Genomic DNA, 111,240 nt, shown 5'->3' on the forward strand with positions numbered 1-111,240 from the left:
TCAACGTCCTGCAGCCCGCCCTCCCCGGCACGGACGGCCGTACCCGCGTCGGTCTCGCCGACTACTTCGACTTCAGCGTGTACGTCGACGCGAGCGCCGAGGACATCGAGCGCTGGTACCTCAGCCGGTTCAAGAAGCTCCGCCGGACCGCCTTCCAGAACCCCGACTCGTACTTCAGGAAGTACACCCAGGTCTCGGAGGAGGAGGCGGTCGACTACGCGCGCACCCTCTGGCGCACCATCAACAAGCCCAACCTGGTGGAGAACATCGCCCCCACCCGCGGCCGCGCCACGCTCGTCATCCGCAAGGGCCAGGACCACAAGGTGCGCAGGCTCAGCCTCCGTAAGCTCTGAAGGCCGTAGGCCTGTTGACGTACGCCTGTTAGAAAGGCGTCATGCTGCATCTGCGCCTGATCACCCCGGCCGAGAAGACCGACGACGTGGTCCACCTGATCGAGGAGACGGTCGGTACCACGCACCTCGTCGTGATGCCGGGCGCCGCCCGCAACCCGGCCGGCGACGTCGTGATGTGCGACGTGGCACGCGAGGCGGGTGACGAACTCATCGGCGCCCTGCGGAAGTTGGACCTCGACAAGAGCGGCTCGATCGCCGTCGAGAACATCGACCTGTCGCTCTCCGAGCGCGCGGACAAGGCCGAGGACGACGCGCCGGGCGAGGGTGCGGACGCGGTGCTCTGGGAGCATCTGACGGACGCGACGCACGAGGAGTCGACGCTCTCCGTCACCTACCTCGCCTTCATCACGCTGGCCACGATGATCGCGGCCTGCGGTGTGGTGCTGGACAACGCGATCCTGATCGTGGGCGCGATGGCGGTGGGCCCGGAGTTCGGCCCCCTGGCCGCGTTCAGCACGTCGATCGTCCAGCGCCAACCGCGTCTGGCGGCCCGCTCGGTGATCGCGCTGTTGGTGGGGTTCGCGGCGGCGATGGCGGTGACGGTCGGCTTCACCTGGTTCATGGACGCCCTGGACCTCTTCCACAAGTCCGACCTGGAGGGCGACCGCCCCAACACCGCCTTCGTCTACGCCCCCGACGCCTTCTCGTTCGTGGTGGCGGTCCTGGCGGGTATCGCCGGCACCCTCAGCCTGACCTCGGCGAAGTCGGGGGCCCTGGTGGGCGTGGCCATCTCGGTCACCACGATCCCGGCAGCGGCCAACGCGGCGATCGCCCTGGCCTACGGCGACATGGGGCAGACGGTCGGCTCCACGAACCAACTCCTGCTGAACCTGGGGGGCATCGTTCTGGCAGGCACTCTTACGTTGCTTTTCCAGAAGTGGCTCTGGAAACGTAGTTAGGGGCGCGGGGAACTGCGCGACAAGCCACGACGGACCCGCGACCCGCGCAGCACAGAACCCCTGCCCCTACCCGGCAGTTCAGCCGAGCGCCGACTTCACCGCATCGGCGAGCCGCCCGGCAACAGACCTCGCCTGATCAATATCAGCCGCCTCGACCATCACCCGCACCAGCTGCTCGGTCCCCGACGGCCGCAACAACACCCGCCCGGTGGCCCCGAGTTCACGCTCGGCCTCGGCCACCGCGGCCGCCAGCTCCCCGGACGTCGAAACCTTCGACCGGTCCACGTCAGGCACATTGATCAGCACCTGCGGCAGCCGCTCCATCACGGAAGCCAGTTCCTTCAGCGACCGCCCGCTCTCCGCGACGCGAGCCGCCAGCATCAGCCCGGTCAACGTCCCGTCCCCGGTCGTGGCGTGATCCAGGATGATGACGTGCCCGGACTGCTCACCCCCGAGGGCGTACCCGTGCGCCTTCATCTCCTCGAGCACATACCGGTCCCCCACAGCGGTCTGGACGAGCCGGAGCCCCTCGCGCTCCAGCGCCAGTTTGAACCCCAGGTTCGACATGACCGTCGCGACGACGGTGTCGGACCGCAGCGCCGACCGATCCCTCATCGCGAGCGCGAGCACGGCCATGATCTGGTCGCCGTCCACCTCCTCACCGGTGTGGTCGACGGCGAGGCACCGGTCCGCGTCCCCGTCGTGCGCGATGCCGAAGTTCGCCCCGTGCTCGACGACGGCGGCCTTCAGCAGTCCGAGATGCGTGGAGCCGCACCCGTCGTTGATGTTGAGCCCGTCCGGCTGGGCACCGATGGTGATCACCTCGGCGCCGGCCCGCGAGAACGCCTCCGGCGACACCCGGGCGGCAGCGCCGTGCGCCTCGTCGAGGACGATCTTCAGTCCGTCGAGCCGGTTCGGCAGTACGGCGATCAGATGGGCCACGTACTTGTCGAAGCCCTCGGTGTACTCGCGGACCCGGCCGACACCGCCGCCGGTCGGCCGCTCCCAGGGCTCACCGCGCTTGTGCTCCTCGTAGACGGCCTCGATGCGCTCCTCCAGCTCGTCGTCGAGCTTGTGCCCGCCGCGCGCGAGGAACTTGATGCCGTTGTCGGGCATGGCGTTGTGGCTGGCGGAGAGCATGACGCCGAGGTCGGCGCCGAGCACACCCGTGAGATACGCCACCGCGGGCGTGGGCAGCACACCGACCTTCAGCACGTCCACGCCGGCGCTCGCGAGGCCCGCGACCACGGCGGCCTCCAGGAACTCCCCGGACGCGCGCGGATCCCGTCCGACCACCGCCGTCGGCCGGTGGCCCTGGAACGTACCCGCCTCGGCCAGCACGTGCGCCGCCGCGACCGACAGACCGAGCGCCATCTCGGCCGTCAGATCCGCGTTGGCGACACCGCGCACGCCGTCCGTGCCGAAGAGTCGTCCCACTTGTCCTCCTGAGGAAGCTTCAGTTACGGAGATCATCCGATCACATGAGCCTTTGAGCGCCTTGTGCCGTTATACGCCTAAGGCAGTGATAAACGAACGCCCCGGTGGCACTGTGGCGTGCCGCCGGGGCGAAACGTACGTACTGCTGACTCGCAGGAACGAGCAGGTACGAAGCAGAACAGGCAGCGAAGATTAACGCTTGCTGTACTGCGGGGCCTTGCGGGCCTTCTTGAGACCGGCCTTCTTGCGCTCGACCGCACGGTCGTCGCGGCGGAGGAAGCCGGCCTTCTTGAGGGCGCCGCGGTTGTTGTCCACGTCGGCCTCGTTCAGCGCGCGGGCGACACCGAGACGGAGCGCACCGGCCTGACCGGAGACGCCGCCACCCGCGATGCGGGCGATGATGTCGTAGCGGCCCTCGAGCTCGAGCACCTTGAAGGGCTCGTTGACTTCCTGCTGGTGCACCTTGTTGGGGAAGTAGTCCTCAAGGGTGCGACCGTTGATCTTCCACTTGCCGGTGCCCGGGACGATCCGGACGCGGGCGATGGCGTTCTTGCGACGGCCCAGGCCGGCGGCCGGCTGCGGGTCGCCGAAGCGGGACGCCATGGACTCCGAGGTGTACTCGCCCTCGACGGGGACCTCGGACTCGGTGGTGTAGCTGTCGATGTCGACGAGCTCGGTCTCGGTCTCTTCGACCGGCTGCTCAACAGTGGTCTCGGCCACGATGCTCCTCAGATTCTTTTCTGTCTTGGGGGTGGCCGGAACTACTGCGCGACCTGGGTGATCTCGAACGGCACCGGCTGCTGGGCAGCGTGCGGGTGCTGGTCGCCCGAGTAGACCTTCAGCTTGCTGATCATCTGACGGCCCAGGGAGTTCTTGGGGATCATGCCCTTGATGGCCTTCTCGACGGCCTTCTCGGGGTTCTTCGCCAGCAGCTCGTCGTAGCGGACGGAGCGCAGACCACCCGGGTAGCCGGAGTGGCGGTACGCCAGCTTCTGGGTCTTCTTGTTGCCGGACAGGTGAACCTTGTCGGCGTTGATGATGATGACGAAGTCGCCCATGTCCATGTGCGGGGCATAGGTCGGCTTGTGCTTGCCACGGAGGAGGTTCGCAGCGGTGGTAGCCAGACGGCCCAGGACGATGTCCTGAGCGTCAATGACGTGCCACTGGCGAGTCACATCGCCGGGCTTGGGGCTGTACGTACGCACTTCGCAGCCTTCTTCTTCAGTGGATGGGTGCTGACACATGGCATCACTGAAGCGATCGTGCAGCTGGGGACGACAATGCCGGGGACGCTGCCCGTATGCCGCCCACTGGTAACTGCTCCAGGGAACCTACGTAAGGGCCTCTCGCGTGAGAACGACCAAGCCGATACGCATAACAAACCGCAAGGTTACCCGCGCTGCCCCGGACGGGTCAAAACGAGTCCGCCGCGGCAAGGGCCACAGCACCTCGGGGACCAAGATGTACACCCCTGCCGGAAAGGTCCCCGGGCCAGTGTCCACAGGCCCCACAGCACCTCCCGTCCCCCGTCTAAGATGCGCCCCATGAGCTTTGGGCAGCAGGGGGGACCCCCATCCCAGTGGGATCCCTGGAAACCGCAGTCGCAGCAGCCGTGGGGCAGCGACGGGGGCGAGCAGACCCCGGACTGGGCCGCGCTCGCCGAGGCGTCCGAGATCCGCAACAGGCGCCGTCGGCTGTTCTTCATCGTCGGCGGCGCGGTCGCCACGGTCGCGATAGGCACCGCCGTGGCGATGGCCGTCGTATCGGCGAACAACGACGACGAGGCGAACAAGCCGACCTCGTCGCTGCCGGCGACCGCCGACATCCCGAGCGCGACCGGAACCACGCCGTCGTTCGCGCCGACCAGCGCACCGCCGCCGCTGGACCCGAGGGACTTCATCGCCAGCAAGGCCAAGGACACGGCCCCGCTCGGCGCGCAGATCCTCTTCCCGGGCACCCAGCTGACCATGGGTTCGACCGTGTACAAGAAGGGGACGACGGCCGACACGAAGAACTGCGCCGCCGGCGACACGGTCCAGCCCAGCCTCGGAAAGATCCTGAAGGCCAACAGCTGCACCCGGTTCATGCGGGTCAGCTACACCAAGGACGGCGTCTCGGTGACGGTCGGCGTGGCCGTCTTCGACACCGAGGCCCAGGCGACGAAGGCGAAGAGCCAGGTCAACACCAAGAAGGACATCGTCAAGTCGCTGTCCGGCGGCGCGGTCAAGGCCTTCTGCAACTCCGCGATCTGCCGCACGACCTCGAACTCCTACGGCCGCTACGCCTACTTCACCATCGCCGGCTTCGCCAGCGGCAAGAACGTCACGGAGAAGGACACCGCGGTCTTCAGCATCGGCGACAACCTGGCCGAGTTCACCTTCCGCCAGATCCACCGGCGCGGCGAGGCTCAGGCGTCGACGGCTGCGAGCGAATGACACGGTCCGCGGCCGTGTGAAAGCCTCCCCCTTTCCGATCACGCGCTGATCAGCAGTCCTTGGGGGGACCTGTCCATGGCCGCACACCACACGTCCGGACGCCGGCTGCTCACCGCCACCGTGGGCCGACTGAACCCGCGGCACCCGGCCCACGGGCCCCTCGGCGACCGGCCCGTGATCCGGAAGGCCATCGACGCGGCGGGCCGTTGCGGCCACGGCCGTCTCCCGCAGGGCCGGTACCGGATCGCCTCCGCGCCCGGGCTCGCCGTCGCGGCCGCGCCGCACGGCGACCGGCACCGTCACGTCCCGGACCTGACGTTCACAGGGGCCTCTTCCATAGGTCCGGCCGACGCCGAAGTGGGGACGCTCACCCGCGCCCGGGCCGGTGTCACCCACGTCGCCGGCGGCACCTCGACCGTCGCGTGGCTCATCGTGGACCCGGCGTAGCGCCTTGGACATGCGAGGGCGGGTCAGAGTCATAGGGGCCGCGGCAGGGGCGGCACTGCTGGCCCCGCTGGGGGTGTGGGCCTGGTCCGAGCACAGCGCGCAGGGGCCCCGGCTCGTCCCCACCGACCTGCACGAGCGGGACCCCGAGGCGGCCCCCGCGGCCCGCCGGGTCTACGCGACGCTGGCCCGCCTGGAGAACGACGCGCGCCGGGGCCGCCCGTCCCGCACGGTGCTCGGCCAGCACGTGGAGCTGCACAACGAGCGGTACAACAAGGTGTACGGCGATTTCCGGGGCCTCAAGCAGCCCGGCTACTACTACCGCAAGGCCCGGGACATCACCGGGAAGCTGCCCGGCTTCGTGGAGGTGGACCTCGGGCCCGGCTACGGGCAACCGGGCTGGGCCGTGGGGACCGCCCGCTCGTACTCCAGGGCCTGGCCGGCCTGCCGCCCCTCCTGGGGGTACGTCGAGGACGCCGTGGACCTCGCCGTCGGGGTGTGGGCGGGGCTGCCCCGGGCGGCCGACGGCTCGTACCGCACCTCGGGCAGACACACGGAGTGCGCGACCGGCACCGAGGTCTCCCTCCCGCACAACGGGGGCGCACCCGCGGGCATGGTCGGCTTCTCCTTCCACCAGCCCTACCCCGGCAGCCCGGTCAAGGGCTACGCGCAGACCCTGCACCGGAACTCCCCCGGCGCGAAGGACCGCGACTGGTTCGGCCGGGTGGTCACCGAGGGCACCACCGAACACCGGGACCTGCTGCACGACCTGGCCTTTCTCGCGGACCACCTCGGCTACCTCGCCGGCCGCGGGGTGCCGGTGCTGCTGCGGCCGTACCACGAGATGAACACCGCGCCGGGCCAAGGTTTCTGGTGGGCGGGGCAGGACCCGGCCGCGTTCCACAGGCTGTGGCGGCTGACGTACGACTACCTCGTGAACCGTCGCGGCCTGCACCATCTGATCTTCGTCTGGTCGCCCAACTCCTGGAACGGCCCCTACGGCCGCGACCCCCGGCCGTACTACCCCGGCGGCGGTTACGTCGACGTCGTCGGAGTCGACGACTACAGCGACACCCCGGCCGAGCCTTTCGGCCAGGGCGCCTGGACCGAGGTCTGGTACCGGGGCCTGGAGGAGTACCGCAGGCCGCGCATCGTGGCCGAGTCCTTCCACGTACCGCTCAACGCCCACCAGCCCCGGACGCTGTCCCGGACACCATGGGTCCTGTGGACGGTGTGGGGCCAGGCACTGACGTACGACAACGTCTCGGAGCCGCGCGGGAAGAACACCGCGGCCGACGTGAAACGGACCTATGAGTCACCCAGGGTGATCACCGGCGGACGCCTGGTGTAGATCTGCGACTTACAACCAAGATCACCACACAAGACGTGACTTGATTAACTTTTGAACACATCACCCTCACAAGCGTTTTCACTTTCACGCTTTTGTGTAAGGATCTGTGTCTTGTTCGATCAGTCTTCGGGCGCCCGGGGGGGCATCTGAGCGCGGCTGATCGAAAGCGCCAAAGAAGGCGTTGAGGGGGATGGACCCGGAACCACACCATTCGTCACGGTGCGTATTCATGCCGTGATGTCGATCCGTCGTGCCTCAACGCGCCACTGATCTCATGGGGAGTTCCGCAGTCGTATGGCATCGACAGCCGTCGAGGGGGGTGTGCCGCATTCCCGGCACCATCAGAAACTCGCGAAACGCACCGCCGCGTGGAAGCCGGGAATCCTCCCGTTCCTGCTGCCTTTCATCCTGTTGGTCGTGTTCGGACTGTGGAGCTACCGCCCCAGTTCGTCCGTGCTGAGCTGGGCGCTCTCCGTCGTCTGGACGCTGCCGGTGGTCGGCGTTCTGGTCGGCATCCAGGGTGCGCTGCTGATCCGCCGCCGGGTCCGCAAGAGCGACCGGATGATCCCTCCCGCACCGGCCGAGGAGGACTTCCTGATCGTCCTCTGCCCGACCATCGGGCGGAACGACACCTACCCGGCCCTGGAGCGCTCGATCCTCTCGTACGTCGAGCATCTGCCCGAGTGGTTTCCGTACCTGCGCGTCGACATCCTCACCGAGGAGGGCTGCGAGGCGGCGGCGGACATCGACCGGCTGGCCGACTCCCACCCGCTGATCAGGGTGATCACCGTGCCCAAGGACTACGTCCCGGCCAACGGCACCCGCTTCAAGGCCCGCGCCAACCACTACGCCCACGAGCTGCGCATCGCGGAGGGCGAGGCCCTCGACTACGTCTGGGTACTGCACATGGACGACGACACCGGTGTCGGGCCCGACACGGCGTCCTCGCTCGCCCAGTTCATCAACCGTCAGCGCCGCGCCCACCCCGACGAGGCCAAGCACATGGCCCAGGGGATCCTCACCTACCCCCGTGAGAACGCGGTCAACATGTTCACGTGGCTCGCCGACGCGGTGCGCCCCGCCGACGACATCGCCCGCTTCCGCGCCCTGACCGGCATGGGCACCCCGGCCGCCGGCGTGCACGGCGAGCTGCTGGTGCTACGCGCATCGATCGAGGCCACGATCGGCTGGGACTTCGGCCCCAAGGAGATCGTCGAGGACGCCCGCCTCGCCCTGACGTTCTGCCGCAAGTACCCGGGCAGGAGCGACTGGTTCAACGGGCGCTGCTACGGCGCCTCCCCCGCCACCGCGTCCGACTTCATCAAGCAGCGCGACCGGTGGGCCTGGGGTCTGGTGGCCCTCTGCTTCAACAAGGCCGTGCCCTGGCGCTACCGCTGGTTCCTGTCGATCTGCGTGACCACCTGGATCCTCGGCCCGCTCCAGCACATCGGCGCCGTGCTGCTCATCGGCTGGCTCTTCAACGACATGAACACCTCGCCGGTGACCCAGTCCATCACCATCCTGTGGGCCTTCAACTTCGCCTACGTCATCTGGACCTACTGGGAGGGTCTGCGACTGAACGCGCTCGCGTCGCTCAGCGGCCGGCGCAAGTGGTGGGAGCCGATCGTGGTGGTCGTGTGCATCCCCGTCTTCTCGGTGCTGGAGGGTCTCGGCGGCTTCAAGGGCTTCCTGAGATTCGTCCGGCGCGAGGAGAACAAGTTCGTCGTGATCGCCAAGCCCGCCTGACCGCCCGGAAGACAGCTGACTCATGCGCTCACGACTGCCCCTGCTCGCGATCTTCCCTGTGACCGTTCTCAGCCTCGTGCTGGGCGCCCCGTTCGTCCTCGGCGACCACCCGGTGCGCTGGGAGGCGGGTTCGGCCCTGCCCAAGGTCGTCATCGGCGACTCGGAGACCTCTGCCACCCCGTCCGGGAAGAAGCCGGAATCCTCTCCGTCCGATTCCCCTTCCTCCTCTTCCTCCTCCACCAACGCCCTCCAGGTCGCCAAGCCCTGGAAGAAGGGCATGCCGCAGTGGGGCGTCCAGCTCTACTGGGAGGAGGAGACAAAGAAACGATCCGACACATTCATCGAGAACCAGGCCCGCAAGCACGCGAAGTACCTCATCGGGCTGGGCGCGAACTCGGTGTCGCTCTCGTTCCCCTACTTCATCGGGGGCCCCACCTCCGACGAACTGTCGGCCGGGGCCAAGACCCCGTCCCCCGAGCGCCTCGAGCGGGTGCTGAAGGTCTTCAAGGACGCCGGGTTCCGCACCACGCTCCGCCCGATCCTGGACGAGGGCAACCTGAAGCAGAACAACGGCTGGCGCGGCAACATCGAGCCCGCCTCACGCTCGGCCTGGTTCGCGTCGTACAAGAAGCTCCTCACGCCGTACCTCAAGGCCGCCGAGGAGACGAAGACGAACACCTTCGTGATCGGCACCGAACTCAACTCGCTGGAGGGAGACCCCGGCTGGGACACCCTGGTCGCCGCCGCCGAGAAGACCTTCCCGGGCGAGGTGTCCTACGACGCGAACTGGGACAACTACGTCACCGGCCGCATCAACATGCCGGTCAACCACCTGGGCGTCGACGCCTACTTCCCGGTCAAGGTGCCGGACACGGCCCCGGTCTCCGACCTGGTCAAGGGCTGGAACACCTGGCTGGACAAGAAGGCCACCGGCCCGCTCCCGAACATCCTCGTCTCCGAGACCGGCATCGGTGCCATGAAAGGCGCCTACCACGCGCCGGGTGACTTCTACGCCCGCCGGGCCCTCAACCCGAAGGTGCAGGCCAACTGGTACAAGGCGGTCTGCGAGGTCGTCCAGGACCGGAAGATGCAGGGCATCTACTGGTGGTCGCTCTGGTTCGACGACGACCCCAACACCAAGCCCGACGACAAGGTTGCCTCCCGGCTCGACTTCGCCGGACGCCCTCTCTCCGAAAAGGCGATCACGTCCTGTTTCACCTCTGACTACGCAGGACCCGGGACCGAGACCGCAAGCTGACCGAGCGGAGGCAGTCATGCAGGAAGCCATCATTCTGGTGGGCGGCAAGGGAACCCGCCTGCGCCCCCTGACCAACCACACCCCGAAGCCGTTGCTCGGCGTCGCGGGCTCCTCCTTCATCCGGCACCAGATCGCCAAGCTGACGGACGCGGGCGTCGGGCACGTGGTCTTCGCGACCTCGTACCTCGCCGGCCTCTTCGAGGAGGAGTTCAAGGACTTCTCCCAGGACCTGGAGATCTCGTACGCCGTCGAGGAGGTGCCGCTCGGCACGGGCGGAGCGATCCGCAACGCGGCCCGTCTGCTCCACGGCACCTCGCCGGACGCGCCGGTGCTGATCCTCAACGGCGACATCCTCTCCGGCGTCGATCTGCCCGCCCTCCTGGAGCGCCACGAGGAGCGGGCGGCGGACGTGACCCTGCATCTCACCCGCGTCCCCGACCCACGCGCCTTCGGCCTGGTCCCCACCGACGCGTCAGGCCGGGTGCTCTCCTTCCTCGAGAAGCCGAAGACGCCCGAGGAGTGCGTCACCGACCAGATCAACGCCGGCTGCTACGTTTTCCGCCGCTCGGTCCTCGACGCCATACCGGCCGACCGCGAGGTCTCGGTCGAGCAGGAGACCTTCCCGCAGCTCGTCGCCGCGGGACGCCGGGTGTACGGCCACACGACCGAGGAGTACTGGCGTGACCTCGGCACCCCGCTCGCCTTCGTCCACGGCTCCGCCGATCTGGTCACCGGCCGCGCGACCTCGCCCCTGGTGGGTCCGCCGTCCGAGGCCCTGATCCACCCCACCGCTGTCGTGGACCCGACCTCCCGCGTCACGGGCGGCTCGACCATCGGCCCGCACGCCGTGATCGGCCCGCACGTGGTCGTCGACCGCTCCATCATCGGGGCCGGTGTCGCCGTGGCCGAGGACACCCGGATCCACGAGTCGGTGGTGGACCACGACTCCACGATCGGCAGGGCCTCGCTGCTGCGTGAAGTGGTCGTGGGATGCCACGCACACATCGGCGCGGACAACGAACTGCCCGCCCACCTGCGGCTCTCGTGCGGCATCCGCATTCCCGCCCAAGGGGTACGCGTCAGCGCTACGGCTGCCGCCTGCCCGACGGTCCACTGAAGTCGTCTGCCTGCCAGCGTGCTCGACCGGAGAGTTCCTTGACAACCGACACCCGCACCCGCCGTCGCGCACCGTCCGCGCAGACAGAGCGTCTTCGTCAGTACCGGCCGGATATCCAGGGCCTGCGTGCCGTGGCCATCATGATGGTCGTCAGCATGCACTGCGGCATCCTGGACATCCACGGCGGCGTGGACGTCAGCTTCGTGCTGAGCGGCTTCCTCATCGGCGGCCAGCTCTTTGCCGAGATCGACAAGACCGGCAAGGTCTCCCTGACGAAGTTCTGGGCGCGCCGCTTCCGGCGGCTGACCCCGCCCATGGCCGTCGTCATCGTCGGTACCGCGATCCTGGCCTGGCTGTACGGCAGCCCGCTCAGGTTCCGCTCCTACATCGAGGACGGCCTCAGCGCCTCCCTCAGCTTCCTGAACTGGCGCCTGGTCGAGACCGGCACCGACTACTTCGCCAACGACGGGACGCAGTCCCCGTACCAGCACTTCTGGTCGCTGGGCATCGAGGAGCAGTTCTACCTCGCCGCCCCGATCATCCTCGTCGTGATGGTCTGGATCAGCCGCAAGATCTTCCGCAACCGTGCTCTCGTCGCGCTGTTCCTGATGGCCGCCATCGCCGGATCGTTCTCTCTGGGCTGGTCGAAGACGCCCGAGAACCAGCCGCTCGCGTACTTCGGTACCCACACCCGGATCTGGGAGATCACCTGCGGCGTCCTGCTCGCCCTCGCCGCTCCGCTCGTCTCCCGCATGAACACCGGGCTGGCCGCGGTCGTCTCGTGGCTGGGGCTCGGCACCGTGCTCGTCACCGCGATGCTCATCTCCGAGGACACGCCGCTGCCCGGCTACGCGGTGGCCGGCCCGGTCATCGGCGCCGTCATGGTCATCGCCGGCGGCTGCGCCGATCCCCGGTTCGGCGCGGAGCGGCTGCTCGACAATCCCGTCCTCGACTTCGTCGGCAACGTCAGCTACGGCTGGTACCTGACCCACTGGCCGCTTCTGGTGCTCTGGCCGTCCATCACCGACCGGGATTTCACGTTCGAGGAGCGCATGCGCGTCGTCGTCCTCTCGTTCCTGATGGCCGTCGCCCTGCACTACGCCGTGGAGCGCAGGTTCAAGAAGAACGTGTCGCTGGTGGCCCGCCCCTGGAAGGGCGTCTTCACCGGCGGGTTCACCACCGCGGGCACGGCAGGGGCGATGGTCCTGGCCACGCTCGTCCCGCTGCACCTGGCGACGTCGTCCTCGTCCAGCACGGTCGCGGCCGGGTTCACCAGCGAGGCTTCGGTCGAGGAGTCCGTGCACCGCACAAAGCTGTCCACGGCCGTGCAGGCCACTCTGCAGGGCGCGCCCAAGAACATGGCCACCCACGGCTGCATCGACGACTTCGAGGTCCCGAAGTTCGTGATGCGCGACAGCTGTGTCGTCGGCGACCCGAAGGGCTCGAAGACGCTTGTCCTCATGGGGGACTCCCACGCCTGGCAGTGGAACGACGTCTACGACACGATCGGCAAGGAACTCGATGTACGCGTGGTGACCATGGCGAAGGGTGGCTGCTCGCCGCAGATCTACCGCATCTTCAACCCTCAGCTGAAGCGCGAATACACCGAGTGCGACAGCTGGCGCGAGTCGGCCTTCGCGGAGCTCGAGAAGATCCGTCCGGATGTCGTCGTCATCGCCGACCGAGCACGCGGTGAGGCGAAGCGGGACGGTGCCGAGGCCTCGTTCAAGGTGCTCAAGAAGACCGGCGCCACGCTCGTCTACATGACGGACACCCCGGAGCCCGGGCAGAACATCCCCGACTGCCTCGCCACGCACATCGACAACACCACCCTCTGCAACCGCAAGGAGTGGCAGGCGCTGGAGTACACGGACGTCCGCGCCATGGAGCGGGAAGTGGCCGAGAAGTACGGCGCGGACATCATCGACACGGCACCCGCGTTCTGCGCCGTGGACGTGTGCCCGGCGGTCATCGGCGACCAGGTCGTCTATTTCGACAACAGCCACATCACGGCGTCGTACTCGAAGACCCTGAAGCCCTTCCTCCAGCCGGCCCTGGAGAAGATCCTGGACGAGGCATAGTCCGCCGTCGCCCCCCGGCCGGCCCCCGGCCGGGGCGGACCCGTCACTGCCCGCGGACTCGTACCCGACGCGCCTGCCGCTGCCGCTCCGCGAGCTCCTCGTCCGCCGGATACCCGACCTCCTCCAAGGTCAGCCCATGCGGCCGTACGACATGGACGGCGCTGTCGCGGACACCCGCGTCCAGCACCTTGCGCGGCCACTCCACGCCCCGGTGTCCGTCCCCCACGAACAACAGGGCACCCACCATCGACCGCACCTGGTTGTGGCAGAAGGCATCGGCCCGGACCTCGATCTCGACGACCCCGTCCGCCCGCCGCCGCACCCCGAAGTCGAGGATCTCGCGGATCGTCGTCGCTCCCTCACGCTTCTTCGCGTACGCCGCGAAGTCGTGCTCCCCGACGAGGGACTTGGCGGCGGCGTCCATGGCGGCGACGTCCAACTCCCAGTCGTGCCACAGCACATGGTTGCGCAGCAGCGGATCCACGCCACCGGGCCGGTCCCCCACCCGGTAGACGTACCGCCGCCACAGAGCGGCGAAGCGCGCGTTGAACCCCGCCGGCGCCTCGGTGAGACTCCACACCCGCACATCCTTCGGCAACCGCCCCGCCAGCCGCTTCAGCAGCTTCTCCCGATGTTCCCCCCACAGCCCCTCGGGCAGATCCACGTGCGCCACCTGCCCCCGCGCGTGCACCCCGGCGTCCGTCCGACCGGCCACGGTCAGTTCGTACGTCACGTCCTTCGACCGCGTCACCGTCCGCAGCGCGTCCTCGATCTCACCCTGCACGGTCCGCCGTCCCCCGGCCTGCTTGGCCCATCCGGAGAACTCGGTTCCGTCGTAGGAGAGGTCGAGGCGGACACGGACGTCACCGGGCTGTACTTCGTCGCTCACCCCTGGATCCTCTCAGGAACGCGAGACGGGCCCGCCCCGAGGGGCGGACCCGTACGACCGAAGCCGTCGACGGTCAGGACTTGCCCCTCGGGTTCAGCACGATCCGGCCGGCGTCGTTCGCCGGATTGCCCTCGTTCGGCATCGTGTACGCGAAGAACGCGCGGCCTGTGGCGTTCTTGATCACCTCGTCGACGCGGAGGCCGAAGGTGAAGGTGCGGGAGGCGTCCTCCAGGATCGGTGTGTCGATGTTGCAGAGGTAGTCGCCCTTGGCGCCCTCCAAGTCGGCGGCCCAGCAGGCCTCGGGCGCCGTGGTGGTCGTGGTCCCCGGGGGAAGGTCCACCCAGAAGGAGATCGGCTCACCGCCGGAGCGGAGCAGGGCCAGCCAGGCGGGGCCGTGGTTGGCGAAGCCGATGTCCACCGACACCGTCTGCCCCTTGCGGGCCCGCAGCCGCTCACCGGTCAGGTCGAGGTCGAAGGTGTTCTTCGTCGGGAAGTCCGTCTCCGCGTACTGCGTGTAGTCCGCCGGATCGGCGTCCGGCAGCCGCACCAGCCCCAGCTCCGGCCCGGCACCCTGCTGGTGGTCGCCCTCGGCCAGCAGGTCCGCCACCTGGTCGGCGGGCACCGCGTTGAAGGTGTAGTACATCGAGTCGTAGAGCGCGAAGCCGGCCGTCCCGATCGGGAAGGGGGCACTCAGCCCGTAGGCCGCCCCCGCGGCGAACTCGCTGTCGAAGACGCACAGTGCCGTGGAACGCCCGCGCAGATCGTCGGGGTCACGCGGGTCGTACCAGCAGTTGCCGAAGGTGCTCGGGAAGGAGAGGCCCCGGGTGCCGGAGACCCGCAGCACGACGCCCTTGCCGCCCAGACCGCCCTGGTTGCGGAAGCTCAGCGGTGCCTGGAAGGTGTCGCCGGCCCGGAAGCCCTCCGGCTCGGCCAGCTGCTTCATCCGCAGCTCGGGGCCGCCGACCAGTACGTCCACCGTGTGCCCGGTGAAGGCCAGGCCCTCGCCCGCGGCGGTGACGGAGATGGTGCCGAAGTCGCCCGCGGCGCTCTCGTCGGTCACGTCGAGACGGATGCCACCGAGGTCGTTGTAGTCCTGGCCGGCGTAGATCTCGGAACGTCTGCAGGTGGCGACCATGCCGTCGACGGAGCAGCCCTGCCGGCGGCCGAGGCTCGAGAAGTCCACCGCGGCGACACCGGCCAGGGAGCGCGCGTCCACGGTGACCGTGTACTCGCCGTTGTGGATCGGCCAGATGATTCCGTCATCGTCCGGTACGGCCTCGCCGGGCGCCCGGAGTCCGAGTTCGATCTGCGGCTCGCCAGGCTCACCTGGTTCGCCGGACTCCGGTTGCAGCGAGAGGTTCACGCTGTCGGGCCCGACGACGGACACCGGCAGTAATTCCTCCTGGGCGCTGGCCGGAGCGGCGAGCGCCGTACCGGCCAGCGCGGCCAGCGCGAAGGCGGAGATGGTGCGCCGCACAGCGGCAAGAGACGTCATGGGACCCCCGTAAGTCAGACATCTGGCGCGCCTCCCGGATCGGCGACGCGTATGCATGACCTGTGAGCCCGCTGTGAGGTTGCCCTCCCTCGCCCCCGCACAACGCGAACGGGCCCACCCCGAAAGGGGCAGGCCCGTCACAACGCGAGAGCGTCAGGCGTCCTTGGACTCCTCGGCCGGAGCCTCGGCGGCGTCCTCGGCCTCGTCGGCCTTGGTCGTGTCGACCTTGGTCTCCTCGGCAGCCGGAGCGGCCTCGGCGTCCTTCGCGGCACGCTTGGTGGCGGCCTCGGCCTCACCGGTCGCAGCCTGCGCGACCGTCAGCGCCTCGACCAGCTCGATGACAGCCATGGGCGCGTTGTCGCCACGACGGTTACCGATCTTGGTGATGCGGGTGTAGCCACCGGGGCGGTTCTCGTAGCGCGGGCCGATCTCGGTGAAGAGCGTGTGGACGACGCTCTTGTCCGTGATCACCTGAAGCACCTGACGGCGGTTGTGAAGGTCGCCCTTCTTGCCCTTGGTGATCAGACGCTCGGCGTACGGACGCAGCTTGCGCGCCTTCGCCTCGGTGGTGGTGATACGGCCGTGCTCGAAGAGGCTCTTCGCGAGGTTCGCGAGGAGCAGCTTCTCGTGCGCGGCGCTGCCGCCCAGACGGGCACCCTTGGTGGGCTTCGGCATGGTGTCTCTCCTAGGTGTCTGCCCCGGCCGTATCAGGTACCGAGGTCAGTATCCGAGCGAGCGGATTGCTCGTCGGAGACCCGCGCCCCAAAGGGGCGCGGGGAACTGCGCGACCAGCCACAACGGCCCCGCAGCCAAGGACCGGCAGTCGGTCCCGAGCTCTTAGTACTGCTCGGTCTCGACGAACCCGGCGTCTGCATCGTCGTCCGCGCCGAAGGCATCCGCGGCGGCGGTCGGGTCGAATCCGGGCGGGCTGTCCTTCAGGGCCAGGCCCATGCCGGCCAGCTTCGCCTTGACCTCGTCGATGGACTTCGCACCGAAGTTGCGGATGTCCAGGAGGTCGGCCTCGGAGCGGGCGACGAGCTCACCCACGGAGTGGATGCCCTCACGCTTGAGGCAGTTGTACGACCGAACGGTGAGCTCGAGCTCCTCGATCGGCAGGGCGAGATCAGCGGCAAGGGCGGCGTCCGTGGGGGACGGGCCCATGTCGATGCCCTCGGCGTCGATGTTCAGCTCGCGGGCGAGACCGAACAGCTCGACCAGGGTCTTACCGGCGGAGGCCATGGCGTCACGGGGACGCATCGCCTGCTTGGTCTCGACGTCGACGATCAGCTTGTCGAAGTCGGTGCGCTGCTCGACACGGGTCGCCTCGACCTTGTACGTGACCTTCAGCACGGGGCTGTAGATGGAGTCGACCGGGATACGGCCGATCTCCTGGCCCACCTGCTTGTTCTGCACGGCGGAGACGTAACCGCGGCCACGCTCGACCGTGAGCTCCATCTCCAGCTTGCCCTTGCCGTTGAGCGTGGCGAGGACCAGGTCGGGGTTGTGCACCTCGACACCGGCCGGGGGCGCGATGTCGGCGGCGGTGACCAGACCCGGGCCCTGCTTGCGCAGGTACATCACGACCGGCTCGTCGTGCTCCGAGGAGACGACCAGCTGCTTGATGTTGAGGATCAGGTCGGTGACGTCCTCCTTGACGCCCGGCACGGTGGTGAACTCGTGCAGAACGCCGTCGATGCGGATGCTGGTGACAGCAGCGCCGGGGATCGACGAGAGGAGGGTGCGGCGGAGGGAGTTGCCGAGGGTGTAGCCGAAGCCCGGCTCCAGCGGCTCGATCACGAACCGGGAGCGGAATTCGTCGACGACCTCTTCGGTCAGTGACGGACGCTGAGCGATCAGCATGTGTGGATCAGATCCTTCTTTCGTGGACGCCCGCTATTTGACGCCCGACGGACCGCACCCGGTGAAGAGTGCGGGTACTGCAAGGGTACGGGCGGCACCGCCCCGAAGAGCCGTACCGCCCGCAACCTCAAGACAACCTGGCCTCAGACGCGGCGGCGCTTGGGCGGACGGCAGCCGTTGTGCGGAGTGGGCGTGACGTCCTGGATCGAGCCGACCTCGAGGCCGGTGGCCTGGAGGGAGCGGATCGCGGTCTCACGGCCGGAGCCGGGACCCTTGACGAACACGTCCACCTTGCGCATGCCGTGCTCCTGCGCGCGGCGGGCGGCCGACTCGGCGGCCATCTGCGCGGCGAAGGGGGTGGACTTGCGCGAGCCCTTGAAGCCGACGTGGCCGGCGGAGGCCCAGGAGATCACGTTGCCCGAGGGGTCCGTGATCGAGACGATCGTGTTGTTGAACGTGCTCTTGATGTGCGCGTGGCCGTGAGCGACGTTCTTCTTTTCCTTGCGGCGCACCTTCTTGGCAGCGCCCTGACGACCCTTGGGGGGCATCTACTTCTCCTACGGGGAGGTGGTCGGTCCTACAGCGAAGACCGCTGATGAAGCGTTGTCCGCTGAGGACTACTTCTTGCCCGGCTTCTTCTTGCCGGCGATGGCGCGACGCGGGCCCTTGCGGGTACGAGCGTTCGTGCTGGTGCGCTGACCACGGACGGGCAGACCACGGCGGTGCCGCAGACCCTGGTAGCAGCCGATCTCGACCTTGCGGCGGATGTCGGCCTGGATCTCGCGACGGAGGTCACCCTCGGTCTTGATGTTGTTGTCGACGTACTCACGAATCGCGACGAGCTGCTCCTCGGAGAGGTCGCGAACGCGGGTGTTCGGGTCGATGCCGGTCTCGGCCAGCGTGAGCTGGGACAGCGTGCGGCCGATACCGAACACGTAGGTCAGGGCGACCTCCACGCGCTTTTCGCGCGGGATGTCAACACCGGAAACGCGTGCCATTCAATGGCTCCTGGTGATCTTCGGAGGTCTTCCGCAGAACCGGCTCCCAGCCGCCGTACCAGGTACGAACTGGGTCCCCGGCCTCCGAACCGGGGGTGTCAGACGAAACACGTCTGGGCTCTGCGTATGAACTGTTCAACTTGCGTCGCGCGAAACTCTGCGAGAGCAGAGGGTCGGTCGTGCGTCAGCCCTGGCGCTGCTTGTGGCGCGGGTTCTCGCAAATGACCATGACCCGACCGTGACGGCGGATCACCCTGCACTTGTCGCAGATCTTCTTGACGCTCGGCTTGACCTTCATGGGATTGAGGTTCTCCGGGTCAGTGCCACCACCCCGCCGCAGCGGGATGCGGGCAAGATCTACTTGTACCGGTAGACGATCCGGCCACGCGTCAGGTCGTACGGAGACAGCTCCACCACGACCCGGTCGTCAGGGAGGATACGGATGTAGTGCATACGCATCTTTCCGCTGATGTGAGCCAGGACCTGGTGGCCGTTCTGGAGCTCGACCTTGAACATGGCGTTCGGAAGAGACTCGACGACAGTGCCCTCGATCTCGATGGCACCTTGCTTCTTGGCCACGCTTCGCCCTTCGAATCGACTACCTTGATCGACTCTCCCGCCTTTCCCCTGAGGGGCGCATGCGGACATGCGGGTGCACGAGAGCCGACGAGTCAGTCTACGTCAGGCCACTCCGAAACACGAATCGAGGAAGGATGCCCCGGAACGGAGATCATTAAGCGAGCGGGTCGGGAGCGGCCGTGACCCCGTGCTCCGCCAGCTTCGCCCTGCCCCCGTCGGGAGCCGTGAGAACCAGCGGCCCCTCGTCCGTCAGCGCCACCGAGTGCTCCCAGTGGGACGACCACGTGCCGTCCGTCGTGATGACCGTCCAGTCGTCCGACAGGACCTCTGTCCTCGGCGTGCCCAGGGACACCATCGGCTCGATCGCCAGGCAGAACCCGGTGACCAGCTTCGGCCCCTTCCCCCGGCGCCGGTCGACGTAGTTCAGCAGGTGCGGGTCCATGTGCATCTCGGTGCCGATGCCGTGACCGCCGTAGTCCTCGATGATCCCGTAGCGACCGCCGCCCGGCTTCGGCTGGCGGCGGATGTACGTCTCGATGGCCCGGGAGACGTCGATGAGCCGGTTGCCCTGCTTCATCGCCGCGATGCCGGCCCACATGGACTCCTCGGTCACCCGCGAGAGCTCGAGGAGCTCCGGGGCGTGGCCCGAGCCCACGAAGGCCGTGTAGGCCGCGTCACCGTGCCAGCCGTCGATGATCGCGCCGCAGTCGATGGAGATGATGTCGCCGTCCTTGAGGACGACCTCGTCGGACGGGATGCCGTGGACGACGACCTCGTTCACGGAGGTGCAGATCGTCGCCGGGAAACCGCCGTACCCCAGGAAGTTCGGCTTCGCGTCGTGCTCCGCGAGCACCTTGCGCGCGACCTGGTCGAGGTCCCTGGTCGTGGCCCCGGGCACCGCGGCCTCTCGGGTCGCCGCGTGGATGGCGGCGACGACCAGTCCCGCCTCGCGCATCTTGGCGATCTGCTCGGGGGTCTTGATCTGCACCATGCGGCGGGAGCCTTTCTGAAACCGGGGAAACCTGGCAGGGGACGAGTGCTTCAACGATACGTGCACCCACACAGCAGCCGCGGCCCCCTCGGAAGGGAACCGCGGCTGTCGTACTCGGAAAAACCGCTATGCGGCGTCGCCCTCGTGCTGGAGCGCCTCCATGGCGCGGCCGGTGACGTCCTCCACCTTGCCGAGCGCCGAGATCGTGACCACCAGGCCCTGGGCCTTGTAGTAGTCGATGATCGGCTCGGTCTGGGTGTGGTAGACCTCCAGGCGCTTGCGGACCGTCTCCTCGGAGTCGTCGTCGCGCTGGTACAGCTCGCCGCCGCAGACGTCACAGACACCGTTCTGCTTCGGCGCCTTGTACGAGACGTGGAAGACGTGCGCCGAGTCGTTGCGGCAGATGCGGCGGCCGGCGATGCGCTTGACGACCTCCTCCTCGGGTACCTCGAGGTCCAGCACCGCGTCCAGCTTCATGCCCTCGTGCTGCAGCATCTCGTCGAGCGACTCGGCCTGCGAGACGTTCCGCGGGAAGCCGTCCAGCAGGAAGCCGTTCTCGGCGTCCGGCTGCTCCATGCGGTCCTTGGCCATCCCGATGGTGACCTCGTCCGGAACCAGGTTGCCCGCGTCCATGTAGGACTTCGCGAGTTTGCCGAGGTCCGTCTGCCGGCTGATGTTGGCGCGGAACAGGTCGCCCGTGGAGATGTGCGGGATCGACAGGTTCTGGGCGAGGAACGCGGCCTGCGTTCCCTTACCGGCGCCCGGCGGCCCGACGAGGACGATACGCATCAGCGGAGGAACCCTTCGTAATTGCGCTGCTGGAGCTGGCTCTCGATCTGCTTCACCGTCTCGAGACCCACACCCACGATGATCAGGATGCTTGTCCCACCGAACGGGAAGTTCTGGCTTGCCCCGAAGCCAACCAACGCCATCGTCGGTACGAGTGCGATCAGACCCAAGTACAGCGAACCCGGCCAGGTGATCCGGTTGAGTACGTACGACAGGTACTCAGCGGTCGGTCGGCCAGCCCGGATGCCCGGGATGAAGCCACCATACTTCTTCATGTTGTCGGCGACTTCCTCGGGGTTGAAGGAGATCGCCACGTAGAAGAACGCGAAGAAAACGATGAGCAAGAAGTACATGCTGATGTAAATCGGGTGGTCGCCCTTGGTGAGGTTGGCCTCGATCCAGGTCTTCCAGCTCGACGTACCACTCGAGAACTGCGCCACCAGCGCCGGGATGTACAGCAGCGACGACGCGAAGATGACCGGGATCACACCGGCCTGGTTGACCTTCAGCGGGATGTACGTCGACGTACCGCCGTAGGAACGACGGCCGATCATGCGCTTCGCGTACTGCACCGGGATACGGCGCTGGGCCTGCTCGACGAAGACCACCAGGCCGACCATGACCAGGCCGACCGCGATGACGGTGCCGAACTCGATCCAGCCGTCGGCCAGGGTGCCCTGCTTCTTGATGGCCCACAGGGCGGACGGGAAGGTGGCGGCGATCGAGATGAACATCAGGATCGACATGCCGTTGCCGATGCCGCGGTCGGTGATGAGCTCACCGAGCCACATGACGACGGCCGTACCGGCGGTCATCGTGATGACCATGACGATCGTGGTGAAGATCGCGCGGTCCGGGACGATGCTCGACGCGACGGTGCAGCCGGAGAAGAGAGCGCCGCTGCGCGCGGTGGCCACCAGGCCCGTGCCCTGCAGGATGGCGAGCGCCACCGTGAGATAACGGGTGTACTGCGTGATCTTCGCCGTACCGGCCTGGCCCTCCTTCTTCAGGGCTTCCAGGCGTGGGATCACCACGGTCAGCAGCTGCAGAATGATGCTCGCCGTGATGTACGGCATGATGCCGAGCGCGAAGATCGTGATCTGCAGCAGCGCGCCACCGCTGAACATGTTGACCAGACCGAAGAGTCCCTGGTTGCCGGACGCCTGGTCCACACACTCCTGGACGGACTTGTAGTCCACGCCAGGGATCGGGATGTGGGTACCCACGCGGTACACCACGATGATGGCGAGCGTGAAGAGCAGCTTCTTGCGCAGGTCGGGCGTCCTGAACGCCCGGGCGAACGCGGTGAGCACGGTGCCTCCTGCGACCCCCGCGCTACTGCGTCAAGGGTGACGGTCTTGAGGTTCGACGAATATGTGGGAAAGCAGTGCAGGCCACCTTACCGGCGACAAGGCCTGCGGTGGAACGACCAACCGGGGATACCCCGTTGTGAGGTATCCCCGGTCGGGACTGCTTACGTCATCGAGACGCCTGCGGATCTCAGACGAGCTCGGTGACCGTGCCACCGGCGGCGGTGATCTTTTCCTTGGCGGAGCCGGAGACGGCGTCGACCGTCACCTGCAGCGCCACGGAGATCTCGCCCTGGCCGAGGACCTTGACGAGGCTGTTCTTGCGAACGGCACCCTTGGCCACGAGGTCCTCGACGGTGACCTCGCCACCCTCGGGGTACAGCGCGCCCAGCTTGTCGAGGTTCACGACCTGGAACTCGGTCTTGAACGGGTTCTTGAAGCCCTTCAGCTTCGGAAGACGCATGTGGAGGGGCATCTGCCCACCCTCGAAGCGCTCCGGAACCTGGTAACGGGCCTTCGTACCCTTGGTACCACGACCGGCCGTCTTACCCTTCGACGCCTCACCACGACCCACACGGGTCTTGGCGGTCTTGGCGCCCGGGGCGGGACGGAGGTTGTGGATCTTGAGCGGGTTGTTCTCCGCCATGATCAGTCGACCTCCTCGACCGTCACGAGGTGGCGGACGGTGTGCACCATGCCGCGGAACTCGGGACGATCCTCCTTGACGACCTGCGTGTTGATGCCCTTGAGACCAAGGGAGCGCAGGGTGTCACGGTGGTTCTGCTTGCTGCCGATGTACGACTTCGTCTGCGTGATCTTGAGCTGAGCCATTACGCAGCACCAGCCCCGGCACGCGCACGCAGCAGAGCCGCGGGAGCGACGTCCTCGAGCGGCAGACCACGGCGGGCCGCGATCTCCTCGGGACGCTGCAGGCCCTTGAGGGCCTCCACGGTCGCGTGCACGATGTTGATCGCGTTCGACGAGCCGAGCGACTTCGACAGGATGTCGTGAACGCCGGCGCACTCGAGCACGGCACGCACCGGGCCACCGGCGATAACGCCGGTACCGGGGGACGCCGGCTTGAGCAGGACGACGCCCGCCGCCTTCTCACCCGTGATCGGGTGCGGGATGGTGCCCTGGATACGGGGGACCTTGAAGAAGTGCTTCTTGGCCTCCTCAACACCCTTGGCGATGGCGGCCGGCACCTCCTTGGCCTTGCCGTAACCGACACCCACGGTGCCGTCACCGTCGCCCACTACGACGAGCGCAGTGAAGCTGAAGCGACGACCACCCTTCACAACCTTGGCGACGCGGTTGATCGCGACAACGCGCTCAACGTACGCGGTCTTCTCGGCGGCAGCAGCGCCGCCGTCACGGCCCTTCCGGTCCCGCCGCTCGCCGCCACCGGCACCGCTTCCACGGCGCTGGGGTCCAGCCATTGGATTACCTCTCTCTTTCCGCTAGCTACGGAAGCGGCTCAGAACTTGAGCCCGGCTTCGCGGGCGGCGTCCGCCAGGGCGGCGATGCGCCCGGCGTACTGGTTGCCACCACGGTCGAATACGACAGCCTCGACACCGGCGGCCTTGGCGCGCTCGGCAACCAGGGCGCCGACCGACTTGGCCTGCGCGGACTTGTCGCCCTCGTTGCCGCGGATCGTGGTGTCCAGGGTCGACGCCGACGCCAGGGTGTGACCCTTGATGTCGTCGATGACCTGGGCCACGATGTGGCGGTTGGAGCGCGTCACGACCAGGCGCGGACGCTCAGCCGTACCCGAGATGTGCTTACGGATCCGGATGTGGCGACGCTTGATCGCGGCACGCTTGTAAGCGTCGCCCTTGAGGATCTTCTGTCCGTATGCCATGGCTTACTTACCCGCCTTTCCGACCTTGCGGCGGATGACTTCGCCCTCGTACTTGACGCCCTTGGCCTTGTACGGGTCGGGCTTGCGCAGCTTGCGGATGTTGGCCGCAACCTCGCCGACCTTCTGCTTGTCGATGCCCTCGACCGAGAACCGGGTGGGGGCCTCCACCTTGAAGGTGATGCCCTCGGGGGCCTCGACGGTGATCGGGTGGCTGTAGCCGAGAGCGAACTCGAGGTTCGATCCCTTGGCCTGTACGCGGTAACCGACACCGCTGATCTCGAGCTTCTTCACGTAACCCTGGGTCACGCCGGTGATCATGTTCGCCACCAGCGTGCGGGACAGGCCGTGCAGGGCCTTGTTCTGACGCTCGTCGTTGGGGCGGGTGACGTTGAGAACGCCGTCCTCACCCTTGGCGATGTCGATCGGCGCAGCGACGGTGTGGCTCAAGGAACCCTTGGGGCCCTTGACCGAGACCGTACGGCCGTCGATGGTGACGTCCACGCCGGCGGGAACCGTGATGGGGAGCTTGCCAATACGCGACATAGCTGTTTCCTCCGTTCCCTTCCGCTACCAGACGTAGGCGAGGACTTCCCCACCCACGCCCTTCTTGCCGGCCTGCTTGTCGGTGAGGAGCCCGTGCGACGTGGAGATGATCGCCACGCCGAGGCCGCCCAGCACCTTCGGCAGGGAGGTGGACTTCGCGTAAACCCGGAGACCGGGCTTGGAGATCCGCTTGATGCCCGCGATGGAGCGCTCACGGTTCGGGCCGAACTTCAGCTCGAGAACGAGGCTCTTGCCGACCTCGGCGTCCTCGACCTTCCAGCCCGTGATGAAGCCCTCCTGCTGGAGGATCTCCGCGATGTGAGACTTGATCTTGGACGCCGGCATCGTCACGGAGTCGTGGTATGCCGAGTTCGCGTTCCGCAGACGCGTAAGCATGTCTGCGATCGGATCAGTCATGGTCATGAATTGGCCTTCGGCCTCTCTCGCCGGGGTTTCCAGGTGCCCATCCCTCTCCTCGATCCGAGACGAGGCGGGTGCGGTGCGGTGGACCTACGGCGTAGTAAGTCGTACGGGCGTCAGGCGCCCAACCCTCCAAGCCTAAGCCATGAAAGGGTGGGCGCCTGACACGCCCATTGCTTACCGAGAGCTTCGGGAATCCCTAAACGGGGATTACCAGGAGCTCTTGGTCACGCCCGGCAGCTCGCCACGGTGAGCCATCTCACGAAGGCAGACGCGGCACAGGCCGAACTTGCGGTACACGGAGTGCGGACGGCCGCAGCGCTGGCAGCGCGTGTAGCCGCGAACACCGAACTTGGGCTTGCGAGCAGCCTTGGCAATCAGAGCCTTCTTCGCCATCTCGCTCACGCCTCCTTGAAGGGGAAGCCGAGGTGACGAAGGAGCGCGCGGCCCTCAGCGTCGTTGGTCGCCGTGGTCACCACGGTGATGTCCATGCCCCGGGTACGGTCGATCTTGTCCTGGTCGATCTCGTGGAACATGACCTGCTCGGTGAGACCGAAGGTGTAGTTGCCACGGCCGTCGAACTGCTTGGGGGACAGACCACGGAAGTCGCGGATGCGCGGCAGCGCGAGCGACAGGGTGCGGTCCAGGAACTCCCACATGCGGTCGCCACGGAGTGTGACGTGGGCACCGATCGGCTGGCCCTCACGCAGCTTGAACTGCGCGATGGACTTGCGGGCCTTGGTGACGGCCGGCTTCTGACCGGTGATCGTGGTGAGGTCGCGGATGGCGCCCTCGATCAGCTTGGAGTCGCGGGCGGCGTCGCCCACACCCATGTTGACCACGATCTTGACGAGGCCGGGGATCTGCATGACGTTCTCGTACTTGAACTCGTCACGCAGCTTGCCCGCGATCTCCTCGCGGTACTTCGTCTTGAGACGCGGAGTCGTGGTGGTAGCCATCAGATGTCCTCACCCGTCCGCTTGGCAACGCGGATCTTGTTGCCCTCGTCGTCGAAGCGGTAACCGACACGCGTGACAACCTTGTTGCCGTCCTTCTCAACGACCAGCTGGACGTTGGAGACGTGGATCGGCGCCTCGGTCGTGACGATGCCACCGGCCTGCGAACCGCGAGCGGTCGGGCCGGCCTTGGTGTGCTTCTTGACCCGGTTGACACCCTCGACCAGGACACGGTCCTCACGGGGGAAGGCCGCGATGACCTTGCCCTGCTTGCCCTTGTCCTTACCGGTGATGACCTGGACCAGGTCGCCCTTCTTGATCTTCATGCTTACAGCACCTCCGGAGCCAGCGAGATGATCTTCATGAACTTCTTCTCGCGCAGCTCGCGCCCGACCGGGCCGAAGATGCGGGTGCCGCGAGGGTCGCCGTCGTTCTTCAGAATGACGGCGGCGTTCTCGTCGAAGCGGATGTACGAGCCGTCCGGACGGCGGCGCTCCTTGACGGTGCGAACGATGACCGCCTTGACGACGTCACCCTTCTTCACGTTGCCACCGGGGATCGCGTCCTTGACGGTGGCGACGATGACGTCACCGATGCCCGCGTAGCGGCGACCGGAGCCACCGAGCACACGGATGCAAAGGATCTCCTTCGCACCAGTGTTGTCGGCGACACGCAGTCGCGACTCCTGCTGGATCACGTCTATCTCCTGTTTGTCTGCCGGTTCCCCGGGGGCCGTTCAGAAACGGCCCCCGGAGCCTGGCGGAACTGTCCTGCGAGGGGTGCCTCGCAGGAAATTACTTGGCCTTCTCGAGGATCTCGACGACGCGCCAGCGCTTGGTCGCCGACAGCGGGCGGGTCTCCGCGAGGAGGACCCGGTCGCCGACGCCGGCAGCGTTCTGCTCGTCGTGCGCCTTGAGCTTGTTGGTACGGCGGATGACCTTGCCGTACAGCGCGTGCTTGACGCGGTCCTCGACGGCGACGACGACGGTCTTGTCCATCTTGTCGCTGACGACGAGACCCTCACGGGTCTTGCGGAAGCCGCGGGCCTCTGCAGTCTGCTCAGTCACGTTGCTCTCACTCATCAGGCGCTCTCCACCGTCTCGATGCCCAGCTCGCGCTCACGCATCAGGGTGTAGATCCGCGCGATGTCCTTACGGACGGCCTTGAGCCGACCGTGGTTCTCGAGCTGACCCGTCGCCGCCTGGAAGCGGAGGTTGAACAGCTCTTCCTTGGCTTCGCGGAGCTTGTTGAGAAGCTCCTCGTCACCCAGTTCGCGCAGCTCGGACGCCTTGGTACCGGCCGACATCACGCTTCACCTGCCTCGCGCTTGACGATCCGGCACTTCATCGGCAGCTTGTGAGCGGCGCGAGTCAGGGCCTCACGGGCGATCTTCTCGTTGGGGTAGGACAGCTCGAACATGACCCGGCCCGGGTGCACGTTCGCGATCCACCACTCCGGCGAACCCTTACCGGAACCCATGCGGGTCTCGGCAGGCTTCTTCGTGAGCGGGCGGTCCGGGTAGATGTTGATCCAGACCTTGCCACCACGCTTGATGTGGCGGGTCATCGCGATACGGGCCGCCTCGATCTGGCGGTTGGTCACGTACGCCGGCGTGAGGGCCTGAATGCCGTACTCGCCGAACGCGACCGTCGTACCGCCCTTGGCCTGACCACGGCGCTTCGGGTGGTGCTGCTTGCGGTGCTTGACCCTACGGGGGATCAGCATGTCGGTCAGGCCTCCGTTCCGGTGCTCTCAGCCGGAGCGGCGGCGGGAGCCTCGGCCTTGGGGGCCTCGGCGCCGGCAGCCTGCTGCGGCTTGCGACCGCGCCGCTCGCCACCGCGGCCACCACGGGCCGGGCGGTCGGCACCGCCACCGCGAGCCGGGCGGTTACCCGCACGGGCGGCAGCGTTCTCGGCGCGGACCTCGGCGATGTTCTTGACATCGCCCTTGTAGATCCAGACCTTCACACCGATGCGGCCGAAGGTCGTCTTGGCCTCGAAGAAGCCGTAGTCCACGTTCGCGCGGAGCGTGTGCAGGGGCACACGGCCCTCGCGGTAGAACTCCGAGCGGGACATCTCGGCGCCGCCGAGGCGGCCACCGCACTGGATCTTGATGCCCTTGGCGCCGGCCTTCATCGCCGACTGCATGCTCTTACGCATGGCGCGGCGGAAGGAGACGCGGGAGGAGAGCTGCTCGGCGACGGCCTGAGCAACCAGCTGAGCGTCCGTCTCGGGGTTCTTGACCTCGAGGATGTTCAGCTGGACCTGCTTGCCCGTGAGCTTCTCGAGGTCACCGCGGATGCGGTCGGCCTCGGCGCCACGGCGGCCGATGACGATGCCCGGACGAGCGGTGTGGATGTCCACACGCACGCGGTCACGGGTGCGCTCGATCTCCACCTTCGAGATGCCGGCGCGCTCCATGCCGGACGTCATCATCCGACGGATGGCGACGTCTTCCTTGACGTAGTCCTTGTACAGCTTGTCGGCGTACCACCGGGACTTGAAGTCCGTGGTGACACCGAGCCGGAACCCGTGCGGGTTTACCTTCTGGCCCATTACCGGGTTCCTTCCTTGCTGCTGACGACCACGGTGATGTGGCTGGTCCGCTTGCGGATCCGGTAGGCACGGCCCTGGGCGCGCGGACGGAACCGCTTCAGGGTCGGGCCCTCGTCGACGTACGCCTCGGAGATGACGAGGCTGCCGGCGTCGGTGTGGTCGTAGTTGTGTGCGGCGTTGGCGATGGCGCTGTCGAGCACCTTGCCGACGGGCACGGAGGCGGCCTGCGGAGCGAATCGCAGGACCGCCTGAGCCTCCGTGGCGTCCATGCCACGGATAAGGTCCACCACGCGGCGGGCCTTCATGGGCGTAACGCGGATGTACCGCGCCTGGGCCCTGGCTTCCATGGTTGTCCCTCTCAGTTACTTACGTGTCTGAATGCGATCCGCGTTTAGCGGCGCTTCGACTTCCGGTCGTCCTTGACGTGACCCCGGAAGGTGCGCGTCGGCGAGAACTCGCCGAGCTTGTGGCCGACCATCGACTCGGTGACGAACACCGGGATGTGGGTCTTGCCGTTGTGCACCGCGAGCGTGTGGCCGAGCATGGCCGGCACGATCATGGAGCGACGGGACCAGGTCTTGATGACGTTCTTGGAACCGGCTTCGTTCTGGGCGTCCACCTTCTTGATCAGGTGGTCGTCGACGAAGGGCCCCTTCTTGAGACTGCGCGGCATCTAAACCCGCTCCTAGCGCTTCTTGTTCGTCTTGCGGCGGCGGACGATGTACTTGTTCGAAGCCTTCTTCGGCGAACGAGTACGACCCTCCTTCTGACCCCAGGGGCTGACCGGGTGGCGACCACCGGAGGTCTTGCCCTCACCACCACCGTGGGGGTGGTCAACCGGGTTCATCGCCACACCGCGAACGGTCGGGCGGACGCCCAGCCAGCGCTTGCGGCCGGCCTTACCCCAGTTGATGTTGCTCTGCTCGGCGTTGCCGACCTCGCCGACCGTGGCGCGGCAGCGCTGGTCGACCAGGCGGATCTCACCGGACGGCATGCGGAGGTGGGCCATCGAGCCCTCCTTCGCGAGCAGCTGCACGGAGGCACCGGCGGAGCGGGCGAACTTGGCGCCGCCACCCGGACGGATCTCGATCGCGTGGATCGTGGTACCGACCGGGATGTTGCGGATCGCCAGGTTGTTGCCCGGCTTGATGTCGGCCCCGGGACCGTTCTCGACACGGTCACCCTGCTGCAGGTTGCGCGGGGCGAGGATGTAGCGCTTCTCGCCGTCCGCGTAGTGCAGCAGCGCGATGCGCGCGGTGCGGTTGGGGTCGTACTCGATGTGCGCGACCTTCGCCGGCACGCCGTCCTTGTCGTGACGACGGAAGTCGATCACTCGGTAGGCGCGCTTGTGTCCGCCACCCTGGTGGCGAACGGTCACACGACCGGCGTTGTTACGGCCGCCCTTGCTGTGCAGCGGGCGGACCAGCGACTTCTCCGGCGTGGACCGCGTGACCTCGACGAAGTCGGCGACGCTGGAGCCACGACGGCCCGGCGTAGTCGGCTTGTACTTGCGGATTCCCATTTCTCAGTCCTCGTCCGATATCGGACGATCCGACCCGCTTACGCGGTCGGACCGCCGAAGATGTCGATACGGTCGCCCTCGGCAAGGGTCACGATCGCGCGCTTGCTGTCGGCACGCTTGCCGAAGCCGGTGCGGGTCCGCTTGCGCTTGCCCTGGCGGTTGATCGTGTTGACGCCGGTGACCTTGACCGAGAAGACCGCCTGGACGGCCTGCTTGATCTGGGTCTTGTTGGCGCCGGGGGCCACGATGAACGTGTACTTGCCCTCGTCGAGAAGCGCGTAGCTCTTCTCGGACACGACCGGCTTCAGCAGGACGTCACGGGGGTCCGTGAAGGCCTTGCTCGCCGGAGTGACGACGGTGTTCTTGCCCTCGGCCTCGTGGCGGCGCGCCTTGGCGACGCGCGCGGCCTTGGCCGCCTTGGCGGCCTTCGAGGCGATGCTCGGGTGACGCGTAGCCATCAGGCTTCGCTCCCTTCGGTGTCAGCGGCCTTGGGGCCAGACACGAAGGACTCGAAAGCGGCCTGGGTGAAGACCACGTCGTCCGAGACGAGAACGTCGTACGTGTTCAGCTGGCCCGGCTCCAGGATGTGGACCTGGGGCAGGTTGCGAGCGGACAGCCACGCGGCCTCGTCGGCACGGTCGATGACGAGCAGCAGGTTCTTGCGCTCGCTGATCTTGCCGAAGAGCGTCTTCGCGGCCTTCGTCGAAGGCGACTCGCCCTCGATGAGGCCGGAGACGACGTGGATGCGGTTGTTGCGGGCCCGGTCGGTGAGGGCGTGGCGCAGAGCCGCGGCCTTCATCTTCTTCGGGGTCCGCTGCGAGTAGTCACGCGGCGTGGGGCCGTGAACGACGCCACCGCCGGCGAACTGCGGCGCACGGGTCGAACCCTGACGGGCGCGGCCGGTGCCCTTCTGGCGGTAGGGCTTCTTGCCGCCACCGCGGACCTCGCCACGACGCTTGACCTTGTGCGTGCCCTGACGGGCGGCGGCCAGCTGCGCGACGACGACCTGGTGAAGCAGCGGAATGCTGATCTTCTCTACGTCGAAGATCTCGGCCGGGAGCTCAACGGTCCCGGCGGTGTCGCCGGAGGGCGACAGAATGTCAATGGTGCTCATAGTCCTCAGGCCCCCTTGGCCGCGGTGCGGACCAGGACGAGGCCGCCGTTCGGACCAGGAACCGCGCCCTTGATGAGGAGCAGGCCCTTCTCCGCGTCAACGGCGTGAACGGTCAGGTTCTGGGTGGTGACCCGCTCGTTGCCCATACGACCCGCCATGCGGAGGCCCTTGAACACGCGGCCCGGGGTGGCGCAGCCACCGATGGAACCGGGAGAGCGGTGCTTGCGCTGGGTGCCGTGACCGGCGCCGAGGCCCTTGAAGTTGTGACGCTTCATGACACCGGCGAAGCCCTTGCCCTTGCTCTTGCCGGTCACGTCGACCTTGATGCCGGCCTCGAACACCTCGGCGGTGATCTCCTGGCCGAGGGTGTACTCGCTGGCGTCAGCGGTACGGATCTCGACGAGGTGGCGGCGGGGAGTGACGTCGGCCTTGGCGAAGTGGCCCTTGAGGGGCTTGTTCACCTTGCGCGGGTCGATCTCGCCGAACGCGATCTGGACGGACTCGTAGCCGTCGGCGTCGTTCGTACGGACCTGGGTCACGACATTGGGGCCGGCCTTGACGACGGTGACCGGAACAACACGGTTGTTCTCGTCCCACACCTGCGTCATGCCGAGCTTCTCGCCCAGGATGCCCTTGATCTGCTTAGCCATCGTTCAGATCACCGGCCTCAGAGCTTGATCTCGATGTCGACACCGGCCGGGAGGTCGAGTCGCATCAGAGAGTCAACGGTCTTGGGGGTCGGGTCGAGGATGTCGATCAGACGCTTGTGCGTGCGCATCTCGAAGTGCTCGCGCGAGTCCTTGTACTTGTGCGGCGACTTGATGACGCAGTACACGTTCTTCTCAGTGGGCAGCGGCACCGGGCCCGCGACCGACGCACCAGTGCGCGTCACCGTCTCGACGATCTTCTTCGCCGAGGAGTCGATGACCTCGTGGTCGTAGGCCTTGAGCCGGATGCGGATCTTCTGTCCCGCCATGGCTACTCCGTAGTCCTGTCTCTTTTACAGCTCTGGAACCCGGTGTTCCGTGACTTCCTCCGACCCACGCGGTCGGGCGTGTCGCACTCTCACTGACACAGATGTCCCTTGTTCGAACATCCCTGATCTGGGAAAGAGGTTCACCGGGTGCCTGGCCAGTGCCGCACTCCACTTCCCGGAAGATTCCCGTACGTCCGCCCCAGCGCTGCCATATGACAGTTAGGGCGACGAGTACTGTGGGACTCGCTTCCAGGCCTCCCGGCGGGAGGCGCGCAGCATCAACACTCGACCGAGCAACCCCGCTAGTCTGCCATACGGGGCAGGGCCCTGGCCAATCGAGCCGGAGACAATACCCCGGGAGTGACGCAGGTCAAACACAGCGCTCCAGGTCGCCGCGGAGAAGGCGCAGCGGAATGCGCGGCACTCCTCGCCGAGCGCCGCCTCGTGCCGCGCGCCCGACTGCTCCTCGCCCAGGACTTCGCAGAGGGCCTCTTCACCGTCGAGCCCGTCGACCGCAAGCCATTCGGGACCTCGTCGGCCAGGTCCGGATACGCGGGGCGGGGAATCCGCTTCCCGCCCTCGATCTTGCAGACCGGGTCCTCGCCGTACCCGACCGCCTCCCGTCGAAGCCTCAGCTGCCGCCCGACGGTCGCGATGACCGCGACACCCCACTCGTCGTCCGGGGGGGCGGGATCGGCCAGGCCTGGGGCTCGGGATTCGACCGAACCGCGACCGAATCGGACGAGCACCCATACCGACCACGTCAGCGCACGTCGACGTGGTCCCCACCGCTGGTCGCGCCGCCCGTCGTGTCGTTGCCCCCGTACGACCAGCGCCAGGTCCCGTCCTTCGACGCGGTGACCGTGGTCTTCAGGGCACCGGTGCTGCTGGACGTGACCTTCTTGACCGTCACGAAGGAGCTGGTGCCCGTCTCACGGAACTGGAGGCTGACCGAACGGCCGCCGTAGCCGCCGTACTTCTTGGTCGCCCAGTCCGCCCGGGTGAGCTTGCCGGTGACGGTGATCTTCCTGCCCTTGGCGACCGGCTCCGGCGAGGCGTTCACCGTGACCTTCGCCGCCCGCTTGAGCCGGACGGTCAGGGACCGGGTCTCGCGCTCGTGGGCCGCGACGTTTCCGTTGGCCTTGAACAGGAGCAGGGAGACGCCGGTCTTCCAGGTGGTGGCGTCATTGTTGGAGTCGACCTCGTCATGGCTCGGGTGGGGGTCGATGTACAGGGACCCCTCGCACTCGGCCTTCTTGTCGCTCTGTTCGTAGCAGGTGTAGCCGCCGGGGCCGATGTAGTTGTCCATGGAGCCGGCCAGGTCCTGCGGCAGGGCTCCCCGGTAGAGGAAGGGGAACGCGTCGTACCGGAACGGGTCGCTCGTGCTGTACCCGGAGGACAGGGTGATCTTGAAGGTGAGGGACGGCTCCACCACCTTCGAGGTGCCGACGACCATCGGCTTGCCCTTGTTGATCACGATGTCGGACACGGTGATCCCGGTGTCCTGAGCCTGGGCCGCCGGATCATGACTTCCGCTTGCCCTACGGCCAGTCGACCAGCGCCATGAACACGCCGTACACGCACGGCACCATCGCCGGCGCCGCGAGCGCGAACCCCACCCGGCGGGACGTGCTGCGGCGCTCCCACGGCAGGGCCCAGCTGGCCGCAAGCAGGAACAGGGCGATCCCGAGGCCCCCGAGCAGCACCGGGAAGGCGATGCCGAAGGTCGACTCGAAGCGGTCGGCCTCCGGGCCCGCGCAGGAGTCGCAGGCCATCGCGGAGAAGCCGCCGACGAAGTAGACGAGCACACACGCGGGCAGGGTGAGGAGCGTCGAGAGCAGCGGGGCGACCCAGGCGTCGGTCGCGCGGTCGTCGTCGAGCGTGAGGTCCGGCATGGGTCCATCACAACGCTCGGGCGCCCGCGGTCGCATGAGCGTTCGTACTCAGATGCCCGGGCCGTCGTACGGGATTCAGGTCCCGGCGTTCCTCAGCCGTGCGAACGACGTGTCAAGACCCCGCTTCAGCAGCCGGGCCACCGGCCGCTCCACGAACCGGTGCACCAGCCAGCTCAGCAGCAGGAAGCCGGCGATCACGGAGACGACCAGCAGGCGGGCGTCCATGGTGTCGCGCAGGCGGTTGATGACCGCCGTACCGGCCGCGTAGTGCATCAGATACAGCGGGTACGTCAACGCGCCCGCCGTCACCAGCCACTTCCAGCGGATGCGGTCCGTGGCGCCGAGAGCGACGGCGACCATGACGAGCAGGAACACGGTGAAGATCGCCACGCTCCCCCGCCACCCCGACACATGCTCGACCTCGTCGATCCTGATGCCGAGTTCGCGCTGGCCCATCAGCCAGGCCATCGCGAGGATGCCCCACAGCAGCAGGTCCTGGCCGAAGCGGTGCATCAGATACAGCGCCAGGCCCGCGATGAAGTACCAGGCGCCCTCCGGGTTGGCGACCAGTTCCAGCAGGGGGAGCTTCGAGATCGGGGCGAGCATGGCCGCGGCGCCCCACACACAGCAGAAGACGACGACCTTGCGGTAGGTCAGGCCGCTCCACACGACCACCAGGAACAGCAGGTAGAAACGCAGCTCCGACCAGAGGGTCCAGTAGACGCCGTCGACGTTCATGACGCCCGAACCGGACTGGAGCATCGTGATGTTGAGGAGTACGTCCCGCATGCGCAGGCGGTCCCACACGCCGGGCAGCAGCATCAGGACGGCCGTGGTGAAGGCGATGGCGAACCAGTACGCCGGGTACAGGCGGATCACCCGTGACGTGAAGAACTGCCTGGGGGTACGGCCCAAGCAGGACATGCAGATCACGAAGCCGCTGATCACGAAGAAGATCTCGACGCCGATCCAGCCGTAGGAGGCGAACCGGAAGACCGTCGGCATGATGTCGGAGACCGAGCGGTCCCAGATGCGGTTGCCCGGCCGGTCGACGCGGTTCGTGCCGGCGTAGTGGTGCACGGCGACCATCAGCGCGGCGAGGAGCCGGATGCCGTCGATGGCGTAGAGCCGGCGGCCGGCGCGGTCCCGTACGGCGGCGTGCCGGGCGGGGCGGGCGGGCCGTCCCGGCGGGGCGGGCACGGTGAGGGGCGGAAGCGGCTGCTGCAGGCCGCTGACGACCCGTCGGGGTATCGACGTTCTGCGCTCCGCATCCTGCATCGACACCTGCGTGTCCGTCCGTCCTCGCGAGGGAATCCCGGGCCGGGAATGGCCACCGGACGCCTCAGGCTACGACCCTCACAACCACCCCACAGCGGCCAGACAGGCGCATTCGGGGCAGCCTCGGCGGACAGTTGGCCGAAGCCTCGGGAAGACGTCCCGCTGAGTTCGCCCACTCTTCACCCGCTGGGCGGGCAACCCCCCACGAAGGCGAAGGGGCCCGTACGACCGAAGTCGTACGGGCCCCTTCAGAGACCTACGGGTCTCGGAGACCTGTCAGGTCAAGATCAGGCGTTGATCTTGGTGACCTGGCCGGCGCCCACCGTGCGACCACCCTCACGGATGGCGAACTTCAGGCCCTCTTCCATGGCGACGGGCTGGATGAGCTCCACCTTCATCTCGGTGTTGTCACCCGGCATGACCATCTCGGTGCCCTCGGGGAGGGTCACCACGCCGGTCACGTCCGTCGTACGGAAGTAGAACTGCGGACGGTAGTTGTTGAAGAACGGCGTGTGGCGGCCACCCTCGTCCTTGGACAGGATGTAGGCCTGCGCCTCGAACTCGGTGTGCGGGGTGACCGAGCCCGGCTTGATGATGACCTGGCCGCGCTCGACGTCCTCGCGCTTGATGCCACGGAGGAGCAGACCGACGTTCTCACCGGCCTGGCCCTCGTCGAGCAGCTTGCGGAACATCTCGATACCGGTGACCGTGGTGGTGGTCTTCTCGGTCTTGATGCCGATGATGTCGACGGTCTCGTTGACCTTCAGGACACCACGCTCGATACGGCCGGTGACGACCGTACCGCGACCGGTGATCGTGAAGACGTCCTCGATGGGCATGAGGAACGGCTTGTCGACGTCACGCTCGGGCTGCGGGATGGACTCGTCGACGGCCTTCATCAGGTCGAGGACGGTCTGGCCCCACTCCTTGTCACCCTCGAGCGCCTTGAGCGCGGAGACCTTGACGACCGGCAGGTCGTCGCCCGGGAACTCGTACTCGGAGAGGAGCTCACGCACCTCGAGCTCGACGAGCTCCAGGATCTCCTCGTCGTCCACCATGTCGGCCTTGTTCAGGGCGACGACGATGTAGGGAACGCCGACCTGGCGGGCCAGGAGTACGTGCTCCTTGGTCTGCGGCATCGGGCCGTCGGTGGCGGCGACCACGAGGATGGCGCCGTCCATCTGCGCCGCACCCGTGATCATGTTCTTGATGTAGTCCGCGTGACCGGGGCAGTCGACGTGGGCGTAGTGACGCGTCTCGGTCTGGTACTCGACGTGCGCGATCGAGATGGTGATACCGCGCTGGCGCTCCTCGGGAGCCTTGTCGATCTGGTCGAACGCCGAGGCCTCGTTCAGGTCGGGGTACGCGTCGTGCAGCACCTTGGTAATGGCGGCCGTGAGGGTCGTCTTACCGTGGTCGATGTGACCGATGGTGCCGATGTTGACGTGGGGCTTAGTCCGCTCGAACTTCGCCTTCGCCACGGGGTCCTCCTGTGGAGTGGTTCTGAACGCCTTGCTTCATCGGCGCCAGGTGATCTTTGCTGGAAAGCCTCGGCCCGGGGGCACTCCCCCCGCAAATGCGGGTGAATGCCCCTCCGGGCTCCGGAGTCAAGCCTAAAGCGTGCGAACGCGGTGCGTTACTCGCCCTTGGCCTTCGCGATGATCTCCTCGGCGACGTTCCGCGGAACCTCGGCGTAGGAGTCGAACTGCATCGAGTAGCTTGCGCGACCCGACGTCTTGCTGCGGAGGTCTCCGACGTAGCCGAACATCTCCGAGAGGGGCACGAGGCCCTTCACGACGCGGGCACCGGCCCGCTCCTCCATGGCCTGGATCTGACCACGGCGGGAGTTGATGTCGCCGATGACGTCACCCATGTAGTCCTCGGGCGTGGTGACCTCGACGGCCATCATCGGCTCGAGCAGCACGGGGCTGGCCTTGCGCGCGGCCTCCTTGAAGGCCTGCGAGCCGGCGATCTTGAACGCGAGCTCGGAGGAGTCGACCTCGTGGTAGGCACCGTCGAGAAGAATGACGCGGACGCCCGTCATCTCGTACCCGGCGAGGATGCCGAACTGCATGGCCTCCTGCGCACCGGCGTCGACCGAAGGGATGTACTCCTTCGGGATACGACCACCGGTCACCTTGTTCACGAACTCGTACGAGGCGTCGCCGCCCTCGATCGGCTCGATCGCGATCTGCACCTTGGCGAACTGGCCGGTTCCACCAGTCTGCTTCTTGTGCGTGTAGTCGACGCGCTCGACGGCCTTGCGGATCGTCTCACGGTAGGCGACCTGCGGCTTACCGACGTTGGCCTCGACCTTGAACTCACGGCGCATACGGTCGACCAGCACCTCGAGGTGCAGCTCGCCCATACCACCGATGATGGTCTGGCCGGTCTCCTCGTCCGAGTGGACCTGGAAGGAGGGGTCCTCCTCCGCGAGACGCTGGATGGCGACACCCAGCTTCTCCTGGTCACCCTTGGACTTGGGCTCGATGGCGACCTGGATGACCGGCGCCGGGAAGTCCATGGACTCCAGGATGACCGGGTTCTTGTCGTCGCTCAGCGTCTCACCGGTGGTGGTCTGCTTCAGGCCCATCACGGCGACGATGTCGCCGGCGCCCACCGACTCGATCTCCTCACGCTTGTTCGCGTGCATGCGGTAGATCTTGCCGATGCGCTCCTTCTTGCCCTTGACGGAGTTCAGCACCGCGGTGCCGGACTCCAGGCGACCGGAGTAGATCCGGACGAAGGTGAGCTTGCCGAGGTGCGGGTCGCTCATGATCTTGAACGCCAGCGCGGACAGCGGCTCCTCGTCGGACGGCTTGCGCTTGACGACGACCTCGGGGTCCTTGACGTCGTGGCCCTCGATGGCCTCGACGTCGAGCGGGGTCGGCAGGTAGCGCACGACCGCGTCGAGCAGGGGCTGGACGCCCTTGTTCTTGAACGCGGTGCCACAGAACACCGGGGTGACGGTGACGCCGTCGGACTTGCCGGACGCGATGGTGATGCGACGGATCGCGGCGTACAGCTGCTCCTCGGTGGGCTCCTGGCCCTCCAGGAACAGCTCCATGATCTCGTCGTCGTTCTCCGCGACGGCCTCGACCAGCTTGCCGCGGTACTCCTCGGCGGCCTCGGTGTGCGTGGCCGGGATGTCGACGACGTCGTACATCTCGCCCTTCGCCGCCTCGGCGGACCACACGAGCGCCTTCATGCGGACCAGGTCCACAACGCCCTTGAAGTCCATCTCGGCACCGATCGGCAGCTGCATGACCAGCGGCACGGCACCCAGACGGTCCGAGATCATGTCCACACAGCGGTGGAACTCGGCGCCGGTACGGTCCAGCTTGTTCACGAAGCAGATGCGCGGCACGCCGTAACGGTCGGCCTGACGCCACACCGTCTCGGACTGCGGCTCGACACCGGCGACACCGTCGAACACCGTGACGGCACCGTCGAGCACGCGGAGCGAACGCTCCACCTCGACCGTGAAGTCGACGTGCCCGGGGGTGTCGATGATGTTGATCGTGTAGTCGTTGTCCTCGAGCGGCCAGTGACAGGTGGTGGCAGCAGAGGTGATCGTGATGCCACGCTCCTGCTCCTGCTCCATCCAGTCCATGGTGGCGGCGCCGTCGTGGACCTCACCGATCTTGTAGCTGACGCCGGTGTAGAAGAGGATCCGCTCGGTGGTGGTCGTCTTGCCCGCGTCGATGTGGGCCATGATCCCGATGTTGCGGACCTTGGCCAGGTCAAGTGAAGTGGTAGCCATAAGGCTTCGGTCTTCTCTCGGTCTCGATGGGGTCTGCGACTACCAGCGGTAGTGCGCGAAGGCCTTGTTGGACTCGGCCATCTTGTGGGTGTCCTCGCGCTTCTTGACGGCCGCACCGAGGCCGTTCGAAGCGTCGAGAAGCTCGTTGAGCAGACGCTCGGTCATGGTCTTCTCGCGACGGGCGCGGGAGTAACCGACCAGCCAGCGCAGGGCGAGCGTGTTCGCACGGCCCGGCTTGACCTCGATCGGGACCTGGTAGGTCGCGCCACCGACACGGCGGGACTTGACCTCGAGGGTCGGCTTGATGTTCTCCAGCGCGCGCTTCAGCGTGATGACCGGGTCGTTGCTGGTCTTCTCGCGCAGGCCCTCCATGGCGCCGTACACGATGCGCTCGGCGGTGGAGCGCTTGCCGTTCAGCAGCACCTTGTTGATGAGGGAGGTCACCAGAGGAGAACCGTAGACCGGGTCGATGATGACCGGGCGCTTCGGGGCGGGGCCCTTACGAGGCATTTCTACTTCTCCTTCTTGGCGCCGTAGCGGCTGCGGGCCTGCTTGCGGTTCTTGACACCCTGGGTGTCGAGCGAACCGCGGATGATCTTGTAACGAACACCGGGCAGGTCCTTCACACGACCGCCACGCACGAGCACGATGGAGTGCTCCTGCAGGTTGTGTCCCTCACCCGGAATGTAAGCAGTGACCTCGATCCCGCTGGTCAGACGCACACGCGCGACCTTACGCAGGGCCGAGTTCGGCTTCTTCGGGGTGGTCGTGAACACACGCGTGCAGACGCCACGACGCTGAGGGGAACCCTCGAGTGCGGGCGTCTTGTTCTTCTCGACCTTGTCCTGCCGGCCCTTCCGGACCAGCTGCTGGATCGTAGGCACTACTTCTCCGGTTTCTGTGTGCCGAATGGTGAAGCTAACCTGGAACTTCGCCGACCCACGCGGTCGGGTGTGTCGAATCCGGCGGACTTCCGCCGCGAGGCGAAAAGGGCGCAGATTACGGTGGCCGCTCGAGGCTCCCCTAGTGCGGTTGAAGGCACGCACGAGAACCAGGGCACACCCCAGGCACAAGGTCTGAGCGTACCCAGCTGATTCGCTGCGGTCAAAACAAATGGACGGCGGCAACCTCTCGGGGCGACCGGTGTCAAGCCCCTACACCGTGGATGATCTTCGATTTCACACTGCGCACATGTGGAGACCGACCCCCCGGGCCCCCACCGACCCTCCGCCCACGGGGCTCACCCGGAGGCGAGTCCCACGGCGATCAGCAGCGTCATCAGGATCGACCACGCGGCGATCGACAGCCAGCCGAACACCAGCCCGGTCAGCGCGAGCCCGTCGCCGCTCTCTCCCGTCCGGTCGATCTCCGCGCGCGCCGCGTGCCCGAGGATCACCGCCGGAATCGCGGTGAACCCGAGGGTCGGCACACACAGCAGCCCGCACACCGCGGCTCCGACCGCCTTCCCGTTCGCCCGCGGCCGCGGGGCGGGCAGGAAGGTCCGCGGTACGGCGGTGACGGGCGCCGGCTGGGGCATGGGCCCGAGCGGCAGATCGGACACGAGCAACGCCAACTCCCCGACCGTACGGGCGCCGTAGGCCCGCTCCACCCGCTTGTCGAACTCGCCCTTCTCCAGCCGCCCCTCCCCGTAGCCGGCCCGAAGCACATCGACGGCGCGCTCACGGTCGGCATGCGAGGCAAGCATGGCGGAGGCACTCGGCGGGGCCTGCGGGACGGGGTACGCGGGCCAGGGGCGCGCGACGGGAGCGTGCGCGCCGGTCCAGGGCCGCGCTGCCGGTCCGTCCCGTCCCGGCTCTGACGGCGACTCGTCCTTGCCCTGCCATGCTTGCCACGACGGTTGCGACACAGGAGCACCCCCTGGGCGGTCGAATGCCTCCATGATGCTCCAACGCTCCGATACCGGGACAGGTTCCCGCACCCCCAACGGGAAACACCCGGACAGGTCACCCTCCTCCCCGACCGGTACGCCACGCTGCGGACGCCGACGCCCCCCGCGGGGCTCCCGGCGGCCCGCGGGGCCTTCAGGGCGCTCTCAGAGCCGTCGGAACGCCGACGGGCGGCCACCCCGTGCGAAACGGAGTGACCGCCCTTCAGTGGTTCAGACGCAGGCCCTACTGGTTGTACGGCCCGTAGTCGTAGTCCTCCAGCGGCACAGCCTGCCCGGAGCCCGTGCCGAACGGCGAGTAGTCGATGTCGTCGTAGCCGACGGCCGAGTACATCGCTGCCTTGGCCTCCTCGGTCGGCTCGACCCGGATGTTGCGGTAGCGGGACAGACCCGTACCGGCCGGGATGAGCTTACCGATGATGACGTTCTCCTTGAGGCCGATGAGGCTGTCGGACTTGGCGTTGATCGCCGCGTCCGTCAGGACTCGGGTCGTCTCCTGGAAGGAGGCGGCCGACAGCCAGGATTCCGTCGCCAGCGAGGCCTTGGTGATACCCATCAGCTGCGGACGACCGGAGGCCGGGTGACCGCCCTCCTGGACCACACGACGGTTCTCGGTCTCGAACTTCGAGCGCTCGACCAGCTCACCGGGCAGCAGCTCGGCGTCGCCGGACTCGATGATCGTCACGCGGCGCAGCATCTGCCGGATGATGATCTCGATGTGCTTGTCGTGGATCGACACACCCTGCGAGTTGTAGACCTTCTGGACCTCGCCGACCAGGTGGACCTGGACGGCACGCTGGCCCAGAATGCGCAGCACGTCGTGCGGGTTGGTGGCACCCACGGTGAGCTTCTGGCCCACCTCGACGTGCTCGCCCTCGCTGACCAGGAGTCGGGCGCGCTTCGAGATCGGGAACGCCGTCTCGTCGCTGCCGTCGTCCGGCGTGATGACGATCTTCTTGGTCTTCTCGGTCTCCTCGATCCGCACGCGGCCCTGGGCCTCGGAGATCGGGGCGACACCCTTCGGGGTACGGGCCTCGAAGAGCTCGACGACACGCGGCAGACCCTGGGTGATGTCGTCACCGGCCACACCACCGGTGTGGAAGGTACGCATCGTCAGCTGGGTACCGGGCTCACCGATGGACTGGGCGGCGATGATGCCGACCGCCTCACCGATGTCGACCAGCTTGCCGGTGGCCAGCGAGCGGCCGTAGCACATCGCGCAGGTACCGACGGCGGACTCGCAGGTCAGGACCGAGCGGGTCTTGACCTCGGAGACACCGTGCTTGACGAGTTCGTCGATGAGGACGTCGCCGAGGTCGGTGTTGGCCGGGGCCAGCACCTTGCCGTCGACGGTGATGTCCTCGGCCAGCGCACGGGCGTACACGCTGGTCTCGACGTTGTCCGCCTTGCGCAGCACTCCGTCCGCGCCGACCTCCGCGATCTGGAGCCGGAGGCCGCGCTCGGTGCCGCAGTCCTCCTCGCGGATGATGACGTCCTGCGAGACGTCCACCAGACGACGGGTCAGGTAACCCGAGTCGGCGGTACGCAGGGCGGTGTCGGCCAGACCCTTACGGGCACCGTGGGTGGAGATGAAGTACTCCAGCACGGACAGGCCCTCACGGAAGGACGCCTTGATCGGACGCGGAATCGTCTCGTTCTTGGCGTTCGACACCAGACCACGCATACCGGCGATCTGCCGCATCTGCATCATGTTTCCTCGGGCACCCGAGTCAACCATCATGAAGATGGGGTTCGTCTTGGGGAAGTTCGCGTTCATCGCCTCGGCGACCTCGTTGGTCGCCTTGGTCCAGATCGCGATGAGCTCCTGAGTGCGCTCTTCCTTGGTGATCAGACCGCGCTCGTACTGCTTCTGGACCTTCTCGTCCTGCGCCTCGTAGCCCTTGACGATCTCGACCTTCGCGTCGGGAACGACGATGTCGGAGATGGCCACGGTGACGCCGGAACGGGTCGCCCAGAAGAAGCCGGCCGCCTTCAGGTTGTCGAGCGTCGCCGCCACGATGACCTTGGGGTAGCGCTCGGCCAGGTCGTTGACGATCTCGGAGAGCTGCTTCTTGCCCACCGAGTAGTCGACGAACGGGTAGTCCTCGGGCAGCAGCTCGTTGAAGAGCGCGCGGCCCAGGGTGGTGCGCAGGCGGAACGTGTCCCCCTGCTGCCACTCGGGCTCGCCCTCCTCGCGCGCCGGCGGCGTCCAGCCACGCGGCGGGATGGTGCCCACCGGGAAGCGGATGTCGACCTGCGACTGGAGCGCCAGCTCACCGGCGTCGAACGCCATGATCGCCTCGGCCGTGGAGCCGAAGGACCGGCCCTCGCCCTTGGTGTCACGCAGCTCGCCGTCGGTGGTGAGGAAGAACAGACCGAGGACCATGTCCTGGGTCGGCATCGTCACCGGACGGCCGTCGGCGGGCTTGAGGATGTTGTTCGAGGACAGCATCAGGATGCGGGCCTCGGCCTGCGCCTCCGCGGAAAGCGGAAGGTGCACGGCCATCTGGTCACCGTCGAAGTCCGCGTTGAACGCGGTGCAGACGAGCGGGTGGATCTGGATGGCCTTGCCCTCGACCAGCTGCGGCTCGAAGGCCTGGATGCCGAGGCGGTGCAGGGTGGGCGCACGGTTCAGCAGCACCGGGTGCTCGGCGATGACCTCTTCGAGGACGTCGTACACGACCGTGCGGCCGCGCTCCACCATGCGCTTGGCGCTCTTGATGTTCTGCGCGTGGTTCAGGTCGACCAGGCGCTTCATCACGAACGGCTTGAAGAGCTCCAGCGCCATCGCCTTCGGCAGACCGCACTGGTGCAGCTTCAGCTGCGGACCGACGACGATCACGGAACGCGCGGAGTAGTCCACACGCTTGCCGAGCAGGTTCTGACGGAATCGGCCCTGCTTGCCCTTGAGCATGTCGGACAGCGACTTCAGCGGACGGTTGCCGGGGCCCGTGACCGGGCGACCACGACGGCCGTTGTCGAAGAGCGCGTCGACGGCCTCCTGAAGCATGCGCTTCTCGTTGTTCACGATGATCTCGGGCGCACCGAGGTCGAGGAGTCGCTTCAGGCGGTTGTTGCGGTTGATCACACGGCGGTACAGGTCGTTCAGGTCGGAGGTCGCGAAGCGGCCACCGTCCAGCTGCACCATCGGGCGAAGGTCCGGCGGGATGACCGGGACGCAGTCGAGAACCATGCCCTTGGGGCTGTTGGAGGTCTGCAGGAAGGCAGACACGACCTTCAGCCGCTTCAGCGCACGGGTCTTCTTCTGGCCCTTGCCGGTACGGATGATCTCGCGGAGGCGCTCGGCCTCCTCGTCGAGGTCGAAGGACTCCAGGCGCTTCTGCAGCGCCGCGGCACCCATCGAACCGTCGAAGTACGTGCCGAAGCGGTCACGCAGCTCGCGGTAGAGCAGCTCGTCGCCCTCGAGGTCCTGGACCTTGAGGTTCTTGAAGCGGGTCCACACCTCGTCGAGACGGTCGATCTCGCGCTGCGCACGGTCGCGCAGCTGCTTCATCTCACGCTCGGCACCCTCGCGCACCTTGCGGCGCACGTCGGCCTTGGCGCCCTCGGCCTCCAGCTCGGCCAGGTCGCTTTCCAGCTTCTTGGCGCGGGCCTCGAGGTCGGCGTCACGCCGGTTCTCGACCTGCTGACGCTCCACGGAGACGTGCGCCTCCAGGGAGGGCAGGTCGCGGGTGCGGCGCTCCTCGTCGACGTACGTGATCATGTACGCCGCGAAGTAGATGACCTTCTCCAGGTCCTTCGGAGCGAGGTCGAGCAGGTAACCGAGGCGCGACGGAACGCCCTTGAAGTACCAGATGTGGGTGACGGGGGCGGCCAGTTCGATGTGGCCCATCCGCTCACGGCGCACCTTGGCGCGAGTGACCTCGACGCCGCAGCGCTCACAGATGATGCCCTTGAACCGGACACGCTTGTACTTGCCGCAGTAGCACTCCCAGTCCCGGGTCGGACCGAAGATCTTCTCGCAGAAGAGTCCGTCCTTTTCGGGCTTGAGGGTGCGGTAGTTGATGGTCTCGGGCTTCTTGACCTCGCCGTGGCTCCACTGACGGATGTCGTCAGCGGTGGCCAGACCGATCCGGAGCTCATCGAAGAAGTTGACGTCGAGCACTATGCGTCAATCCCTCTCAGGGTTGTAAGTCTTGGGGTCTGAAACGGGGGTCCAGGGGCCGGCCGGAGGTTCCTCACCAGGTCCTCCGGCCGGACTCCCGTCAGACCTCTTCGACGCTGCTCGGCTCGCGCCGGGACAGGTCGATGCCGAGCTCTTCCGCAGCGCGGAAGACGTCCTCGTCGGTGTCGCGCATCTCGATGGACATGCCGTCCGAGGACAGCACCTCCACGTTGAGGCACAGGGACTGCATCTCCTTGATGAGCACCTTGAAGGACTCGGGGATGCCGGGCTCGGGGATGTTCTCGCCCTTGACGATGGCCTCGTAGACCTTCACGCGGCCGGTGACGTCGTCGGACTTGATGGTCAGCAGCTCCTGGAGGGCGTAGGCGGCGCCGTATGCCTCCAGCGCCCACACCTCCATCTCACCGAAGCGCTGGCCACCGAACTGGGCCTTACCACCCAGCGGCTGCTGGGTGATCATCGAGTACGGACCGGTCGACCGGGCGTGCAGCTTGTCGTCGACCAGGTGGTGGAGCTTGAGGATGTACATGTAGCCGACCGAGATCGGCTCCGGGAACGGCTCGCCGGAGCGGCCGTCGAACAGCCTCGCCTTACCGGTCGGCTGCACCATGCGCTCGCCGTCGCGGTTCGGGATGGTGTGGTTCAGCAGACCCGCGAGCTCGTCCTCACGCGCACCGTCGAACACCGGGGTGGCGACGTTGGTGCCCGGCTCGACCTGGTCGGCGCCGATCACCTGAAGCCGCTGCGCCCAGTCCTCGGCGAGCCCTGAGACGTCCCAGCCGCGGCTGGCGAGCCAGCCGAGGTGGATCTCCAGAACCTGTCCCGGGTTCATTCGGGACGGCACACCGAGCGGGTTGAGGATGATGTCGACCGGGGTCCCGTCCTCGAGGAACGGCATGTCCTCGATGGGCAGGATCTTGGAGATGACGCCCTTGTTGCCGTGTCGGCCGGCGAGCTTGTCACCGTCGGTGATCTTGCGCTTCTGCGCCACGTACACGCGCACCAGCTGGTTCACACCGGGGGGAAGCTCGTCGCCCTCCTCGCGGTCGAAGACGCGCACACCGATGACCTTGCCGGTCTCGCCGTGCGGCACCTTCAGCGAGGTGTCACGGACCTCACGGGCCTTCTCACCGAAGATCGCGCGCAGCAGGCGCTCCTCCGGCGTCAACTCGGTCTCGCCCTTGGGCGTGACCTTGCCGACGAGGATGTCACCGGCGATGACCTCGGCACCGATGCGGATGATGCCGCGCTCGTCGAGGTCGGCGAGGACCTCCTCGGAGACGTTCGGGATGTCCCGGGTGATCTCCTCGGGGCCGAGCTTGGTGTCACGGGCGTCGACCTCGTGCTCCTCGATGTGGATCGAGGAGAGGACGTCGTCCTGCACGAGGCGCTGCGACAGGATGATCGCGTCCTCGTAGTTGTGACCCTCCCACGGCATGAACGCCACGAGCAGGTTCTTGCCGAGCGCCATCTCACCGTTCTCGGTGGCCGCGCCGTCGGCGAGGACCTGGCCCTCGATGACGCGGTCGCCCTCGTTGATGATGACCTTCTGGTTGACCGAGGTGCCCTGGTTGGAGCGGGCGAACTTGGCCAGGCGGTACGTGATGTACGTGCCGTCGTCGTTGGCGGTGGTGATGTAGTCCGCGGAGACCTCCTGGACCACACCCGCCTTCTCGGCCTTGACCACGTCACCGGCGTCGACGGCGGAGCGGTACTCCATGCCGGTGCCGACGAGCGGGGCCTCGGACTTGATCAGCGGCACGGCCTGCCGCATCATGTTCGCGCCCATGAGGGCACGGTTGGCGTCGTCGTGCTCGAGGAACGGGATCATGGCGGTCGCGACCGACACCATCTGGCGCGGCGAGACGTCCATGTAGTCCACGTCGTCACCGGGGACGTAGTCGACCTCGCCGCCACGACGGCGGACCAGGACGCGGTTCTCGGTGAAACGCATGTCGTCGTCGAGCGTGGCGTTGGCCTGCGCGATGACGAAGCGGTCCTCCTCGTCGGCCGTCAGGTAGTCGACGTCGTCGGTGACGATGCCCTCGACGACCTTGCGGTACGGCGTCTCCACGAAGCCGAACGCGTTGACGCGGCCGTAGGAGGCGAGCGAACCGATCAGACCGATGTTCGGGCCTTCGGGCGTCTCGATCGGGCACATGCGGCCGTAGTGGGACGGGTGCACGTCACGGACCTCGAAGCCGGCCCGCTCACGGGAGAGACCACCCGGGCCAAGAGCCGACAGACGGCGCTTGTGGGTGAGACCCGACAGCGGGTTGTTCTGGTCCATGAACTGCGACAGCTGGCTGGTGCCGAAGAACTCCTTGATGGAGGCGACGACCGGCCGGATGTTGATCAGGGTCTGCGGCGTGATCGCCTCGACGTCCTGGGTCGTCATGCGCTCACGCACGACGCGCTCCATACGCGCCAGACCCGTGCGGACCTGGTTCTGGATGAGCTCGCCGACGCTGCGCAGACGACGGTTGCCGAAGTGGTCGATGTCGTCGGTCTCGACGACGATGTTCGTGCCGCTGTCGCCGACCGTCTCGGTCTCGCCCGCGTGCAGCTTCACCAGGTACTTGATCGTCGAGATGATGTCCTCGACGGTCAGGATGCCCGCGTCCAGCGGAGCCTCCGCACCCAGCTTCTTGTTGACCTTGTAGCGGCCGACCTTGGCGAGGTCGTAGCGCTTCGGGTTGAAGTAGAGGTTCTCGAGCAGCGTCTGCGCGGCCTCACGGGTCGGGGGCTCGCCCGGACGCAGCTTGCGGTAGATGTCGAGCAGCGCGTCGTCCTGGCCCTGGGTGTGGTCCTTCTCCAGGGTGGCGCGCATCGACTCGTACTCGCCGAACTCCTCGAGGATCTGCTCGGTGGTCCAGCCGAGAGCCTTCAGGAGCACGGTGACGGACTGCTTGCGCTTGCGGTCGATACGGACACCGACCATGTCGCGCTTGTCGATCTCCATCTCCAGCCAGGCACCCCGGGAGGGGATGATCTTGGCCGAGAAGATGTCCTTGTCGGACGTCTTGTCGATCGAGGAGTCGAAGTAGACGCCCGGCGAGCGGACCAGCTGCGACACCACGACACGCTCGGTGCCGTTGATGACGAAGGTGCCCTTGTGGGTCATGAGCGGGAAGTCGCCCATGAAGACCGTCTGGGACTTGATCTCGCCGGTCTCGTTGTTGGTGAACTCGGCCGTCACGAAGAGCGGGGCCGCGTACGTGAAGTCGCGGTCCTTGCACTCGTCGATGCTGTTCTTCGGCGGCTCGAAACGGTGGTCACGGAACGTCAGCGACATCGACCCGGAGAAGTCCTCGATCGGGGAGATCTCCTCGAAGATCTCCTCCAGACCGGACTTGGTGGGGACGTCCTGACCTGACTCCAGAGCCTCCTCGACCCGACTCTGCCAAGCGGTGTTCCCGAGCAGCCAGTCAAAGCTCTCGGTCTGCAGCGCGAGCAGGTTGGGAACCTCGAGAGGCTCCTTGATCTTTGCAAAAGAGATGCGCAGCGGGGCGGTGCTGGCGGCGTTGTTCGTATTCGCGGTCGAGGCAGTGCGCGAGGCGGCCAAGAGGGGGTCCTTCCGAGGGCTCGGACTCACTACGCGCTCCCCGGACCCTCACCCACGGCACAGAGACAGGTATCTCCGGTTCGGCCGAAAGGCCAGCTCAGAGATGGTCCGATCATCGATGCTCAGGCGAGGGCAGACCCCTGGTGACGGGCAGGGGGCAGCTAACAGGCAGCGCAAAGGGTCAGTGTAGCCACTTGGCGCACTGATGTCCAGCCCTGCTTTTCTGCCCAGTCTTCAAAAACTCTCGCTGCCCTCAACGTCCTCGGCATGCCTGCCCTCAACGCACGTTGATACTGCCCTCTTCGTCGCCGATCCATGCCTCGGATTCGGACCGTTCTGGCGACGCGTCCTGAGAATTGCGCGCTGCGTACGGTTCGTCAAGACCCCCCAGCCCGAACCAGGCCGTTCGGGAGACACGACGAAGATCACCATACCCCCCGCCCTGGAGGGGGCAAGGTAACCGTGGCCGCGCCCCCAGGAACGCCGAAGAGCGACCACCCGGATGGATGATCGCTCTTCAGTGCTTGCGCGTTACAGGCCCAGCGGGACCTGTGAGAGGTGTTACTTGACCTCGACGGAGGCGCCGGCGCCCTTGAGGGACTCGGCGGCCTTCTCGGCGGCTTCCTTGGCGACCTTCTCGAGAACGGGCTTGGGGGCGCCGTCCACGAGGTCCTTGGCCTCCTTCAGACCCAGGGAGGTCAGCTCACGCACGACCTTGATGACCTGGATCTTCTTCTCGCCGGCACCCGTGAGGATGACGTCGAACTCGTCCTGCTCCTCGGGGGCCTCGGCAACGGCGGCCGGACCGGCCGGGCCGGCGACGGCGACCGCGGCGGCGGCGGTGACGTCGAACTTCTCCTCGAAGGCCTTCACGAACTCGGAGAGCTCGATGAGGGTCATCTCCTCGAACTGCGCGAGCAGGTCTTCCTGGCTGAGCTTCGCCATGATGGGCGATCCTTCCACTAATTCGGCTGGTGCCGGTATGTACATGTCTGGCGGGCGTACGTTCGGCCCGCGACGACCGTCACCTCAGGCGGGACGCCTCAGGCAGCGATCATTTCGGGAGCCGAATTACTCGGCACCGCCCTGCTCGTCCTGCTTGGCACGAAGCGCGTCCACGGTGCGGACGAGCTTCGACGGGAGCGCCTGGAAGACCTGAGCAGCCTGAGTCTGCTTGCCCTTGAAGGCGCCCGCCAGCTTGGCGAGCAGAACCTCGCGGGACTCGAGGTCCGCAAGCTTCTTGATCTCGTCGGCGGACAGCGCCTTGCCGTCAAGGACACCGCCCTTGATGACGAGGTTCGGGTTGTCCTTGGCGAAGTCACGAAGACCCTTCGCCGACTCCACCGGGTCACCGGTGACGAAGGCGACCGCCGTCGGACCGTTGAACAGGTCGTCGAGCGTCGTGATCCCGGCCTCGTTGGCCGCAATCTTGGTCAGCGTGTTCTTCACCACGGCGTACTGGGCGTTCTCACCGAGCGAACGACGCAGCGTCTTGAGCTGCGCCACGGTGAGACCCCGGTACTCGGTCAGCACGGCGGCGTTCGAGCTGCGGAACTGCTCCGTCAGCTCGGCTACCGCGGCAGCCTTGTCGGGCCTTGCCATAGAGCGTCGGCCTCCTTCCGGGTGATGAGGACCGCTCAGAAGGGGCTGAACAAACGAAACGCCCCGGCGCAGGCGCACGGGGCGTAACTCGACCGGCATCACATACGCAATGCATGTGGTCCAGGAGCGACTTCCACATTCACCTGCGCGGGTCGTCCGCGGTTTCAGCGGATCCTTCGGCCACTGCACCCTCTTGCGAGAACACAGCAACGACCAGCGGTCTTTGGCTTCTGTAGGAGCGTACGTGACCGGATCCCTGTCAAGCAAATCCGGTCCTACGACGCTCAGCCGTTCTGGAGTCCCTTCATCATCTCGGCCAGGTCCGCGGTGTCCTTCGCGGGCGGGGCCGTGACGGTCACCGGCTTGTTGTAGTCGAGGAAGGTGATGGTCATGTCGAGCGGGCCCTTGGTGGCGTCGCCCTTCATCCGGAACTGCTTGGTGTGGTTCTCGCCGTCGATCCAGGTGTCCATCGCGAACTTGTCGACGCCCAGCTTCTCGTACTGCTGGAGGCTCTTCTCACGCAGCTCGCGGGTGGTCTTGTCCTGGGCCTTGAAGGAGGCCTTGAGTTCGTCGAGGGTGACGGTGCCCGAGTAGTGGGTCGTCTTGACACCGTCGACGGTCTCGGTGCCGACCTTCTTCACGTCCTTGGCACCGGTGAGGAAGGTGGACTCGGCGGCCGGGTTCTGGTCGGCCTGGCCGGCGCCGGGCGCGGCCCCGCCGAGGGCCTTGTCGCCGAGCGCGGACAGGTCGAACTTGATCCAGCTCTTGCCGTCCATCTCCTTGGCCATCTCGGCGTTCCCGCCGATGTACATGGCCTTGTCGACGAGCCGGACCTCGACGCTGCCCTGCGTGCCCTGGTCGGGTGCGGTCATCTTCATCGTCATCGCGACGTCGGGCTTGGTCCGCATGGAGGCCTCGGCCACGACGCGCCCCTGCTCGGGCAGCTGGCCCTTCATGCGGTAGCGGAAGGACTTGATGGCGTCCGTGTTCTTCGCCGCCTTGGCGACCGCGGCCGCGGGAGTCATCTCCGGGGACTCGTCGCCCCCCTTGGAACAGCTCACCGCACCCGCGGCGAGAGCCACGGCGGCGAGCCCGGCGCCGATGGTCCGACCGCGCACGGAACGTCGTACAGAAGTAGCCATTGATTCCCCCCAAGGAACACATGGTCGATTCACAGCAAGACCGCGAGCTTAACCGAGAGGCGCGCGAGGGGTCCGTGAATTCCCTGCGGCTCAGGTGGGGTTGGTGCTCGACTGTGACAGGAGGGTCTTGAAGTCCTCGGTGTCGGCGGCCGGCGGCTTCTGTACGGCGACCTTGACGCCGTAGTCGCTGTAGTGGGCGGTCTGGGTCACCCTGCCGTTCGTGGTGCTGGTCTTCTCGACCTTCTTGACCAGGAGGTTCTTCTCGTTGATCCAGATGTCGACGGTCTCGGCGGTGACGTCGGCGTCCTGGAGGCGCCGTCGCAGCTCGGTGTCGGTGACGTCCTCCACCCGCACGGTGCCGGCGTAGTGCGTGGCGGCCTGGCCGCCCACGGTCTCCCGGCCGAGCTCGCGCACGTCCCCGGAGTCCAGCAGCAGTCTCACCGACTGGTTGGGGGTGGTGGAGCGCATCTGGTCGGCGAGGTCGGCGCCGCCGCCGAGGGTCTTCAGGTCGTCGTAGGCGTACCTGAGCCAGTGCTTGCCGCCCATTTTCGCGGCGAAGGTGTCGCCCATGCGCGCGTAGTAGGCGTCGGAGAGGTAGCGGGCCTCCATGGAGGTGACGCCGAGGCCGCGCATCGTCTCGGCCGCGGTGCCGCCGGTGTAGTCGAGGGTGAGGCTGCCGGAGAGGCCGTCGCGCCACGCGAGGACGCCGTCGGCGGTGAGGGACAGCTGGGTGCCCATCACGGTGGTGGACCGCACCCGGGCCGTCGCGGCCCGCTCGGTGGAGTGCTCGGCGGTGCGCAGGGCCGGGAGGGCGGCGGGGGCCGAGGCGGGGCGCTTGTCCTCCGGCTCGTCGGAGGAGCCCGAGGACGTGCAGGCGGCCAGCCCCGTCAGCGCGGCGGCCGTCGTGAGCCAGACCGTCGTCCTCTTCATGCGTCCCCCTGGTGCAAGTGCCCTGCTCGCACGCTAACCCAGAGCACAGCGCCCGCACATGCGAACGGGCCCCGCACCTGGAGAGGTGCGGGGCCCGGGAACCTGCCGGTGTCTCAGACCGCGGCCGGGTCCTCCTCGACGAGGAGGTTGCGGGTGCGGTTGGAGTCGAGCGGAATGCCGGGGCCCATCGTGGTGCTGATGGCGGCCTTCCTGATGTAACGACCCTTGGCGGCGGACGGCTTCAGACGGAGGATCTCCTCCAGCGCCGCGCCGTAGTTCTCCACCAGCTTGGTGTCGTCGAACGACGTCTTGCCGATGATGAAGTGCAGGTTCGAGTGCTTGTCGACGCGGAACTCGATCTTGCCGCCCTTGATGTCGTTGACAGCCTTGGTGACATCGGGGGTGACGGTGCCGGTCTTGGGGTTCGGCATGAGACCACGGGGACCGAGCACGCGGCCGAGGCGGCCGACCTTGCCCATGAGGTCCGGGGTGGCGACGACGGCGTCGAAGTCCAGACGGCCCTTCGACACCTCGTCGATGAGCTCGTCGGCGCCGACGATGTCGGCGCCCGCGGCACGAGCGGCCTCGGCACGGTCACCGGTCGCGAAGACCAGGACCCGGGCGGTCTTACCGGTGCCGTGCGGGAGGTTCACGGTGCCACGGACCATCTGGTCGGCCTTGCGCGGGTCGACACCCAGACGGAAGGCGACCTCGACGGTGCCGTCGAACTTGGACGTGGAGGTCTCCTTGGCGAGACGGACGGCCTCGAGCGGGGCGTACAGCTTCTCCCGGTCGATCTTCTCGTCCGCAGCGCGAAGGGCCTTGCTGCGCTTGCTCACAACTGCTCCTGTGTGTTCTGAAAGGAGTCGTGGTACGGGCCGAGCAGGCCCTGCCACTTCTGCTTTGTACGGGGGGTTGGGGCTCAGCCCTCGACCGTGACGCCCATGGAACGCGCGGTGCCGGCGATGATCTTCGCGGCGGCGTCCAGGTCGTTGGCGTTGAGGTCGGGCATCTTGGTGGTGGCGATCTCGCGGACCTGCGCCTGGGTGATCTTGGCGACCTTGGTCTTGTGCGGCTCGCCGGAGCCCTTCTCCACGCCCGCGGCCTTGAGGATCATCTTGGCGGCCGGCGGCGTCTTGGTGATGAAGGTGAAGGAGCGGTCCTCGTAGACCGTGATCTCCACCGGGATCACCCAGCCACGCTGCGACTCGGTCGCGGCGTTGTACGCCTTGCAGAACTCCATGATGTTGACGCCGTGCTGACCCAGCGCGGGGCCGACCGGCGGAGCCGGGTTGGCGGCACCGGCCTGGATCTGGAGCTTGATGAGCCCCGTGACCTTCTTCTTCTTGGGAGGCATAGCTCTCCGGGTCCTTTCGATTCGGGTCCTGCCTGCGTTCGGTAGGCCGGGAAGCCACTCCGGACGCAGGCATACCGCACAACGATAGCGGGTATAGATGCGCGGCCAAAAACCGAGCAGGTCAGACAGGCTGCGAAAGCCCGTCTGACCTGCTCGGAAGCATGCGGTCCGCAGAACCTCAGTTCTTCTGGATCTGGTCGAAGCTCAGCTCGACCGGGGTCTCGCGGCCGAAGATCTCGACGAGGCCCTTGACCTTCTTCGAGTCGGCGTTGATCTCGTTGATCGTGGCCTGGAGGGTGGCGAAGGGGCCGTCGGTGACGGTGACCGAGTCGCCGACCTCGAAGTCCAGCACCTGGACCTCGACCTTGCGCTGCGGAGCGGGCTTGCCCTCGGCCTCGGCGGCTTCGCGGGCGGCCTTCTCCTCGGCCTCCGGGGCGAGCATCTTGACGATCTCGTCCAGGGTCAGCGGGTACGGGTCGTAGGCGTTGCCCACGAAGCCGGTGACGCCGGGGGTGTTGCGGACGACGCCCCAGGACTCGTTCGTCAGGTCCATGCGCACCAGCACGTAGCCGGGGAGCTTGTTCTGGCGGATGGTCTTGCGCTCGCCGTTCTTGATCTGCGCGACCTCTTCCTGCGGCACCTCGGCCTGGAAGATGAAGTCCTCGACGTTCAGCGAGACGGCACGCTGCTCGAGGTTGGTCTTCACGCGGTTCTCGTAACCGGCGTAGGTGTGGATGACGTACCACTCGCCGGGAAGGGTCCGCAGTTCCTCGCGCAGGGCGGCGACGGGGTCGACCGGCTCGGCCGGCTCTTCCTCGACCTCTTCTTCGTCCTCGTCCTCGACGGCCTCGACGTCGCCGCCGGACTCGTCCTCGACGTGGAGGGCGGATTCCTCGGCGGGCTCGCCCGCCTCGGCGTCGGCAGCCTCGACCTCGTCCAGGTCCTCGTCCGCGCCCTCGACGATGTCGAGCTCGTCGTCGACAGACTCGTCGGGCTCGATGGCGTCGTTCAGGTTCTGGTCAGACACGGTGGCTGCTTCTTCCTGGATACTTTGGGGTGGAACATGCGAAAAGGGGCGCCGGTAACCTCGGCGCCCTTCGCTCTGTGCTCAGCCGAATACGTACTTGGCGGCGTGGTTGAGTCCATAGTCAATCACGGTCACCAGACCGATCATGACGAGGACGAAGACGATCACCACGGTCGTGTACGTCGTCAGCTGGTTCCGCGACGGCCAGACGACCTTGCGGAGCTCTGCGACGATCTGCCGGTAAAAGAGCGCGAGGCGCTTCAGCGGGCCCTTCTTGGCGCGCTTGCCACCCTTGCGGGTCTTCTTGGACTCCGGCGCCTCATCCTGGGCATCAGGCGTATCAATGGAGCCCACGGCGTCCGCCATTCGTCCTCACCTGTTCCCGGGTCGTGGCCGTGCCGCGCCCGGTTGGAGCCGCACGGCGGTGCATTGCTGAACGTACATGCGCACACATCCTGGCGAAGGTGTGTGTAGCAGGGCCGGAGGGACTTGAACCCCCAACCGCCGGTTTTGGAGACCGGTGCTCTACCAATTGAGCTACGACCCTTTGTGCGTCCCCCAACGTACCGCATCCGACCGGGTGCTCGGTGTGCACCGGCTGGGTGGGCTGCTGAAGGCCAACGAGGTGAGAGTGTACGTGGTCCGCGGGCCCTCGTCGAACAGAAAGCGCCCGTACGGGCCTTGGGGACGGAAGATCACCCAGCGTGCGAGGCGAATCCGGACGGTTGTTCAGCAGTTGTTCAGTCTGTGAAACCCGCGTGCCGGGGGAGTTTCCGGTCTGAAACGATGGGCCCATGAGCGCTGCAACCCCTCCCACCGAGCGCCGGGTCTCCGCCCGAGTCGGCGCGATCTCCGAGTCCGCCACTCTCGCCGTGGACGCCAAGGCCAAGGCCCTCAAGGCCGCCGGACGTCCGGTGATCGGCTTCGGCGCCGGCGAGCCCGACTTCCCGACCCCGGACTACATCGTCCAGGCCGCCATCGAGGCCTGCTCGAACCCCAAGTACCACCGCTACACCCCGGCCGGCGGCCTTCCCGAGCTGAAGGCCGCGATCGCCGCGAAGACGCTGCGTGACTCCGGCTACGAGGTCGACGCGTCCCAGATCCTGGTGACCAACGGCGGCAAGCAGGCGATCTACGAGGCCTTCGCCGCGATCCTCGACCCGGGCGACGAGGTCATCGTCCCGGCGCCGTACTGGACGACGTACCCGGAGTCGATCCGGCTGGCCGGCGGTGTCCCGGTGGAGGTCGTCGCCGACGAGACGACCGGCTACCGCGTCTCCGTCGAGCAGCTGGAGGCGGCCCGCACCGAGAAGACGAAGGTCGTGCTCTTCGTCTCCCCCTCCAACCCGACCGGTGCCGTCTACAGCGAGACCGACGCCGAGGCGATCGGCCGCTGGGCGGTCGAGCACGGCCTGTGGGTGCTGACCGACGAGATCTACGAGCACCTCGTCTACGGCGACGCGAAGTTCACCTCGCTGCCCGCGCTCCTGCCCGAGCTGCGCGACAAGTGCATCGTCGTCAACGGTGTCGCGAAGACGTACGCCATGACGGGCTGGCGCGTGGGCTGGATCATCGGCCCCAAGGACGTCGTCAAGGCCGCGACCAACCTCCAGTCGCACGCCACGTCCAACGTGTCGAACGTCGCCCAGGTCGCGGCCCTCGCCGCGGTCTCCGGCAACCTCGACGCGGTGGCGGAGATGCGCACCGCCTTCGACCGCCGCCGCAAGACCATCGTGCGGATGCTCAACGAGATCGACGGCGTGCTCTGCCCGGAGCCCGAGGGCGCCTTCTACGCCTACCCCTCGGTCAAGGCCCTGCTCGGCAAGGAGATCCGCGGCAAGCGCCCGCAGGACACGGTCGAGCTGGCCGCGCTGATCCTGGAGGAGTCCGAGGTCGCGGTCGTCCCGGGCGAGGCCTTCGGCACGCCGGGCTATCTGCGGCTGTCGTACGCCCTGGGTGACGAGGATCTCGTCGAGGGCGTCTCGCGGATCCAGAAGCTGCTGGCGGAGGCGCAGGACTGAGCCCGCCGTGAAAAGCACCCCCTCAGTGAGGGGGTGCTTTTTTGTGCGAGCAAGACCACTAAAGGGGAAAGCGCTACCGGGACACCGGTGACGTACGGCAGGATCCTGGAATGGAGCGTGTACGTGATGTCTCTGAGCTGCCGAAAGCCCATCTGCACCTGCACTTCACCGGGTCGATGCGCCCGGCGACGGTTCTGGAACTGGCCGACAAGTACGGGGTACGGCTGCCCGAGGCGCTGACCGAAGCACTGACCAGCGGGGAACCGCCGAAACTGCGGGCGACGGACGAGCGGGGCTGGTTCCGTTTCCAGCGGCTGTACGACGCGGCCCGCTCGTGTCTGCGCGAGCCCGAGGACATCCGGCGGCTGGTGCGGGAGGCCGCGGAGGAGGATGTGCGCGACGGCTCGGGGTGGCTGGAGATCCAGGTCGACCCGACGTCGTACGCACCCCGGCTCGGCGGGCTGATCCCGGCGCTGGAGATCATCCTGGACGCGGTGGAGACGACCTCGCGCGAGACCGGGCTCGGGATGCGGGTACTGGTCGCCGCGAACCGCATGAAGCATCCCCTGGACGCCCGCACGCTGGCCCGGCTGGCGGTGCGGTACGCGGACAAGGGCGTGGTCGGCTTCGGACTCTCGAACGACGAACGCCGGGGCATGGCACGGGACTTCGACCGCGCCTTCAACATCGCGCGCGAGGGCGGGCTGCTGTCGGCGCCGCACGGTGGCGAGTTGGCCGGACCGTCGTCGGTACGGGACTGTCTCGACGACCTGGACGCGACCCGGATCGGCCACGGGGTGCGCGCGGCGGACGACCCGCGGCTGCTGAAGCGGCTGGCGGACCGGCAGGTGACGTGCGAGGTGTGCCCGGCGTCGAATGTGGCGCTCGGTGTGTACGAGAAGCATGAGGACGTGCCGCTGCGGAAGCTGTTCGAGGCCGGGGTGCCGATGGCGCTGGGCGCCGACGACCCGTTGCTGTTCGGGTCCCGGCTGGCCGCGCAGTACGAGATCGCCCGGCAGTATCACGGCTTCTCGGACGCGGAGCTCGCGGAACTGGCCCGGCAGTCGGTACGGGCTTCGGCGGCGCCGGAGGACATGAAGGCCAAGCTGCTGTCGGGAGTGGACGACTGGCTCAGCCAGCCGGCCTCTTGAAGTGCCCTTTCCCGACGCCCTTCCGGCCTGGTCCCCGGCGAAGGCGTCCCGGCTGCCGAACAGGAAGAACGTACGCGCGTGCGTGGCGTGCCGCAGGTCGTCCCGGAAGTCCGTGCGCGTGTGTCGTTTCCTCAAGGCGTCGGTGTCCTTGTGCGTACGTGCCTCGTCGGTGCGTACGGACCGGGGGGTGCCGGCCTTGAGGGTGCGCCGCAGCGAGCCGGTTCAGTCCGTCGTGGTCGCCGATGCCGGGTGTTCATGGGGGCCGGTGCGGGGTCTGAACTCCGTGAGCCTCAGCCGCATGCGGAGGTCCTGGATGTCATGGGCCCAGGGTGACGGTCACGCGGATTCCCCGGCTACCGAGATTCCGCCCAGCAGGGTCCGGGCCAGCCGGGCGGCGAACTCCTCCACCGGCGGCCGTACGCCGTCCTGTGTCGCGTCGTAGGCGAACGCCCGTTGCGCGCAGGCGCCCAGGAGCAGGGAGGCCGCGGCGAAGGTGTCGGCGGTGGGGGCGACCCGGCCGTTGGACTGCTCGGCCCGGAGGTAGGCGTCGAGCCACTCGATCGGCTTGTGCGGGCCGGACTCCATTTCGCGCATCGCGTCGTCGTGGCGCCGCTTGAGCTGGGTCTCGGCGTACAGCGAGGCGGCGATCGGGAAGCTCTGCTCGTAGAAGAGGGCGGCCTGGCAGGCGATCTCGGTGAGGTTCTCCTCCAGGCTGTGGCGGCCCGGTTCGGCGGCGAGGGCGTGCAGCAGGGGGGCCAGCCTGGGGAGGCGTTCCGCGAGGACGCGGATGAACACCTCCTCCTTGCTGGCGAAGTACTTGTACAGCGCCGCCTCGGAGCAGCCGGCCGCCTTCGCGATCTCCTTGGTCGTGGCACGCGCCAGCCCGACGGTGAGCATCAGCTCATGGGCGGCGTCGAGGATGCGGACGCGGGCCGGGCCGGACTTGGGCTCCATGCTGTTCGGTCCCCTTGGGTCGGGTGGCGGGCTTGACGGGTGGGTGAGTACTTACCCACTCTAGAGGGAGACATGGGTGAGTGAATACTCACCCACCTCCTCCGAGTACGGGAGTACCCATGAAACTCACGGTTTTCGGTGCCACCGGGGGCATCGGGCGCGAGCTCGTCCAGCAGGGCCTGGCGGCGGGACATGAGGTCACGGCGGTCGTACGGGATCCTGCCCGGCTGACCGTCACGGGCGCACGACTGGAGGTGGTCCGTGCGGACCTCACCGACCCGGAGGTGCTGCGGCCCGCCGTGGCCGGGCGGGACGCGGTGCTGTCCGGGCTCGGGCCGCGTGCCCGCAAGGACGCCGGGGTCGCGGCGCGGCTGACCCGTGTGGTGCTGGCCGCGATGGAGGCGGAGCAGGTCCGGCGGGTGCTGGCGGTCAGCGCGGGGCCGGTCGGGCCGGCGCCGGTGGACGAGGGGGCGGTGGACCGGTGGATGCGGGGGCTCGTGTCCGCCGTACTGAAGGACGTCTACGCCGATCTGAGCGAGATGGAGGCGGAGCTGGCGGCGAGCGGTACGGACTGGACGGTCGTGCGCCCGCCGCGTCTTCAGAACAAGCCGGTGACGGGGGTGTACCGGGTGGTGGCCGGGGGGTTCCCGGCTCGGGGGCGGTTCATCTCGCGGGCGGATGTGGCGCACGCGATGCTGGCGATGGTCGGGGATGCGGGGGTGGTGAAGCAGGGGGTCGGGGTGGCGTACTGACGGTATTGACCGTACTGACGCTCTCGGACCTGGTCGGCTACAGGTTCACGCCCACCGTCACCGGCTCGTTGACCAGCGTGATCCCGAAGGTGTCCCGTACGCCCGCCACGACCTCCCGGGCCAGTGTGAGGAGGTCCTCGGTGGTGGCGTCGCCCCGGTTGGTGAGGGCCAGCGTGTGCTTGGTGGAGATGCGTGCGGGGCCGGTGCCGTAGCCCTTGGTGAAGCCGGCCTTGTCGATCAGCCAGGCCGCGGAGGTCTTGGTGTGGCCGTCGCCCGCGGGGTAGGCGGGGGGTTCGGCGTCCTCGCCGAGGCGGTGCTTCACGCGCGCGTGGAACTCCGCGAACTGGGCGCTCGTGAGGATGGGGTTGGTGAAGAAGGAGCCTGCCGACCAGGTGTCGTGGTCGTCGGGGTCCAGGACCATGCCCTTTCCCGCGCGCAGCTTCAGGACGGTTGCGCGGGCCTCGGCGAGGGGGACGCGGTCACCGGGTTCCACGCCGAGGGCGCGGGCGGTTTCGGCGTACTTGATCGGCGCGGAGAGGCCGTCGGCGTCTTCCAGGTCGAAGTGGACGCGCAGGACGACGTAGCGGGCGGGGTCTTCCTTGAAGCGGCTGTGGCGGTAGGAGAAGGCGCAGTCTTCGTTGGTGAGGGTGACGGTGGCGCCGGTGCGGCGGTCGTAGGCGATGACCTCGGTGACGGTGGAGGACACCTCCTGGCCGTAGGCGCCGACGTTCTGGATGGGGGTGGCGCCCGCGGAACCGGGGATGCCGGCGAGGCACTCGACACCGGCGAGTCCGGCGTCCACGGTGCGGGCGACGGCGTCGGTCCACACTTCGCCGGCGGCGAGCTCCAGGTGGGTGCCGGTGAGCTCGAACCCCTTGGTGGCGATGACGAGTGCGGTGCCGTCGAACCCCTTGTCCCCGATGACGAGGTTGGACCCGCCGCCGATCACGAGAAGCGGAGTACCGGAGGCGTCGGCCTCACGGATGACCTCGATCACCTCGGCATCGGTCGTCGCGGTGACGAGCCGGGTGGCGGGGCCGCCGAGACGGAAGGTGGTCAGGGGGGCGAGGGGGGCGTCGTGTCGTTCCTGCACGCGGTACAGCCTACGGGGGCCTCCGGCGGTTGGGCGGGGGTTGCCTGCGGCGGCCTGTGCGGGTGCGGTGGGGGCGGGCGTTGTGCGCAGTTCCCCGCGCCCCTGGGTGCCTGCGGCGGCCCGTTTCGGCTTTGGTGGGGGCGGGTGTAGCGCGTGCGGGTGGTGTGTGGGTCGGGGCCGGGGTGGGGGGTGTCCGTCCTCGGTCCGGCGGCTCGGTCCCTTGAGTGGTGCCCTGTAACGGACGCCGGCCGCCGCGGGCGGACACCCTCCACCCCGTCCCCTTCGCGCCGTACGCGGCCAACGGCCCGTCGGGGCGCGCGAGACGGGGATCAGTCCGTCGGGGTGCGGTCCGTCGGGACCCGGGGTGCGGCTACCGGTCCGTCGTGGCGTGCGGGGTGGGAATTGGTCCATCGTGGCGCGCGGTGCGGCCAGGCCCGCCGTGGGCACAGGATGCGGCGAGCGATCTTCATGGCGCGCGGGGCCGAGATCAGTCCGTCCGCCGTGGCCACAGGATGCGGCGAGCGGTCTTTCGTGGCGCGCGGGGCGGGGATCGGTTCGTCGTGGTGCCGGTGACTGCGACTCCCCAGGGGCGCGGGGAACTGCGCGACCAGCCACAACACACCCGCAGCCGCCCAGGACCGGCGTGGCATCCCTGTAGGCGCCCGCCCCCGGCCCCGCGCACGCGGCCAGCCACAACGCACCCGCACCCGCACCCGCCCAAGGCCTTGGCGAGGCACCCCCATAGGCGCCCCGCCCAAGCCCAGCGCACGTTCAGCCGGCCACCGTCTCCAGTGGCCGCGCCCGCTCGGAAGACGCCACCACCGCACTCCGCTTCCGCGAAGGAATCAGCAGAGCCGCGACCCCGGCGACCGCCACCACCACCGCGCCCGTGACCAGTGCCGGCCGCAGGCCATCCACAAAGGACTGCCCGCTCTCGTATCCACCCTGCGAGGAGAAGATCGACGCCATGACCGCGATCCCCAGCGCTCCACCCACCTCACGCAGCGCGTTGTTGGCCCCGGAAGCGATCCCCTGCTCCTCGGACCGGACACTCGACATGACCAGGTTGGACGCGGGGGCGAAGAACAGCGCCATGCCGATGCCGCTGAGGATGAGCCCGGGGAGCTGCGCGGCGTAGGACGCGTCGACCGTGACCACGGACGCCATGTACGCGAGACCCGCCGCCTGGAAGAAGAGACCCGTGGCCACGACCGGCCGGCCCCCGATGCGGTCGGAGACGATCCCGGCGATCGGTGCGACGAGCATCGGCATGCCCGTCCAGGGGAGCATCCGCAGCCCCGCCTCGGTGGGCGAGTAGCCGAGTACGCCCTGCATGTACTGGCTGAGCAGGAAGATCGAGCCGAACATCCCCAGGAACATCAGCAGGCTGGCCGCGTTGATCCCGGAGAAGGCCCGGGAGCGGAACAGCCGCATGGGGAGCATGGGGTTCTTGGCCCGTGTGCTGTAGAGGACGAACGCGGCGAGCAGCGCGGCCCCGGCGAACAGGGCCAGCAGGACCACGGAGTCGGTCCAGCCGTCGGACGGGCCGCGGACCAGGCCGTACACGATGCCGAAGAGACCGCCGCTGGCGAGCACGGTGCCGGGGATGTCGAGGCGCGCGCCGGTGCCGTGGGACTCGGCCAGGCGCAGACGGGCGAGCGGCAGCAGGGCGACGCCGAGCGGGACGTTCAGCCAGAAGATCCACTGCCAGGAGATGTGTTCGGTGAGGCTGCCGCCGATCAGTGGCCCGGAGGCCACCGCGAGTCCGTTGACGGCACCCCAGATGCCGTACGCCATCCCGCGCTTGGCGGCGGGAACGGCCGCCGTGAGGAGGGTGAGCGTGAGGGGCATCATGATCGCCGCTCCTACGCCCTGGACCGCGCGGGCGGCGATGAGGGAGTCGATGCCGGGGGCCAGTGCCGCGGCGGCCGACGCTCCGGTGAAGACCGTGAGGCCGGTCAGGAAGAGGCGTCGCCGGCCGAAGCGGTCCCCGAGCGCCGCGCCGGTCATGAGCAGGACGGCGAAGGTGAGCGTGTACGCGCTCACCGTCCACTCCAGGTCGTGCAGTCCCCCGCCGAGGTCCTTGCGGATGGACGGCAGGGCGGTGGTGACGACGAGGTTGTCGAGGGCCGCCATGAATCCGGCGACGCTGGTGATGACGAGGGCCCAGACGGCTCCCCCGCGTCCTGTGGTCGGTGTGGCTTGCTCTTGCTGTGACATCTCTCCCCCAGCGGGTGCGATCAGTAATTAGTTAGCGATTACTAAGTTTCTCGATCATGAAAAGGCGCCCATGGCGCCTCGTCGCACTCAGTACTCCAGTCGGCCCGTGATCCGCGCCGACGGATACATCCCCTCCCAGACCCGGTGCCCGGGCGGAAAGCCCATCGCCGTCAGGCAGTTGATGAGCATCCCGTACGCCAGGAAGGTCGTCGTCTCGTCGGCGTCGGCGCCGAGCGGCAGGTGGACGGTGTCCCACAGCCGCATCCAACCGGCCCGCACCGCCTCTCCGAACTCGGTGTCACCGTCCTGCTCGGCAGCCCCCACGGCGACGTACATCTGCATCTGCATCATCAGCCACTCGGGCCGCTCCGCGATGACCCGGGTGTACGCGTCCGCCATGGCGTGCTGAGCCTCCTCGCCCTCCAGCCCCTCCGAGGCTTCCGCGAAGGTGCGAATGGTGTCCTCCACACAGCGCTCGGCCGCCGCCAGGAAGATCGCCTTCTTGCCCGGGAAGAGCCGGAAGAGATACGGCTGCGACACCCCGACCCGCTTGGCGATCGCCTCGGTCGACGTGCCGTGGTAGCCACCACGGGCGAACTCGGCCGTCGCCGCACGGATGACGCTCTCGCGCCGCTCTTCTGCACTCATCCTGGCCATGCACCAAAGTTAGTACTCAATCACTAACTTGGCAAGACGCTGGGTTCGCCTACCGAAAGCTCCTGCCGGAACGTCCCCCCACCACCGAGCGTTGTCGCAGGCAGGGGGCCTTCACACCGTAAGGGGCGCCCCACCATGGAGAGCGCCCCTTACCTCAGCAGCCGTACCCGCCCCTCAGGCCAGTCGTACGACCGCCCGTGACATCCCCAGCACCTTCTGCCCCGCGCTGGTGGCCGTGAGGTCCACGCGGACGGTGTTGTCGTCGAGCTTGGCGGCGACCTTGGCGCTGACCTCGATCGTGGCGCCCTGGTCGTCATTGGGCACGACGACGGGCTTGGTGAAGCGGACGCCGTACTCGGCGACGGCCGCCGGGTCGCCGACCCAGTCCGTCACCACACGGATCGCCTCGGCCATGGTGAACATGCCGTGCGCGATGACGTCCGGCAGCCCGACCTCCTTGGCGAACTTCTCGTTCCAGTGGATGGGGTTGAAGTCCCCGGAGGCGCCCGCGTACTGGACGAGGGTGGCGCGGGTCACGGTGAAGGTCTGGGCCGGCAGCTCGGTGCCGACCTCGACGTCGCCGTATGCGATCTTCGCCGTCATCTTCTTCCTCACGCCTCCTCGGCCGCGCGCGCGACGAGCTTGGTCCAGGCGGTCACGACGTGCTCGCCGGCCTCGTCGTGGACCTCGCCGCGGATGTCCAGGATGTCGTTGCCGGCCATGGACCTGATCGCCTCGATGGTGGAGGTGACGGTCAGACGGTCACCGGCGCGCACGGGGCGGACGTAGGCGAACTTCTGGTCGCCGTGCACCACGCGGCTGTAGTCCAGGCCGAGCTGCGGGTCCTGCACGACCTGTCCCGCGGCCTTGAAGGTGATCGAGAACACGAAGGTCGGCGGGGCGACGACGTCGGGGTGGCCGAGCGCCTTGGCGGCCTCCGGGTCCGAGTACGCGGGGTTGGAGTCCCCCACCGCCTCGGCGAACTCGCGGATCTTCTCCCGGCCCACCTCGTAGGGGTCGGTGGGCGGATAGGTCCGCCCCACGAAGGACTGGTCGAGCGCCATGGGCTCGGCACCTCCTGGTTGCTCTACTGACCGGTATCGGGTCCTTCAACGACGCGAGGCCGCCCCCGATCTCTCGGGGACGGCCTCGTGTACGAGCCTGATTTATCGCGTTTCGCGGTGCGCGGTGTGCGCATTGCAACGCGGGCAGTGCTTCTTCATCTCCATTCGATCCGGGTTGTTACGCCGGTTCTTCTTGGTGATGTAGTTCCGCTCCTTGCACTCCACGCAGGCCAGCGTGATCTTCGGGCGGACGTCGGTGGCAGCCACGTGAGTGCTCCTTGACGAACGGATAGGACGGGTTCAACGCATAGAAGAGTAGCCGATCGAAGGACCGACCCCGCAATCGGCTACTGTCAGTAGCGGTGACCGGACTTGAACCGGTGACACAGCGATTATGAGCCGCTTGCTCTACCGACTGAGCTACACCGCTGTGATGCGATCCGTTCCCGCCTCGCGACGGGAACCTCACACACCAGAGCCCCAATACGGAATCGAACCGTAGACCTTCTCCTTACCATGGAGACGCTCTGCCGACTGAGCTATTGGGGCGAGCGATGAAGACATTACACGCTCCGCCGCCGTTCGCCCAAATCCGTTTCGCGGCGCCCTGGACGCCTTGATCCACGGGGTTCCCGGAGGCCTCAACTGCCTCTCCGGTACGGCGGACCACACCGGTACGACTATTGCGCTCCTCCCCGTCACGCGTGCGCGGCCACCCTAGGCTCGACTCACTCTGCGTGATCTTGCGTCCCCTTGCGCAGTCCGGGTTCGCGCAGTCCTGAGCTTGCGTAGTCCCGAGCCCCTGGAGCGCGATGCCCGACAGCCAGCCGCAGCCGCCCCCCTCCTCGTCCTCGTCGGGTGCCTCGTCCACGGGCCGGTCCGAGGGGGCCGGTCTCCTGTTGTGCGGGGCACGGCTCACCGACGGCAGGACCGTGGATGTACGGCTGGGCGGCGGGCGCATCGAGGCGGTCGGTACGGCCGGCAGTCTGACCGTGGGCGGCACACGCGCGTGCGGTGCGCGTGTGGACCTCAACGGCTATCTGCTCCTGCCTGCCCCTGCCGAGCCGCACGCCCACGGCGACACCGCGCTGTCGGCCGACGCCGAGGGGCCGGTGTCCCACGACCCCCACGACGTCCAGCGCCGGGCCACGGAGGCCGCCCTGCTCCAGCTCGGGCACGGCGCGACCGCGCTCAGGGCGCACGTGCGCGTGGGGGACGTCCAGGGGCTGGGCGCGCTGGCCGCCGTACTGCAGGCGCGGCGGTCGCTGCACGGGCTCACCGAGTTGACGGCCGTGGCGATGCCCAGGGTGCTGACCGGCGTGGCCGGGGCCGAGGGGCTCGCCATGTTGCGGGACGCGCTGAAGATGGGTGCCTCGGTGGTGGGCGGCTGTCCGGATCTCGACCCCGATCCGACGGGTTATGCGGAGGCGGTCCTGGAGGTCGCCTCGGAACACGGCTGCCCCGTCGACCTGCACACGGACGCCACCGACCCGGCCCGGCTCGCCCGGCTCGCCGCCATGGCCGGCGGCCTGCGGCCCGGCGTGACCCTGGGCCCCTGCGCGGGCTTGGACCGCCTCCCCGCCGAGGTGGTCTCCCGCACCGCCGACCAGCTCGGGGCGGCCGGAGTCGCCGTGGTGTGCCTGCCGCAGGGCGGCTGCGCGGGCGTCGACCGGCGGGGCACGGCTCCGGTACGGCTGCTGCGCGCGGCCGGAGTCCGGGTGGCCGCCGGCAGCGGCGCGCTGCGGGACGCCTGCAACCCGGTGGGCCGCGGCGACCCCCTGGAGGCCGCGTACCTGCTCGCCTCCCGGTACGGGCTGCGACCGGAGGACGCCTACGACACGGTGAGCACGTCGGCGCGGACCGTGCTCGGGTTGCCCGAAGTCCGCGTGGAGGCGGGCTTCCCGGCCGAATTGCTCGCGGTACGCGGCGACCGCCTCGCCGGCGCCCTCTCCCTGGCGTACAGCCGGATCGTGGTGCACCGGGGGCGCGTGGTGGCACGGACGAGCGCGGTCCGGGAGTACTGCAACTCGGCGGCGGGGGTGGAGTCGGGGCTGCCTCGGCAGGGGCGAGGGGGTGTGTCGTAGGGCGAGTGCGTGCCGTGTCGCTGAGGGTTCGGTCGGGGTGGTGGGGGTGGTCGGCGGTGAGGGTGCGTCGTGGCGCGTGCCGCTGCGCGCAACCCCCTGTGTGGCGCGGGGAACTGCGCGACCAGCCACGACGGACCGGAGCCGCTCCTCGACCTCACCCCGCACCCCGTGCGGTGTCGCCGGACCCACACGGCAGATGTGCCTGGACGGGCGTACGGTCGAAGACATGCGCATTGTCATCGCTGGTGGTCATGGTCAGATCGCGCTGCGGCTGGAGCGGCTGCTCGCCGCGCGCGGGGACGAGGTCGCGGGGATCATCCGTCGCGCCGAACAGGGCGACGACCTGCGGGACGTCGGTGCCGAACCGGTCGTGTTGGACCTGGAGTCGGCCTCGGTCGAGGAGGTTGCCGCCCCTTTGCGGGGGGCGGACGCGGCGGTCTTCGCGGCGGGCGCGGGTCCGGGTAGCGGCGCGGCCCGCAAGGACACGGTGGACAAGGCCGCGGCGGTGCTGTTCGCGGACGCGGCGGTCCTGGCGGGAGTACGGCGCTTCGTGATCGTGTCGTCCATGGGCGCGGATCCACGGCACGAGGGTGACGAGATCTTCGATGTGTACCTGCGCGCCAAGGGCGAAGCCGACGCCCATGTGAGCGGTTTGGATGCCCTGGACTGGACGATTCTGCGTCCCGGCGCGCTCACGGACGACGCGGGCACCGGCCTCGTACGCCTGGAGGCGCACACCGGCCGGGGTTCGATTCCGCGCGACGACGTGGCCGCCGTACTGGCGGAGTTGCTGGACACGCCGGCGACGGCAGGGCTGACGCTGGAGCTGATCAGCGGTGCCACGCCGGTCTCGGTCGCGGTGAAGTCGGTGGCGGGCAACTGAGGATGGCCGCTGAGGGGGTGCCGGCGGCGCAAGAGGCGTTGCTGCGGCGGATGTACGAGGTCTTCGCGACGGACGAGCGGGACGCCTTCGTACCGCGTTGTCTGGCCCCGGACGTGGACTGGCCGAACATGCTGGACGGCGGCCGACTCCACGGACGTGCGGCGGTACGGGCGTACTGGGCACGGCAGTTCGCGGCGGGGCATCCCCTCGTACGGCTGGAGGGGCTGAGGTCGGACGGGCTCGCCGGCGCGGTGGTGGTGGTGACCGTACGGCTCGGGGTGCGTGATGCGTCGGGCGAGCGGTGGGCCGGGGAGACGGTCGAGCACGTGTACCGGTTCGGGGAGGACGGGCTCGTGGTGCGGATGGATGTGAGGGAGGGGTCGGGGCCGGGGATTGGATCCGGGACGTAGGACGGCTGAACGCCCGAGGCGGGGTGCTCTGACAGGTCGTCGGGCAGCCGAACGCTCAGAACAGGGGCAGCTGGCCGGGGACGACGGGTAGTGCGTACCCGTCCAACGACGGCTGCGCCGCTCCGAGTTCCGCCTGTCTGCGGGAACCCGGGCAGGAGACCAGCTGACCTCTCGCGCGTGCTCCGGGCGGGTCGTGCCGGGCGAAGCGGCCGGCGACGACAGCGATCTCGCGACGGCATTCGGGGCAGAGCCTGCGACGACTGGACATGCAGTCAGTGTGCCCCGGGCGGGCGACGTTTGTGCGTCCCAAGCGGGCGGCTGTGCCTGTCGGGGAGCGTGGGAAGGACCGCGGGGCTCAAGGGCGGGCGGCTGTCGGAGGTGGGGGGACGGGAGGGGGCTCGTCCGGGGGTACGGGACGCGTGGCGCCTGAGAAGCGCTTCGCCGCGCAGTCTGTGTACATCGCCATCACGGCCCCGCATTGCGGCCCTGGCCGTGCAAGTCGCAGGGCGAGCCGCGCGGCAGGCACCGACCCACGCCGCCTCGCCGAGCCCAACCGGCCGGAGGGCCCGGCATCGCGCGGTGCCTAGCGAGCCCGAGGAACGGGCACCCAGGCGGCGGCTGGTCGACGACCGACGGAGCCCGTTGGAACGCACGGCGGCGTCACGCCTTGGACCGTTACCGCCATGTGCCGTCGGTGCTGCGTGAGCAACACGAACGCGCGTCCTGACTCCACCAGCCCGCCTACCCCGCCGGTCAGACACATCACCCGGCCCCGCCGCGCCATGGGGCGCCTGAAGCATCCCGAAACGAAGAGACCCCCTCCGCTCTGCGTTTCCGCAGTTCGGAGGGGGTCTCTCTCAGCGTGGCGGCGCCAGGATTCGAACCTGGGAAGGCTGAGCCGGCAGATTTACAGCGGGCTGGCTGTAGCCGGTCTGACTAGAGGTTGTCCCGTAACCGGTGGGGTGGTTGGTGCGTTGGCTGGGCATGGGTGGGGTGATTTCAGCTGATGATCCGAAGTGGATCGAGCCGTTCTCCGGGTTGAGCGAGGTGCAGTTCGCCAGGCTGGTGGCGTTGGTGCGGCGTCGCGGGGGTGACGTTCAGCGGGGCCGTCCCTGGCGGTTGCCGCTGGAGGACCGGGTGTTGCTGGTGGCGACGTACTGGCGCACGAACCTGACGTTGCGGCAGGTGGCACCGTTGTTCGGGGTCTCGAAGTCCGCGGCCGACCGTATCCTCGATCACCTGGCACCGCTGTTGGCCATCGCGCCGGCCCGACGTCCGCGCAGGGACACTGTCTACATCGTCGACGGCACCTTGGTGCCTACCCGGGACCGCAGCGTCGCCGCGTCCAGCAAGAACTATCGGTACTCGACGAATCTGCAGGTCGTCATCGACGCCAACAGCCGCCTGGTGGTGGCGATCGGCTTGCCGCTGCCCGGCAGTCGCAACGACTGCCGGGCGTTCACCGAATCCGGTGTGGACCGGGTCTGCCGCGGTGCCCCGACCATCGCCGACGGTGGCTACCAGGGCACTGGCCTTCTCATCCCGCACCGCAGGCGACGAGGCCAGAGACACCTCAGCCCGCAACAGGAAGCAGAGAACGCCGTCCACCGCCGGGCACGGGCACGAGTCGAACACGCCCTATCCCGGCTGAAGAACTGGAAGATCCTTCGGGACTGCCGCCTCAAGGGCAACGGCGTTCACCAGGCCATGCTCGGCATCGCCCGGCTCCACAACCTGGCCCTCACCGGATAGCTCACGCCCCATACGGGACAACCTCTAGGCAGTTCGATGGCCAGCGCATATCCCGGGGGACGCCTGGGGGATTCCTTCAACCTTGGCGTATCAGCCAGCGTTCGGTCCTGTGAGGCTGTCGAGCAATCTTGCGGTGCGCAGGGTGTCGGGGTGGTCCCCGCCCAGCACCCGCCGCTGCCGGGCCAGGGTGTCCTCGCACAGCTCCACCGCCTCCTCCCCCCGACCCACATCCGCCAGATCAACCGCCAAGTTGCCCGCGGTACGCAGAGTGTCGGGGTGGTCCCCGCCCAGCACCCGCCGCCGGCGTGCCAGGGTGTCCTCGCCCAGCTCCACCGCCTCCTCCCCCCGACCCACAGCCGCCCACCGGATCGCCAGGTTGGACGCGGTACGCAGAGTGTCGGGGTGGTCCTCGCCCAGCACCCGCCGCCGGCGTGCCAGGGTGTCCTCGCCCAGCTCCACCGCCTCCTCCCCCCGACCCACACCCGCCCACCGGATCGCCAGGTTGGACGCGGTGCCCAGAGTGTCGGGGTGGTCCTCGCCCAGCACCCGCCGCTGCCGGGCCAGGGTGTCCTCGCCCAGCTCCACCGCCTCCTCCCCCCGACCCACATCCGCCAGATCAGCCGCCAGGTTGCCCGCGGTGCCCAGAGTGTCGGGGTGGTCCCCGCCCAGCACCCGCCGCTGCCGGGCCAGGGTGTCCTCGCCCAGCTCCACCGCCTCCTCCCCCCGACCCACAGCCGCCAGATCAGCCGCCAGGTTGCCCGCGGTGCCCAGAGTGTCGGGGTGGTCCCCGCCCAGCACCCGCCGCCGGCGTGCCAGGGTGTCCTCGCACAGCTCCACCGACTCCTCCCCCCGACCCACAGCCGCCAGATCAACCGCCAGGTTGCCCGCGGTACGCAGAGTTTCGGGGTGGTCCTCGCCCAGCACCCGCCGCTGCCGGGCCAGGGTGTCCTCGCACAGCTCCACCGACTCCTCCCCCCGACCCACATCCGCCCACCGGATCGCCAGGTTGGACGCGGTGCGCAGGGTGTCGGGGTGGTCCTCGCCCAGCACTCGCCGCTGCCGGGCCAGGGTGTCCTCGCACAGCTCTACCGCTTCCTCCCCCCGACCCACATCCGCCAGATCAGCCGCCAGGTTGCCCGCGGTGCCCAGAGTGTCGGGGTGGTCCTCGCCCAACACCCGCCGCTGCCGGGCCAGGGTGTCCTCGCACAGCTCTACCGCCTCCTCCCCCCGACCCACATCCGCCAGATCAGCCGCCAGGTTGCCCGCGGTGCCCAGAGTGTCGGGGTGGTCCTCGCCCAACACCCGCCGCTGCCGGTCGAACAGGTCCTGGTGCAGTGCAAGGGCACGCTCACGATCGCCGACGGCACTGCATGCCGTGGCCAAGTAGTTGACGGCCCACCAGGTGTGAGCGTGATCAGGGCCCAGCAGGGCGTTCCAGGCTTCGTGGAGGTCTTCGAGACGGGGCAGGATCGCCGGTGCGCTGCCACGGTCCAGGAGGTAGAGGCACGCTTCGCATGCGGCGAAGCGGGCGCCCGCGGTGACCAGATCGGTCGGGTCGATGTCCAACAGGTGGGGCAGCAGGTCGGACCAGCGAGGCCAGGACGCAGGAACCTCCGCCCTGCCGGGGGACGCCGCGGCGAGCAAGACGCTGGCATTGTGCGCCGCAGCATTGCGCTCCTCGTCGGTGAGCTGGTTTTTGAGGACGGCCTGGGTCAGGCGGTGCAGGTGCAGGCTCCCGCCCGCCACCCGGGCCAGCCCGTGTTGGTGCAGCGCCGCTAGGACACGGTTTCTGGTGCGCCAGTCCGCCACCACCTGGCCCGCGGACGACTCCTCGTCAGCCTTCCGCCTCGTGCTGGTGGGCAGGGCAAAGGGTTCCGGGGCCAGCAGTGCACAGGCGTTCATCACCTCGGCAGCCTCCGGGTCCTGCTCCCGCAGCCGTTGCATGCTCAACCGGATCTGCGCGGCCAGCGACCACCGGTAATCCCGCGGCCTGCCCTCATCGGTGACCTCACCGGCATGGCCGACCAGCAGGGCCAGGTAGTCGTCCACGGCCGTCGTCGTCAGCACCGCGGCCGCCTGGACCAGGGCCAGCGGCAGGTCATCCAACGCCTGCGCCAACCGGTCGGCATCCCCCTCCGTCAGCCACGGCGTCCGGCTGCGCAGCAGCTCGATCGCCTCCCGCCGCGCCAGCACATCGACATCCAACGGCCAGGCCACACCGTGCCAGTCGGGGTTACGGGAGGTGATCAGCACATGCCCCGCCCCGGACGGCACGAAGCCCGCCAGCGCCGCGGGATCCTCCGCGTTGTCGAAGACGACCAGCCAGCGCGATCGCGACCCCAGCTCATGCCCCAACGCCCGCACCGCCTCCTCCAGCGGTGTATCCGGCTGAGCAGCCCCGGTCTCCACCGCCAGCACCGCCAACTGCCCCGGAATCAGCGCCGCATCCTCCGCCCGCACCCACCACACCAGCTCGTACTCCCCGCAGAACCGGTGCGCGTACTCGGCCGCCAGCTGCGTCTTGCCCACACCCCCACGGCCATCCAAGGCCACCACCGCCACCGCACGGCCGCCCGCCAGCCGCGACCGCACCTCCACCAGCAGCCCATCCCGGCCCACGAACCCCGCATTGCGCGCCGGAACGTTCCACACCCGCGGCAACGTGCCCGGCAGCCGCGGCCCACCCGCCCCCATCCGCCGCAGCTGGCCTGTGCCGCCCCGACCTGGAAACCGTGGACTCTCCAGGGGAACCCCCGCCGGCCCCGCCACTGCCGCCAGCAGCACCTCCCGCGCCTCCTCCTCCCCCACACCGAACAACGCCGGCGCAATCAACGCCCGCAGCATCGGCGGCACGACACAGTGCTCGATCCGGACCGGGATCAGCTTCTCCCGCCCGGCCAGCTTCGCCGTCCACTCCTCCGTGGTCCACCGCTCCGGCTCGAAATACGCAGCCGAGAACAACGCCACCATCGGCCCCGCCGCCAGGGCCCGGTCCATGTTCCGAATGACGTTCTCCCCGGCCCCCCAGTGCCAGACACCCAACTCCACCTCATACCCGGCATCCTGCAACTGCCAGGCCGCCCACTCCGCCCACGCAAGATCCGCCCCCGCATGCGAGACGAACACCCGCACCCCGCCAGCCACATCTGCCACCCGAACCCCCGTACCAGCCCCACAACCAGCCCCACACCCTGCCAGCACCGAGACTAGAACCCACCCAGACCACCACACACAGGCTTTCAACCAAACCCGGCCGATGAATACGGCCCTCAGGAGATTTACAGCGGGCTACATCCACTACTTGTAACCTGTGGATTTACCCGTTCCCGCTATCCCTGGGTATGCCTAAGAGAGGCAGGCCCCTTCTCCTGACCGCGTCCCGCCACGCACCGGTCGCTACGCAGCTTCCCCGACCCTGCGGGGGAAGTCGCAATCACATCAGGGGCCTCGAGCCCCTGCGATTCCCCAGACTAGCAACTTGCCCGGGTCGGGCTGATTTCGACAGAAAATCAACCCACATAAGTGCGCAGAAAAGGAGGAAGACTCCAAGCGCGACGGCACGTTGTGCATAGGCCTCTCATGCTCACGACGGACACTGTTGCAGGTCACACGAACGGGAAACCCGCAGTGCGCCCGACGGCCCCGGTGGCAAGACCCTCAGGACGGGCCGGCTACGGGGGAACCATCAATCCGCCCACCTAGGGGCCTGGCAAGATCGATTCCACAGGACGATGGCGTCAGGGGGAGGCTCTCGATGGGAAGCCACCTACGTGTCGATGAAGTGCATGAATGGCCGATCTTCAGAACACACGTTCGCTCCAACCCCAGTGAAGACTGGGCCCACAGGTACGAGGAATCAGGCTCTCCAACACAGGACAAACGCAAGCCGGCGGGAAACGGCGTAACCGTCGAACGACTCAGGAGTGAAGTGCTAAGATCGCGACGATTCATATATACCCAGAGCCACGGGGAGGGCTTGTGGCTGCCTTGCGGGGGAAGAAATCACCCCTTGTTTTCTTGAGTTATTCAAGACAAGACACCTCTTCGGCGGAGAGACTAAAGCTTGATCTCTCCGTGCGTGGAGTTGACATCTGGTCAGATACGGACCTCAGAGCTGGCGACCCTTGGGAACGGGTTATTAGCAACGCTATGGAGCGAGCCCAAATAGTTCTGGTCTTGATTTCACGCTCATCCATTAAATCCAATTGGGTCACTGCGGAATGGCACTCTGCTCTAGCCACAAGTAAGCGAGTCATTCCCATACTACTTGAAGGCGCAACATACGCCGTACTCGGATGCGGACGCCGCTCTTGTCCTTATCTCCCAAGGTCGAGAAGAAGGGCGAGGGCCCGGGGGGGGCAAACCACCGCGATGGACGAAGCTCTCCCCCTACGTGCCTGGCAGGCGCCACCCGATCTCGGGTGCGGGGAAGTACAGCGGGCCCCAACGCCGTGGCGGCAAGAGTGAGACCGCCCCCGCGACGACCGGGAGATGTCGTCGGCCTCGCTGCTGGCCCGCCGCCCCTACGACCTCCGGCACGCCGGCGTCTCGTTCTGGCTCAGCTCCGGGGTGGACGCCATGGAGTGCGCCCGCCGCGCCGGACACAGCATCGCGGTACTGCACAAGGTGTACGCCAAGGTGCTTGACCAGACGCGAGAGCGTGCGAACAGCCGGATCGACGCAGCACTTCGGGAGTGGAACGAGCCCGAGTGATGATGTTCACCCCCGGGGGACACCTGGGGGACACGCACTGATCAACAGTGGGATATGAGCGGTACGAGGTGAGACACGTCCACGTCCCGTCCACAGCGAATCGAACGGTGCAGGCAACGCAGAGACCCCCTCTCACCAGGTGATTAACCTGGTGAGAGGGGGTCTCTCTCAGCGTGGCGGCGCCAGGATTCGAACCTGGGAAGGCTAAGCCGGCAGATTTACAGTCTGCTCAAGATCACTCGCTCGCCCCCCTTCCGACCAGCAGGGATGTGCGTCCAGCATTCAAAACGCTGACTTCTCGTCCACGTCTCGTCCAGAGCCGGCGACCGCCCTAGCTCTGCCTGCGGTCCGAGGAGGAGCATGGAAGGCATGCGACCAAAGAGGCCTGCCATGAAAACCGGCTCCTCGGACTCGGATTACGAACCGTGGCTGTACTCTCACACGCCCTCCCAGGCTGAGGGCGAGCGGGACGATCCTGCCGAACGGGCGGCCATGCATCCAGGACAAGGGCGGACGTGCCCGGAGTCCGCCCTGATTGAGACCAAGCGCTGTCGACCGCGTCCGCGGCGCCCTGTTGTCTGACTGCCGCTCAGTCCTGGTCACGAACCGAATCCAGTCCTGAAGAACGCCTGCCACCAGGAGCAGTCAGGAGTTACACTGCCGCCCTGAAAATCGGGGGGCACAGTGCCAGAAAATGAACCACGAGAGAGCGTCACTGATCAGATTCGGCGCAAACGCGATCGGGATCAGGATCGCGCAATCGAAGAGGTGCTCGCATCCGAACGTGCACGCCTTAGGCGGCGGGAATCGGAACAGCGCTCCAAGGAGCCATCGGCATCCAGGTTTCCGGGGCTCCTGATCGCAGCCGTGGTAACCGGCCTGTTGGCGGGAGTGGCGCCCTTGTTCGGCGGCGACCAAAAGGCGCCCTCGCTCTCGTCGGGCACGATCCACACTTTCGAAATTATCGGGCTCATCATCCTGTTGCTCATTGTGGCAGCTGCGATCCCCTGGTTCATCACCCGCCGCACATACATGCAGAATCGGAACGTCACTTTTGCGCAGCGCCTTGCGGAAGAGCGGGAACTCCACGCGCAGGCAATGGAGAAGCTGAAACAGGCCAGCGAGCTCGCTACGCTCATGCAGCTGAACCAAGACCAGATCGACACCTACCACCGCATCGTCACCGACCAGGCCGACAAATCTTTCAAGTCGTCCCGCATCGCGATGGGCGTCGGCATGATCCTCTTGGTCGGTGCTGCCGTCGCAGGCGCATGGGTGCCGTTCGAGCAGGTTCGCTGGTTCATCGGTGCGATCGCGACGCTCAGCACCCTTCTGTCGGGCTACCTCAACCGGACCTACTTGACCCTGTACAAGGAATCGATCGGCCAGTTGAACCGGTATTTCGACCAACCAGTATTGAACGGCTACCACCTTGCCGCTGAACGCATCGCCGGAAAGCTCGGGGAACAGCACCAGGACGAGGTGCGGAAGCAGATCATCAGCGAAATCCTCGCCAGCGGTCCCCATCGCGTGGGCGCCGTGGAAGCACCGAAGGAAACCAAGCCAAAGAAGCGGACGCCGAAGAAACAGACCAGCTCCCTGAACGGCACCCCGCAGACGTAGTTGGTCACCATTTCATCGAAGGAGGTGGCTCCGACGTTCGGGGAGCCGGCCCCGGGGGTGCCGCCGTCGGCCCTCCGTCGCCGGGTGCCGTACGGTCTCCTCTTCACCGCCTGCTCCCGCTGGCGCCGCGACAGACTCACGACCACTCGCGCCGCGTACTCAGTGACAGAGGCCTGTAAGCCCTTGGCCGTGCCGCCCCCTTCCCTCGCAGGGGTCGAGTTCGCGACGGTGGCGGCGCGATCCTCATCCGTGGAAGTGTGACGCGATGACGACGAGCGACTACGACCGCATCCGACTCGGCATCGAGGCGATGACCGCCTATGTGTCCGGCAATGACCTGATGATCAAGTACATGGCGGACCGCCGCACCACAGACGGGAATCTGGACCAGGTTGCCGACGGTTCGACGGCTCTGTGCGCGCTGCTGCTTAAACAGTTGGCCCACATGACTGGTAAGTCCGAGCCGCAGATCCTCCAGGAGCTCGCCCGCGGCCTCAACCGCACGGAGCAGCGCGGCCAGTGACTGTACTTTTTGTACGTTTTTTACAACCTGTTGCCCGCATGTCGAATGGAAATTTGCATCAAGGTGCACCACCTCCATGCCCGTCTCGCCAGGCCGGTTAGACCACCTTGACCTCGATGCGCCCGCGGAACGCGCCTCTTTCACGCCTCCACGCCTGACGGAACGTCAACCCCCGTTTGACCAGGGAGGATTGATCATTTTCCACAATCGAACGGGTTAGTGGTGACCATCCCCACAAACGTCCGGTTCCGTTGGGACTTTTGGGGTGGCGTGCGTCACGATCTCTTCCACGACAAGCCCCCGTCACCGGCGGCGGGGCCATCTGAGCGGACGCCGAGTCCTGCCGCTGCCCGGATGCTCTGTCGACAGGAGTGGATCGGCAGGAGTGGAGGACCCAGGCACGACGGGTCGCCGGGACGGTCACGCCATGACCGGGCCGAGCAGCCCTTGGGGTGAAGCCGCGTCAGCGGCCGGGCAACTTTGTCAGCCCGAATCCGACAGGTCATCCTTCACAGGCGGCTGACGAAGGCAGAGCGAGCCATGACGGCAACGCAGAACAACCCGCAACTCTCGGGGTCCGGGGACGAGCCCCCGAGGAACAGGAAGACTGAAGCCGTGATCACGATACTGGTCGCGATCATCGGCGGATGCTTCGCGGGCATCCTCCGTCGAACGATGGAGGGGGTCTCGTACTACGAGGCCATCAGCACAGGGGCTCTAGCTGCACTCGGGCTGGGCAGCTTCATCTTCGTGGCCTTGACCTACGTCAACAGGTCTTGACCGAGAGTACGTCGGCGGTCGGCTAACCTCCACCACCCACCGGAGGCGCCAACGGGAAGGTCTGAGCTTCACGGTGATCCCGTAGGAGACGCGGACAAGGCGGGAGGCGTCCTGGCATCCAGACCAGGACCCCTCTCTTTGTGATCCAAGACCGGTGCGCTCCATGCACTGCCCGCCCGGACCGTAGGCCGGCTACTCGCGCACGCTCTTGTGGTGGCCGATATCGGGGCGTACCTTCACAGAGCCGCCTTATCGGGGCGGTGGCGCCATCCGTCGGGGATTGCGCCTGCTACGTCCGATCGGCGGACACCATGCCTCTCAGTAAGCTTGCGCGCGATTTCGCCCGCGAGATCAACAATCACGACTGGTCCGACGCGCCCTACCGGCGCGACCGCGCGGGCCACAGCCGCACCGGCGACACCAATCGGGGGGACCGCGTCCTCACCGAGAAGGAAACGAACGCCGTCCGCACCAACGCGATGTGGGTGGCCGCGCAGGTCCTCGGCTACTACGACCCCAACTTCAGCGTCTACGAGTTCGCCGAGGCGTGCGGCGTCGACACCCTTACGCGCAGGGGCGACAGGGACGGCACCATCCTGGCCGGCGTACGACACGACGGGTACGGCCGCTACATGCGCCCCGGCACGTGGGAAGTCGACCCCGAGTTCATTACCACGGATGCGAGCGACTTCTACCACGCCAACACCGACTGCGACTGGTTCCAGCGCGGTTACCGCGGCGGGAAGTTGCTGACTTTCCCGGTTGACGGCGGGGTGCCCGCGAGGTGGCAGCCGTGCGCCCACTGCATCGCAGAGGACCCAGCCTGACGTCAGTAGGCCCCTCCGCGCCTGCTGATCACGGGGCCGCCCCGCCCCCCTTCCCGAGGGCAGGGCGGCTTCGGACTTCCTGGCGTGCAGTTGCCAGGTCGAGACCACGTTAGGCAACTACGGCTGAGCGAAATGGCCAACTGCGGTCATGCGCGGCTAATGGGGCGATGAGGGGGTAGCGCGCACAACTGCGTCGACCCCACGGAAACTTTACTCAGTCGCACGTCACCCTCACCGACGAGACCGACGGCACCCTGTTGACGAGCTGGCCGGAAGGGCCGCAGCCGCCTCCCATGCTGACCGCATGAGCAACGAGCACAGCGACATCGACGCGACCGCCAAGCCGGGCGAGAGCGAGACCGACGAGCAGGCCGTCGGCAACGAGCCCATCGCGCCGATCACCTCCGACTGGGCTCCCGAGGTCGGCGAGTACCGGATGGCCACCGCCTGACGTCCGCTAGTCGGCGGCCGCTGACTCGGCGTGCCATGCGGCCCGCGGGGCCGGAAGCGGGGGACCACCATGCGCGGCTGCGGGGCCCGTGTGCTTACTCAGGGCGTCATTACAGCAACAGGGGGCGGAGGGCTGCCCGCGTCGTGAGGGGCCAGTGGTTGAGCCACCCTTAGGGCGGTCTCGGCGCTTCAGACACCGTGACATAGCCCAATTGGACTACCCAAGCAGGCGACTACCTTCGCAAGGGAACACCATGAGGCATGACGACTGCTGAGGAAAAGTCCAGAGCAGAGAAAGAATCAGGAATTGCCCTAATGGCATACGAGGCGGCTCTGCGCGGATTGCAAATCCAGGACGCCACTGTCACAAATCAGCGACTTCGGGCAAGCAATTTGCTCTCAGTCTCTGCGCTCGGGACGTCTTTTGCGGCTGCCGCGAGCAGATTTCAGGTTGCAAACTTGGCTACTCCTGGCAAGGTGCTTGCAGGGTTGGCTATCGCGGTCATGGTTATAATCGGCATCTTGTGTTTGTCAATCCTCAAACCTTCTGACTGGGATGTCGGCCCATCGATCAGGGCCATTCTTGATCCCCCGCCAGGGAGTCTCAACCACGTGAGGGCCGACATGGCCAGGAAACTAGATGCTGCTTACCAAGGAAATAAGGTGAAGATTGAGAAATTCGCCTTTCTTTACGAAGTGAGCGTCATGTTGCTTGTTATCCAGATTGGACTTCTGGTGGCGCTCGCGATTTTTCGATGAGGAGGCGGTATGCCGAAATTCTGGTTTTGGCGTAGGAAGCGTCCAAAGAAAGCTGGAGTTGAGACAGTAAGGCACCGCTACGAGCCGTCCGAGGGCGGGTACGCGTTCGCCATCGCCTGCATGTTGGTAGCGGGCAGTGTCCTGTCCAGTCGTCGAGTCAGAGAGGAACTTAAAAGGTCTGGCCAGGAATTCGTGAAGGCAGGATTTGCAGTAGCTCTTAGGCTTCGGAGGGGTGTCCAGTCTGCTCGAATTTCGGAAGGGCGGCACGAAGCTCGGAGCCGGGAATCAGCCTGAAGGACGCCCTGAGGCTGCGCCGGTTCAAGCGATGTGCCAACTGAGCGGGGTCAGCAACAATCATTCGCCGATCTCATCCTGCATTCCGGGAAGCTGATCGTTCTCGACCAGGGCGAGTTCCTCTTGGTCAACTCTAAAGGCGTCTGCCAGTCTGGGCAGCTCGGCGGAACTAATTGGCCACAACAATGGGAGTGCGGCGAGCAGCCAGTCCTCAAGGCTGATACGGGCACTTGTGACCGCCCGTGCATCTCGCTCTATGAAGTCGCAATGGATCTCTTGGCCACTCAGAGTGTTGGAGGTTGCTTTAGTTACGCGAGATGGGACGAGCACGCTGTCCGGAAGGGATGAGAACGTTTTAGTCTCGAGAACACTCTGCCGGCCCTGCGCTTCTACGGTCAGACTCTCCGAGCCACCCCTAAGCGTAAGCTCGCTTACGTGAATGTGCTCTGCTCTCTGACGAATGTCTGCCACTGATAGGCCGTGACCTCTGTCTGCCTTGATGTGCTTGAGGTCCGCCGCACTCTGCGCGAAATAAGCGATGTAGTCGTCGCCATGCAGTGCGAGCGCCTGTCGGGAGACCGACCAGAAGGTAGATCGGTCGCTTGTTGTGGGGATCGGTAGCTGTCCGCTATTCAGCCTAAGATTTCGCGACCACAACCGGTCTAGATTACTCTGAACTAGACTTTGTAGGTTCTCGTGGTATCCGGATACCTGCAACCTGGAAATCTGGTCCACTGTTACTGAAGCCCCGAGAGCGCGCCAGAACTCTGGATCGTTGATGGGTTCGAAGTGCAGCAAGTACTCTAGTGACTCATCACTGATTTCGCCGGAAAGGTCGCGAGGTCCAGGAAATCCCTCAAGTCTGCCGTGCGAAGATATCCAGACTGCCTGGAGGAACTGCGTCATCTGGCGAGATTTTCCAGGTGCCAAGTGTCGCGAGAATGTTTCGACGGCGAGTTCCGTAGGACCAGGTTCGGCTCGCCTGGCAGCATCAAATCCCTGGCTTACGCTTGTGGAAATATTATCCGCTTCAGCCGAGTTGATTACTCCTCGGCCTCCGCGCAGCAGAGCGCTAGAGACCAGGTTTGCGATGCTGCGTTCTTGACGATTCTGGGCCAGCCTACCGACCCCGTGAACGTCTGTTACCAGGGTGTCGAACTCGTAGCTTAGTTCTTGCACAGAAGCTATTGATTCATCGAGGCGATCGTCACCCTCAAGCCCGAAAATAATAGGGTGAAGGTTGGCGATTTCCTGCACGTCTTCGGCGAAGTATTTTGGATCCCCCGGCAAGCGCAAGAAGACGAAGCGCTTTTGAGTTCTTCCGGACTCCGGCCAGCTAAGCACGAAATCTGGCGAGAAAGTGTGATTGAAATATTCAGTGCTTTTGATCTCGATTCGCGGATCCACGTCTAGGAGTTCACGACCCACTAGTTCCTTTGTGCGTCGGACGCTGGAATTAGGGTCTGGATCGAAAAGCGCTTCACGTAAAGCTGACGCGTAACTCGGTGGCATCAGTATCCTCCCTCCGTTGTCTCTCGATCTCGGATCCAGCCAAGGTGCTTTTTGCTGATCACTAGCTCCTCCTGGCGTCTGTTCAGGAGGATTAACCAGAGCCTATCAGTTACCGCCTTGCATATTTCTTCGTCTATTTCCGCAGCTGCTCGTTGTGGCGTGTTAACTCCCAGAGCCTTTTGGTGATGTTTGATTACGGCGGCCCGAACCTCTGGCTCGGTGCAGAGCCGGGCCCATTTCTTCAGGGAGAAAGGATGCCACGTTATCCACATGAAATTGTCGCAGCGATCGGGCCTGGTATCAAAGGCTCGGTAACACTTCGCAAGATACTCGACGTACATAGCCCCCTGATGGCCTATGCTGTCGTAGAACTTGGATTCGACAAGGAATTCCTGACCTTCGAATTCTCCGCCGAGTAGGTGCCCCCCGAGGTCATATGAAAACTCACTTCCGTCCGCCCATTTAAAAGTCAGTTTGGGTACGGCGACAGGGTGAGGGTTAACCCATCTGGCATTTGCGCGCGTGGTTGAATCAAGCCAATACCGAGCGCGTCGGGCGCCCTCTTCGCCCTTGGCGTGCAGCTTCTCTCCCGACATGGAAGCAGGTTACAGATCACCATGCATTGTGAACAGAGGGTGAGCATTCGCGAAGGACGGGCACCGCATGGGTCTGACCACCTTCCTTTGCCGGTGACGTGACGTCCTTGCCTACTCCAACCCATTATCCTGCCCATCTCCCATTCCTCGCATGCCACTACGAACAACAGCGCACCCATCCCGGGTGCCGGCAGACTCCTAGTCGAGAATGCCCACCGCGGTGTCCGGCCGGCACTGCGGGCACGCCGTCACCCCTTCGGCGAGCGCGCGCAACGCCTGGTCCCGCTCGACACCCTTCGACCGCGAGCCCGCATTCCAGCAGTCACCGACGTGCACGTACACGGCGTTGTGCCGGGACAGGCCGCGCTCGATCAGCCAGTCCGGCGCCGGCGGCCGCGCCGCGATGCCCCGCTCCCGTTCGGCCTCACGCTTCTCCTCGTCCGCGATCCACCGGCGGGTCCGCTCCAGGTCCCGTACCTGCACGCGTTCCAGGAAGCGGAGCAGCGCGATTCTCGTAGGACCAGGATCGTTCACGTGTTCGATTCTAGAAGGTAGCGTGGCCCGCGCATCCCGAGGGGCACAGGAGACAGCGTGGACCGCATGAACGTCGACGAGCTGCTCAAGCAGCACGCCATAGACGGCCGCTGCCTGGACCCGGCTCCGCCCGAGACGGGCGACCGGCTCACCGACGACCCCCGGGGCAGAGCCCGTTACCGCGCGGACGCATGGCGGCCGTGCTGCGTGTGCGGCACGGACTGCCGCACCTCCCGCGTGATCGACTTCCCCGGCTGCGGGCCGCGCTGGGTGGACCTCTGCCGGGACCACTCGCTCGCCGTCAGCAAGCCCGCCCTGCCGACGATGCCGACCACCGTGGAGGGGGGCATTCGAGGACATCAGGGAGGTCGCGGCCAAGTTCGGGCTCACCATGCGGCCCGTCAGCCATTAGGTACACGCGGATGAGGCCACAGTCGGGTCATAACGTCAGCCCTCGGCGCTCTCCGCAGCGGTTGCGAGCCATGGGAGTCTTGGAGAGTGACGACGGCGGACAGAGAGGGAGTGCGAGTGTCGCAGCAGGCCAACCCGCGGGGAACCTTCCTGAAGATTGCCGACTCTGTGAAGCGGCAGATCGAGGACGACCCGGACATGACGGAGCTCCCGTCACTGGCTGAGGTCATGCGCGACCACGAGGTCTCGCGCGGGGTCGCCCTCCGCGCGTTCGGCGTGCTGCGTCAGGAAGGCGTGGCCGAACCGGTCCCAGGCGAGCGGTGGCGCGTCGTGCGCGCGGGTGCCCGAGTCAACCGGCGTCCGCTCGATCAGCGCATCGCCGACATCATCACGGCTGAGGGGCTCGAATTGGGGGAAGCCTTCCCGAGCGCTTCCGCGCTGGCCGACCGGTTCGGGGTCTCGCGCCCCACAGTGACCAAGGCGCTGGAGAAGTTGGAGACCGCCGGCGTGCTGGCGGGTGGCGGACAGGGCAGGGTGCGGACGGTCCGCGCCGTGCCGACGCGAGAGGAGCGTTCGTAGCTTGCCGACGCTGACCGATTGGGCCTATCCCCTGGCTGAGTCCCTGCTCGCCGACCCGCTTCCGCGGCGCTGGAAGCACTGTCTCGGAGTAGCTGAAAGGGCGCGTACGATCGCGCTCGCTCTTGACCAGGACTCGGATCTCTTGGAGGCCGCAGCGGTACTGCACGACATCGGCTATGCGCCGGACCTGGCCAAGACGGGCTTTCACCCGCTGGACGGGGCCCGCTATCTCCGAGACGTGGCCGACGCCGATGAACGGGTCACTAACCTGGTTGCTCACCACTCCTGCGCATGGTTGGAGGCAGAAGCTCGTGGCATGCGTGAGGAGTTGGAGGGTGAGTTCCCCCGCGAGAGCGCGCACCTGAACGATGCGCTCTGCTACTGCGACATGAACACCACGCCGGACGGCACGCCCACGAACCCGATCGATCGGATCAACGAGATCACCGGACGGTACGGGCCGGAGAGCTTGATCGGGCAGTTCATCCGTCGGGCCGAACCCGAGATCCTGGCGTGCACATCGCGCGTGCTCGAACGGGTCGGCACCGCCAAGCGTCAGCCGATGTAGGGAGTCGGGCGCGTCCGGTCCATGGCGTGCTCGATCCGGAGCCGCATCGTGGGGTGTACGTCCAACGTCGTCAGGTCCGCTGGATCGACCCAGCGGACCTGAGTCGTCTCGTTGCTCGTACGGAGTTCGCCGCCGACCGGTCGCGCGCGGAAGCAGATGCTGAACTGCTGGCGCACCTCGCCGTCGTCGTACTGCATCACGTGACCAGGGTCGGTGTAGATCCCGGACATGTCGACGACTTCGGCCTTGATGCCCGTCTCTTCCCAGACCTCACGCACAACAGTGTCGCTGATGGACTCACCAACGTCGTGCCCGCCGCCAGGCAGGGCCCAACGGCCGTTGTCTGACCTTTGGATCATCAGCACCTGCCCCGCATCGTTCTGCACGAATGCCACGACGGAAGGCACCACCGAGTTGGCCGGCGGGCCATCGGGGTCGTGAAGGAAGTCGATGCGTCCCATGGCTCATGCTCCAGTCATGTCGTGTTCGGTCACTGGCCTTGCGCCTTCCCAGGTCTGCTGCACGCTATTGGCGAAGGTGTCGAAGAGCCCGGCGCCGGGGAGTCGCCGTAGGTGCAGAACCGGGGCCAGGTAGGCGCCGATGCCGTACACATGGGTGTTGACGAGCATCTCGTCATCCACACGGTAGATCGAGTTGTAGAGCACGGTGTCGTGCAGGCGGAACTCGATCTCGGGGTGGCTGATGAACATCGGGCTGTAATTGACCAGAGCGTTGCGGATCTTGCCGTCCATGATGCGGTGACCTTCGTCGATACCGCGCTGGAGGACAGCCCCACACGCAGGGTCACCCATCAGGACGCGAATCGCGACGCTCTTCGATTTCGCCTTGAGGACCGACAGGAAGCGCGGGTCTTCCGCGAGGCCGATGCCTGCGTAGACAAGTATGTCGATGCGCTCCTTAGCGCGCTCGCACATCTCCCGCCACAAGTCCGTCGGTACGACGTGGCGATGCGGGTAGACCGTGACGATCTCCGCTTTGCTCAGGTCGGCCGCGGACTCCTGCGTCCGGGAGTCGTCCCACAGCATCGTTACGTCGACCTGGAGCGCTGTCGCCGTCGCGTACTGGTGGCGCCGGTAAGGCACCTTGCCCTGCGTGACCCAGCGCTCGATGGTCTTGGGGATCACCCCGATCTCGGCAGCCAAGTCCTGGATCGTCATGCCGCGCGCCAACAGGGCAGACCGCAGTCGTTCGTTGGACACCTTTACCCCCGCGTGGACTTCTAGGGACTTCTTGACCGTAGCCAGATGATTTCGAGCTGTCTACGTTCGGGGTGACCAACTCCCCTGGCCTGGGGTGATTCTGAATGTGCGCCAAGAAGGCCCGGCGCAGAACCCAAGCAGTTCCGCGCTCGTACTTGACGGACCACTATGCAGTACCTGTAAAACAGGTACTGCAAGGCGGACGGCTCCGGACGGAGTTGATCCGGCGTACGCAGACCCATCAGTGCGCGCAGCAGGACCCCGCCGGGCTCGCTTACACGCGGTCCGAGCGGGAGGGGAGACGTAGAAGTCCGTCGTCTTCACGGATCGATCGGTGTCATCGGCTAAGCCGTTGGTCTGACCCTCGGGCGTAGACCCAGGGACCGGATCGGCGGGAATCCCGGTGATTGGGCTGCACCCGGTCCATGACAGGTAGCCATTCCAGGGAGATCGACTCAGCGAGTGACGACTGAGTGACGCGGTGACCGCGCGCCGACCAAGAGGAGGCGGAGCAAGGCGCATACGGGAGCCGCGAGACGACAGTGACGGGCTTTCCCGTCACTCGTCATGCGGGCAGGGCGCCGTCCTCACGTCGGTGCCCCTGCCCGCTTGATGAGTACCTCGAAGGTTCCACCTGCACCGCCTGCGGTGCAGTCCCCCTTTCCCGCGGCGCACGCCTGTTGAGGCACCTCCAGGCGCATGCGGCCGCTCCCCTTGTGAGGAGAGACCTCCATGAAGTACATCGTTGCCGGTCATCAGGCCGTCTCCGAGGCCGAGTTCGCGGAGCTGGCCCTCGGTACCCCGGTTGAGCTGTGGCTCGGGGTGGAGGGCGAGAGCGACGAGGAGCGTGCGGGCCGCCTGGACGCGGCCCGTGACATCCTCGCCGACCCCGAGTACCGCAGCCTGCCCGACGACCTGGTCCGCCTGGCCGCCCGGGTGGTCGACGAGAACCCGGGCCTGTTCAACGTGGTCCCGCTCGCTCGCCCCGCTCACCGCCGCATCGCGCGTCGGGGGGTTGCGGCATGAGCGAGGCCCTGACGTTGGATGACCTGGCGGTGCCGCTGCGGGTGCTGCGCCTGCTGGCCGCGGACTTCGGGCACCTGCCGGCGCCCGCGGTGCGGGTGACCACGGTGTGGCCGGACCGGTTGGAGCTGGAGTTCCACGACGACCTGGCCGGATTCGAGGCGTGGCGGGACGTGTTGGGCATCGCCCCGGACGCGGTCACCCACGCCACGCAGAGCGCGGGCCGCACCCGCGTCCTGCACGCGCATCTCGAGTACGCGGGCGCCCGGCTGGAGTTGGTCGGCTACGGCCGTATCCCCGCCCCGGTCGCAGTTGGAGCGGCGGCCTGATGTCCGTCACCTGGGGCAAGTGCTTCGACCCGAACGGCGCCCGGCACGGCATCCCGACGTGGCCGTGGCGGTACGCGCCGGACGGGTTGGAGACCAGGCGGCAGTTACGGGCCCGCGGCCTGCGCCCCGGCGGCCAGCCGATCGCCGGCCAGATACTCCGACCGCGCTACCGGCGCGGACCGCTGGTCGCTTACCTCTACCGGCTCGACAAGGCACTGCCGGTGCGGCCGATGACCCCGGCCAAACGCCGGGCTCTGGCCTGCGCGATGCAAGCGCGCAGGACCTGTCCGCAGTGCCGCCAGGACGCCGGATACGTCATCCCCTCATCCCTCGGGGTCTGCGTCCCCTGCGCCTACCCCGACGAGCAGAACAAGGAGTGATCACATGGACTGGAAGAAGGCCGCCCGCCAGGCGGCGCACTGGTGTCTGCCGGCCGGGCTGACTGGCCTGTCGCTGGGCTGGACCGTCTACGCGGTGGGCGAGATCCTCTCCCACCAGGCCCCGGCACCGCTCGCCTACACGGTGGCCGGGATCTACGACGCGGTGTGGCTGTACGCCCTGGCCATGGAGACCGCCCACCGCCGCCAGGGCTCAAAGGCAACGCTGCCCACCGCGCTTGGCTGGCTGTTCCTGGTCACCTCGGTCGAGGTGCTGTTCACCCACGGCCTCCTGTACGCCACCGCGGTTGTCGCGGTCATCGGCGCGGTGGTGCCGGCCGCCGCCAAGGCCACGCTGATCATGGCGGTGGAGCGGGAGGTCACCCGGATCTCGCCCGCGGCTCAGGCGCAGATCGACGCGGTGCGCAGCGCGACACGCGACCAGGTCGCCATCGGTCGCGCGGTCACCCGCGCCAAGACCGACCGGCAGACCACCGCCGCCATCCTGGAGCGCGAGGAGCACAAGGCCCGCGGCAAGGCACAGAAAGTGCGTCACGAGGCAGCAGACAAGCTGACCAAACTCACCGCCGACCACCCGGTCGACGAGGCCCCGCAGGAGATCCCGGCGCTCTTCTCGGACGAGGACCTGGCCCGGGTGCTGGGCCAGTGGTCGGACGGGGGCGTGTCCCCTGCCGTGTCCCCGGGTGTGTCCCCTGTGTCCCCCCAGGTCAGCCCCGTGTCCCCGGCGCCGGAACTGACCGCCTCGCAGGGCGAGGGACACACCCCGCTCGACTGGTCGGCCCTCGTGCAGGTGGCGGCCGTGGCTGGCGTCGAGACCCCCGAGCCGGGCGAGCCGCTGAGCGAGGAACAGCTCACCGTCGTACTGCGCTGGCTGCGCCACTCCGACAACCCTCCGCTGTCCTACCGCAAGGCGCTGGCCGCGTACCGCGCGGCCGGGTTCGTCGCGAAGGAAGAGCGGGTGCGCAAGGCGTACGCGGCACTGATCGACGCGGAGGACGCACAGCCGTAAACGAGCGTCCGGCACACACCAATGACGGCCAGCCCACGGGAATTGGGCTGGCCGTCGTTGCGACTGCCGGAAGCAGTCGAGCACCAGTGAAGCAGACCCGGTGAGCCCCGGCGAGCGGCACGTTCGCAGACCCGGTGCAGACCCGGCGAGCTGAGTACGGCACACCATCCCGACCCCTGTTGATCGGAAGGGAACTTCCCTGGTGAACACCTCATCCATGCGCCGCCGGCGCCTCGCGGTGTTGGCGGCGGTCGCCGTCAGTACGGCCCTGTCCGTCGCGATCGGGGTGCAGCTGGCCGGCTACGGCCTGCCGCTCGCGCTGCTGCTGGCGTGCTGCCTGTCGTGTCTGGCCTCCTTCTCCAGCCTGCTGTTTCGGCTGGTGGATGGGTGGTCGATGACCACCCACCGCTGCACCGCATCCGGCTGTGACTTCCAGGTGCGGCTGACGCACGCGGGAGCTGCGGAAAGCCGGCGCTGGCAGGAGATCGCCACCCGTCACCCCGACCACCGCACCCCGTGAGCCAGGAGGCCGCCATGAGCACCGTCCACCCCATCAGCGCCGGCGGGCCGGGCCCGCTGTTTTGGGTGCTGTCCGTGGACAAGCCCGGTGTGGTCTCCACGACCCGCAGCGGCACCTACACCCCGCGCCCCGGCGCCACCCGTGAGGACGCCTACCTGGAGATCTATCAGGAGGTAACCGCCGGCCACCACGCGCTGCGGGGTGCCACGGTCCTGTTCTTCTCGCTGGAGCCCAACCGGCTCTGACCAGCCTGTTTCCCCCATGCGCAGGGCCCGGACGCCCAGCCTCGCAAGCATCGCGTCCGGGCCCTGCTCTCCTCCATGAAGGAGTGCTCTCAGCATGACCGAGACCACCACCGAACCGGTAGCTCACCCGGCTACCACCCAACCCCCGCCCGAACCCACCACCCCACCCGCCGGACAGCCCCAAACACCTTCTGCTGAGAGGGAGTTGGCGCACACTGCGGGCGGCATACCGGTCCTGCCGCTGACCTTGGCCGGTACGAACGGTGCGGTGGGCGCGGTCAGCACCGTTGCTCTGGTCGGCGGTCCGATCGCGCTCGCGGTGGCCGCGGGCGGCGCCGCTGTCGTGGGCACCACGGCCGCGATCCGTGCCCGCCGCCGTGCCACCGGCACCGGCGGTGGTCGTGGTTCGGCCAGCTCCGGCCACCGGCGCAACGCCTCGCGCACGTCCGCTTCCCGCTCCGGCGGTGGCTCCGGCCTGTTCTCCGGCGGGCGCGGCCGTGGGCGCGGCTCCGGCGGCAAGTCCCGCACCGGCAACGGCACGGGAGGCTTGGGCCTGCGGTCCGGCGGCCGTGGCGGCGCCAGTCGTCACAGTGGGGGTGGGCGTCCCACGTCTCGCCCGGCTACCTCCCGCAGTGGGGCGTCCCGCTCCGCTGCCAGCGGCACCGGTGGCGGACGTTTGGGGCAGGTGCGCGCGCTGCGCAACAGCAGCCGCAAGCAGTCACCGACCCGGGCCGCGGCCCGGCAGCAGAACACCGCGGCCCGCCGTCAGATCGCCGATGCCCGCCGCAACGCCCGCGCCACCAACCGCGCCAACAAAGCCGCAGGCTCGCGTGGTCTGTTGGGGCGTGCGGGCGGTTGGGCCGCGGGCAAAGCTGCCGCCGGCAGCCGCGCCCTGGTCAACAAGGCCCGCGCCGCCCGTGACCGCGCCACCGGGGCGCAGGTCGCCGCCAAGCGGGATCAGGTACGCAAGGCACCCGCCCGCCGTAAGGCCCGCTGGGGGCTGCTGAAGTCGGCGGCCCGCTTCCAGGGCCGGCGCCTGCTCGCCGCCCTGGCCGGCGGCGCCGCCGGAGTCCTGGGCTGCCTGACCACCCCGATCGGCAAGAAACTCGGCTGGCGGGCCCTGATGCACCCCGGGCGGCGCCTGTACGCGCGGCTGGTTGCGACCGCGCGCGCCAAGCAGGCGGCCCGTGACGAGCAGATCCGCGCCACCCGGGCGGCGGAAGAGGCCGCAGCGGACTGCGCACAGCAGGAGATCGGGGACCGCGTGCAGCGTCCCGCCTCGCTCATCCCGACGTTTCTTTCGGCTGTTCAGGAGGCCATCAGCGTGTCTGGTTTCAAGTTCGAAGAGGCCGCGGCGGAGATGGAGAACGCGGCCCGCACCTACGACCCCGACGGGAACATGGAAGTTCTCGCGATGATCGACAACCTCCCCACCGCGATGCTGTCGATCGCCAACACCTTCCGCATCCTGGCCGAACGCTCCGACGAGGAGTTCGCCTTCGAGAAGGACGTGGCCGCCGGGTTCGACGACATCCACCGCACCCTGCTCAACGCGGTCGACGCCGCCGAAACCCTCGTACCGCTGTTCCGGCGGGTCCACGAGCAGGACATCGCCCGCCACGAGGAACCCCGCAACGGCACCGAGGCCGAGAAGGGCTGGAACGTCTGAGATGACTGCCGAGGCCACCATGACCAAGCAGAACAGCAAGCAGACGGATGCGGCTCAGGGTGGCCCGGTGTGGGACTGGGCAGCCGGCCACGGACCCATCACCGGCGCCCTGTCCGCCACCACCGGCATGTTCGCCGTCGCCACCACCGGCACAGCGACCGGCATGCCGCCCGGGTGGGCGCTGGCGGTGGGTGCGACCGGAGCCATCGGCCACACCGCCGCTGGCATCCGCCTGCGCAACGCCGGCCGGACCATCGCCGCCCGCGCCGCCTCCTGGCTCATCGGCGCCGGATGGACCACGTGGGCCGTCACCAACGGACCCCTGACCTGGCAAGCCCTCGGCTCACTGGCCGCCATCGGCGTCGGCATGGCCACCACCACCCGCTCCACCAACCTCTACGAGGAAGCCCGCGAGAGCGAGGCGCTCGCCGCCGAACAGCGTGCCGTGGCCGCGGAGTTGTCCGCGGAACGCCGCGCGATCGCGGAGGAGTGGGCGGAGCGGATCGAAAGGATCTGCGGCATCCGCCTGCACATCCTCGCCGTAGAGAAGTGGGCCGCAGGCACCGGGTTCACCATCGACGCCGAACTGCCCGGCGGCGCCACCTACGACCAGATCAGCAAGCGGTCGGCAGTGCTGTCGGCGGACGCGCATCTACCGCACGGCTGCACCGCCACCGCCTCCCCTGGCGTCCACCAGGGCCGCGCCCTGATCGACGTGGCCACCGTCAACGTCCTCATGGACGAACGCACCTACCCCACCGACTACGGGCCGCTCTCAGTCCTGACCGGCATCCCCTGGGGATACCGCACCAACGCCGACGAGATCCTCGCGTTCCTGCGCGAGCAGTGCGCGCTGGTGGTCGGGCCCACCGGGTCGGGCAAGACCAACATGGTCCACGCCATCCTGGCCGGGTTCGCCCGCGCCACCGACATCCTGCCGTGGGTGATCGACCTCAACGCCGGATCGGCCGGCCTGCCCTGGGTCCTGCCCGCCCTCAACCACCAACCGGCAGAGGGTGAGCGCAAGTGGCGGCCCGGCATCGACTGGCTCGCCTCCACGTATGAAGAGGCACTGTTGATGCTGGACACCGCGCTGGCGGTGGCCCGGTATCGCAAGACCTCCTACCAGGAACTCATGCACCGCAACAACACCGACCTGCTCCCGGTCAGTTCGGCGATCCCGCAGATCATGCTGCTGATCGACGAGGGTGCAGAGATCCTGGTCAGCACCGACCGGCGGATGCGCAAGCTCGCAGAGAAGATCCTGGAAGTCATCCGCATCGCACGCTCCATGGGCGTCCGCACCGTGCTGACCGCGCTGGGGGCCACCGGCAGCGTGCTGGGCAACCTGATGATCCGCCGCGAGGCCAAGGTGCGCGTCGCCCTGACCGGCGGCGAAACCGAGGGCATGGACCTGTCCAAGATGTTCCCCGGCACCCGCGGCCTCAGGGTCGAGCAAGCCCCCTACAAGGGCGCCGGCTTCATGAGCACACCCGAATCGCCGGCCGCGCTGTTCAAGACGTGGCGGGTCCTGCCCCACCAGATCCGCGAGATCGTCGCCGCCACCAGCGAACGCCACCCCACCCTCGACACGGTGTCCGCCAAGGCCGCCGGCGAGGCGTACGCGCGCCGCTGGGACGGGGACCGCACCGCCTGGATGGGCAACCCCGACACCACCCCCATCCCCACCGGCCAAAGCAGCGGTGCGGGCGGGCGGTCCGGGCTCAACCTGTCCGCCCTGCGCGACGAACCCGACACCACCCCGGACACGCGGGCGGGGTCGGAGGTGGATCGGCTCGCGGACGCGTTCATGCGCGAGATCGACGCACAGTTCGGCACCACCGACGAACCCGACCCGTCCGCCCCGACACCGCGCCCGCAGCGGGAGCGGCCGGAGCGACGCGGACTGAACCTGTCCGCGCTGCGGGACGACGACAGCGCGCCCGCACCACAGGGCGGGGCGGGGCCGGAATGGCTCGCGGACGCGATCGCCGCGATCGCCGACGCCGGCGCGGTGGGCATGAAGCCGTCCGCCGTCGCCGACCGCGTGGGCCGCAGCCGCCAAGCCGTCCGCGAGGCACTCAAGGCAGCGGCCGAACGAGGCGAACTGGTCTACCGGGACAACGGACCGCACTCGGTCTACGTCCACCCCGACCACGCCTGAACGCTCACACACGGCTACCGGCTAGTGGCTAGTGGCTACCGCCAACTTGCCACTAGCCGGTAGAACACCCCGCTACTGGCCACCAGGGGACCTCAACAGGCTCTTTTAGGTTGCCAGTAGCCACTAGCCAGTGACCACTACAACCACACACCGTCACCACGTGGGCGCCCGCCGGAACACCTCCGGCGGGCGCCCACGTGTCCCGGCACACCGGAAGGACATACCTGATGGAGCACCGTGAACCGCCCGGAGTCTTAGCCCCGCACATCCCGGCCGACGCCTACCACCGCGCGCAGGCCACCGGTCAGCCCGTCGTGTTCGTCGTCCAGGACAACACCGCCGCCTTCCCCTGGCGGCGCCTGGCCTACCCGTTCGCTATCGCCGGCGCGGTCGTCATCGGCGGGTGGGGACTGGTCGCCGCTCTCGCCTGGCTGCTCGACATCGCCGCCCACACCGCCACCGTCATCGCCGGCGCCGCCGGACCTGTCGGGGTCGGCGGCATCACCCTCAAACTCGCCCGCTCCAAGTAGCCCAGGACTCAGCCGTGTTCGAGATCCGCGTCATCTGCGAGCCCACCGACACCGACCGCGTCAGCCGGGCCCTGGCCGCCGCGTTCGACACCGGACCCGCCCGCCGGTACCCCACCCGCGACGGCAAGCGCGTGCGCCTGCATTTCACCGCCGACCACCAGCCCACCGAACCCGAGAGCGAGTGACCATGTCGTTCGGAGAAACCTCGATCACCCTTGTCGGCAACCTGACCGACGATCCCGAGCTGAAGTTCACCGAGGGCGGCGCTGCGCTGGCGAAGTTCACCATTGCCGTGACCCCGCGCACCTTCGACCGCACGTCGAACGCGTGGAAGGACGGCACCACCGCCTTCTACCGGTGCGCCGCCTGGCGCCAGCTGGCCGAGCACATCGCCGACAGCCTCAAGAAGGGCTCGCGCGTCGTCGCCAACGGGCGGATGCGCCAGCACGACTGGACCAACGAGCAGGGCGAGAAGCGCTCCATGCTGGCCGTCGAGATCGACGACATCGGCGCCTCGGTCCGTTTCACCACCGTGATCATCAACGCCAAGCGCACCGGCCAGAACGGCCCCGCCGGCGATGACCCATGGGCCACCGGCAACGGTTCCGCCGCGGGCGCGGCGGACGCCGATCCCCCGTTCTAACTGCGCCAAGGGCGGCCCCTTCGTCTCGCCAAAGTCGCGGGGCCGCCCTTGTCCACCCACCAGTCAACTGACCTGTGGAGGTCTCCAGCATGACCCAACCCACCGCCATCGGGCGACTGCTCGCCCCGTCCGAACCCGTGAAGGTGTTGGACGCCTTCTGCTGCATCGGGGGCGCCACCTGCGGATACCGGCGAGCGTTCGGCCCCGAATGCCACATCACCGGCGTCGACATCCAGGCGCAGCCCGACTACCCGGGCGATGCATTCCACCAGGGCGACGCGATCGACTTCATCCGCGCCCACGGCCACGAATTCCACTTCATCCACGCCTCGCCCCCGTGCCAGGGCGAGGGCGCCCCCACCAAGGGCACCAACAAGGCGCGCAACGCGGCGATCGGCCGCACCTACCCCCGCCTCATTGCGCCCACCCGGGCCGCCCTGGAAGCCGCCGGGAGGCCGTACGCGATGGAGAACGTGCCCGGCTCCGAGGTCCGCAAGGACATCCGGTTGTGCGGGGAACAGTTCGGACTCGCAGTACTCATGCACCGCTACTTCGAACTCGGTCACTGGACCACCGCCCGCCCGGCCCACCCCAAGCACCGCGGCTACGTACGTGGGTGGCGGCACGGCGAGTACCGCGAGGGCCCCTACGTCGCTGCGTACGGCGAGGGCGGCGGCAAAGCCACCGTGGAGGAGATCCGCGCCGCGAAGGGCATCGGCTGGTCCACCGACCACCGCAGGCTCAGGGAGGCCCTGCCGCCCACCTACACGGAATGGGTCGGCCGCGCCTACCTCGCCACCCTCGCACCCACGTGGGAGGTGGCGGCATGACCGAGCCCCTCACCGTGTCCCTGGAGACCCTGCACCTGCTGTCCGCCGCCCTGCTGTGCGGCGAGCGAGGCTGGCCCGTCATCCCGCTGGTCCCGGGCGCAAAGCGGCCCACCGGGCACCCCGAACGCGACTGCCCCCGCACCGGACGCTGCGCAAACGGGCACCTCACCCCCGAACAGCGCGCCACCACCGACTCCGACCTGATCCACGCGGCATGGGCCCACCACCCCTACAACGTGGGGATCGCGACCGGACCGGCCGGCCTGCTCGTGGTCGACCTGGACATGCCGAAGGAGGAAGAGCAGGAAGGAGCGCCTGACGGCGCCACTTCTTTCAAGGCGCTCTGCGAGCGCGCCGGACAGCCATATCCGTACACCTACCAGGTGCGGACCCCCAGCGGGGGCCGACACGTGTACTTCGCGGCCCCGCGAGGGCCGCGGTTGAAGTGCAGCGTCAAGCGACTCGCCCCCAACATCGACACCCGCGCATGGGGCGGCTACGTCGTCGCCGCGGGCAGCACCACCCCGCAGGGCGCCTACGAGGTAGCCGAAGCGGCTCCGGTGGCCGCGCTCCCGACCTGGCTGGCCGCGCTCCTGACCAAACCAGCGAAACCCGCTGACTCTCCTGCGCTCGCTCCGGTATTGGACGGCACCAGGGCCGCGCGCACGGCGCTGGAGCGGGAGTGTGCGGTCATCCGGGCCGCCCGTGAGGGCGGGCCGAACGGGCGCAACAACACGCTGCATCGCAGTGCGTGCAAGGTGGCCCGGTTCGTCGCCTGGGGACACATCGACCGTCACACGGTCGAAGAGGCAATCCAGGCGGCGGGGGAGTCGACGGGGCTGCCGGCTGCCGAGTGCCGCACCACGATCCGCAGCGCCATGGAGTGGATCGTGGCGCACGCGACACCGCGGGAGGTCGCGTGACCACTCACCGATCCCCCCGCCTGGATTGCCTCATCCCCGCCCCCAACGGGCCACAGGACGCCCTGCCCGCCGTGCCACGGCCGGGCGGGGGCGGCCGACAGAAGGTCGCCCGAAGGGCGTCCTTTCAGCCCTCCCCCCCGATCCACCGCACCTCGTGCCCGGCACGTAACTCCGAAGGGAGGAACGCCGCATGACCAGCTCCAACGCCCCCATCGACGGCGCCGCGCTGCTCGATGAGGTCGAAGCGTTCCACCGCAGGTTCAACGTCTTCCCCCGCGAGGCTGCCTACGTCGCCGTCACGCTTTGGGATGCGCACGCGCACCTGATCGACGCGTTCGACGGCACCGCCCGCCTCGCCTTCCTCTCCCCCGAGCCCGGATCGGGCAAGTCCCGGGCCTTGGAAATCGTGGAGACCCTCACCCCGCGCGCCGCCACCACCGTCAACGCCTCAGCCAACGCCCTGTTCCGGCTGGTGGAGGCCGATGGTGGAACCCCGACGCTGCTCTTCGACGAGATCGACACTGTTTTCGGGCCCAAGGCCGGAGGCAACGAAGAGGTCCGCGGATTCCTCAACTCTGGCTATCGGCGGGGTGCCAAGTCCCTGCGCTGCGTCGGCGACGGCTCCAACCAGAGCACCGAGTGGTTCTCCTCGTTCTGCGCGGTCGCCATGGCCGGACTCGGCTCCCTACCGGACACAATCCTGACCCGCTCAGTCATCATCCGCATGCGCAAGAAGGCCCCCAACGAGAAGGCCGAACCCTACCGCCGGCGCGTCCACGAGAAGCAGGGCCACGCCCTGCGTGACCGCCTCGCCAAGTGGGCCGACACCATCAGGGACGACATCGCCGCAGCCTGGCCGGAGATGCCCGACGGGGTATCCGACCGGCCCGCCGACGTATGGGAACCTCTCCTTGCCGTCGCCGATGCCGCGGGCGGGCACTGGCCCGAGCGAGCCCGCACGGCCTGCCTGGAACTGGTCCGTGCCGCTGGTGAAGGCAGCGGTTCCTCCATCGGCATCCGGCTGTTGACCGACCTGCGCGACAAGGTGTTCTGCGGAGCCGAGCGCATGCCCACGGCCGCGATCCTCGAACTCCTTCACCGGATCGACGACGCCCCGTGGGCAGACATGGACGGCAACGGCAAGCCCCTCAACGCCCGGTCACTGTCCAAGATGCTCGGGGAGTACGTCACGGCGAAGAACGAGCCGATCGGGCCCCGATCCATCCGCACCACCCAGGGCGTCCCCAAGGGCTACTACGCCGAAGATCTCGCGGACGCGTGGCTCCGCTACTGCCCCCCACCCCCCGGGGAAACCGCTACATCCGCTACATCCGCTACACCGCAGGTCAACGGGGGTGAATCCGTAGCGGAAGAGCTCCCCGGCATCCGCTACATCACCCCACAAGCCGCTACCGCCGACCGCACTGCGTAGCACCACCCATCCGCTACATCCCACCCATCCGCTACACGCAACAGGCCCCTGAGCTGCGGTGTAGCGGATGTAGCGGATGTAGCGGATTTCTGAGAGGGACCGGCATGCCCCCGAGAGGGGTTGTGGCGGTCCCCCTCCCTCGTCTGTCCCTCCTGATGTCTCAAGGAGCCCCGACATGGCTACCCCTACCCGTCGCCGCCGCGCGCCCAAGGACGAACTGGTGCCCCTCAGTGACGTGCTGGACGAAATCGGCATCACCCGCGCCACCTGGTACCGGTGGCGCGACCGCGGCTACACGCCGGAGGCGCGGCGCACGCCTTCCGGTCGCATCTGCGTGCGCCGAAGTGTCCTGGACGCCTTCAAAGAAGAACTGGATGCCGCGTGACTGAGTGGACTTACGACGTCAAGATCTGGGCCATCCGCAAGCGCGATTCGACGCGGAAGCCCTACCAAGTTCGCTGGGGTACGGGCAGTCGCCCGCACTCGGAATCCTTCAAGACGTTGGGCCTGGCGGAGAGCCGTCGGGCCCAACTCATCACCGCCACGCGTGCGGGCGAACCGTTCGACGTGGAGAGCGGGCTCCCGAAGTCCTTGTTCGCCAAGGAACGGGACATCTCGTGGTACGAGCACGCCCGCAACTACATCGCCATGAAGTGGGACCACTCCCCCGCGTCCACCCGCCGCACGCTCGCCGAAGCCATGGCGACCGTGACGCCCGCTCTGGTGAAGGACACCAAGGGCATGCCGGACCCGCGAGTCGTACGCACCGCCCTCTACAGCTGGGCATTCAACAAGAACCGATGGAAGGAAGACCCGCCGGCCGATGTGGCGAAGGTGCTTGCATGGTTCGAGCTGAAGTCCCTGTCCACATCCGCTCTGGCTGACCGCATGCGAGTCCGCGCCGCGCTGGACGCTCTGACCAAGAAACTGAACGGCGGGACGGCCGCCGCAAGCGTGATCCGCAGGAAGCGGGCCATCTTCCACAACGCCCTCGGCTATGCCGTGGACGCCGAACTCCTGACGGAGAACCCCCTCCCGGGCGTCCAGTGGAAGGCTCCCGAACAGGTGGAAGAGGAGGTAGACCCGGCGTGCGTGCCGGACCCGGCTCAGGCCGCGACGCTCTTGACCGCCGTACGGGATCAGAGCCCGCGGGGCCGCCGTCTGATGGCGTTCTTCGGCTGCATGTACTACGCCGCGGCCCGGCCGGCCGAAGTCATCGGCTTGCGCCTCCAGGACTGCGACCTACCACGTCGCGGGTGGGGGAAGCTGCGGCTGAGAGAGACGCGACCGCGGTCCGGCTCAGCGTGGACGGACAGCGGCGAAGCCCACGACAAGCGGGGCCTGAAGCACCGCCCGCGGAAGGCGGTTCGGGAGGTCCCGATCCCGCCGGAACTGGTTGCTCTCCTGCGGTGGCACGTCACGGCGTACGGCACGGCACCGGACGGCCGACTGTTCCGCACGCAACGCGGCGGGCTGATCCAGGACACCGGATACGGGGAGGTCTGGGCTGAGGCTCGAACACGAGCCCTGACACCCGCTCAGCGACAGTCGGCACTGGCCAAGCGCCCTTATGATCTTCGTCACGCGGCCGTCTCCACGTGGCTCAGCTCTGGCGTGGAACCTCAGCTAGTGGCGAAGCGCGCCGGCCACAGTGTGGCCGTCCTGTTCCGCGTCTACGCGAAGTTCCTCAGCGGCGGAGATGAGGCCGCGAACGCCAAGATCTCCGCCCGCCTGGAGGGGCGCTCCTAGCGTCAGAAATCCCGTCCACGTCTGGGCCACGCAGTTCGAGATGGGACGTTCGAACACGAGACAGAGCGAGACAGTACGTCTGTCGCCAGAGCACACGACAAGGGGCCCGTGACCAGCCGTTTCGGCTGGTCACGGGCCCCTTGTTTTTCGTGTGGCGGCGCCAGGATTCGAACCTGGGAAGGCTGAGCCGGCAGATTTACAGTCTGCTCCCTTTGGCCGCTCGGGCACACCGCCGGGGTTTGCTGCCCTTCGAACCGTCTTTCGGCGGTGCTCCGTGGCAACGACGTAAACAATACCCGATGCCGAGGGGTGCTTCGCCACCCGATTGATCTGCGCCCGGAGGGCATGTGGTGACTAGGCTTGGGCGGATGCGGCCCGGGTCCACGCCGGGCTCGGCGCCCGCCTCCACGTACGCCGATACGCACCCGTACGCACGCCGACACACCCCGATACAAGGAGCCACAGGACATGGCCGACTCCAGTTTCGACATCGTCTCGAAGGTCGAGCGGCAGGAGGTCGACAACGCCCTCAACCAGGCCGCCAAGGAGATCTCCCAGCGCTACGACTTCAAGGGCGTGGGTGCCTCGATCTCGTGGTCCGGTGACAAGATCCTGATGGAGGCGAACTCCGAGGACCGGGTCAATGCCGTCCTCGACGTCTTCCAGTCCAAGCTGATCAAGCGTGGGATCTCCCTGAAGGCGCTCGACGCGGGCGAGCCGCAGCTCTCCGGCAAGGAGTACAAGATCTTCGCGTCGATCGAGGAGGGCATCTCCCAGGAGAACGCGAAGAAGGTCGCGAAGATCATCCGTGACGAGGGCCCGAAGGGCGTGAAGGCCCAGGTCCAGGGCGACGAGCTGCGGGTCAGCTCGAAGAGCCGTGACGACCTGCAGTCCATCATCGCCCTGCTGAAGGGCAAGGACTTCGACTTCGCGATCCAGTTCGTGAACTACCGGTGAGCCGCTGATCCAGCGATTCACAGCGATGCACGAGGAAGGGTGGGCACCTGGCCGGTGCCCACCCTTCTCGCCTGCTGGCTGCGGTTCGGGGGTGTCAGTCGCGCGAGTTGCCGAAGAGGAGACGGTAGGCGATCAGGAGCACGAGGGAGCCGCCGATCGCGGCGGCCCAGGTGGGCCCGTCGTAGAAGCTCTTGCTGACCGGGTGGTCCAGCCAACGGGCCGATATCCAGCCGCCGATGAAAGCACCCGCGATGCCGATGAGGGTCGTCCCGATGAAGCCGCCCGGGTCCCGGCCCGGCAGCAGGAACTTGGCGATGGCTCCGGCCAACAGCCCGAGGATGATCCAGCCGATGATGCTCATGCCCTGAACCTGCCCTTCCGCGCTGTGTCCGCACTGCCCGTGGCCTGTGATCTACGTCCCGGCCGACTGGGCTTGTGCTGGAGCGCTTGGGTTGGACGACGTGCTCGTGCGACTCGCGTGTGGTGCTCTTCGTGCGGGTGTTCGTGTCCCGTTGATGAAGAGGACGTCCGTACTGCACCTTGCGGTTGCAGAGATCAGTAGGGTGCGGCGCATGACAGGTTCCGGTGCCGAACTGCGGCGCACGCTGGGCACAGGCGACGCCGTGGTCATCGGTCTCGGCTCGATGATCGGTGCCGGTATCTTCGCCGCCCTCGGCCCCGCGGCGCGCGCGGCCGGGTCCGGGCTGTTGCTCGGGCTCGCGGTCGCCGCCGTGGTCGCCTACTGCAACGCCACGTCCTCGGCACGGCTGGCCGCCCTGTACCCGGCCTCGGGCGGCACCTATGTGTACGGGCGGGAGCGGCTCGGGCCGTTCTGGGGTTATCTCGCGGGCTGGTCGTTCGTGGTCGGAAAGACGGCCTCCTGTGCGGCGATGGCGCTGACGGTGGGTGCGTACGTCTGGCCGGGGCAGGCCCATGCCGTGGCGGTTGCCGCCGTGGTGGCGCTGACCGCGGTGAACTACGGCGGGATCCAGAAGTCCGCCTGGCTGACCCGGGCGATCGTGGCGGTGGTCCTCGCCGTCCTCGCTTCCGTGGTGGTCGTGTGTCTTGGGTCCGGGGCCTCGGAGGCCGGGCAGCTGGACACCGGGGTCTCGGGAGGTGTGAGCGGGGTGCTGCAGGCGGCCGGTCTGCTGTTCTTCGCGTTCGCGGGCTACGCGCGCATCGCGACCCTCGGTGAGGAGGTACGGGATCCCGCGCGCACCATCCCCCGCGCGATCCCCCTGGCCCTGGGCATCACGCTGGTGGTGTACGCGGTGGTGGCGGTGGCCGTCCTTTCCGTGCTCGGTGCTGCTGCTCTGGGCCGTGCTGACGCGCCGCTGGCCGAGGCGGTGCGCGTGGCCGGGGTGCCGGGGCTCGTGCCGGTGGTACGGGTGGGTGCCGTCGTGGCCGCGCTGGGTTCGCTGCTCGCCCTGATTCTCGGCGTCTCACGAACGACGCTGGCCATGGCCCGGGACCGGCATCTGCCGGGCGCGCTGTCGGCCGTCCACCCTCGCTTCCAGGTGCCGCACCGGGCAGAGCTGGCCGTGGGCGCGGTGGTCGCGGTCCTCGCCGCCACGGTCGACGTGCGGGGCGCGATCGGTTTCTCCTCCTTCGGTGTGCTCGCGTATTACGCGGTGGCCAACGCGTCGGCGTGGACCCTCGGTTCGGCTCCGGCAGCCCGGGTGGTACCGGTGGTGGGGCTGCTCGGGTGTGTGGTTCTGGCGTTCGCGCTGCCTGGGGTTTCGGTGGTCGCGGGCGCGGGGGTGCTGGCGGTCGGGGCGGGGGCGTATGGCGTACGGAAGTGGTGGGCGGGGCGGTAGGTCGGCGGCCGCGTCCTCCTCAAGGGGGCGTCAGGACGCGTGGGCCGGCGGTGCCGTGCGTATCCGGAACTGTGTCCAGGGAGTCATCTCCAACTCCTCGTTCATCTCCTCGTACCAGCCCGTGCCGTCGACCCAGGCTTGCAGCCAGTCCGTGAGGGTGGGGGCGTCCACGAACCAGGAGTGGTCGCAGTCACCGGCGTTCGGCTCGAAGAGGAGTACGGGGGCTTCCGGGCTGAGGCAGTCCACGCAGGCGTACATCGCACAGCCCCAGTGGGATATCGGCAGGACGCCCTCCGGCCAGGGCCAGTCGGGGTCCTTACGGCTGCTCTTGCGGTTGGCCAGGTATTGCACGACGGCCGCGGGCTCGCCGGACGGAGGGCTGTCGAGCAGGGGCAACAGGCCGTACTCCGGGCCGAATCCGCCGTCACCTATACGCAGGTAGAGGTCCGCGAGCAGCGGGGGCAGGCGGAAGCCCAGCGCTGCCTCGGCGCGGGAGAGGGTGTCCGCTTCCACCGGCTCGGGGAGGGAAGTCCAACCCCACGGCCGGGTGTTGCGGGCCTTGTCCGCCACCCGTGCCAGCAACTGCTCGCTCTCGGTCATGCATTCATGATGCAGGGCGGCACTGACAGCCGGGCAGACCTGTGGACAACCTCCGGGTTGTGGAAAACCCCGGGTGAACCTCGGCTCAGGCGAGGTGGACGTCGAAAGCGCAGCCGAGGAGTTCGTGGACGCCCCGGAGGGGAGGCGGGTCGGCGAAGAGATCTCGGCGTCCTCGCACAACGCCCACGTCCCCTCGTAGCCCTCCTCGCCCTCGTAGCCCTCCTCGCCCTCGAACTCGGCTTCCCGGTCGTACGACACCAGGACGTACTTGGGCGCCCCCACTCCCCCGGCCCGTCCGTCAGTGGGTCGCGAACGGCTCGTCCGTGGGGACGATTTCGCGGCCCAGTGGGAACAGGGACACGGGGATCAGCTTGAAGTTGGCGATGCCGAACGGGATACCGATGATCGTGATGCAGAGGACGAGGCCCGTCGCGATGTGGCCCAGGGCCAGCCACCAGCCGGCGAGGACCAGCCACAGGACGTTGCCGACGCAGGAGGGCGCGCCCGCGTCACGGCGCTCGACCGTGGTGTACCCGAAGGGCCACAGGGCGTAGACGCCGATGCGGAAGGCCGCTAGGCCGAACGGGATGCCGATGATGGTGATGCAGAGCAGCGCGCCCGCGGCCAGGTAGGCGAGGAACAGCCAGAAGCCGCTCAGGACGAGCCAAATGACGTTCAGGATGGTTTTCACTGGAGTCGACCTGCCATCTTCTCGAGCCGGGCGATGCGCTCCGCCATCGGCGGGTGCGTCGAGAACATCTTGGACAGTCCCTGGCCAGGGCGGAACGGGTTCGCGATCATCATGTGGCTCGCGGTCTCGATGCGCGGTTCGGGGGGCAACGGCAGTTGCTTGGTGCCCATTTCGAGCTTGCGCAGGGCGCCGGCGAGCGCGAGGGGGTCGCCGGTGAGCTGGGCGCCGGACGCGTCCGCCTCGTACTCCCTGGAGCGGCTGATGGCCATCTGGATGAGGCCGGCCGCAAGGGGTCCGAGAATCATGATCATCATCATACCGAGGAGGCCCGGGCCGTCATCGTCGTCGGAGCGGCCGATCGGGATCAGCCAGGCGAAGTTGACCAGGAACATGATCACGGATGCGAGGGCGCCGGCGACCGACGAGATCAGGATGTCGCGGTTGTAGACATGGCTGAGTTCGTGGCCGATGACACCGCGCAGTTCACGCTCGTCCAGCATGCGCAGGATGCCGTCGGTGCAGCACACGGCGGCGTTGCGCGGATTGCGGCCGGTCGCGAAGGCATTGGGTGCCTCGGTCGGCGAGATGTACAGGCGCGGCATGGGCTGACGGGCCTGGGTGGAGAGTTCGCGGACCATGCGATACAGGGCCGGTGCCTCGAACTCGCTTACCGGGCGGGCACGCATCGCGCGTAGAGCCAGCTTGTCGCTGTTCCAGTACGCGTACGCGTTGGTGCCCAGCGCGATCAGGACGGCCACCACCAGCCCCATGCGGCCGAAGAAGCTGCCGATGACGATGATGAGTGCGGACAGTCCCCCGAGGAGGACTGCGGTCCTGAGCCCGTTGTGCCGGCGGTGCACGGTACGCCCTCCAAGTGGTGCAGCAGGGGAACCCTTTGCTTGCTGATCTCCGATGTCTTCCGATGCCACCGGTCCGTGATGCCACGTCCAGTGGACCCTCCCGTTTTGCTCAACGCCAGGCGAGGGTCACTAGTTCCCTTGTGCGCACGGAGGCCCAGGTGGGCCGTCCGGGTGATGGTTCAAGGGCGGCTGTTCAGGCTGGGGAGGACCGGTTCAGAAGAGTCCGGTGTCGGTGAAGCGCAACACCAGCTGAGGCGCGCCCGAGAGGGCGACGCCGAGGACGCCGGTCAGGGCGAGCGCGGCTGTGAGGGGGGCGGGGACGCGGTGCGCGGCGGGTTCGCCCTCGGGGGCCCTGAACAGCAGCGTCGTCCATTGGAGGTAGTAGAAGAGCGCGATCACGACGTTGACGGCCATGACCACGGCGAGCCATCCGAGGCCGGCGTCCACGGCCGCCGAGAAGACGGTGACCTTGGCGAACAGGCCGATGATGCCCGGCGGCAGCCCTGCCAGGCAGAGCAGGAAGAAGGCCAGGAGGAGGGCGGCGAGCGGGTTGGTCGCGTAGAGGCCGCGGTAGTCGGTGATGCGGTTCGCGGCCCTCGTTCGGCCCACCAGCGCGGCCACCGCGAAGGCGCCGAGGTTCACGGCGGCGTACATGAGGGCGTAGGCGACGGTGGAGCCGACGGATCGCTCGGCGTCGTCGGAGTACGCGGCGGCGGCGATCGGGACGAGGAGGTAGCCGGCCTGGCCGACGGAGGACCAGGCGAGCAGCCGTACGGCGCTGTACGCGCGCGTGGCCTGCTGGCGCAGCGCGCCGACGTTGCCGACGGTCATGGTGAGAGCGGCGAGCGCGGCGAGCGCCGGGCCCCAGACGTCGGCGTACGACGGCAGGGCGACGACGGTGACGAGGATCAGGCCGGAGAAGCCGACCGTTTTGCCGACAACCGACAAGTAGGCGGCGATCGGGAGGGGTGCGCCCACGTAGGTGTCGGGCACCCAGAAGTGGAACGGGACGGCGGCCGTCTTGAAGGCGAAGCCGACGAGGGTGAGGACGACGCCGGTCTGGGCCAGCGTGTGGAGCTGTCCGTCGACGTTCTGGATGCGGTCGGCGATCTGTGTGAGGTAGAGGGTGCCCGTGGAGGCGTACACGAAGCTGATGCCCATGAGGCTGACCGCGGTCGCGGTGACCGAGGACAGGAAGAACTTCAGGGCCGCTTCGGAGGACTTCCTGTCGCCGTGCCGGATGCCGACGAGGGCGAAGGCGGGCAGGGAGGCGACTTCCAGGGCGACGACGAGGGTCGCCAGGTCGCGGGAGGCGGGCAGGAGTGCGGCGCCTGCGGCCGAGGAGAGCAGCAGGAACCAGTACTCCCCTTCGGGGAGTCTCTTGTCGGCGTCCTTGAGGGTGGTGACCGACAGGAGGGCCGCCAGGAGGGCGCCGCCAAGGACGAGGAACTGGATGACGAGCGTGAAGCGGTCGGCCGCATAGCTGCACACGTCGGCGTCGCCGGTCAGGCAGAAGGTGCTGCGGTCGCCGTCCAGGAGGGGAAGCAGCAGGAGCGCGGAGGCTGCCAGGCCCGCGACCGAGACCCACCCGAGCAGGGCTTTCTTCTGCTCGCCGACGAACAGGTCTGCGACGAGAACGACGAGTCCGACGACCGCGGTGAGGGTGGGTGGCGCGACCGCGAGCCAGTCGACGGACTGCACGAGGTTCGCAGCCAGGGGCTCGGCCGAAGAAGCCAATGGCTGAGCCATGGCGGCCAGGGTGCTCATCGGGTGCCTCCTGCGAGGAGCTGCTGGACGGCCGGGTCGGTGAGGCCGAGGAGGGCCTTCGGCCACAGGCCTGCCGCGACGGTGAGGGCGACGAGCGGCGTCCAGGCCGCGAACTCGTACGTGTGGACGTCGGCGAGTTGGGGTGCGTCCTGGGGTACGGCGCCCATGCAGACGCGGCGGACCACGACGAGCATGTACGCGGCTGTCAGGAGGGTGCCGAACGCGCCGATCGCCATGAAGGTGAGGAAGGCGGGGCGGCTGAGGTCGTCGGCGGGTTCGAAGGCGCCGAACAGGGCCAGCATCTCGCCCCAGAATCCGGCGAGGCCGGGCAGGCCGAGCGAGGCGACCGCGCCGAAGGCCAGCAGGCCGCCGAGGCGCGGGGCCTTGCCGTACAGGGCGGCTCCGGTCTCCTCGGCCAGGGTGTCGAGGTCGGTGGTGCCGGTGCGGTCCTTCAGTGCGCCGACCAGGAAGAACAGGAGGCCGGTGATGAGGCCGTGGGCGATGTTGGCGAACAGGGCGCCGTTCACGCCGGTCGGGGTCATGGTGGCGATGCCGAGCAGGACGAAACCCATGTGGCCGACGGAGGAGTAGGCGATGAGGCGCTTGAGATCGCCCTTCGCGCCACGCTTGGCGAGGGCGAGGCAGGCCAGGGATCCGTAGATGATCCCGACCACGGCGAAGGCGGCGAGGTAGGGCGCGAAGTCGCGGAAGCCGTCGGGGGCGATCGGCAGCAAAATCCGGACGAACCCATACGTACCCATCTTCAGCAGGACGCCGGCCAGCAGGACCGAGCCGACGGTAGGCGCGGCGGTGTGGGCGTCGGGCAGCCAGCTGTGCAGCGGCCACATCGGGGTCTTGACCGCGAGCCCGATCCCGATCGCCAGAACGGCGATGACCTGCACGGATGCGGACAGCGACCGGCCGTTGTCAGTGGCGAGTGCCACCATGTCGAATGTGCCCGCCTTGATCCCGATCAGGAGCAGGCCCAGCAGCATGACGACCGAGCCGAGCAGTGTGTAGAGGATGAAGCGCCAGGCGGCGGCCTGGCGGTCCTCGCCGCCCCAGCGGGCGATGAGGAAGTACATCGGGACGAGCACCATCTCGAACGCGAGGAAGAACAGCAGCAGATCGAGGACGGCGAAGGTCGCGAGGGTGCCGGACTCGAGCATGAGCAGCAGTGCGACGAAGGCCTTCGGGGTGGGGCCCGCGGGCATCTTGAAGTACGAGTAGAGCGCGCAGAGGAAGGTCAGCAGCGCGGTCAGGACCAGAAGGGGGAGGGAGATGCCGTCGATGCCGAGGTGGATGCGCACGTCGAGTGCGGGGATCCAGCTAATGTCAGTCGTGGCCTGCATCTTCGACGGATGGTCGTGGTCGAAGCCGAGTGCCAGGACGATCGCGGCGATGAGGATCACGCCGGTGACCGTCACACCGTGCCGCAGTACGGCCTGGTCCGGCGACTTCCCCTTCAGTCCGGGCGGAGCCGGCAGCAGAGCCGTGACGGCGCCGAGGAGCGGGCCGGCCACGACGAACGCCAGAAGGAACTGCATCACGGACTCGTTGATATCGATCACGCCTGCTCACGCTCCCGTGGCGACGAGGACGACGGCAACCGCGAGGACAACGGTGCCGGCGAGCAGCGCGCTCACATAGGTCTGCAGATTGCCGGTCTGGGCCCGGCGTACGGCGGTGCCGAGCCAGCGGGGCAGTGTTCCCGCGCCGCGTACGTAGGTCTCGACGACCTCACGGTCCAGGAACCGGACGAGGGTGGCTCCGGCCTGTACCGGGCGGACGAAGAGGGCCGAGTACAGGGCGTCCAGGTGGAAACCGACGGCGGCGTGGCGGTGCAGTGGGCCGAGCAGCAACCGACCGGGGTCCGCGGGGTCGGGCGCGTAGGCCACGTCTCCGTATGCGGGCTCGTGGGTGGCGATGGCTTCGGCCTCGACCAGTCCGGCGTCGCCCTCGGGGTGGGCGGCGACGGCACCCAGCGGGACGCGGGCCGTGACCGCACTGGTGTGCCGCCAGGCCGCGTAGGTGACGATGCCGCCGACCAGGGCCACGCCCGTGCCGAGGACGGAGGTGGTGAGGGTCGGGGTGAGGTCGCGGCCGTCGAACCAGTCGGGCAGCACGCGGTAGGAGAACGCGCCGAGGGCGAGGGACGGGGCCGCGAGGACCCAGAGGACGACGGTCATCGTCAGCGGCTGGCGTCCGTGGTCGGGGGCTTCGGTGCCCCGCCCGCGGAAGGCCAGCAGCCACAGCCGTGTCGCGTACGCGGCTGTGAGCAGGGCCGTGAGGAGGCCGGCGACGAGGGTGATCCAGCCTGCGGCGCCGGGGGCGTGTTCGGTGTGGCCGGTGGCGACGTGCTCGGCCGCGCCGAGGACGGACTCCTTGGAGAAGAAGCCGCTGAAGGGCGGGATCGCGGCGAGCGCGAGGAGCGCCACGGTCATCGTCCAGTAGGCGTCGGGGACACGGGCGCTCAGGTCCTTCATACGGGACATGGCGGCCAGGGAGTTGGTGCCGGCGGCGTGGATGACCACGCCGGCCGCGAGGAACAGCAGCGCCTTGAAGGCGCCGTGGGACAGGAGGTGGAAGACGGCGGCACCGCGGTCGCCGACGGCGAGGGCGCCGGTCATGTAGCCGAGCTGGCCCATCGTCGAGTAGGCGAGGACACGCTTGATGTCGTCCTGGGCGAGCGCGGCGAGACCCGAACCGATCATCGTGACGGCGGCCATGACGGCGAGGACCACCATCGCGGCCTGGGAGGCCTCGAAGACCGGGAGGAGGCGGGCGATGAAGTAGACACCGGCGGCAACCATCGTCGCGGCGTGGATCAGAGCGGAGACGGGCGTGGGGCCCGCCATCGCGTCGGGAAGCCAGGTGTGCAGCGGGAACTGCGCCGACTTGCCCGCCACGCCCGCGAGGAGGAGCAGGACGATCAGGGTCGGGTGGTCGAGCCCGCCGTGCGCGACGGCGTCGAGGACCTTCGTGATCCGGAAGGAGCCGGCGTCGGTGGCCAGGGCGAACAGGCCGATCAGGAAGGGGACGTCACCGAGCTTGGTCACCAGGAATGCCTTGAGGGAGGCGGCGCGGGCCTCCGGGGTCTCCCAGTAGTGGCCGACCAGGAAGTACGAGCAGATGCCCATGATCTCCCAGCCGACCAGCAGCACGATCAGGTCGCCGGAGTAGACGACGAGCAGCATCGCGGAGGTGAAGAGGGAGACGAGAGCGGCGTAGGAGGGATAGCGCGGGTCGTCGCGCAGATAGCCGGTCGAGTAGATCTGCACACAGGTGGCGACGAACGCGACCAGGACGGCGACGAGGGAGGCGAAGCCGTCGATGTACAGGGCGAGTTCGATCGGGACCGAGCCGGTCGGGGTGAGTTCGGTGGCGGCGTTCACCGTCTGTTCGCCGCCCTGGCGTACGGCGACCACCGCGGCGAGCGCAAGGGCGACCAGGGGCGGCAGGACGGCGAGCGGGCGGACGAAGCCGGGGGCGGTGCGGCCCAGGAGCAGGCCGGCCGCGGCACCCAGGAAAGGAAGGAGGGGGACGAGGACGGCGAGGGTGGTCGTGGTCACGCGGTGGCCTCAGCCTTCCCGGTCCGCCCGGACTCTGCGGCCTGTTCGGCCGTGCGGGCGTCGTCGTCGGAGGTGTCGGGGTCGTGGCCCTCGGCCGTGTCGCGGAGCTTGTCGATGTCGGCGGTGCCGCGGTTGCGGTGGACGGCGAGGACGATCGCAAGGCCGATGCCGATCTCTGCGGCGGCGATGGCGATGGTGAACAGGGTCAGGGCCTGGCCGGAGTGCAGGGTCTCCTCGGCGGCCCTGCTGAGCCAGACGTCGAAGGCGACCAGGTTCAGGTTGACGGCGTTGAGCATCAGCTCGACCGACATCAGGACGAGGATCGCGTTGCGGCGGGCCAGGACGCCGTAGAGACCGGTGCAGAAGAGGAGGGCGGAGAGTACGGCGGGATAGGCGAGGTGCATCAGCGGGCGCCTTCCTGCTCAGTCGGCTCGGTTCCCTTGGCCGACTCGGTTCCCTCAACCGGATCATTTCGCCTGATCGTGTGATTACGGGAATCAGGGACGGGTGGGGAACTACCGGTCACAGCTCGGGAGTTCACAGGGGGAGAGCTCGACTCCGCCTTCGCCTTGCGGGACAGGACGATCGCGCCGACCAGCGCCGCGAGGAGCAGGACGGAGAGGGCCTCGAAGGGGAGGACCCAGTTCTGGAAGAGGCTCGCACCGGTTGCCTCGGTGGAGCCGGCGGCGGGGCCGTCCAGGTCGACCCAGGTGGTGCGGAAGGCGTCGACGACCACCCAGACCAGAGCGGCCGCCGCGGCAAGGGCCACGACGAGGGCGGCCCAGCGGTTGCCGGAGTCGGCGTCCGGGGAGCGGCCGATGGGGGCCCTGGTGAGCATCAGACCGAACAGAAGGAGGACGACGACGGAGCCGACGTAGATGAGGACCTGCACCCATGCGATGAACTCGGCGGTGAGCAGGAGGTATTCGACGGCTAGGCCGCCGAGGGCCACGACCAGCCACAGGGCGGCGTGGACCAGCTGCTTGGTGGTGACGGTGATGATCGCGGCTCCGAAGGTGACCAGGCCGACGAGCAGGAAGGCGATCTCGACGCCGGTCGGGGAGAGGAAGCCGTGCGCTGCCTGGGCGAGGGTCACGACTCCTCCCCCTGGGGATCGGCCGACGGGGCCGGCTCGGCCTGGGCCGCCGCCAGTTTCTCGGCGGTCTTGCGGGCGGTGGCGATCTCCTTCGGTTCCTCAGCGCCGGGGTCCAGGGCCGGTGGAGCCGGGACGGTCCACATCCACTCGCGGAGCTTGTCCCGCTCGTGGGTGAGGTCGCGGATGTCGGTCTCGGCGTACTCGAACTCGGGGGACCAGAACAGGGCGTCGAAAGGACACACCTCGATGCAGATACCGCAGTACATGCAGAGGGAGAAGTCGATGGCGAAGCGGTCGAGGACGTTGCGGCTGCGTTCGCGGCCACCAGGGGTCGCCGCCGGGACCGTCTCCTTGTGGGAGTCGATGTAGATGCACCAGTCGGGGCACTCACGGGCGCACAGCATGCAGACCGTGCAGTTCTCCTCGAACAGGCCGATCACCCCGCGGGTGCGGGGCGGGAGGTCGGGCTGGGCGTCGGGGTACTGCTCGGTGACGGTCTTCTTCGTCATCGTGCGCAGGGTGACGGCCAGGCCCTTGGCGAGGCCACTGCCAGGAATGGGGGCCATGGTTACTGGATCACCACCTTGACGATGCCGGTGAGGGCGATCTGGGCGAGGGAGAGGGGGACGAGGAGGGTCCAGGAGAGTTTCTGGAGCTGGTCCTCGCGCAGGCGGGGATAGGTCACGCGGAGCCAGATGACGACGAAGGCGAGCACGGCCGTCTTGAGGAGGGTCCAGACCCAGCCGAGCCCGTCGGCACCCCAGGGGCCGTGCCAGCCGCCCAGGAAGAGGACGGTGGTCAGGCCGCACAGGACGACGATTCCGGCGTACTCGGCGAGGAGGAACAGGGCGAAACGCAGGCCGGTGTACTCGGTGTAGGCGCCGAAGATGATCTCCGAGTCGGCGACCGGCATGTCGAAGGGAGGGCGCTGGAGTTCGGCGAGGCCGGCGACGAAGAAGACGATCGCGCCGACGATCTGCCAGGGCAGCCACCACCACTCGAAGGCGTCGAGGATGCCGGGGAGGGAGACGGTTCCGGCCGCCATCGCCACGGAGGCGGCGGTGAGCAGCATCGGGAGTTCGTAGGCGAGGAGCTGTGCGGCGGTGCGCAGGCCGCCGAGGAGGGAGAACTTGTTGGCGGAGGCCCAGCCGGCCATGAGGGAGCCGAGGACGCCCACGCCCATCACGGCGAGCACGAAGAACACGCCCGCGTCGACGACCTCGCCGACGGCGCCCTCGCCGGGGCCGATCGGGATGGCGAGGAGGACGAGGAGGTAGGGCAGGAGGGCGACGGCGGGGGCGAGTTGGAAGATACGGCGGTCCGCACCCGCCGGTA

General features: G+C 67.8%; 123 protein-coding genes, 5 tRNA genes, 1 pseudogene and 1 riboswitch (2 of these 130 cut by a window edge). Of the genes and pseudogenes, 45 read left to right on the forward strand and 84 right to left on the reverse strand.

The window, feature by feature from the left end:
* Positions 1-353, forward strand: partial view of a type I pantothenate kinase gene (coaA, locus tag OG841_RS18890; protein WP_328640406.1) — the final stretch only. It extends 616 nt beyond the left edge of the window; 353 of the gene's 969 nt are visible here — the last part of the coding sequence; its start codon lies off the left edge, out of view; the stop codon is at positions 351-353.
* Positions 354-394: 41 nt separating this feature from the next.
* Entirely contained in the window at positions 395-1,312 is a 918-nt protein-coding gene (locus tag OG841_RS18895; RefSeq protein ID WP_328640405.1) for a DUF389 domain-containing protein, read from the forward strand.
* A gap of 78 nt (positions 1,313-1,390) precedes the next feature.
* On the opposite strand, the gene glmM is transcribed toward OG841_RS18895, so the two are convergent.
* The 3 genes from glmM to rplM all read right to left on the reverse strand — a co-directional run bounded on the left by glmM (position 1,391) and on the right by rplM (position 3,954).
* Positions 1,391-2,749: a phosphoglucosamine mutase gene (glmM, locus tag OG841_RS18900; protein ID WP_328640404.1), complete on the reverse strand. Its 1,359-nt coding sequence runs from the start codon at positions 2,747-2,749 to the stop codon at positions 1,391-1,393.
* A gap of 192 nt (positions 2,750-2,941) precedes the next feature.
* Positions 2,942-3,469 carry a 30S ribosomal protein S9 gene (rpsI, locus tag OG841_RS18905; RefSeq protein ID WP_057607895.1) on the reverse strand — a complete coding sequence of 176 codons (528 nt, stop codon included), beginning with the start codon at positions 3,467-3,469 and terminating at the stop codon, positions 2,942-2,944.
* Positions 3,470-3,510: 41 nt separating this feature from the next.
* Positions 3,511-3,954, reverse strand: coding sequence for a 50S ribosomal protein L13 (rplM, locus tag OG841_RS18910; RefSeq protein WP_057607896.1), 444 nt, complete (start codon positions 3,952-3,954; stop codon positions 3,511-3,513).
* Positions 3,955-4,293: 339 nt separating this feature from the next.
* Here rplM and OG841_RS18915 point away from each other — a divergent pair, with 339 nt between their 5' ends.
* The 7 genes from OG841_RS18915 to OG841_RS18945 all read left to right on the forward strand — a co-directional run bounded on the left by OG841_RS18915 (position 4,294) and on the right by OG841_RS18945 (position 13,181).
* On the forward strand, positions 4,294-5,184 hold the full coding sequence (locus tag OG841_RS18915; RefSeq protein WP_328640403.1) for a hypothetical protein: 891 nt from the start codon (positions 4,294-4,296) through the stop codon (positions 5,182-5,184).
* 75 nt (positions 5,185-5,259) lie between these two features.
* Positions 5,260-5,631 carry a hypothetical protein gene (locus OG841_RS18920; protein WP_365119538.1) on the forward strand — a complete coding sequence of 124 codons (372 nt, stop codon included), beginning with the start codon at positions 5,260-5,262 and terminating at the stop codon, positions 5,629-5,631.
* Between the two features lie 10 nt (positions 5,632-5,641).
* Positions 5,642-6,979 (forward strand): glycosyl hydrolase, encoded by a 1,338-nt coding sequence (locus tag OG841_RS18925; RefSeq protein WP_365119536.1) that lies wholly within the window; start codon positions 5,642-5,644, stop codon positions 6,977-6,979.
* A gap of 294 nt (positions 6,980-7,273) precedes the next feature.
* On the forward strand, positions 7,274-8,725 hold the full coding sequence (locus tag OG841_RS18930) for a glycosyltransferase family 2 protein (protein WP_365119534.1): 1,452 nt from the start codon (positions 7,274-7,276) through the stop codon (positions 8,723-8,725).
* A gap of 22 nt (positions 8,726-8,747) precedes the next feature.
* Positions 8,748-9,983 carry a glycoside hydrolase family 113 gene (locus OG841_RS18935; RefSeq protein ID WP_328640399.1) on the forward strand — a complete coding sequence of 412 codons (1,236 nt, stop codon included), beginning with the start codon at positions 8,748-8,750 and terminating at the stop codon, positions 9,981-9,983.
* 16 nt (positions 9,984-9,999) lie between these two features.
* Positions 10,000-11,100 carry an NDP-sugar synthase gene (locus OG841_RS18940; RefSeq protein WP_328640398.1) on the forward strand — a complete coding sequence of 367 codons (1,101 nt, stop codon included), beginning with the start codon at positions 10,000-10,002 and terminating at the stop codon, positions 11,098-11,100.
* Positions 11,101-11,138: 38 nt separating this feature from the next.
* Positions 11,139-13,181, forward strand: coding sequence for an acyltransferase family protein (locus tag OG841_RS18945; protein WP_328640397.1), 2,043 nt, complete (start codon positions 11,139-11,141; stop codon positions 13,179-13,181).
* Between the two features lie 43 nt (positions 13,182-13,224).
* Here the strand turns inward: OG841_RS18945 and truA are convergent, their stop codons facing one another.
* From truA to OG841_RS19200, 51 genes are all read right to left on the reverse strand, one after another.
* Complete coding sequence (truA, locus tag OG841_RS18950; protein ID WP_328640396.1) at positions 13,225-14,070, reverse strand: tRNA pseudouridine(38-40) synthase TruA; 846 nt, start codon at positions 14,068-14,070, stop codon at positions 13,225-13,227.
* 73 nt (positions 14,071-14,143) lie between these two features.
* A complete protein-coding gene (locus tag OG841_RS18955) occupies positions 14,144-15,565 on the reverse strand; it encodes a hypothetical protein (RefSeq protein ID WP_371566201.1) in 1,422 nt (473 codons plus the stop codon).
* Between the two features lie 153 nt (positions 15,566-15,718).
* Positions 15,719-16,240 carry a 50S ribosomal protein L17 gene (gene rplQ, locus OG841_RS18960; protein ID WP_306977533.1) on the reverse strand — a complete coding sequence of 174 codons (522 nt, stop codon included), beginning with the start codon at positions 16,238-16,240 and terminating at the stop codon, positions 15,719-15,721.
* 162 nt (positions 16,241-16,402) lie between these two features.
* Complete coding sequence (locus OG841_RS18965; RefSeq protein ID WP_003966937.1) at positions 16,403-17,425, reverse strand: DNA-directed RNA polymerase subunit alpha; 1,023 nt, start codon at positions 17,423-17,425, stop codon at positions 16,403-16,405.
* A gap of 143 nt (positions 17,426-17,568) precedes the next feature.
* Complete coding sequence (gene rpsK / locus OG841_RS18970) at positions 17,569-17,973, reverse strand: 30S ribosomal protein S11 (RefSeq protein ID WP_003956432.1); 405 nt, start codon at positions 17,971-17,973, stop codon at positions 17,569-17,571.
* A 69-nt stretch (positions 17,974-18,042) separates the two neighbouring features.
* The gene (rpsM, locus tag OG841_RS18975; protein ID WP_037680379.1) at positions 18,043-18,423 is read right to left on the reverse strand and encodes a 30S ribosomal protein S13; all 381 of its coding nucleotides are present in this window, start codon (positions 18,421-18,423) and stop codon (positions 18,043-18,045) included.
* Positions 18,424-18,607: 184 nt separating this feature from the next.
* Positions 18,608-18,721 (reverse strand): 50S ribosomal protein L36, encoded by a 114-nt coding sequence (gene rpmJ, locus OG841_RS18980; RefSeq protein ID WP_003998809.1) that lies wholly within the window; start codon positions 18,719-18,721, stop codon positions 18,608-18,610.
* A 59-nt stretch (positions 18,722-18,780) separates the two neighbouring features.
* A complete protein-coding gene (gene infA / locus OG841_RS18985) occupies positions 18,781-19,002 on the reverse strand; it encodes a translation initiation factor IF-1 (RefSeq protein ID WP_003948620.1) in 222 nt (73 codons plus the stop codon).
* 154 nt (positions 19,003-19,156) lie between these two features.
* The gene (gene map / locus OG841_RS18990) at positions 19,157-19,993 is read right to left on the reverse strand and encodes a type I methionyl aminopeptidase (protein ID WP_328640394.1); all 837 of its coding nucleotides are present in this window, start codon (positions 19,991-19,993) and stop codon (positions 19,157-19,159) included.
* Positions 19,994-20,119: 126 nt separating this feature from the next.
* Positions 20,120-20,782 (reverse strand): adenylate kinase, encoded by a 663-nt coding sequence (locus OG841_RS18995; RefSeq protein WP_328640393.1) that lies wholly within the window; start codon positions 20,780-20,782, stop codon positions 20,120-20,122.
* Entirely contained in the window at positions 20,782-22,095 is a 1,314-nt protein-coding gene (gene secY, locus OG841_RS19000) for a preprotein translocase subunit SecY (RefSeq protein ID WP_057607910.1), read from the reverse strand. The genes OG841_RS18995 and secY overlap by 1 nt, the downstream gene beginning before the upstream one ends.
* 187 nt (positions 22,096-22,282) lie before the next feature.
* Complete coding sequence (gene rplO / locus OG841_RS19005) at positions 22,283-22,738, reverse strand: 50S ribosomal protein L15 (RefSeq protein ID WP_007384079.1); 456 nt, start codon at positions 22,736-22,738, stop codon at positions 22,283-22,285.
* 2 nt (positions 22,739-22,740) lie between these two features.
* Positions 22,741-22,923 carry a 50S ribosomal protein L30 gene (gene rpmD, locus OG841_RS19010; RefSeq protein WP_005481207.1) on the reverse strand — a complete coding sequence of 61 codons (183 nt, stop codon included), beginning with the start codon at positions 22,921-22,923 and terminating at the stop codon, positions 22,741-22,743.
* Positions 22,923-23,531 carry a 30S ribosomal protein S5 gene (gene rpsE / locus OG841_RS19015; RefSeq protein ID WP_010354225.1) on the reverse strand — a complete coding sequence of 203 codons (609 nt, stop codon included), beginning with the start codon at positions 23,529-23,531 and terminating at the stop codon, positions 22,923-22,925. The genes rpmD and rpsE overlap by 1 nt, the downstream gene beginning before the upstream one ends.
* A gap of 38 nt (positions 23,532-23,569) precedes the next feature.
* Positions 23,570-23,953, reverse strand: a complete 384-nt coding sequence (rplR, locus tag OG841_RS19020) for a 50S ribosomal protein L18 (protein WP_057607911.1) — start codon at positions 23,951-23,953, stop codon at positions 23,570-23,572.
* A gap of 3 nt (positions 23,954-23,956) precedes the next feature.
* Positions 23,957-24,496, reverse strand: coding sequence for a 50S ribosomal protein L6 (gene rplF / locus OG841_RS19025; RefSeq protein ID WP_020118535.1), 540 nt, complete (start codon positions 24,494-24,496; stop codon positions 23,957-23,959).
* Positions 24,497-24,520: 24 nt separating this feature from the next.
* Positions 24,521-24,919, reverse strand: coding sequence for a 30S ribosomal protein S8 (rpsH, locus tag OG841_RS19030; RefSeq protein WP_057607912.1), 399 nt, complete (start codon positions 24,917-24,919; stop codon positions 24,521-24,523).
* 207 nt (positions 24,920-25,126) lie between these two features.
* On the reverse strand, positions 25,127-25,312 hold the full coding sequence (locus OG841_RS19035) for a type Z 30S ribosomal protein S14 (RefSeq protein ID WP_003948630.1): 186 nt from the start codon (positions 25,310-25,312) through the stop codon (positions 25,127-25,129).
* Between the two features lie 5 nt (positions 25,313-25,317).
* Complete coding sequence (rplE, locus tag OG841_RS19040; RefSeq protein WP_020135807.1) at positions 25,318-25,875, reverse strand: 50S ribosomal protein L5; 558 nt, start codon at positions 25,873-25,875, stop codon at positions 25,318-25,320.
* Positions 25,875-26,198 carry a 50S ribosomal protein L24 gene (gene rplX / locus OG841_RS19045; protein WP_003992365.1) on the reverse strand — a complete coding sequence of 108 codons (324 nt, stop codon included), beginning with the start codon at positions 26,196-26,198 and terminating at the stop codon, positions 25,875-25,877. The genes rplE and rplX overlap by 1 nt, the downstream gene beginning before the upstream one ends.
* Before the next feature lie 2 nt (positions 26,199-26,200).
* Positions 26,201-26,569, reverse strand: a complete 369-nt coding sequence (gene rplN / locus OG841_RS19050; protein ID WP_003998823.1) for a 50S ribosomal protein L14 — start codon at positions 26,567-26,569, stop codon at positions 26,201-26,203.
* A gap of 97 nt (positions 26,570-26,666) precedes the next feature.
* Positions 26,667-26,954, reverse strand: a complete 288-nt coding sequence (gene rpsQ, locus OG841_RS19055) for a 30S ribosomal protein S17 (RefSeq protein WP_007384073.1) — start codon at positions 26,952-26,954, stop codon at positions 26,667-26,669.
* Positions 26,954-27,178, reverse strand: coding sequence for a 50S ribosomal protein L29 (rpmC, locus tag OG841_RS19060; protein WP_005481220.1), 225 nt, complete (start codon positions 27,176-27,178; stop codon positions 26,954-26,956). Before rpmC ends, rpsQ begins: the two co-directional genes overlap by 1 nt.
* Complete coding sequence (gene rplP, locus OG841_RS19065; RefSeq protein WP_004927269.1) at positions 27,178-27,597, reverse strand: 50S ribosomal protein L16; 420 nt, start codon at positions 27,595-27,597, stop codon at positions 27,178-27,180. Before rplP ends, rpmC begins: the two co-directional genes overlap by 1 nt.
* Before the next feature lie 5 nt (positions 27,598-27,602).
* The gene (gene rpsC / locus OG841_RS19070; RefSeq protein ID WP_062023386.1) at positions 27,603-28,427 is read right to left on the reverse strand and encodes a 30S ribosomal protein S3; all 825 of its coding nucleotides are present in this window, start codon (positions 28,425-28,427) and stop codon (positions 27,603-27,605) included.
* A complete protein-coding gene (gene rplV, locus OG841_RS19075; RefSeq protein ID WP_006604878.1) occupies positions 28,427-28,774 on the reverse strand; it encodes a 50S ribosomal protein L22 in 348 nt (115 codons plus the stop codon). Before rplV ends, rpsC begins: the two co-directional genes overlap by 1 nt.
* Positions 28,775-28,818: 44 nt before the next feature.
* Positions 28,819-29,100 (reverse strand): 30S ribosomal protein S19, encoded by a 282-nt coding sequence (gene rpsS / locus OG841_RS19080; RefSeq protein ID WP_057607913.1) that lies wholly within the window; start codon positions 29,098-29,100, stop codon positions 28,819-28,821.
* A 12-nt stretch (positions 29,101-29,112) separates the two neighbouring features.
* Complete coding sequence (gene rplB, locus OG841_RS19085) at positions 29,113-29,949, reverse strand: 50S ribosomal protein L2 (RefSeq protein ID WP_328640392.1); 837 nt, start codon at positions 29,947-29,949, stop codon at positions 29,113-29,115.
* A 38-nt stretch (positions 29,950-29,987) separates the two neighbouring features.
* Positions 29,988-30,407 (reverse strand): 50S ribosomal protein L23, encoded by a 420-nt coding sequence (gene rplW / locus OG841_RS19090; RefSeq protein WP_037719147.1) that lies wholly within the window; start codon positions 30,405-30,407, stop codon positions 29,988-29,990.
* On the reverse strand, positions 30,407-31,063 hold the full coding sequence (rplD, locus tag OG841_RS19095; RefSeq protein ID WP_069762816.1) for a 50S ribosomal protein L4: 657 nt from the start codon (positions 31,061-31,063) through the stop codon (positions 30,407-30,409). Before rplD ends, rplW begins: the two co-directional genes overlap by 1 nt.
* A gap of 5 nt (positions 31,064-31,068) precedes the next feature.
* A complete protein-coding gene (rplC, locus tag OG841_RS19100) occupies positions 31,069-31,713 on the reverse strand; it encodes a 50S ribosomal protein L3 (protein WP_007384065.1) in 645 nt (214 codons plus the stop codon).
* Between the two features lie 17 nt (positions 31,714-31,730).
* Positions 31,731-32,039: a 30S ribosomal protein S10 gene (gene rpsJ, locus OG841_RS19105; protein WP_003948644.1), complete on the reverse strand. Its 309-nt coding sequence runs from the start codon at positions 32,037-32,039 to the stop codon at positions 31,731-31,733.
* Between the two features lie 763 nt (positions 32,040-32,802).
* Positions 32,803-33,534 (reverse strand): hypothetical protein, encoded by a 732-nt coding sequence (locus tag OG841_RS19110; protein WP_371570755.1) that lies wholly within the window; start codon positions 33,532-33,534, stop codon positions 32,803-32,805.
* A 46-nt stretch (positions 33,535-33,580) separates the two neighbouring features.
* Positions 33,581-33,934 carry a hypothetical protein gene (locus OG841_RS19115; RefSeq protein WP_328640390.1) on the reverse strand — a complete coding sequence of 118 codons (354 nt, stop codon included), beginning with the start codon at positions 33,932-33,934 and terminating at the stop codon, positions 33,581-33,583.
* Positions 33,935-34,009: 75 nt separating this feature from the next.
* Complete coding sequence (locus OG841_RS19120) at positions 34,010-35,212, reverse strand: acyltransferase family protein (protein WP_371570758.1); 1,203 nt, start codon at positions 35,210-35,212, stop codon at positions 34,010-34,012.
* Between the two features lie 287 nt (positions 35,213-35,499).
* Complete coding sequence (gene tuf / locus OG841_RS19125; protein WP_057607917.1) at positions 35,500-36,693, reverse strand: elongation factor Tu; 1,194 nt, start codon at positions 36,691-36,693, stop codon at positions 35,500-35,502.
* Between the two features lie 155 nt (positions 36,694-36,848).
* The gene (gene fusA / locus OG841_RS19130; protein WP_266560763.1) at positions 36,849-38,975 is read right to left on the reverse strand and encodes an elongation factor G; all 2,127 of its coding nucleotides are present in this window, start codon (positions 38,973-38,975) and stop codon (positions 36,849-36,851) included.
* 39 nt (positions 38,976-39,014) lie between these two features.
* Entirely contained in the window at positions 39,015-39,485 is a 471-nt protein-coding gene (rpsG, locus tag OG841_RS19135) for a 30S ribosomal protein S7 (RefSeq protein WP_005481264.1), read from the reverse strand.
* Positions 39,486-39,487: 2 nt separating this feature from the next.
* Complete coding sequence (rpsL, locus tag OG841_RS19140; protein WP_003948652.1) at positions 39,488-39,859, reverse strand: 30S ribosomal protein S12; 372 nt, start codon at positions 39,857-39,859, stop codon at positions 39,488-39,490.
* 356 nt (positions 39,860-40,215) lie between these two features.
* On the reverse strand, positions 40,216-40,680 hold the full coding sequence (locus OG841_RS19145; RefSeq protein WP_328640388.1) for a DUF1707 and DUF4190 domain-containing protein: 465 nt from the start codon (positions 40,678-40,680) through the stop codon (positions 40,216-40,218).
* Positions 40,681-41,107: 427 nt separating this feature from the next.
* Positions 41,108-45,007, reverse strand: coding sequence for a DNA-directed RNA polymerase subunit beta' (locus OG841_RS19150; protein WP_057607920.1), 3,900 nt, complete (start codon positions 45,005-45,007; stop codon positions 41,108-41,110).
* Positions 45,008-45,107: 100 nt separating this feature from the next.
* On the reverse strand, positions 45,108-48,593 hold the full coding sequence (gene rpoB / locus OG841_RS19155) for a DNA-directed RNA polymerase subunit beta (protein WP_328640387.1): 3,486 nt from the start codon (positions 48,591-48,593) through the stop codon (positions 45,108-45,110).
* 561 nt (positions 48,594-49,154) lie between these two features.
* Entirely contained in the window at positions 49,155-49,538 is a 384-nt protein-coding gene (gene rplL / locus OG841_RS19160; protein WP_328640386.1) for a 50S ribosomal protein L7/L12, read from the reverse strand.
* 126 nt (positions 49,539-49,664) lie between these two features.
* Positions 49,665-50,195 (reverse strand): 50S ribosomal protein L10, encoded by a 531-nt coding sequence (gene rplJ, locus OG841_RS19165; protein WP_266521127.1) that lies wholly within the window; start codon positions 50,193-50,195, stop codon positions 49,665-49,667.
* A gap of 284 nt (positions 50,196-50,479) precedes the next feature.
* On the reverse strand, positions 50,480-51,337 hold the full coding sequence (locus OG841_RS19170) for a DUF1396 domain-containing protein (protein WP_328640385.1): 858 nt from the start codon (positions 51,335-51,337) through the stop codon (positions 50,480-50,482).
* A gap of 90 nt (positions 51,338-51,427) precedes the next feature.
* Positions 51,428-52,267, reverse strand: coding sequence for a hypothetical protein (locus OG841_RS19175; RefSeq protein ID WP_365117986.1), 840 nt, complete (start codon positions 52,265-52,267; stop codon positions 51,428-51,430).
* 113 nt (positions 52,268-52,380) lie between these two features.
* Complete coding sequence (gene rplA / locus OG841_RS19180; protein ID WP_062047706.1) at positions 52,381-53,106, reverse strand: 50S ribosomal protein L1; 726 nt, start codon at positions 53,104-53,106, stop codon at positions 52,381-52,383.
* Positions 53,107-53,189: 83 nt separating this feature from the next.
* Entirely contained in the window at positions 53,190-53,624 is a 435-nt protein-coding gene (gene rplK / locus OG841_RS19185; RefSeq protein ID WP_007384044.1) for a 50S ribosomal protein L11, read from the reverse strand.
* A gap of 178 nt (positions 53,625-53,802) precedes the next feature.
* A complete protein-coding gene (nusG, locus tag OG841_RS19190; RefSeq protein ID WP_266521119.1) occupies positions 53,803-54,651 on the reverse strand; it encodes a transcription termination/antitermination protein NusG in 849 nt (282 codons plus the stop codon).
* An 81-nt stretch (positions 54,652-54,732) separates the two neighbouring features.
* Positions 54,733-55,017 carry a preprotein translocase subunit SecE gene (gene secE / locus OG841_RS19195; protein ID WP_057607929.1) on the reverse strand — a complete coding sequence of 95 codons (285 nt, stop codon included), beginning with the start codon at positions 55,015-55,017 and terminating at the stop codon, positions 54,733-54,735.
* A 108-nt stretch (positions 55,018-55,125) separates the two neighbouring features.
* A tRNA-Trp gene (locus tag OG841_RS19200) sits at positions 55,126-55,198 on the reverse strand.
* Positions 55,199-55,445: 247 nt separating this feature from the next.
* Between OG841_RS19200 and OG841_RS19205 the strand changes: the two genes are divergently transcribed.
* Positions 55,446-56,672 (forward strand): pyridoxal phosphate-dependent aminotransferase, encoded by a 1,227-nt coding sequence (locus OG841_RS19205; RefSeq protein ID WP_266560789.1) that lies wholly within the window; start codon positions 55,446-55,448, stop codon positions 56,670-56,672.
* A gap of 110 nt (positions 56,673-56,782) precedes the next feature.
* A complete protein-coding gene (locus tag OG841_RS19210) occupies positions 56,783-57,823 on the forward strand; it encodes an adenosine deaminase (RefSeq protein ID WP_328640383.1) in 1,041 nt (346 codons plus the stop codon).
* Between the two features lie 336 nt (positions 57,824-58,159).
* Here the strand turns inward: OG841_RS19210 and OG841_RS19215 are convergent, their stop codons facing one another.
* On the reverse strand, positions 58,160-58,777 hold the full coding sequence (locus OG841_RS19215) for a TetR/AcrR family transcriptional regulator (protein ID WP_328640382.1): 618 nt from the start codon (positions 58,775-58,777) through the stop codon (positions 58,160-58,162).
* Between the two features lie 119 nt (positions 58,778-58,896).
* Between OG841_RS19215 and OG841_RS19220 the strand changes: the two genes are divergently transcribed.
* On the forward strand, positions 58,897-59,529 hold the full coding sequence (locus OG841_RS19220; RefSeq protein WP_328640381.1) for an NAD(P)-dependent oxidoreductase: 633 nt from the start codon (positions 58,897-58,899) through the stop codon (positions 59,527-59,529).
* Between the two features lie 37 nt (positions 59,530-59,566).
* Here the strand turns inward: OG841_RS19220 and OG841_RS19225 are convergent, their stop codons facing one another.
* The 8 genes from OG841_RS19225 to OG841_RS19260 all read right to left on the reverse strand — a co-directional run bounded on the left by OG841_RS19225 (position 59,567) and on the right by OG841_RS19260 (position 65,112).
* On the reverse strand, positions 59,567-60,622 hold the full coding sequence (locus tag OG841_RS19225) for a UDP-N-acetylmuramate dehydrogenase (RefSeq protein WP_365117994.1): 1,056 nt from the start codon (positions 60,620-60,622) through the stop codon (positions 59,567-59,569).
* 771 nt (positions 60,623-61,393) lie between these two features.
* Entirely contained in the window at positions 61,394-62,842 is a 1,449-nt protein-coding gene (locus tag OG841_RS19230) for an MFS transporter (protein WP_328640379.1), read from the reverse strand.
* An 87-nt stretch (positions 62,843-62,929) separates the two neighbouring features.
* A complete protein-coding gene (locus tag OG841_RS19235; RefSeq protein WP_328640378.1) occupies positions 62,930-63,499 on the reverse strand; it encodes a TetR/AcrR family transcriptional regulator in 570 nt (189 codons plus the stop codon).
* Positions 63,500-63,673: 174 nt separating this feature from the next.
* On the reverse strand, positions 63,674-64,102 hold the full coding sequence (locus tag OG841_RS19240; protein WP_266522353.1) for a MaoC family dehydratase: 429 nt from the start codon (positions 64,100-64,102) through the stop codon (positions 63,674-63,676).
* A gap of 8 nt (positions 64,103-64,110) precedes the next feature.
* Positions 64,111-64,563: a MaoC family dehydratase N-terminal domain-containing protein gene (locus tag OG841_RS19245; protein ID WP_328640377.1), complete on the reverse strand. Its 453-nt coding sequence runs from the start codon at positions 64,561-64,563 to the stop codon at positions 64,111-64,113.
* Positions 64,564-64,665: 102 nt separating this feature from the next.
* Positions 64,666-64,830, reverse strand: coding sequence for a 50S ribosomal protein L33 (gene rpmG, locus OG841_RS19250; RefSeq protein WP_018834916.1), 165 nt, complete (start codon positions 64,828-64,830; stop codon positions 64,666-64,668).
* 90 nt (positions 64,831-64,920) lie between these two features.
* Positions 64,921-64,993, reverse strand: a tRNA-Met gene (locus tag OG841_RS19255).
* A 46-nt stretch (positions 64,994-65,039) separates the two neighbouring features.
* Positions 65,040-65,112, reverse strand: a tRNA-Thr gene (locus OG841_RS19260).
* Positions 65,113-65,375: 263 nt separating this feature from the next.
* On the opposite strand from OG841_RS19260, the gene OG841_RS19265 reads away from it, so the two are divergent.
* The 3 genes from OG841_RS19265 to OG841_RS19275 all read left to right on the forward strand — a co-directional run bounded on the left by OG841_RS19265 (position 65,376) and on the right by OG841_RS19275 (position 67,940).
* Positions 65,376-66,647 carry an amidohydrolase family protein gene (locus tag OG841_RS19265; RefSeq protein ID WP_328640376.1) on the forward strand — a complete coding sequence of 424 codons (1,272 nt, stop codon included), beginning with the start codon at positions 65,376-65,378 and terminating at the stop codon, positions 66,645-66,647.
* A gap of 226 nt (positions 66,648-66,873) precedes the next feature.
* Entirely contained in the window at positions 66,874-67,530 is a 657-nt protein-coding gene (locus tag OG841_RS19270; protein ID WP_328640375.1) for an NAD(P)H-binding protein, read from the forward strand.
* Between the two features lie 17 nt (positions 67,531-67,547).
* The gene (locus tag OG841_RS19275; RefSeq protein ID WP_371566215.1) at positions 67,548-67,940 is read left to right on the forward strand and encodes a nuclear transport factor 2 family protein; all 393 of its coding nucleotides are present in this window, start codon (positions 67,548-67,550) and stop codon (positions 67,938-67,940) included.
* Between the two features lie 55 nt (positions 67,941-67,995).
* Here the strand turns inward: OG841_RS19275 and OG841_RS19280 are convergent, their stop codons facing one another.
* Complete coding sequence (locus OG841_RS19280) at positions 67,996-68,208, reverse strand: hypothetical protein (protein ID WP_079072179.1); 213 nt, start codon at positions 68,206-68,208, stop codon at positions 67,996-67,998.
* A 716-nt stretch (positions 68,209-68,924) separates the two neighbouring features.
* On the opposite strand from OG841_RS19280, the gene OG841_RS19285 reads away from it, so the two are divergent.
* Positions 68,925-69,692, forward strand: a complete 768-nt coding sequence (locus tag OG841_RS19285; protein ID WP_328638698.1) for a transposase — start codon at positions 68,925-68,927, stop codon at positions 69,690-69,692.
* A gap of 90 nt (positions 69,693-69,782) precedes the next feature.
* Here OG841_RS19285 and fxsT read toward each other — a convergent pair whose 3' ends face one another.
* Positions 69,783-72,845, reverse strand: a complete 3,063-nt coding sequence (fxsT, locus tag OG841_RS19290) for an FxSxx-COOH system tetratricopeptide repeat protein (protein ID WP_371566217.1) — start codon at positions 72,843-72,845, stop codon at positions 69,783-69,785.
* Positions 72,846-73,670: 825 nt separating this feature from the next.
* Here fxsT and OG841_RS19295 point away from each other — a divergent pair.
* Both OG841_RS19295 and OG841_RS19300 read left to right on the forward strand, forming a co-directional pair.
* Complete coding sequence (locus OG841_RS19295; RefSeq protein ID WP_371566218.1) at positions 73,671-74,159, forward strand: toll/interleukin-1 receptor domain-containing protein; 489 nt, start codon at positions 73,671-73,673, stop codon at positions 74,157-74,159.
* A 21-nt stretch (positions 74,160-74,180) separates the two neighbouring features.
* A pseudogene (locus OG841_RS19300) lies at positions 74,181-74,405 on the forward strand (site-specific integrase); the annotation flags it as partial.
* Positions 74,406-74,579: 174 nt separating this feature from the next.
* Here the strand turns inward: OG841_RS19300 and OG841_RS19305 are convergent.
* Positions 74,580-74,656 (reverse strand) — tRNA-Tyr (locus OG841_RS19305).
* A 433-nt stretch (positions 74,657-75,089) separates the two neighbouring features.
* Here OG841_RS19305 and OG841_RS19310 point away from each other — a divergent pair.
* The 6 genes from OG841_RS19310 to OG841_RS19335 all read left to right on the forward strand — a co-directional run bounded on the left by OG841_RS19310 (position 75,090) and on the right by OG841_RS19335 (position 79,367).
* Positions 75,090-76,028 (forward strand): TRADD-N-associated membrane domain-containing protein, encoded by a 939-nt coding sequence (locus OG841_RS19310; protein WP_371566220.1) that lies wholly within the window; start codon positions 75,090-75,092, stop codon positions 76,026-76,028.
* Between the two features lie 265 nt (positions 76,029-76,293).
* Positions 76,294-76,551 carry a hypothetical protein gene (locus OG841_RS19315; protein ID WP_212673102.1) on the forward strand — a complete coding sequence of 86 codons (258 nt, stop codon included), beginning with the start codon at positions 76,294-76,296 and terminating at the stop codon, positions 76,549-76,551.
* Positions 76,552-76,896: 345 nt separating this feature from the next.
* A riboswitch (cyclic di-AMP (ydaO/yuaA leader) is annotated at positions 76,897-77,084 on the forward strand.
* 7 nt (positions 77,085-77,091) lie between these two features.
* Positions 77,092-77,331, forward strand: coding sequence for a hypothetical protein (locus OG841_RS19320; RefSeq protein WP_371566222.1), 240 nt, complete (start codon positions 77,092-77,094; stop codon positions 77,329-77,331).
* A 311-nt stretch (positions 77,332-77,642) separates the two neighbouring features.
* On the forward strand, positions 77,643-78,158 hold the full coding sequence (locus OG841_RS19325) for a hypothetical protein (RefSeq protein WP_371566225.1): 516 nt from the start codon (positions 77,643-77,645) through the stop codon (positions 78,156-78,158).
* A gap of 304 nt (positions 78,159-78,462) precedes the next feature.
* A complete protein-coding gene (locus OG841_RS19330) occupies positions 78,463-78,609 on the forward strand; it encodes a hypothetical protein (RefSeq protein WP_371566229.1) in 147 nt (48 codons plus the stop codon).
* Between the two features lie 260 nt (positions 78,610-78,869).
* Positions 78,870-79,367 carry a hypothetical protein gene (locus tag OG841_RS19335; RefSeq protein WP_371566231.1) on the forward strand — a complete coding sequence of 166 codons (498 nt, stop codon included), beginning with the start codon at positions 78,870-78,872 and terminating at the stop codon, positions 79,365-79,367.
* A gap of 354 nt (positions 79,368-79,721) precedes the next feature.
* On the opposite strand, the gene OG841_RS19340 is transcribed toward OG841_RS19335, so the two are convergent.
* From OG841_RS19340 to OG841_RS19355, 4 genes are all read right to left on the reverse strand, one after another.
* Positions 79,722-81,068, reverse strand: a complete 1,347-nt coding sequence (locus OG841_RS19340) for a hypothetical protein (RefSeq protein WP_371566233.1) — start codon at positions 81,066-81,068, stop codon at positions 79,722-79,724.
* A gap of 104 nt (positions 81,069-81,172) precedes the next feature.
* Entirely contained in the window at positions 81,173-81,769 is a 597-nt protein-coding gene (locus tag OG841_RS19345; RefSeq protein WP_371566235.1) for a hypothetical protein, read from the reverse strand.
* A gap of 198 nt (positions 81,770-81,967) precedes the next feature.
* Positions 81,968-82,303 (reverse strand): DUF6233 domain-containing protein, encoded by a 336-nt coding sequence (locus OG841_RS19350; RefSeq protein ID WP_371566237.1) that lies wholly within the window; start codon positions 82,301-82,303, stop codon positions 81,968-81,970.
* 176 nt (positions 82,304-82,479) lie between these two features.
* The gene (locus tag OG841_RS19355) at positions 82,480-82,653 is read right to left on the reverse strand and encodes a hypothetical protein (RefSeq protein ID WP_371566239.1); all 174 of its coding nucleotides are present in this window, start codon (positions 82,651-82,653) and stop codon (positions 82,480-82,482) included.
* A gap of 178 nt (positions 82,654-82,831) precedes the next feature.
* Between OG841_RS19355 and OG841_RS19360 the strand changes: the two genes are divergently transcribed.
* A complete protein-coding gene (locus OG841_RS19360; RefSeq protein WP_371566241.1) occupies positions 82,832-83,293 on the forward strand; it encodes a GntR family transcriptional regulator in 462 nt (153 codons plus the stop codon).
* Position 83,294: 1 nt separating this feature from the next.
* Complete coding sequence (locus OG841_RS19365; protein WP_371566242.1) at positions 83,295-83,861, forward strand: HD domain-containing protein; 567 nt, start codon at positions 83,295-83,297, stop codon at positions 83,859-83,861.
* Here OG841_RS19365 and OG841_RS19370 read toward each other — a convergent pair.
* Both OG841_RS19370 and OG841_RS19375 read right to left on the reverse strand, forming a co-directional pair.
* On the reverse strand, positions 83,849-84,322 hold the full coding sequence (locus tag OG841_RS19370) for an NUDIX domain-containing protein (RefSeq protein ID WP_371566243.1): 474 nt from the start codon (positions 84,320-84,322) through the stop codon (positions 83,849-83,851). The genes OG841_RS19365 and OG841_RS19370 overlap by 13 nt on opposite strands.
* A gap of 3 nt (positions 84,323-84,325) precedes the next feature.
* Positions 84,326-85,039, reverse strand: a complete 714-nt coding sequence (locus OG841_RS19375) for an XRE family transcriptional regulator (protein WP_371570762.1) — start codon at positions 85,037-85,039, stop codon at positions 84,326-84,328.
* Between the two features lie 774 nt (positions 85,040-85,813).
* Here OG841_RS19375 and OG841_RS19380 point away from each other — a divergent pair.
* The 16 genes from OG841_RS19380 (at position 85,814) to OG841_RS19455 (ending at position 98,545) form a co-directional block, all read left to right on the forward strand.
* Positions 85,814-86,107 carry a hypothetical protein gene (locus OG841_RS19380; RefSeq protein ID WP_371566245.1) on the forward strand — a complete coding sequence of 98 codons (294 nt, stop codon included), beginning with the start codon at positions 85,814-85,816 and terminating at the stop codon, positions 86,105-86,107.
* The gene (locus OG841_RS19385) at positions 86,104-86,433 is read left to right on the forward strand and encodes a hypothetical protein (RefSeq protein WP_371566247.1); all 330 of its coding nucleotides are present in this window, start codon (positions 86,104-86,106) and stop codon (positions 86,431-86,433) included. Before OG841_RS19380 ends, OG841_RS19385 begins: the two co-directional genes overlap by 4 nt.
* Positions 86,433-86,813 (forward strand): RRQRL motif-containing zinc-binding protein, encoded by a 381-nt coding sequence (locus OG841_RS19390; RefSeq protein WP_371566248.1) that lies wholly within the window; start codon positions 86,433-86,435, stop codon positions 86,811-86,813. Before OG841_RS19385 ends, OG841_RS19390 begins: the two co-directional genes overlap by 1 nt.
* A 4-nt stretch (positions 86,814-86,817) precedes the next feature.
* A complete protein-coding gene (locus OG841_RS19395; protein ID WP_371566249.1) occupies positions 86,818-87,840 on the forward strand; it encodes a hypothetical protein in 1,023 nt (340 codons plus the stop codon).
* Positions 87,841-88,042: 202 nt separating this feature from the next.
* On the forward strand, positions 88,043-88,360 hold the full coding sequence (locus tag OG841_RS19400) for a hypothetical protein (RefSeq protein WP_371566250.1): 318 nt from the start codon (positions 88,043-88,045) through the stop codon (positions 88,358-88,360).
* A gap of 14 nt (positions 88,361-88,374) precedes the next feature.
* Complete coding sequence (locus tag OG841_RS19405; RefSeq protein ID WP_371566251.1) at positions 88,375-88,605, forward strand: hypothetical protein; 231 nt, start codon at positions 88,375-88,377, stop codon at positions 88,603-88,605.
* A 94-nt stretch (positions 88,606-88,699) separates the two neighbouring features.
* Positions 88,700-90,274: a hypothetical protein gene (locus tag OG841_RS19410; protein WP_371566253.1), complete on the forward strand. Its 1,575-nt coding sequence runs from the start codon at positions 88,700-88,702 to the stop codon at positions 90,272-90,274.
* Between the two features lies 1 nt (position 90,275).
* Positions 90,276-92,438 carry a hypothetical protein gene (locus OG841_RS19415; RefSeq protein WP_371566255.1) on the forward strand — a complete coding sequence of 721 codons (2,163 nt, stop codon included), beginning with the start codon at positions 90,276-90,278 and terminating at the stop codon, positions 92,436-92,438.
* A 227-nt stretch (positions 92,439-92,665) separates the two neighbouring features.
* A complete protein-coding gene (locus tag OG841_RS19420) occupies positions 92,666-92,968 on the forward strand; it encodes a hypothetical protein (RefSeq protein WP_142141901.1) in 303 nt (100 codons plus the stop codon).
* 14 nt (positions 92,969-92,982) lie between these two features.
* The gene (locus OG841_RS19425) at positions 92,983-93,153 is read left to right on the forward strand and encodes a hypothetical protein (protein WP_371566257.1); all 171 of its coding nucleotides are present in this window, start codon (positions 92,983-92,985) and stop codon (positions 93,151-93,153) included.
* A 2-nt stretch (positions 93,154-93,155) separates the two neighbouring features.
* Positions 93,156-93,611: a single-stranded DNA-binding protein gene (ssb, locus tag OG841_RS19430; protein WP_371566259.1), complete on the forward strand. Its 456-nt coding sequence runs from the start codon at positions 93,156-93,158 to the stop codon at positions 93,609-93,611.
* Between the two features lie 89 nt (positions 93,612-93,700).
* On the forward strand, positions 93,701-94,441 hold the full coding sequence (locus tag OG841_RS19435) for a class I SAM-dependent methyltransferase (RefSeq protein ID WP_371566261.1): 741 nt from the start codon (positions 93,701-93,703) through the stop codon (positions 94,439-94,441).
* Complete coding sequence (locus tag OG841_RS19440; RefSeq protein ID WP_371566263.1) at positions 94,438-95,364, forward strand: bifunctional DNA primase/polymerase; 927 nt, start codon at positions 94,438-94,440, stop codon at positions 95,362-95,364. The genes OG841_RS19435 and OG841_RS19440 overlap by 4 nt, the downstream gene beginning before the upstream one ends.
* 190 nt (positions 95,365-95,554) lie before the next feature.
* Positions 95,555-96,796: a DUF3631 domain-containing protein gene (locus tag OG841_RS19445; RefSeq protein ID WP_371566265.1), complete on the forward strand. Its 1,242-nt coding sequence runs from the start codon at positions 95,555-95,557 to the stop codon at positions 96,794-96,796.
* A 175-nt stretch (positions 96,797-96,971) separates the two neighbouring features.
* Positions 96,972-97,181, forward strand: a complete 210-nt coding sequence (locus tag OG841_RS19450; RefSeq protein WP_371566266.1) for a helix-turn-helix transcriptional regulator — start codon at positions 96,972-96,974, stop codon at positions 97,179-97,181.
* Positions 97,178-98,545, forward strand: a complete 1,368-nt coding sequence (locus OG841_RS19455; protein ID WP_371566268.1) for a tyrosine-type recombinase/integrase — start codon at positions 97,178-97,180, stop codon at positions 98,543-98,545. The genes OG841_RS19450 and OG841_RS19455 overlap by 4 nt, the downstream gene beginning before the upstream one ends.
* Before the next feature lie 152 nt (positions 98,546-98,697).
* Here OG841_RS19455 and OG841_RS19460 read toward each other — a convergent pair.
* Positions 98,698-98,779 (reverse strand) — tRNA-Tyr (locus OG841_RS19460).
* A gap of 234 nt (positions 98,780-99,013) precedes the next feature.
* Here OG841_RS19460 and OG841_RS19465 point away from each other — a divergent pair.
* Positions 99,014-99,502: a YajQ family cyclic di-GMP-binding protein gene (locus OG841_RS19465; protein ID WP_306977604.1), complete on the forward strand. Its 489-nt coding sequence runs from the start codon at positions 99,014-99,016 to the stop codon at positions 99,500-99,502.
* Between the two features lie 94 nt (positions 99,503-99,596).
* Here the strand turns inward: OG841_RS19465 and OG841_RS19470 are convergent, their stop codons facing one another.
* Positions 99,597-99,863, reverse strand: coding sequence for a GlsB/YeaQ/YmgE family stress response membrane protein (locus OG841_RS19470; RefSeq protein ID WP_328640373.1), 267 nt, complete (start codon positions 99,861-99,863; stop codon positions 99,597-99,599).
* A gap of 211 nt (positions 99,864-100,074) precedes the next feature.
* On the opposite strand from OG841_RS19470, the gene OG841_RS19475 reads away from it, so the two are divergent.
* A complete protein-coding gene (locus OG841_RS19475; RefSeq protein WP_371566270.1) occupies positions 100,075-101,319 on the forward strand; it encodes an APC family permease in 1,245 nt (414 codons plus the stop codon).
* Positions 101,320-101,349: 30 nt separating this feature from the next.
* Here OG841_RS19475 and OG841_RS19480 read toward each other — a convergent pair whose 3' ends face one another.
* Positions 101,350-101,919, reverse strand: coding sequence for an SMI1/KNR4 family protein (locus tag OG841_RS19480; RefSeq protein ID WP_371566272.1), 570 nt, complete (start codon positions 101,917-101,919; stop codon positions 101,350-101,352).
* A 73-nt stretch (positions 101,920-101,992) separates the two neighbouring features.
* On the opposite strand from OG841_RS19480, the gene OG841_RS19485 reads away from it, so the two are divergent.
* Entirely contained in the window at positions 101,993-102,118 is a 126-nt protein-coding gene (locus tag OG841_RS19485) for a hypothetical protein (protein ID WP_371566273.1), read from the forward strand.
* A gap of 99 nt (positions 102,119-102,217) precedes the next feature.
* Here the strand turns inward: OG841_RS19485 and OG841_RS19490 are convergent, their stop codons facing one another.
* The 9 genes from OG841_RS19490 to OG841_RS19530 all read right to left on the reverse strand — a co-directional run.
* Positions 102,218-102,610: a YccF domain-containing protein gene (locus OG841_RS19490; RefSeq protein WP_371566275.1), complete on the reverse strand. Its 393-nt coding sequence runs from the start codon at positions 102,608-102,610 to the stop codon at positions 102,218-102,220.
* On the reverse strand, positions 102,607-103,470 hold the full coding sequence (gene htpX / locus OG841_RS19495) for a zinc metalloprotease HtpX (protein WP_365118008.1): 864 nt from the start codon (positions 103,468-103,470) through the stop codon (positions 102,607-102,609). Before htpX ends, OG841_RS19490 begins: the two co-directional genes overlap by 4 nt.
* Before the next feature lie 213 nt (positions 103,471-103,683).
* Positions 103,684-105,237 (reverse strand): NADH-quinone oxidoreductase subunit N, encoded by a 1,554-nt coding sequence (locus OG841_RS19500; RefSeq protein ID WP_328640361.1) that lies wholly within the window; start codon positions 105,235-105,237, stop codon positions 103,684-103,686.
* Positions 105,234-106,808 (reverse strand): NADH-quinone oxidoreductase subunit M, encoded by a 1,575-nt coding sequence (locus OG841_RS19505; protein ID WP_328640360.1) that lies wholly within the window; start codon positions 106,806-106,808, stop codon positions 105,234-105,236. The genes OG841_RS19500 and OG841_RS19505 overlap by 4 nt, the downstream gene beginning before the upstream one ends.
* A 6-nt stretch (positions 106,809-106,814) precedes the next feature.
* Positions 106,815-108,809, reverse strand: coding sequence for an NADH-quinone oxidoreductase subunit 5 family protein (locus tag OG841_RS19510; protein ID WP_328640359.1), 1,995 nt, complete (start codon positions 108,807-108,809; stop codon positions 106,815-106,817).
* Positions 108,806-109,213 carry an NADH-quinone oxidoreductase subunit NuoK gene (nuoK, locus tag OG841_RS19515; protein WP_059204951.1) on the reverse strand — a complete coding sequence of 136 codons (408 nt, stop codon included), beginning with the start codon at positions 109,211-109,213 and terminating at the stop codon, positions 108,806-108,808. The genes OG841_RS19510 and nuoK overlap by 4 nt, the downstream gene beginning before the upstream one ends.
* The gene (locus OG841_RS19520) at positions 109,213-109,905 is read right to left on the reverse strand and encodes an NADH-quinone oxidoreductase subunit J family protein (RefSeq protein ID WP_328640358.1); all 693 of its coding nucleotides are present in this window, start codon (positions 109,903-109,905) and stop codon (positions 109,213-109,215) included. The genes nuoK and OG841_RS19520 overlap by 1 nt, the downstream gene beginning before the upstream one ends.
* Complete coding sequence (locus tag OG841_RS19525) at positions 109,902-110,471, reverse strand: NuoI/complex I 23 kDa subunit family protein (protein ID WP_311718279.1); 570 nt, start codon at positions 110,469-110,471, stop codon at positions 109,902-109,904. The genes OG841_RS19520 and OG841_RS19525 overlap by 4 nt, the downstream gene beginning before the upstream one ends.
* A 2-nt stretch (positions 110,472-110,473) precedes the next feature.
* Positions 110,474-111,240, reverse strand: the 3' portion of a protein-coding gene (locus OG841_RS19530) for a complex I subunit 1/NuoH family protein (RefSeq protein WP_062041765.1). 202 nt of this gene lie beyond the right edge of the window; the window shows 767 of its 969 coding nt (coding positions 203-969); the start codon falls outside the window, past its right edge; its stop codon occupies positions 110,474-110,476.

The organism is Streptomyces canus (assembly GCF_041435015.1).
In the GTDB taxonomy this organism is placed as follows: Bacteria; Actinomycetota; Actinomycetes; order Streptomycetales; family Streptomycetaceae; genus Streptomyces; species Streptomyces canus_G.

Coding starts and splice junctions, on each gene's coding strand:
- OG841_RS18895 (WP_328640405.1), top strand. CDS start 395: ATGCTGCATCTGCGCCTGATCACCCCGGCCGAGAAGACCGACGACGTG.
- OG841_RS18915 (WP_328640403.1), top strand. CDS start 4,294: ATGAGCTTTGGGCAGCAGGGGGGACCCCCATCCCAGTGGGATCCCTGG.
- OG841_RS18920 (WP_365119538.1), top strand. CDS start 5,260: ATGGCCGCACACCACACGTCCGGACGCCGGCTGCTCACCGCCACCGTG.
- OG841_RS18925 (WP_365119536.1), top strand. CDS start 5,642: ATGCGAGGGCGGGTCAGAGTCATAGGGGCCGCGGCAGGGGCGGCACTG.
- OG841_RS18930 (WP_365119534.1), top strand. CDS start 7,274: ATGGCATCGACAGCCGTCGAGGGGGGTGTGCCGCATTCCCGGCACCAT.
- OG841_RS18935 (WP_328640399.1), top strand. CDS start 8,748: ATGCGCTCACGACTGCCCCTGCTCGCGATCTTCCCTGTGACCGTTCTC.
- OG841_RS18940 (WP_328640398.1), top strand. CDS start 10,000: ATGCAGGAAGCCATCATTCTGGTGGGCGGCAAGGGAACCCGCCTGCGC.
- OG841_RS18955 (WP_371566201.1), bottom strand. CDS start 15,565: ATGACGTCTCTTGCCGCTGTGCGGCGCACCATCTCCGCCTTCGCGCTG.
- rplQ (WP_306977533.1), bottom strand. CDS start 16,240: ATGCCGAAGCCCACCAAGGGTGCCCGTCTGGGCGGCAGCGCCGCGCAC.
- OG841_RS18965 (WP_003966937.1), bottom strand. CDS start 17,425: ATGCTGATCGCTCAGCGTCCGTCACTGACCGAAGAGGTCGTCGACGAA.
- rpsK (WP_003956432.1), bottom strand. CDS start 17,973: ATGCCCCCCAAGGGTCGTCAGGGCGCTGCCAAGAAGGTGCGCCGCAAG.
- rpsM (WP_037680379.1), bottom strand. CDS start 18,423: ATGGCACGCGTTTCCGGTGTTGACATCCCGCGCGAAAAGCGCGTGGAG.
- rpmJ (WP_003998809.1), bottom strand. CDS start 18,721: ATGAAGGTCAAGCCGAGCGTCAAGAAGATCTGCGACAAGTGCAGGGTG.
- map (WP_328640394.1), bottom strand. CDS start 19,993: ATGGTGCAGATCAAGACCCCCGAGCAGATCGCCAAGATGCGCGAGGCG.
- OG841_RS18995 (WP_328640393.1), bottom strand. CDS start 20,782: ATGCGTATCGTCCTCGTCGGGCCGCCGGGCGCCGGTAAGGGAACGCAG.
- rplO (WP_007384079.1), bottom strand. CDS start 22,738: ATGGCGGAGAACAACCCGCTCAAGATCCACAACCTCCGTCCCGCCCCG.
- rpmD (WP_005481207.1), bottom strand. CDS start 22,923: ATGGCTCAGCTCAAGATCACGCAGACGAAGTCGTACATCGGCAGCAAG.
- rpsE (WP_010354225.1), bottom strand. CDS start 23,531: ATGGCTGGACCCCAGCGCCGTGGAAGCGGTGCCGGTGGCGGCGAGCGG.
- rplR (WP_057607911.1), bottom strand. CDS start 23,953: ATGGCATACGGACAGAAGATCCTCAAGGGCGACGCTTACAAGCGTGCC.
- rplF (WP_020118535.1), bottom strand. CDS start 24,496: ATGTCGCGTATTGGCAAGCTCCCCATCACGGTTCCCGCCGGCGTGGAC.
- rpsH (WP_057607912.1), bottom strand. CDS start 24,919: ATGACCATGACTGATCCGATCGCAGACATGCTTACGCGTCTGCGGAAC.
- OG841_RS19035 (WP_003948630.1), bottom strand. CDS start 25,312: ATGGCGAAGAAGGCTCTGATTGCCAAGGCTGCTCGCAAGCCCAAGTTC.
- rplE (WP_020135807.1), bottom strand. CDS start 25,875: ATGGCTACCACCACGACTCCGCGTCTCAAGACGAAGTACCGCGAGGAG.
- rplX (WP_003992365.1), bottom strand. CDS start 26,198: ATGAAGATCAAGAAGGGCGACCTGGTCCAGGTCATCACCGGTAAGGAC.
- rpsQ (WP_007384073.1), bottom strand. CDS start 26,954: ATGAGTGAGAGCAACGTGACTGAGCAGACTGCAGAGGCCCGCGGCTTC.
- rpmC (WP_005481220.1), bottom strand. CDS start 27,178: ATGTCGGCCGGTACCAAGGCGTCCGAGCTGCGCGAACTGGGTGACGAG.
- rplP (WP_004927269.1), bottom strand. CDS start 27,597: ATGCTGATCCCCCGTAGGGTCAAGCACCGCAAGCAGCACCACCCGAAG.
- rpsC (WP_062023386.1), bottom strand. CDS start 28,427: ATGGGCCAGAAGGTAAACCCGCACGGGTTCCGGCTCGGTGTCACCACG.
- rplV (WP_006604878.1), bottom strand. CDS start 28,774: ATGGAAGCCAGGGCCCAGGCGCGGTACATCCGCGTTACGCCCATGAAG.
- rpsS (WP_057607913.1), bottom strand. CDS start 29,100: ATGCCGCGCAGTCTCAAGAAGGGGCCCTTCGTCGACGACCACCTGATC.
- rplB (WP_328640392.1), bottom strand. CDS start 29,949: ATGGGAATCCGCAAGTACAAGCCGACTACGCCGGGCCGTCGTGGCTCC.
- rplW (WP_037719147.1), bottom strand. CDS start 30,407: ATGGCTACGCGTCACCCGAGCATCGCCTCGAAGGCCGCCAAGGCGGCC.
- rplD (WP_069762816.1), bottom strand. CDS start 31,063: ATGAGCACCATTGACATTCTGTCGCCCTCCGGCGACACCGCCGGGACC.
- rplC (WP_007384065.1), bottom strand. CDS start 31,713: ATGGCTAAGCAGATCAAGGGCATCCTGGGCGAGAAGCTCGGCATGACG.
- rpsJ (WP_003948644.1), bottom strand. CDS start 32,039: ATGGCGGGACAGAAGATCCGCATCCGGCTCAAGGCCTACGACCACGAG.
- OG841_RS19115 (WP_328640390.1), bottom strand. CDS start 33,934: ATGCCGGACCTCACGCTCGACGACGACCGCGCGACCGACGCCTGGGTC.
- OG841_RS19120 (WP_371570758.1), bottom strand. CDS start 35,212: ATGCAGGATGCGGAGCGCAGAACGTCGATACCCCGACGGGTCGTCAGC.
- fusA (WP_266560763.1), bottom strand. CDS start 38,975: ATGGCTACCACTTCACTTGACCTGGCCAAGGTCCGCAACATCGGGATC.
- rpsG (WP_005481264.1), bottom strand. CDS start 39,485: ATGCCTCGTAAGGGCCCCGCCCCGAAGCGCCCGGTCATCATCGACCCG.
- OG841_RS19145 (WP_328640388.1), bottom strand. CDS start 40,680: ATGCTTGCCTCGCATGCCGACCGTGAGCGCGCCGTCGATGTGCTTCGG.
- rplL (WP_328640386.1), bottom strand. CDS start 49,538: ATGGCGAAGCTCAGCCAGGAAGACCTGCTCGCGCAGTTCGAGGAGATG.
- rplJ (WP_266521127.1), bottom strand. CDS start 50,195: ATGGCAAGGCCCGACAAGGCTGCCGCGGTAGCCGAGCTGACGGAGCAG.
- OG841_RS19170 (WP_328640385.1), bottom strand. CDS start 51,337: ATGGCTACTTCTGTACGACGTTCCGTGCGCGGTCGGACCATCGGCGCC.
- OG841_RS19175 (WP_365117986.1), bottom strand. CDS start 52,267: ATGAAGAGGACGACGGTCTGGCTCACGACGGCCGCCGCGCTGACGGGG.
- rplK (WP_007384044.1), bottom strand. CDS start 53,624: ATGCCTCCCAAGAAGAAGAAGGTCACGGGGCTCATCAAGCTCCAGATC.
- secE (WP_057607929.1), bottom strand. CDS start 55,017: ATGGCGGACGCCGTGGGCTCCATTGATACGCCTGATGCCCAGGATGAG.
- OG841_RS19205 (WP_266560789.1), top strand. CDS start 55,446: ATGAGCGCTGCAACCCCTCCCACCGAGCGCCGGGTCTCCGCCCGAGTC.
- OG841_RS19210 (WP_328640383.1), top strand. CDS start 56,783: ATGGAGCGTGTACGTGATGTCTCTGAGCTGCCGAAAGCCCATCTGCAC.
- OG841_RS19215 (WP_328640382.1), bottom strand. CDS start 58,777: ATGGAGCCCAAGTCCGGCCCGGCCCGCGTCCGCATCCTCGACGCCGCC.
- OG841_RS19220 (WP_328640381.1), top strand. CDS start 58,897: ATGAAACTCACGGTTTTCGGTGCCACCGGGGGCATCGGGCGCGAGCTC.
- OG841_RS19230 (WP_328640379.1), bottom strand. CDS start 62,842: ATGTCACAGCAAGAGCAAGCCACACCGACCACAGGACGCGGGGGAGCC.
- OG841_RS19235 (WP_328640378.1), bottom strand. CDS start 63,499: ATGGCCAGGATGAGTGCAGAAGAGCGGCGCGAGAGCGTCATCCGTGCG.
- OG841_RS19240 (WP_266522353.1), bottom strand. CDS start 64,102: ATGACGGCGAAGATCGCATACGGCGACGTCGAGGTCGGCACCGAGCTG.
- OG841_RS19245 (WP_328640377.1), bottom strand. CDS start 64,563: ATGGCGCTCGACCAGTCCTTCGTGGGGCGGACCTATCCGCCCACCGAC.
- OG841_RS19265 (WP_328640376.1), top strand. CDS start 65,376: ATGCCCGACAGCCAGCCGCAGCCGCCCCCCTCCTCGTCCTCGTCGGGT.
- OG841_RS19270 (WP_328640375.1), top strand. CDS start 66,874: ATGCGCATTGTCATCGCTGGTGGTCATGGTCAGATCGCGCTGCGGCTG.
- OG841_RS19280 (WP_079072179.1), bottom strand. CDS start 68,208: ATGTCCAGTCGTCGCAGGCTCTGCCCCGAATGCCGTCGCGAGATCGCT.
- OG841_RS19285 (WP_328638698.1), top strand. CDS start 68,925: ATGGGTGGGGTGATTTCAGCTGATGATCCGAAGTGGATCGAGCCGTTC.
- OG841_RS19315 (WP_212673102.1), top strand. CDS start 76,294: ATGACGACGAGCGACTACGACCGCATCCGACTCGGCATCGAGGCGATG.
- OG841_RS19320 (WP_371566222.1), top strand. CDS start 77,092: ATGACGGCAACGCAGAACAACCCGCAACTCTCGGGGTCCGGGGACGAG.
- OG841_RS19325 (WP_371566225.1), top strand. CDS start 77,643: ATGCCTCTCAGTAAGCTTGCGCGCGATTTCGCCCGCGAGATCAACAAT.
- OG841_RS19330 (WP_371566229.1), top strand. CDS start 78,463: ATGAGCAACGAGCACAGCGACATCGACGCGACCGCCAAGCCGGGCGAG.
- OG841_RS19335 (WP_371566231.1), top strand. CDS start 78,870: ATGACGACTGCTGAGGAAAAGTCCAGAGCAGAGAAAGAATCAGGAATT.
- OG841_RS19345 (WP_371566235.1), bottom strand. CDS start 81,769: ATGTCGGGAGAGAAGCTGCACGCCAAGGGCGAAGAGGGCGCCCGACGC.
- OG841_RS19355 (WP_371566239.1), bottom strand. CDS start 82,653: ATGCCCCCCTCCACGGTGGTCGGCATCGTCGGCAGGGCGGGCTTGCTG.
- OG841_RS19370 (WP_371566243.1), bottom strand. CDS start 84,322: ATGGGACGCATCGACTTCCTTCACGACCCCGATGGCCCGCCGGCCAAC.
- OG841_RS19375 (WP_371570762.1), bottom strand. CDS start 85,039: ATGACGATCCAGGACTTGGCTGCCGAGATCGGGGTGATCCCCAAGACC.
- OG841_RS19380 (WP_371566245.1), top strand. CDS start 85,814: ATGAAGTACATCGTTGCCGGTCATCAGGCCGTCTCCGAGGCCGAGTTC.
- OG841_RS19385 (WP_371566247.1), top strand. CDS start 86,104: ATGAGCGAGGCCCTGACGTTGGATGACCTGGCGGTGCCGCTGCGGGTG.
- OG841_RS19390 (WP_371566248.1), top strand. CDS start 86,433: ATGTCCGTCACCTGGGGCAAGTGCTTCGACCCGAACGGCGCCCGGCAC.
- OG841_RS19395 (WP_371566249.1), top strand. CDS start 86,818: ATGGACTGGAAGAAGGCCGCCCGCCAGGCGGCGCACTGGTGTCTGCCG.
- OG841_RS19405 (WP_371566251.1), top strand. CDS start 88,375: ATGAGCACCGTCCACCCCATCAGCGCCGGCGGGCCGGGCCCGCTGTTT.
- OG841_RS19410 (WP_371566253.1), top strand. CDS start 88,700: ATGACCGAGACCACCACCGAACCGGTAGCTCACCCGGCTACCACCCAA.
- OG841_RS19415 (WP_371566255.1), top strand. CDS start 90,276: ATGACTGCCGAGGCCACCATGACCAAGCAGAACAGCAAGCAGACGGAT.
- OG841_RS19420 (WP_142141901.1), top strand. CDS start 92,666: ATGGAGCACCGTGAACCGCCCGGAGTCTTAGCCCCGCACATCCCGGCC.
- ssb (WP_371566259.1), top strand. CDS start 93,156: ATGTCGTTCGGAGAAACCTCGATCACCCTTGTCGGCAACCTGACCGAC.
- OG841_RS19435 (WP_371566261.1), top strand. CDS start 93,701: ATGACCCAACCCACCGCCATCGGGCGACTGCTCGCCCCGTCCGAACCC.
- OG841_RS19440 (WP_371566263.1), top strand. CDS start 94,438: ATGACCGAGCCCCTCACCGTGTCCCTGGAGACCCTGCACCTGCTGTCC.
- OG841_RS19445 (WP_371566265.1), top strand. CDS start 95,555: ATGACCAGCTCCAACGCCCCCATCGACGGCGCCGCGCTGCTCGATGAG.
- OG841_RS19450 (WP_371566266.1), top strand. CDS start 96,972: ATGGCTACCCCTACCCGTCGCCGCCGCGCGCCCAAGGACGAACTGGTG.
- OG841_RS19465 (WP_306977604.1), top strand. CDS start 99,014: ATGGCCGACTCCAGTTTCGACATCGTCTCGAAGGTCGAGCGGCAGGAG.
- OG841_RS19470 (WP_328640373.1), bottom strand. CDS start 99,863: ATGAGCATCATCGGCTGGATCATCCTCGGGCTGTTGGCCGGAGCCATC.
- OG841_RS19475 (WP_371566270.1), top strand. CDS start 100,075: ATGACAGGTTCCGGTGCCGAACTGCGGCGCACGCTGGGCACAGGCGAC.
- OG841_RS19480 (WP_371566272.1), bottom strand. CDS start 101,919: ATGACCGAGAGCGAGCAGTTGCTGGCACGGGTGGCGGACAAGGCCCGC.
- OG841_RS19500 (WP_328640361.1), bottom strand. CDS start 105,237: ATGAGCACCCTGGCCGCCATGGCTCAGCCATTGGCTTCTTCGGCCGAG.
- nuoK (WP_059204951.1), bottom strand. CDS start 109,213: ATGCACCTCGCCTATCCCGCCGTACTCTCCGCCCTCCTCTTCTGCACC.
- OG841_RS19525 (WP_311718279.1), bottom strand. CDS start 110,471: ATGGCCCCCATTCCTGGCAGTGGCCTCGCCAAGGGCCTGGCCGTCACC.